The following is a 90,997-nucleotide window of genomic DNA, read 5'->3' as shown; positions in this document are numbered from 1 at the left end:
ATTGGACTGGCGCAGTCCGGGATGACCATGCTGTGTGTGACGCACGAAATGGGGTTTGCCAGAACCGTGGCCGATCGGGTGATCTTTATGGATCGTGGGGAAATCGTTGAGCAGGCACCGCCGGATGAGTTCTTCGCACATCCTAAATCTGAACGTACGCGGGCTTTCCTGTCACAAGTGATCCATTAAGCGTGTCTTAGCCCGGTGGCGCTTCGCTTACCGGGTCTGACTTTTTCCGGGAAACATAACGCAAAAAGGCCATCCTTTCGGATGGCCTCTTCACTTGTTTGATGCCTGGCAGTTCCCTACTCTCACATGGGGAGACCCCACACTACCATCGGCGCTACGGCGTTTCACTTCTGAGTTCGGCATGGGGTCAGGTGGGACCACCGCGCTAAAGCCGCCAGGCAAATTCTGTTATCTGTATCAGCTGAAAATCGTCTCTCATCGCCAAAACATCTTCGGCGTTGTAAGGTTAAGCCTCACGGTTCATTAGTATCGGTTAGCTCAACGCATCGCTGCGCTTACACACCCGACCTATCAACGTCGTAGTCTTCAACGTTCCTTCAGGAGACTTAAAGTCTCAGGGAGAACTCATCTCGGGGCAAGTTTCGTGCTTAGATGCTTTCAGCACTTATCTCTTCCGCATTTAGCTACCGGGCAGTGCCATTGGCATGACAACCCGAACACCAGTGATGCGTCCACTCCGGTCCTCTCGTACTAGGAGCAGCCCCCCTCAATTCTCCAGCGCCCACGGCAGATAGGGACCGAACTGTCTCACGACGTTCTAAACCCAGCTCGCGTACCACTTTAAATGGCGAACAGCCATACCCTTGGGACCTACTTCAGCCCCAGGATGTGATGAGCCGACATCGAGGTGCCAAACACCGCCGTCGATATGAACTCTTGGGCGGTATCAGCCTGTTATCCCCGGAGTACCTTTTATCCGTTGAGCGATGGCCCTTCCATTCAGAACCACCGGATCACTATGACCTGCTTTCGCACCTGCTCGAGCCGTCACTCTCGCAGTCAAGCTAGCTTATGCCATTGCACTAACCTCCTGATGTCCGACCAGGATTAGCTAACCTTCGTGCTCCTCCGTTACTCTTTGGGAGGAGACCGCCCCAGTCAAACTACCCACCAGACACTGTCCGCGACCCGGATCACGGGTCTACGTTAGAACACCAGCCATTAAAGGGTGGTATTTCAAGGTTGGCTCCACGCAGACTGGCGTCCACGCTTCAAAGCCTCCCACCTATCCTACACATCAAGGACCAGTGTTCAGTGTCAAGCTATAGTAAAGGTTCACGGGGTCTTTCCGTCTTGCCGCGGGTACACTGCATCTTCACAGCGAGTTCAATTTCACTGAGTCTCGGGTGGAGACAGCCTGGCCATCATTACGCCATTCGTGCAGGTCGGAACTTACCCGACAAGGAATTTCGCTACCTTAGGACCGTTATAGTTACGGCCGCCGTTTACCGGGGCTTCGATCAAGAGCTTCGCGTTACCGCTAACCCCATCAATTAACCTTCCGGCACCGGGCAGGCGTCACACCGTATACGTCCACTTTCGTGTTTGCACAGTGCTGTGTTTTTAATAAACAGTTGCAGCCAGCTGGTATCTTCGACTGATTTCAGCTCCACCCGCAGGGGCTTCACCTACATATCAGCGTGCCTTCTCCCGAAGTTACGGCACCATTTTGCCTAGTTCCTTCACCCGAGTTCTCTCAAGCGCCTTGGTATTCTCTACCTGACCACCTGTGTCGGTTTGGGGTACGATTTGATGTTACCTGATGCTTAGAGGCTTTTCCTGGAAGCAGGGCATTTGTTACTTCAGCACCGTAGTGCCTCGTCATCACACCTCAGCGTTAACAAGGAACCGGATTTACCTGGAACCTCCGCCTACATGCTTAAACCGGGACAACCGTCGCCCGGCTAACATAGCCTTCTCCGTCCCCCCTTCGCAGTAACACCAAGTACAGGAATATTAACCTGTTTCCCATCGACTACGCCTTTCGGCCTCGCCTTAGGGGTCGACTCACCCTGCCCCGATTAACGTTGGACAGGAACCCTTGGTCTTCCGGCGAGCGGGCTTTTCACCCGCTTTATCGTTACTTATGTCAGCATTCGCACTTCTGATACCTCCAGCACCCCTCACAGGACACCTTCAACGGCTTACAGAACGCTCCCCTACCCAACAACACATAGTGTCGCTGCCGCAGCTTCGGTGCATGGTTTAGCCCCGTTACATCTTCCGCGCAGGCCGACTCGACCAGTGAGCTATTACGCTTTCTTTAAATGATGGCTGCTTCTAAGCCAACATCCTGGCTGTCTGTGCCTTCCCACATCGTTTCCCACTTAACCATGACTTTGGGACCTTAGCTGGCGGTCTGGGTTGTTTCCCTCTTCACGACGGACGTTAGCACCCGCCGTGTGTCTCCCGTGATAACATTCTTCGGTATTCGTAGTTTGCATCGGGTTGGTAAGCCGGGATGGCCCCCTAGCCGAAACAGTGCTCTACCCCCGAAGATGAGTTCACGAGGCGCTACCTAAATAGCTTTCGGGGAGAACCAGCTATCTCCCGGTTTGATTGGCCTTTCACCCCCAGCCACAAGTCATCCGCTAATTTTTCAACATTAGTCGGTTCGGTCCTCCAGTTAGTGTTACCCAACCTTCAACCTGCCCATGGCTAGATCACCGGGTTTCGGGTCTATACCCTGCAACTTAACGCCCAGTTAAGACTCGGTTTCCCTTCGGCTCCCCTATACGGTTAACCTTGCTACAGAATATAAGTCGCTGACCCATTATACAAAAGGTACGCAGTCACCCCATAAAAGAGGCTCCCACTGCTTGTACGTACACGGTTTCAGGTTCTTTTTCACTCCCCTCGCCGGGGTTCTTTTCGCCTTTCCCTCACGGTACTGGTTCACTATCGGTCAGTCAGGAGTATTTAGCCTTGGAGGATGGTCCCCCCATATTCAGACAGGATACCACGTGTCCCGCCCTACTCTTCGAGTTCACAGCCTGTGTGCTTTCGTGTACGGGACTGTCACCCTGTACCGTGCGACTTTCCAGACGCTTCCACTAACACACAAGCTGATTCAGACTCTGGGCTGCTCCCCGTTCGCTCGCCGCTACTGGGGGAATCTCGGTTGATTTCTTTTCCTCGGGGTACTTAGATGTTTCAGTTCCCCCGGTTCGCCTCGTTAACCTATGTATTCAGTTAACGATAGTGTGTCGGAACACACTGGGTTTCCCCATTCGGACATCGCCGGGTCAAAGGTTCATATCACCTCGCCGGCGCTTTTCGCAGATTAGCACGTCCTTCATCGCCTCTGACTGCCAGGGCATCCACCGTGTACGCTTAGTCGCTTAACCTCACAACCCGAAGATGTTTCTTTCGATTCATCACCGGCTTGCGAAAATTTGAGAGACTCGAACACACATTAACTGTGTGTCGTTTCAATTTTCAGCTTGATCCAGATTTTTAAAGAGCAAATATCTCAAACGTCACCCGAAGATGAGTTTTGAGATATGTCGGCAGGTGACTTTCACTCACGAACCAGCAAGTGGCGTCCCCTAGGGGATTCGAACCCCTGTTACCGCCGTGAAAGGGCGGTGTCCTGGGCCTCTAGACGAAGGGGACACTGAAGTCTCAATCGCAAGACGCCTTGCTATTTACTTTTCATCAGACAATCTGTGTGGACACTACAAAGGCAGGTTCTTTAAGGTAAGGAGGTGATCCAACCGCAGGTTCCCCTACGGTTACCTTGTTACGACTTCACCCCAGTCATGAATCACAAAGTGGTAAGCGCCCTCCCGAAGGTTAAGCTACCTACTTCTTTTGCAACCCACTCCCATGGTGTGACGGGCGGTGTGTACAAGGCCCGGGAACGTATTCACCGTAGCATTCTGATCTACGATTACTAGCGATTCCGACTTCATGGAGTCGAGTTGCAGACTCCAATCCGGACTACGACGCACTTTATGAGGTCCGCTTGCTCTCGCGAGTTCGCTTCTCTTTGTATGCGCCATTGTAGCACGTGTGTAGCCCTACTCGTAAGGGCCATGATGACTTGACGTCATCCCCACCTTCCTCCAGTTTATCACTGGCAGTCTCCTTTGAGTTCCCGGCCGGACCGCTGGCAACAAAGGATAAGGGTTGCGCTCGTTGCGGGACTTAACCCAACATTTCACAACACGAGCTGACGACAGCCATGCAGCACCTGTCTCAGAGTTCCCGAAGGCACCAATCCATCTCTGGAAAGTTCTCTGGATGTCAAGAGTAGGTAAGGTTCTTCGCGTTGCATCGAATTAAACCACATGCTCCACCGCTTGTGCGGGCCCCCGTCAATTCATTTGAGTTTTAACCTTGCGGCCGTACTCCCCAGGCGGTCGACTTAACGCGTTAGCTCCGGAAGCCACGCCTCAAGGGCACAACCTCCAAGTCGACATCGTTTACGGCGTGGACTACCAGGGTATCTAATCCTGTTTGCTCCCCACGCTTTCGCACCTGAGCGTCAGTCTTTGTCCAGGGGGCCGCCTTCGCCACCGGTATTCCTCCAGATCTCTACGCATTTCACCGCTACACCTGGAATTCTACCCCCCTCTACAAGACTCTAGCCTGCCAGTTTCGAATGCAGTTCCCAGGTTGAGCCCGGGGATTTCACATCCGACTTGACAGACCGCCTGCGTGCGCTTTACGCCCAGTAATTCCGATTAACGCTTGCACCCTCCGTATTACCGCGGCTGCTGGCACGGAGTTAGCCGGTGCTTCTTCTGCGGGTAACGTCAATTGCTGCGGTTATTAACCACAACACCTTCCTCCCCGCTGAAAGTACTTTACAACCCGAAGGCCTTCTTCATACACGCGGCATGGCTGCATCAGGCTTGCGCCCATTGTGCAATATTCCCCACTGCTGCCTCCCGTAGGAGTCTGGACCGTGTCTCAGTTCCAGTGTGGCTGGTCATCCTCTCAGACCAGCTAGGGATCGTCGCCTAGGTGAGCCATTACCCCACCTACTAGCTAATCCCATCTGGGCACATCTGATGGCAAGAGGCCCGAAGGTCCCCCTCTTTGGTCTTGCGACGTTATGCGGTATTAGCTACCGTTTCCAGTAGTTATCCCCCTCCATCAGGCAGTTTCCCAGACATTACTCACCCGTCCGCCACTCGTCACCCGAGAGCAAGCTCTCTGTGCTACCGTTCGACTTGCATGTGTTAGGCCTGCCGCCAGCGTTCAATCTGAGCCATGATCAAACTCTTCAATTTAAGTTTGATGCTCGTGAATTAAACTTCGTAATGAATTACGTATGTTCACTCAGAGACTTGGTATTCATTTTTCGTCCGAGGACGTTAAGAATCCATGTCACTTTGAGTGCCCACACAGATTGTCTGATAAATTGTTAAAGAGCAGTTGCGACGCGGCTTACAGCTCACCGTCGCGAGGTGGCGTATATTACGCTTTCCTCTTTCAGAGTCAACCCTGAAATTCAGGATTTTTTCTCTTCAACCGACCGGGTTAACTGTGAAGTGATTCACATCTGCCGTGTCGATGGAGGCGCATTATAGGGATCCCAATTTTTAGCACAAGTACTTTTTGGATCTTTTTTTCCAACTGTCGATTTTCCGCGCTTTTCGCTGAAATCCCACCCAATATGCTTAAATATTGACGCTTTTTGCCTTGCCTCGATCCAATAATATGATCAAGTCTTCTATATAGTGCTCATCGTTCGAGGTAGATATGTCCGCAGTGTTACGTCCTTATAAAGATCTTCTCCCCCAAAAAGGCGATCGCGTGATGATCGATGCCAGCAGCGTGGTCATCGGCGATGTTCGAATGGCCGATGACGTCAGTATCTGGCCGCTCGTCGCTATTCGGGGGGATGTAAACCATGTAGCCATTGGCGCACGCACCAATATTCAGGACGGTAGCGTTCTGCACGTAACCCACAAATCCTCCTATAACCCCCAGGGCAATCCACTCATCATTGGAGAAGATGTCACCGTCGGCCATAAAGTGATGCTTCACGGCTGCACTATTGGTAATCGGGTTCTTGTTGGCATGGGGTCGATTTTGCTGGATGGCGTCATTGTAGAAGATGACGTGATGATTGGCGCAGGCAGCCTTGTTCCCCAGAACAAAAGACTGGAGAGCGGCTATCTCTATTTGGGAAGCCCGGTAAAACAGATCCGCCCCCTGAAGGAGGCAGAGATCGAAGGATTAAAATACTCGGCGAATAACTACGTTAAATGGAAGAATGACTATCTGAGTCAGGATACCCAGACCCAGCCCTGATCGTCTTCCTGCTGATCGCGGATTAAATCGCTGGCTTCCTCTTCAAGATCCCAGCGATTTTCACAAAACACCTCTAACGGGTCTGAACCACCAAAGCGACGCAACAGCGTTTCCCCACGAATGGCGCAGGTAAGTTGCATTCCATGCACCAGCACCGGGAAACAGACCGCCTGTTTACTCTCGTCCCAGCTTTCCCTGTCCGGAAAATGAATTGCCTGATTCACACCGTGAGCTCCCTTTTCAGCTTTTCAATGACCGGTTCGACCGAAGGCAATACACCGTGCCAGAGCAGCACCGCGTGTGCCGCCTGCCCCACCAGCATTCCCAGCCCATCGGCTACGTGTTTTCCGCCGTGCTGTTCACACCAGTTCAAAAAAGGTGTCTTCCCTTTCTGATAGAACATGTCGTAGAAGTAAATATGGGCACTTACCAGCGAAGCAGGGATCGCCGGCACGTCACCACCGATACCGCTGGAGGTGGCGTTGATGATCAGATCAAACTCACGATCGGCAAGTTCATCCAGGGCGACCGCGCTCACGCTGCCGGTATGTGCGAACAACGCAGCCAGCGCTTCTGCCCGCGAGAAGGTCCTGTTTGTAATGGTCACCGCGCAATCCAGTGACAGCAGAGGCAGCAATACTCCCCGCGACGCTCCGCCCGCACCAATCAGCAGAACCCTGAAACCAGGTTTAATAAACGAGAGCCTTTCCAGATCGCTCAGTAACCCAATTCCGTCAGTGTTATCTCCCAGCAGGCGTCCATCCTCAAGCCGTTTTAAGGTATTCACTGCACCCGCAAGGGAAGCACGCTCTGTGAGTTCATCCGCACGTTCGAAGGCTTCCTCTTTAAACGGTACCGTTACATTCGCACCTTTGCCACCCGCGTTGAAGAAACCCTCCAGCGCAGGAATAAATGCATCAACAGGTGCCAGCACGCGGCCATAGGGATGATTTATTTGCAGTTGCTCGGCAAACAGTTGATGGATTAACGGTGACTTGCTGTGCGCTATCGGATTACCAAAAACAGCATAGGTTTCCATTGGATTACCCCTGGCGAAAACGTTCGCCGGTCAAGGCGTCGCGGATTTCAGACGGATTGAGGCGCCCTCCCGTCTCACCGACGGCAACCGGGAAATCATTCCCAAACTGCGCCCTTACTTCGTCGGTTGTGCGGCAAGGTGGCTGCCCGGTCAGATTCGCGCTGGTTGAGACCAGTGGTTTTCCAAAGGCCAGGCAAAGTTCGACCACCAGCGGATGGTCCGTCACGCGCACGGCGAGGGAATCAAAGCGCCCGGTCAACCAGCGCGGCGTTGTCGGCTTCGCCGGGAAAACAAAGGTCACGGGGCCGGGCCATGCTGAGAAAATAGTCTCCCGCTGCTCCGGCGTTAGCATGGAATCATCGATATAAGGCTTAAGCTGCTCATAGTTAGCAGCGATTAAAATAAGCCCTTTTTCGACTGGCCTCTGTTTAAGTGTGAGCAGTCGGGCAACGGCCGTTTCGCTGTCAGGATCGCAACCGACCCCAAAAACAGCTTCAGTTGGATAGGCGATGACTTCTTCATTTTTCAGGACATCCACCGCATGAGCAATGGAGCCTGATGGCAGGTTATTCTTCACTGTTTTGATCCGCCGGAACCGGCTTTCCACATTGTTTACTGGCGCAGAAGCGTTTCAAACCTTGCGCCGTTTTTTTCTCTATAAGTAGCGGATAATTGCAATGAGAGCAGACACCCGCTACCGGTTTGAAATTGATAACAAACTGACATTCAGGATAGCGATCGCAGGAATGAAAGGTCTTACCAAAACGAGAACGGCGCTGCACCAGTTGTCCACGCTGGCATTGAGGACAGGCAATAGCCGTTTCATCGGGTTTATCAATTTGTTCTGTATGTTCACATTCAGGATAGTGGCTACAGCCAATAAACATGCCGAAACGCCCCTGACGTAGCGCTAACTCGCTGCCGCAAAGAGGGCAAAGCTGTCCCTCCAGAATTTTAACGATATGTCCATCCGCCTGGCTTTTCAGGGGACGGACATAATCACATTCCGGATAGTGGGAACAACCGAGAAACGGGCCGTGTTTCCCGGACCGAATAACAAGTTCAGCCCCGCACTGCGGGCAGGGCTCATTTTTATGCACCGTGAATAGTGCTGATTTGGCCATAACAACTCTTGGTGCTACACATTGAATTAATGCAGCATACCTTCATTCACTTCAAAGAGTAATTCTTCCATTTGCTGATAGGCATTTTCACAGCCTGGAATATTAAACAGAACCATCAGGATGACCCACTTGAGGTCTTCCAGTTCGAAGTCTGCCGTATCCAGCGCCATAACGCGCTCTATCACCATCTCTCTCGTTTCGAGGTTTAGCACCTGAATCTGCTCAAGGAATAAAATGAATCCCCGGCAGCTCGCGTCCAGCCTTTCACACTCTTCAGCTGTGTAGATGCGCACAGACAATGGGTCAGAAGCTAACTGCATCGGTTCGGCGAGGCCTTCCTGATAATCAGCCAGTTTTTCCAGCCACATCAACGCATTATAGATATCTTCCCGCTCAAACCCCGCATCGGTAAGATCCTGTGTCAATTTGTCCTGATCCACTCGCATTTCTGCTTCGTTATGGATGTAAGTCTCAAACAAATACATCAGTACGTCGAACATGGCTTGCCCTCCTTAATCGGACATAGCCGCCGGGTACAGCTGCGATCCATCCTGCTAACTCCAGTTCGAGTAGCTGTGCTACCGTAACTGGCACAGGTTGGCCGGCACGTTCAGCGACAACGTCAACAGGTGTTACCTCATCTCCTACGTTAGCCAGGAGCTTGGGAAATGGCAATGCCACCTTTCCCTGATCTGATGAATAATGTCGCTTTTCGGGATCTTCCTGCAGCCATTGCAATCCATATTGCAAATTTTCAAGAATGTCCCTGACTTCCGTTACCGGTGTTGCACCCTGCTTTATCAGCCAGTGCGGCCCTTCGCATCCCGGGTTACCAATTGGGCCGGGTAAGGCAAACACGTCTCGCCCCTGCTCAAGCGCGCACCGTGCGGTCACAAGCGAACCGCTGCGTACCGCTGCTTCAACCACGAACACCCCCTGACTTAGCCCGCTGATAATTCGATTACGCCGGGGAAAGTGTCCCGGCCGGGGCTGCGCTGATAGCGGAAACTCAGACACTATCGCGCCACCAGAATCGATAAGCCGCGCAGCCAGCGCCTGATGCCGACGAGGATAAATACTAAAGAGACCGTTACCCAGCACCGCAACGCTACGCCCTTTTGCCGATAGCGCAGCGTTGTGGGCGACACCGTCAATACCGCAGGCCAGCCCGCTGGTGATCGTTAAACCACTTTGAGAAAGCTGTTCACAGAGAATTTTTCCCCATCGCTCGCCGTACCATGACGGCGCACGGCTGCCAACAACCGCCAGTTGAACTGCATTCAGTACATTAGGGTTGCCTTTAACAAAGACTGCGCCTGGATAATCCGGGATCGTCCGGAGTAAGGGGGGATAAAGGGGGTGATCCGCCGTGATCAGATAGTTACCCGGCTGCTCAAGCCAGAGCAGGCTACTTTCCAGCTCACTTTCTCTGAGCGCAAAGAACCGTGCAGCCTGTTTGACAGACAGACCGGCGTCTCTGACAACAGGACCATCAATGGTTGTCTGGTTGTGCAATCGTGCTGCCGCTTCCAGCATCACATCGCCATAAAGAGAACCGGTGTGTATTAACCGTAGCCATAACTCAGTCGACGTCATCCTTTCCCCTGCCATAAGCGGCCTCCGCAATCATTGCGATTGGTCACTGATGCTGTCAATCGATGGGGGTTTTGTCTAGAATAGGAGATAATATTCTTATCAACTCCTGAACACGACTCTGGAAATTTATGGCAGTTTTGCAAGTGTTACATATTCCGGACGAGCGCCTTCGCATCGTCGCTGAACCGGTAAAAGAAGTGAATGCAGAAATTCAGCGTATCGTTGATGATATGTTCGATACCATGTACGCCGAAGAAGGTATTGGTCTTGCGGCCACTCAGGTCGACATTCACAAGCGTATTATCGTGATCGACGTATCTGAAAATCGCGATGGCCGCCTGGTGTTAATCAATCCTGAGCTGCTCGAGAAGAGTGGCGAAACAGGTATTGAGGAAGGTTGTCTGTCTATTCCGGAACAGCGTGCTTTAGTGCCGCGTGCCGAAAAAGTGAAAATTCGCGCCCTGGATCGTGACGGCAATCCGTTCGAACTGGAAGCTGACGACCTGCTGGCGATCTGTATTCAGCATGAGATGGATCATCTGGTCGGTAAACTGTTTATCGATTACCTCTCGCCGCTGAAGCAGCAACGAATTCGTCAGAAAGTAGAGAAACTGGATCGTTTGCGTTCTCGCGCATAACGTCCCCCCGGATACAAGGATCATCGTGTCTAAATCACTACGTATTATCTTCGCGGGAACCCCTGATTTTGCAGCGCGTCATCTTGACGCGCTGTTATCTTCTGGCCACCAGGTTGTTGGCGTGTTTACCCAACCGGATCGCCCGGCTGGCCGTGGTAAAAAACTGATGCCAGGTCCTGTTAAGGTGCTGGCAGAAGAGCATGGGTTACCTGTTTTCCAGCCAGCATCCTTGCGCCCTCAGGAAAACCAGCAGCTTGTCGCTGACCTGAATGCCGATGTAATGGTGGTGGTGGCTTACGGTTTAATTCTGCCAAAAGCTGTGCTTGATATGCCTCGCCTGGGTTGCATTAACGTGCATGGTTCTCTGCTTCCACGCTGGCGCGGGGCAGCACCTATTCAGCGCTCTTTATGGGCGGGTGATGCGGAAACGGGCGTCACAATCATGAAGATGGATGTAGGTTTAGACACCGGTGACATGCTTTATAAACTGGCCTGCCCCATTACGGCCGATGATACCAGTGCCACCTTGTATGACAAGCTGGCAGAGCTTGGCCCGCAAGGGCTGATTGAAACCCTCCAGCAGATTGCGAATAATACGGCGAAACCTGAAGTTCAGGATGAAGCGCTGGTCACTTACGCTGAAAAACTGAGTAAAGAAGAAGCCCGGATTGACTGGTCTCTGTCAGCGGCTCAACTTGAACGCTGCATTCGCGCCTTTAATCCATGGCCGATGAGCTGGATGGTTATCGACGAGCAGCCAGTGAAAGTCTGGAAAGCCTCCCTTATTGACGGTCACACAACGGCTGAGCCCGGTACGATTATCGACGCCAGCAAGAACGGTATTCAGGTAGCTACCGCACAAGGGATCCTGAATCTGGAATCGCTACAACCTGCGGGTAAGAAGGCGATGAGCGCACAGGATTTGTTAAATTCTCGTCGCGAATGGTTTATCCCGGGCAATCGCCTTGCCTGACCTCATTTAATTTTAGCGCCCGGTGTTTCCGGGCATTTTTATTTTTACGGTTATGAAAAAACAAAATTTACGCAGTATGGCGGCTCAGGCCGTTGAGCAGGTTGTCGAGCAGGGCCAGTCATTGAGCAATATCCTGCCAGCTTTGCAGCAAAAAGTGTCCGACAAAGACAAAGCTCTGCTTCAGGAGCTCTGTTTTGGCGTCCTGCGCACGCTTTCTCAGCTCGAGTGGCTGGTTAATAAGCTGATGTCACGTCCAATGACCGGCAAGCAGCGCACCGTGCATTATTTGATTATGGTTGGCTTCTATCAGCTTCTTCACACGCGTATCCCGCCTCATGCCGCACTGGCTGAGACAGTGGAAGGTGCCGTTGTGATTAAACGTCCTATGCTGAAAGGGTTGATTAATGGCGTTCTGCGCCAGTTCCAGCGACAGCAGGAAGAGCTTCTGGCTGAGTTCGGACAAAGTGAAGCACGTTATCTGCATCCTGAGTGGCTCCTGAATCGCCTTAAAAAAGCCTGGCCAGAGCAGTGGCAGGCAATTGCCGACGCGAATAATCAGCGTCCGCCGATGTGGTTACGCGTCAACCGTAATCACCATACGCGCGACGCCTGGCTGGCTTTACTGGAAGAGGCTGGAATGAGCGGCTTCACACATGAAGCATATCCTGACGCTGTGCGTTTAGCTTCCCCTGCTCCGGTACATGCTTTACCCGGTTTTGATGAAGGATGGGTGACCGTACAAGATGCTTCCGCGCAGGGCTGCATGGCCTGGCTGGAACCTAAAAACGGCGAGCACATCCTCGATCTCTGCGCCGCGCCAGGCGGTAAGACGACGCATATTCTGGAAGTGGCCCCTCAGGCAAACGTCATGGCCGTGGATATCGATGAGCAGCGTCTTTCACGCGTCTATGACAACCTTAAGCGCCTGGGAATGAAAGCGCAGGTTAAGCAAGGCGATGGCCGCAAACCCGCAGAATGGTGTGGTGAAACGCAATTCGATCGCATCTTGCTGGATGCTCCCTGCTCGGCAACCGGCGTTATTCGTCGCCACCCGGATATTAAGTGGTTACGTCGCGATCGCGATATCAAGGAACTGACTCAACTGCAATCCGACATTCTTGATGCCATTTGGCCGCACCTGAAGCCAGGAGGCACACTGGTCTATGCGACCTGTTCGGTCCTTCCGGAAGAAAACAGCCAGCAGATTGCAGCCTTCCTTAAACGTACCCCGGATGCAGTGCTACACGACACGGGCACGCCTGAACGCCCAGGCCTGCAGAATCTGCCGGCCGCTGAAGAAGGTGATGGCTTCTTTTACGCTAAGCTAATCAAAGAGTGATGTTGAGAACAGGTCACGAGATATGAAGATAATCATTCTGGGTGCCGGACAGGTTGGTGGGACGTTGGCTGAAAACCTTGTTGGCGAAAATAATGACATCACGATTGTCGATACCAATGGCGATCGGCTACGTGTTTTACAGGACAAATTTGACCTTCGCGTCGTGCAAGGTCATGGCTCGCACCCGCGTGTCCTGCGTGAAGCGGGCGCCGACGATGCTGACATGCTGGTTGCGGTGACCAGTTCTGACGAAACCAACATGGTGGCATGTCAGGTGGCCTATTCGCTGTTCAACACGCCGAACCGGATCGCGCGCATCCGCTCCCCGGACTATGTCCGGGATGCAGAGAAGCTGTTTAATTCCGAAGCGGTCCCTATCGACCATCTCATCGCCCCAGAACAGCTGGTTATCGACAATATCTACCGCCTGATCGAATATCCTGGTGCGCTGCAGGTGGTGAACTTCGCCGAAGGTAAAGTGAGCCTGGCGGTCGTTAAGGCCTATTACGGCGGCCCATTGATCGGTAATGCGCTCTCCACCATGCGTGAGCATATGCCGCATATTGATACCCGCGTTGCAGCCATTTTCCGCCATGACAGGCCAATTCGCCCACAGGGTTCAACCATAGTCGAGGCAGGTGATGAAGTCTTCTTCATCGCGGCATCTCAGCATATTCGCGCGGTAATGAGCGAACTGCAGCGTCTCGAAAAACCGTATAAACGCATTATGCTCGTTGGCGGTGGTAATATCGGCGCGGGACTGGCGCACCGGCTGGAAAAAGACTACAGCGTGAAGCTGATCGAGCGCGATCAACAGCGCGCGGCTGAGCTGGCTGAAAAGCTGCAAAACACCATCGTGTTTTATGGCGATGCCTCAGATCAAGAGCTGCTGGCAGAAGAGCATATTGATCAAGTTGATCTGTTTATTGCCGTCACTAACGACGACGAGGCGAACATTATGTCCGCCATGCTCGCCAAGCGTATGGGGGCAAAAAAGGTCATGGTGCTTATTCAACGCCGCGCCTACGTTGACCTCGTGCAGGGAAGCGTTATTGATATCGCGATATCACCACAGCAAGCAACCATTTCTGCACTGCTGAGCCATGTTCGTAAGGCGGATATTGTTGGCGTATCCTCCCTTCGCCGCGGTGTGGCTGAAGCCATTGAGGCCGTTGCTCATGGTGATGAAACCACATCACGCGTTGTGGGCCGCGCTATCGATGAAATTAAACTGCCACCGGGAACAATTATTGGTGCCGTGGTGCGTGGAAACGACGTGATGATTGCGAATGATAATTTACGTATCGAGCAAGGCGACCACGTCATTATGTTCCTTACCGATAAAAAGTTTATTACCGACGTCGAACGTTTATTCCAGCCAAGTCCATTCTTCCTGTAATCAATCAGGTGCTTATAAAAGAGCACCTGATTATTAACCCTCTTATTCCCATGCCTTTTATTTTTCATAACGATTAATTATCCCCAATGGAAATTAACTAATCATTTGTTAAACTTATAATCGTCAGTTGGCTCAAGGAGAAGAAAATGAGTTTAGTTAAAGAATTTCGCGAATTTGCGATGCGCGGGAATGTGGTGGATCTGGCAGTGGGTGTCATTATCGGTGCAGCGTTCGGTAAGATCGTTTCATCACTGGTAGCCGACATTATTATGCCTCCCCTCGGGCTGTTAATCGGGGGCATTGATTTTAAACAGTTTGCCGTGACGCTTCGGGATGCACAGGGGGATGTCCCTGCCGTTGTTATGCATTATGGCGTTTTCATTCAAAACATATTTGATTTCGTGATCGTGGCGTTCGCCATTTTTATGGCTATCAAGCTTATCAATAAGCTTAACCGTAAAAAGGCTGAAGAGCCGGCTGCGCCGCCTGCCCCGACAAAAGAAGAAGTGTTATTGACTGAAATTCGCGATCTGTTGAAAGAGCAAAATAACCGCTCTTAATCAGGCGTTGAAAAAAGGAAGGCCAGTGGTAAAAAAGCGATTCGCTTGCTTGCCACTGGCCTCCCAGTTACCCCGTTTTGCATGTTTCCCTTTTCGTAAATAACTCCCTTTTCCTTTTTTATTCTTCTCAATACGCTGCCTGAAAAGCGGGTCGTGGAGCAGTGCCTCAATGGCATTGTCCTGAATTTGCCCTTTCGTATGCTGATAGCGGCTCATAATTTCTCCTGAGCATGGTGTATGTCGACGGGAGTCTAGTCCCGGCTGAAGTAAAAATCAACAGCCCTGGGTTCCACTGGCCCCCTGTTCAAGGGCTTCAAGAATTGAACAATAAATACTGCTATGAGCTGTACCGCAGCAGGCGTCATTCAACCGTTGCAGAGAACGCTGCATGGTCTGCAGTTCCTGTATACGCGCTTCAACTTCATCAAGCCTTGCCTGTACGATGCTCTTCGACTCCAGGCAAGTATGGTGTTCAGGATCGATGCGGATCGAAAGTAACTCGCGGATCGAGTCCAGCGTGAAACCGAGCTGGCGAGCGTAGCGGATAAACCGTAAGCGCTGCAGGTCATGATCGGTATAGAGTCGAAATCCACCTTCAGTACGAACCTCGTGATCAATCATCTGCTGCTTTTCGTAATAGCGGATAGTGTCCGGCGTTACGTTAGCAAGCCTGGCAAGTTCACCGATACGGTACATGGTTATTCCTCATTTATTTTCTGCATTAGCCTGTCACTGTACTCACCGTGCAAAAAGTCTGTGCTCATTCCGGCCTGACGCATTTTGAGTTCGATGAGAGCCAGTCGACGGCTAATTTCACGGTGGCGGGGATCATCCTTGCGAATCCCTTTCAGCAGGTCAGCCAGTTGCATGGCCTCTTTACGCTGCTCCAGTTCCGGTGGTAAACAACCGGCATTTTTGAGTAAGCGATATCCGGCCCGTAATTCAGGGGCAACATGCGAATCATCATCAAGCACTAACGGCTCGCCGCGTCCCGCAAGGTTATCAAATTCGCCTTTTCGCTGAGCATCGCTGATATGGCGTTCTGCCCACTGGTCGAGCAACCACATGAATAACTCCAGAGGATGAACAGAAAAGATACAGATATTGTAGAGAAGTGGGGATTCAGCGGATATAAAAAAACCCGCCGAGGCGGGTTTTTTTACGTTACTACAGATTACTCTGCAGCAGCTTCTGCTTTAGATTCTGAACGATCAACCAGCTCGATGTAAGCCATCGGAGCGTTGTCGCCTGCACGGAAGCCACACTTCAGAATACGAGTGTAACCACCGGCACGGCTCGCGAAACGCGGACCCAGTTCGTTAAACAGTTTTGCCACGATCTCGTTATCACGAGTACGGGCGAATGCCAGACGACGATTTGCAACGCTGTCAGTCTTGGCAAGAGTAATCAGCGGCTCAACTACGCGACGCAGCTCTTTCGCTTTAGGCAGGGTCGTCTTGATGATTTCATGACGAACCAGTGAACCTGCCATGTTGCGGAACATAGCCTGGCGATGGCTGCTGTTGCGGTTCAGTTGACGACCACTCTTACGATGGCGCATGACCTTATCCTTCTCAGTAAAACCTTAACCTGTGATCCGGTTACTCGTCAGCAATGCTTGCTGGTGGCCAGTTTTCCAGGCGCATGCCCAGAGACAGACCACGTGAAGCCAGCACGTCTTTAATCTCGGTAAGAGATTTTTTACCCAGGTTCGGCGTTTTCAGCAACTCAACCTCGGTACGCTGTACCAGATCACCGATATAGTGGATAGCTTCTGCCTTGAGGCAGTTAGCAGAGCGGACAGTCAATTCGAGATCGTCAACAGGGCGCAGCAGGATCGGATCGAATTCTGGTTTCTCTTCTTTCACTTCCGGCTGACGAACATCACGTAAGTCAACGAAAGCTTCCAGTTGTTCTGCCAGGATGGTTGCCGCACGACGAATCGCCTCTTCAGGATCGATTGTGCCGTTGGTTTCCATTTCGATGACCAGCTTGTCCAGGTCGGTACGCTGTTCTACACGCGCTGCTTCAACATTGTAGGCAATACGCTCTACAGGGCTGTAGCATGCGTCGACCAGCAGACGGCCGATTGGGCGCTCATCTTCTTCCGAATGAATTCGGGCAGAAGCCGGCACATAACCACGACCGCGCTGAACTTTGATACGCATGCTAATCGCTGCGTTCTCATCGGTCAGGTGGCAGATCACGTGCTGCGGCTTGACGATTTCAACATCACCGTCGTGGGTGATGTCGGCTGCAGTCACAGGGCCAATGCCAGATTTATTCAGAGTAAGAATAACTTCATCTTTACCCTGAACTCTCACCGCCAGCCCTTTCAGGTTGAGCAGGATTTCAAGGATATCTTCCTGAACGCCTTCTTTGGTGCTGTACTCATGAAGTACACCATCAATCTCAACCTCGGTCACCGCGCAACCCGGCATCGATGAGAGCAGAATACGGCGCAGTGCGTTACCCAGAGTATGGCCAAAGCCACGCTCTAAAGGCTCAAGGGTCACCTTGGCGTGCGTCGAACTCACTTGCTCGATATCTACCAGGCGCGGTTTTAGAAACTCTGTCACAGAACCCTGCATTGTGTCCTCTCTTTGGTACTAAGCTTTACTTGGAGTAAAGCTCGACGATCAGGTGTTCGTTAATGTCCGCAGACAGATCAGAACGTTCTGGCTGACGCTTGAACGTACCTTCCATCTTGCCAGCATCAACTTCCAGCCAGGTTGGCTTTTCACGCTGCTCAGCCAGCTCCAGAGCGGCTTTCACGCGAGATTGCTTTTTCGCTTTCTCACGAATGCTAACAACGTCATTCGCTTTAACCTGATAAGAAGCGATGTTAACAACACGACCGTTTACCATGATTGCTTTATGGCTAACCAACTGGCGTGATTCAGCACGAGTCGCGCCGAAGCCCATACGGTAAACAACGTTGTCCAGACGACCTTCCAGCAGAGCCAGCAGGTTTTCACCTGTGTTGCCTTTCAGACGTGCTGCTTCTTTATAGTAGTTACGGAACTGACGCTCCAGCACACCGTACATACGGCGAACTTTTTGCTTTTCACGCAACTGCACACCATAGTCAGACAGACGCGGTTTACGCGCACCGTGCTGGCCAGGAGCTTGTTCAATTTTACACTTGGTATCGATCGCGCGAACGCCAGACTTAAGGAATAAGTCGGTGCCCTCACGACGGCTCAGCTTGAGCTTAGGACCCAAATATCTTGCCATTTTCTATCTCCAACTAACCTAAAAAACGAGCGTTATACGCGACGTTTTTTCGGCGGACGACAACCGTTATGAGGGATCGGAGTCACATCAGTAATATTCGTGATGCGGAAACCAGCGGCGTTCAGAGCGCGAACAGTAGATTCACGACCCGGACCCGGACCTTTAACCATAACTTCCAGATTCTTGATGCCGTATTCTTTTACGGCTTCTGCGCAACGCTCTGCTGCAACCTGAGCTGCAAACGGAGTGGATTTGCGAGAACCACGGAAACCGGAACCACCGGCTGTTGCCCAACCCAAAGCGTTACCCTGACGATCAGTAATAGTAACGATGGTGTTGTTGAAAGAAGCATGGATATGAGCCACGCCGTCAGAGACTTGTTTTCTTACACGTTTACGTGCACGAACTGGTGCCTTTGCCATTATTCAATCACCCCGATTATTTCTTGATCGGTTTGCGCGGACCCTTACGGGTACGTGCGTTGGTCTTAGTACGCTGACCGCGCACTGGCAGACCACGACGATGACGCAAACCGCGATAGCAACCAAGATCCATCAGGCGCTTGATGCTCATGCTGATTTCACGGCGCAGATCACCTTCAACGACAAATTTGGCAACTTCGTCACGCAGCGTGTCGATTTGTTCTTCAGACAGCTCACTGATCTTAACATCTTCAGCGATACCCGCTGCAGCCAGAATGGCTTTGGAACGGGTCTTGCCGACGCCATAGATCGAAGTTAATGCGATCACAGCATGTTTCTGATCAGGAATGTTAATGCCTGCTATACGGGCCACTATGCACTCCTACTATTTAATATGTACGCACCATGCTGAAAAGCCCGTTTTCAGGATACTCAAATGGAAACGTACAGACATACAAAAGATTGGCTGGCTAATCTAGCCAGCTCAACCCAACTTTGCAAGAAAAATATGCGAAATAATCAGCCTTGGCGCTGTTTATGCTTCGGCTCGGCACTGCAAATCACACGGATGACACCATCACGCTTAACGATTTTGCAGTTACGGCATAATTTCTTGACGGAAGCACGAACTTTCATTTTTACTCTCCGTAACTTCTCAGGCGACCATTTAGCGGCCGTAGCCTTTAAGGTTCGCCTTCTTCAATGCAGACTCATACTGACTGGACATCATCAGAGTTTGCACTTGAGCCATAAAGTCCATAATCACGACAACAACGATAAGCAGTGAGGTCCCACCGAAGTAGAACGGTACCTTCATTGCATCACGCATGAACTCCGGGATCAGGCAGATAAAAGTAATATAAAGCGCACCAACCAAAGTCAGGCGAGTCATTACTTTATCGATATACTTCGCCGTTTGCTCTCCCGGACGAATTCCTGGTACAAATGCACCGGACTTCTTCAGGTTATCTGCTGTTTCACGCGGGTTGAAAACCAACGCCGTGTAGAAGAAACAGAAGAAGATGATCGCAGACGCATAGAGTAACACATAAAGTGGTTGCCCAGGCTGCAAATACAGCGAAATTGTTGTCAGCCAGTTCCAACCAGTACCGCCCCCGAACCATGACGCGATGGTTGCCGGGAACAGAATAATACTGGAAGCGAAGATCGCCGGGATAACCCCCGCCATGTTCACTTTCAGCGGTAAATGTGTGCTCTGTGCAGCATAGACACGACGACCTTGTTGACGCTTAGCGTAGTTCACCACAATGCGGCGTTGACCACGTTCAACGAAGACAACAAAGAACGTCACTGCAAATACTAATACTGCAACCAACAGCAACAGGAGGAAGTGCAGGTCGCCTTGACGCGCTTGCTCGATAGTGTGGGCAATGGCTGGCGGGAGACCCGCAACAATACCAGCGAAGATAATGATTGAGATACCGTTACCGATACCACGCTCAGTAATCTGTTCGCCGAGCCACATCAGGAACATTGTTCCTGTGACCAGACTTACAACAGCGGTGAAATAGAATGCAAAGCCTGGGTTTAATACCAGGCCCTGCATACCAGGCATATTCGGAAGACCGGTAGCAATACCGATCGACTGGAATATTGCCAGCACCAGAGTGCCGTAACGGGTGTACTGGCTTATCTTACGACGTCCAGACTCCCCTTCTTTCTTCAGTTCTGCCAGGGCCGGATGAACGACCGTCAGCAGCTGGATAATAATCGATGCCGAAATATACGGCATGATACCCAGAGCGAAGATAGAAGCACGGCTGAGAGCACCACCAGAGAACATGTTAAACATTTCAATGATGGTGCCTCGCTGTTGCTCAAGCAGTTTGGCAAGTACAGCGGCATCGATACCAGGGATCGGAATAAAAGAGCCAACACGGAACACAATCAGCGCGCCGATAACAAACAGCAGTCTGCGTTTCAGCTCGCCAAATCCACCTTTGGCACTTTGAAAATCTAATCCCGGTTGCTTAGCCATCTGCTACTTATTCCTCAATTTTACCGCCAGCGGCTTCGATAGCAGCACGAGCACCTTTAGTAACACGCAGGCCACGAACAGTTACCGGAGTAGAAACTTCACCAGCCAGGATCACTTTCGCGAACTCGATCTGGATACCGATAATGTTTGCCGCTTTCAGCGTGTTCAGGTCTACAACGCCGCCTTCAACTTTCGCCAGGTCAGACAGACGGATTTCCGCTGTAATCGCTGCTTTGCGAGAAGTGAAGCCGAACTTCGGCAGACGACGGTACAGTGGCATCTGGCCACCCTCGAAACCGCGACGTACGCCACCGCCAGAACGAGAGTTCTGACCTTTGTGACCACGACCACCGGTTTTGCCGAGGCCAGAACCGATACCACGACCCAGGCGTTTACCCGCCTTTTTAGAGCCTTCGGCCGGAGACAGAGTATTTAAACGCATCTCTTACTCCTCAACTTTAACCATGAAGTAAACCGCGTTGACCATACCACGAACAGCGGGAGTATCCTCACGCTCAACGGTATGACCAATACGACGCAGACCCAGGCCAAGCAGCGTTGCCTTGTGTTTCGGCAGACGACCGATTGCACTGCGGGTTTGAGTGATTTTAATAGTCTTTGCCATGGTCAATTACCCCAGAATTTCTTCAACGGATTTACCACGCTTGGCAGCGACCATTTCTGGAGAATTCATATTTTCCAGGCCATCAATAGTTGCACGAACCACGTTAATCGGGTTGGTGGAACCGTATGCTTTAGCCAGAACGTTATGAACCCCAGCAACTTCCAGAACGGCGCGCATTGCACCACCGGCGATGATACCGGTACCTTCTGAAGCTGGCTGCATGAATACACGAGAACCCGTGTGAACACCTTTAACTGGGTGCTGCAGGGTACCGTTGTTCAGCGCGACGTTAATCATATTGCGACGGGCTTTTTCCATCGCTTTCTGGATCGCTGCTGGAACTTCACGCGCTTTACCGTAACCAAAACCAACGCGACCGTTACCATCGCCAACTACAGTCAGAGCTGTGAAGGAGAAAATACGACCACCTTTAACGGTTTTAGATACGCGGTTAACCGCGATCAGCTTTTCCTGCAGTTCGCCAGCCTGTTTTTCGATGTGAGCCATCTTACACCTCTACCTTAGAACTGAAGGCCAGCTTCACGGGCAGCATCTGCCAGTGCCTGGACACGACCATGATATTGGAACCCGGAACGGTCAAAGGAAACATTGCTGATGCCTTTTTCCAGAGCGCGTTCTGCAACAGCTTTACCTACAGCTGCAGCGGCGTCTTTGTTACCGGTGTACTTCAATTGCTCTGCAATAGCTTTTTCTACAGTAGAAGCAGCTACCAGAACTTCAGAACCGTTTGGTGCAATGACCTGTGCGTAAATATGACGCGGGGTACGATGTACCACCAGGCGAGTTGCACCCAGCTCTTTGAGCTTGCGGCGTGCGCGGGTCGCACGACGGATACGAGCAGATTTCTTATCCATAGTGTTACCTTACTTCTTCTTAGCCTCTTTGGTACGCACGACTTCGTCGGCGTAACGAACACCCTTGCCTTTATAAGGCTCAGGACGACGGTAGGCGCGCAGATCTGCTGCAACCTGGCCGATCAGCTGTTTATCAGCGCCTTTCAGCACGATTTCAGTCTGGGTCGGACATTCTGCAGTGATACCGGCCGGCAGCGGATGCTCAACAGGGTGTGAGAAGCCCAGAGACAGGCCTACTGCATTCCCTTTGATAGCTGCACGATAACCTACACCAACCAGTTGAAGCTTTTTAGTGAAGCCTTCGGTAACACCAACAACCATTGAGTTCAGCAGGGCACGCGCGGTACCAGCCTGAGCCCATCCATCCACGAAACCATCACGTGGACCGAAGGTCAGAGCGTTATCTGCATGTTTAACTTCAACAGCTTTGTTGAGGGTACGAGTCAGCTCGCCGTTTTTACCTTTGATCGTAATAACCTGACCGTCGATTTTTACATCAACGCCGGCAGGAATAACGACCGGTGCTTTAGCAACACGAGACATTCTTTCCTCCGATTAGGCTACGTAGCAGATAATTTCGCCACCAAGACCAGCCTGGCGCGCTGCACGATCAGTCATAACACCTTTAGAGGTAGAAACAACTGCGATACCAAGACCAGCCATAACTTTAGGCAGCTCATCTTTTTTCTTATAGATGCGCAGACCTGGGCGGCTGACACGCTGAATGCTTTCTACAACAGCTTTACCCTGGAAATACTTGAGAGTAAGTTCCAGTTCCGGCTTGGTGTCGCCTTCAACTTTAAAATCTTCGATAAAACCTTCTTCCTTCAGCACGTTGGCAATTGCCACTTTCAGCTTGGCGGAAGGCATGGTGACCGCAACTTTGTTCGCGGCCTGACCGTTACGGATACGGGTCAGCATATCCGCGATCGGATCTTGCATGCTCATCTGTCTTTACTCCCGTGATTCAATTGGTAATTACCAGCTAGCCTTTTTCAAGCCTGGTACTTCACCGCGCATGGCGGCTTCACGCAGTTTGATACGGCTCAACCCAAACTTGCCCACATAACCATGTGGACGACCTGTTTGACGACAGCGGTTACGCTGACGAGACGGGCTGGAATCACGCGGCAGAGACTGCAGCTTGAGAACCGCATTCCAACGATCTTCGTCGGAAGCGTTCACATCAGAAATGATCGCTTTCAGTTCAGCGCGTTTAGCGAAGAATTTATCAGCTAAAGCTACGCGTTTTACTTCGCGTGCTTTCATTGATTGCTTAGCCATTCAGTAACCCTACCTTACTTGCGGAACGGGAAGTCAAAGGCAGCCAGCAGAGCACGGCCTTCTTCATCAGATTTCGCAGTAGTGGTAATGGTAATATCCAAACCACGCACGCGGTCGACTTTATCGTAGTCGATCTCTGGGAAGATGATCTGCTCACGGACACCCATGCTGTAGTTACCACGACCGTCGAAAGACTTAGCGGACAAGCCACGGAAGTCACGGATACGTGGTACAGCAATAGTGATCAGGCGCTCAAAGAACTCCCACATGCGTTCGCCACGCAGAGTTACTTTACAGCCGATCGGATAGCCCTGACGGATTTTGAAGCCTGCAACAGATTTGCGTGCTTTGGTGATCAGCGGTTTTTGACCGGAGATTGCTGTCAGGTCAGCTGCTGCGTTATCCAGCAGTTTCTTGTCAGCGATCGCTTCACCAACACCCATGTTCAGGGTGATCTTCTCGACCCGAGGGACTTGCATGACAGAATTGTAGTTAAACTCAGTCATGAGTTTGTTAACTACTTCGTCTTTGTAGTAATCATGCAGTTTCGCCATCGTACTACTCCAAATTACTTGATAGTTTCGCTGTTAGACTTGAAGAAACGGACTTTTTTCCCGTCTTCGAATCTAAAGCCTACACGGTCAGCCTTGCCGGTTGCCGCATTGAAGATTGCAACGTTAGAAACCTGAATAGCAGCTTCTTTTTCAACGATGCCGCCTGGTTGGTTCAGGGCCGGAACCGGCTTCTGATGTTTCTTAACCAGGTTGATACCTTCAACAATGACCTTGCCGGAAGACAGGACATTTTTTACTTTACCGCGTTTACCTTTATCTTTACCGGTTAACACGATAACTTCGTCATCACGACGGATTTTCGCTGCCATGATTCGCTCCTTAGAGTACTTCTGGTGCCAGAGAGATAATTTTCATGAACTTTTCAGTACGAAGTTCACGAGTTACCGGCCCAAAGATACGCGTGCCGATTGGCTGCTCACTGTTATTGTTCAAAATAACGCATGCATTACCATCGAAGCGAATGACAGAACCGTCAGGGCGACGAACACCCTTCTTGGTGCGCACCACTACCGCTTTCAGCACATCACCTTTTTTGACCTTACCACGTGGAATTGCTTCTTTGATGGTGATCTTGATGATGTCGCCTACGCCTGCGTAGCGACGGTGCGAGCCACCCAGAACCTTGATACACATTACGCGACGTGCACCGGAGTTGTCGGCGACGTTCAGCATAGTCTGTTCTTGGATCATTTTAGTGCTCCGCTAATGTCAACTACTACCTGAGACTCTAAAATCAGAGCCGTTAAAAAGCCCCATATCGAGGGCGCGGCATTATAACACCGCTTCTACAATATGGGTAGAAAAAATAAACGGCTCATCGCTGAGCCGTTTATTCGTATTGAGAATGCGTACTCTATTACAGAACCGCTTTCTCTACAACGCGAACCAGCGTCCAGGACTTAGTCTTGGACAGTGGACGGCATTCACGGATTTCAACCTTGTCGCCGATACCACATTCGTTGTTCTCGTCATGTACGTGCAGTTTGGTCGTACGTTTGATGAATTTACCGTAGATCGGGTGTTTCACAATACGTTCGATAGCTACAACGATGGATTTCTCCATTTTGTCGCTAACAACACGACCTTGCAGAGTACGGATTTTATCGGTCATTACGCACCCGCCTTCTGAGTCAGTAAAGTCTTAACGCGCGCAACATTGCGACGCACTTGCTTCAGCAGGTGAGTCTGTTGCAGCTGGCCACTTGCAGCCTGCATACGCAGGTTGAACTGCTCACGCAGCAGGTTCAGCAGCTCAGCGTTCAGCTCTTCAACGCTTTTTTCACGCAGCTCTTTTGCTTTCATTACATCACCGTCTTAGTTACAAAGGTGGTTTTGATAGGCAGTTTCGCTGCTGCCAGGCCGAAGGCTTCACGGGCCAGCTCTTCCGGAACGCCGTCCATTTCATAAAGGACTTTGCCCGGTTGGATCAAGGCAACCCAGTACTCCACGTTACCTTTACCTTTACCCATACGAACTTCCAGCGGCTTCTCGGTGATCGGTTTGTCCGGGAATACACGGATCCAGATCTTACCTTGACGCTTAACTGCACGGGTCATTGCACGACGTGCTGCTTCGATCTGACGTGCAGTCAGACGACCACGGCCAACAGCTTTCAGACCGAAAGTGCCGAAGCTAACATCCGTACCCTGCGCCAGACCACGGTTGCGGCCTTTGTGCACTTTACGGAATTTTGTACGCTTTGGTTGTAACATCAGCGACGCTCCTTATTTACGGCCTTTACGCTGCTGCTTTTTAGGTTGAGCAGCCGGTTTTTCCGGTTGTTCAACAGCAGCCATACCACCCAGGATCTCACCTTTGAAGATCCATACCTTAACGCCGATTACACCGTAAGTGGTGTGCGCTTCAGAGGTGTTGTAGTCGATGTCAGCACGCAGAGTGTGCAGCGGTACGCGACCTTCGCGGTACCATTCGGTACGTGCGATTTCCGCGCCGCCCAGACGGCCGCTAACTTCAACTTTGATACCCTTAGCGCCCAGACGCATTGCGTTCTGTACTGCACGCTTCATAGCACGACGGAACATAACACGACGTTCCAGCTGTGAAGTGATGCTGTCAGCAACCAATTTAGCGTCCAGTTCAGGCTTACGAACTTCAGCGATATTGATCTGTGCAGGAACGCCAGCGATATCCGCTACGACCTTGCGCAGTTTTTCTACGTCTTCGCCTTTCTTACCGATAACGATGCCAGGACGAGCAGTGTGAATGGTTACACGAATGCTCTTAGCTGGACGCTCGATAACGATACGAGATACAGACGCTTTAGCCAGTTCCTTAGTCAGGTACTGACGTACTTTAAAATCGCTGTCCAGGTTGTCAGCGAATTCTTTGGTGTTCGCAAACCAGGTAGAGTTCCATGGTTTTACAATACCCAGGCGAATACCATTAGGATGTACTTTCTGACCCATTGCTAGTCTCCAGAGTCTCAGCGATCGGACACAACCACAGTAATGTGGCTGGTGCGCTTCAGGATGCGATCTGCACGACCTTTCGCACGCGGCATAATGCGCTTCATGCTTGGGCCTTCATCTACGAAAATTTTCGCGACTTTCAGATCGTCGATGTCAGCGCCATCGTTGTGTTCAGCGTTAGCAATGGCAGATTCCAGTACTTTCTTGACCAATACCGCAGCTTTCTTGTTGGTATAGGTCAGGATGTCCAGGGCCTGCGACACTTTCTTACCGCGAATCAGGTCAGCAACAAGGCGAACCTTCTGAGCAGAAGAACGAGCATGGCGATGTTGAGCTAAAGTTTCCATCTCTTCCTCCTACCTTATTTCTTCTTCGCTTTTTTATCAGCAGCGTGGCCGCGATAAGTACGAGTCGGTGCGAATTCACCCAGTTTGTGACCAACCATTTCGTCGGTAACAAAGACTGGAACGTGCTGACGACCATTATGGACAGCGATGGTCAAACCGATCATGTTAGGAAAGATCGTTGAACGACGGGACCAAGTGCGCAGGGGCTTCTTGTCTCCGCTTTCCACCGCTTTCTCTACCTTCTTCAGCAAGTGCAGGTCAATAAAAGGACCTTTCTTGAGAGAACGTGGCATGGCTTATCCTCTAAAATTATTTGCTACGGCGACGTACGATAAATTTATCAGTACGCTTGTTGCTGCGGGTCTTCTTACCTTTGGTCTGAACGCCCCACGGAGTTACCGGGTGCTTACCAAAGTTACGACCTTCACCACCACCATGTGGGTGGTCTACTGGGTTCATCGCAGTACCGCGAACGGTAGGACGAACACCACGCCAGCGTGCAGCACCAGCTTTACCCAGAACGCGCAGCATATGCTCAGCATTGCCAACTTCGCCCAGAGTAGCGCGGCAATCTGCTTCGACTTTACGCATTTCACCAGAACGCAGACGCAGGGTGACATAAGCACCGTCACGAGCAACGATCTGAACGTAAGTACCCGCGGAACGCGCCAGCTGACCGCCTTTACCTGGTTTCATTTCTACGTTATGAACGGTAGAACCAACCGGGATATTGCGCATCGGCAGGGTGTTGCCTGCTTTGATTGCAGCATCAACGCCAGACTGAATCTGGTCGCCAGCTTTCAGGCCTTTAGGGGCCAGGATGTAACGGCGTTCACCGTCTTTGTACAGAACCAGCGCGATGTTCGCGGAACGGTTCGGATCGTACTCAAGACGTTCAACAACTGCTGGGATACCGTCTTTGTTGCGTTTGAAGTCAACAATACGATAAGCCTGCTTGTGGCCACCACCGATGTGACGAGTGGTGATACGGCCATTGTTGTTACGACCACCGGATTTGCTGTTTTTTTCCAGCAACGGAGCAAAAGGTTTGCCCTTGTGCAGCTCAGGGTTAACCACTTTAACTACGTGGCGACGACCCGGAGATGTCGGTTTACATTTAACAACTGCCATTGTATTACTCCTCCGACTTACTCAGCGCCGCCAACGAAGTCCAGGTTCTGGCCTTCTTTAAGGGTGACGTAAGCTTTTTTCCAGTCGCTACGACGACCGATACGCTGTCCGTGACGTTTAACTTTCCCTTTAACAACCAGGGTGTTAACGACTTCGACTTCGACTTCAAACAGTTTCTGCACAGCAGCTTTGATCTCTGCTTTGGTCGCGTCTTTAGCAACTTTGAGAACGATGGTGTTTGTTTTTTCCATCGCAGTAGACGCTTTTTCAGAAACGTGCGGTGCGCGAAGCACCTTCAGCAGACGTTCTTCACGAATCATGCCAGCATCTCCTCAACTTGCTTAACAGCATCAGCAGTCATTACGACTTTGTCGAAGGCGATCAGGCTAACCGGGTCGATACCAGTCGCATCGCGTACGTCAACCTTGTGCAGGTTACGTGCGGCCAGGAACAGGTTCTCGTCCAGCTCACCGGTGATGATCAGCACATCTTCCAGAGCCATGTCTTTCAGTTTCTGTGCCAGCAGCTTAGTTTTAGGCGCTTCTACAGAGAACTTCTCGACAACGATCAGACGATCCTGACGTACCAGTTCGGACAGAATGCTTTTCAGCGCGCCGCGGTACATCTTTTTGTTAACTTTTTGACTGTGGTCCTGTGGACGCGCAGCGAAGGTCACGCCACCTGAACGCCAGATCGGGCTCTTGATAGAACCTGAACGCGCACGGCCGGTACCTTTCTGGCGCCATGGCTTTTTGCCAGAACCAGTTACTTCAGCACGAGTCTTCTGAGCACGAGTACCCTGACGAGCACCAGCTGCATAAGCAACAACAACCTGGTGAACCAGCGCTTCGTTGAAATCACGACCGAAGGTAGTTTCGGAAACAGTCAGCGCGCTCTGCGCGTCTTTCAATACTAATTCCATTGCTATCCCCTTACGCCTTCACAGCTGGTTTAACGATCAGGTCGCTACCGGTAGCACCCGGAACAGCACCCTTAACCAGCAGCAGGTTGCGCTCAGCGTCAACACGTACTACGTCCAGGCTCTGAACGGTTACACGTTCGTTACCCAGCTGACCTGCCATTTTCTTGCCTTTGAACACTTTGCCCGGAGTCTGGTTCTGACCGATAGAACCCGGAACGCGGTGAGACAAGGAGTTACCGTGAGTAGCGTCCTGGGTACGGAAGTTCCAGCGCTTAACGGTACCAGCAAAACCTTTACCTTTAGAGGTACCGGTTACGTCAACTTTTTTAACGTCAGCAAACAGCTCAACGCTAATGTCTTGACCTACGGTGAACTCTTCGCCTTCAGCAAGACGGAATTCCCACAGACCACGGCCAGCTTCAACGCCAGCTTTAGCGAAGTGACCCGCTTCTGGTTTGGTTACACGGTTAGCTTTTTTAGCACCGGTGGTAACCTGAACAGCGCGGTAGCCATCGTTAGCCAGATCTTTAACCTGAGTAACGCGGTTTGCTTCAACTTCGATTACGGTTACTGGGATAGAAACGCCATCTTCAGTGAAGATGCGGGTCATTCCCACTTTTTTACCGACTAAACCAATCATTGTTTCAACCTCTCAATCGCTCGATGACCTGATTAACCCAGGCTGATCTGCACGTCTACACCGGCAGCCAGATCCAGACGCATCAGAGCATCAACGGTTTTCTCAGTTGGCTCAACGATGTCAACCAGACGCTTGTGAGTGCGGATTTCGTACTGATCACGCGCATCTTTGTTAACGTGCGGAGAGATCAGAACGGTAAAGCGCTCTTTGCGGGTCGGCAGCGGGATCGGACCACGGACTTGCGCACCAGTGCGCTTAGCAGTCTCGACGATTTCCGCGGTTGATTGATCGATCAGACGATGATCAAACGCTTTAAGGCGGATACGGATTCTTTGGTTCTGCATGAGACCAGAGCTCCAATTATTTTATAAACGAAAATGATTACTCCTCAAACCCATTACGATTGATGGGAGAGTGTAACCGTTCTTACGTAGCTCCCCGATTGGGAGCATTGTTGAGTAACAAAATTAGCTACTCCGGTTCAGATTGAACCCGCCGTCAACTACGACAAGCCCGCGCATTATACGTAAATCTGAGCAAGACGCAAGTGCCGTTTAGAAATTAAGCGCCAAAGACATGCGATGCGTAGGGCATTCCATTATTTGCAGCAACCTGTCTGCTTTCATCTCTTCTTATGAACCCCTCACGCAATTCCTGTGTACGGACATTGCTGGCCTTGCATCATGAGAAGAGTATGCACCAAACATCTTTGAGGCTTTGCGTATGCTGACTCCCCTCCCCTTTCTGCTCGTTTACTTCGCACTCTCCGGTTTACTGGTACGTGAAGATATTCGTGCCGGCCTTCTCCCGGATAAATACCTCTGTCCCCTCTTATGGACCGGCCTGCTCTTCCAGCGTTGCCTTCATCCTGACTTTCTTTCGAACGCAGTGACTGGCGCGATGGCAGGGTATGTGAGCTTTGCGATTATCTACTGGGGCTACCGGCTTCTGACTGGACGTGAAGGGATGGGCTATGGCGACGTGAAATATCTTTCGGCACTGGGGGCGTGGCACGGTTGGCACATATTGCCCGCACTGGTGTTAACCGCCGCATTGGTGGCGCTTCTTTACCAGCTCATTCTCTCTTTACCGGCTCCTGATAAACAGGCATTAAAAAACCCACTGCCTTTTGGGCCATTTCTGGCGGCAGCGGGTTTAAGCGTTGGCTGGCAGACACTGTTTAGTCAGCCACTTTAATCTGGGATTGAAGATAATTCTGCAGACCAATTTTACTGATGAGATCCAGCTCAGTTTCAAGCCAGTCAATGTGCCCTTCTTCATCGGCCAGAATCTGGATCATCATATCGCGGCTGACGTAGTCATGAACACTGTCCGCATAGGCAATGGCTTCGCGGAGATCTTTTGCGCCTTCAAGCTCGAGCCTGAGGTCGGATCGTAGCATCTCTTCAACATCTTCACCGATGCCGAGTTTGCCGAGATCCTGCAGGTTAGGAATGCCTTCAAGGAATAAAATACGCTCGATGTATTTATCGGCATGTTTCATCTCATCGATGGATTCGTGGTATTCAACATCGTTGAGGCGCATCAGGCCCCAGTTTTTGAACATTCTCGCATGGAGAAAATACTGATTGATCGCGACAAGCTCATTTCCCAATAATTTATTGAGATAACTTATGATTTTAACATCACCTTTCATTATATAGTCCCTCCGCTTCCACTCATTGAAGCGTAGATCGGGCTACAGGGATGTCAAAAAAAAGATGGGCGCTTACGCAATCTCTTTGTATTCCGGGATCTGCATCAATTCGTCCTGCATGATCTCACGTGCAGCACGTACACATTTACCGCATTGATTTCCCACTGGAACAAATTTGCGAAGCTGCTGGAAGGACTGTGGCTGAAACTGGCGAACGGCCTGACGTATTTTTTTGTCACTTACACCATTACATAAACAAACGTACATAAAGACTCCCGTTCAAAATATGCGCAAAGTGTAAGTGAGAATGGTTATGATTACAATAGCACAAACACCCGTATACGGGGCGGGAGAGGACGAAAAATGCGAAAATTTGTGACAGACACATAACGGCAGAAAACAAAAAAGGACGCCGAAGCGTCCTTTTTTAATTCAGGGATAAGTAATTAGCCCAGAACTTTAGCAACAACGCCCGCGCCAACGGTACGGCCGCCTTCACGGATTGCGAAACGCAGACCGTCGTCCATCGCGATTGGGTGGATCAGAGTCACAACCATCTTGATGTTGTCGCCTGGCATTACCATCTCAACGCCTTCTGGCAGCTCGATGGTACCGGTCACGTCAGTTGTACGGAAGTAGAACTGTGGACGGTAGCCTTTGAAGAACGGAGTATGACGGCCGCCTTCGTCTTTGGACAGGATATACACTTCAGATTCGAACTTGGTGTGTGGCTTGATTGAGCCTGGCTTAGCCAGTACCTGACCACGTTCGATTTCTTCACGTTTGATACCACGCAGCAGAACACCTACGTTCTCACCAGCACGGCCTTCGTCCAGCAGTTTGCGGAACATTTCAACGCCAGTACAGGTAGACTTAGCAGTCTCTTTGATACCAACGATTTCAACTTCTTCGCCAACTTTGATGATACCGCGCTCAACACGACCGGTAACAACGGTACCACGACCGGAGATGGAGAATACGTCTTCGATTGGCAGCAGGAACGGCTTATCAATCGCACGCTCTGGTTCTGGGATGTAAGAATCCAGGAAGCCAGCCAGTTCGATGATTTTCGCTTCCCACTCAGCGTCGCCTTCCAGCGCTTTCAGCGCGGAACCACGAACGATTGGAGTGTCGTCGCCTGGGAAATCGTACTGAGACAGCAGTTCACGAACTTCCATCTCTACCAGTTCCAGCAGCTCTTCGTCATCAACCATGTCACATTTGTTCAGGAACACGATGATGTAAGGAACGCCTACCTGACGACCCAGCAGGATGTGCTCACGAGTCTGAGGCATTGGGCCGTCAGTCGCAGCAACAACCAGGATCGCGCCGTCCATCTGCGCAGCACCGGTGATCATGTTTTTAACATAGTCGGCGTGGCCTGGGCAGTCTACGTGTGCGTAGTGGCGAGTCGGGGTGTCATATTCAACGTGAGAAGTGTTGATGGTGATACCACGCGCTTTTTCTTCTGGTGCGTTATCGATCTGGTCGAATGCACGAGCAGCACCGCCGTAGGTTTTAGCCAGTACGGTAGTGATTGCAGCGGTCAGGGTAGTTTTACCATGGTCAACGTGGCCGATAGTACCAACGTTGACGTGCGGTTTTGTACGTTCAAATTTTTCTTTAGACACGGCTATATTCCTTACTATAGTGCTCTCCCCTTCGGAGAGAGCACGGGACTTAGGTTTTAATCCTGTGGATTACTTACCACGGGCTTCGATAACGGCCTGAGCAACGTTGTTAGGCGCATCATCATACTTCAGGAATTCCATGGTGTATGATGCACGACCTTTGGTCAGAGAACGCAGCTGAGTTGCATATCCGAACATTTCAGACAGCGGAACTTCAGCATGGATCTTAACGCCAGTTACTTCGGATTCCTGACCGCGCAGCATACCGCGACGACGGCTCAAGTCACCGATAACGTCACCGGTGTTCTCTTCAGGAGTCTCTACTTCAACCTTCATGATTGGCTCAAGCAGAACTGGTTTTGCTTTCTTAAAGCCTTCTTTAAAGGCAATAGACGCAGCCAGTTTAAACGCCAGTTCAGAGGAGTCAACGTCGTGGTAAGAACCGAAGTGCAGACGGACACCCATGTCAACAACCGGATAGCCAGCCAGAGGGCCCGCTTTCAGCTGTTCCTGGATACCTTTATCAACGGCTGGGATGTATTCGCCAGGAATTACACCACCTTTGATGTCGTTGATGAACTCGTAACCTTTAGGGTTAGAGCCCGGCTCCAGTGGGTACATGTCGATCACAACGTGACCGTACTGACCGCGACCACCAGACTGCTTAGCGTGTTTACCTTCAACATCGGTAACTTTCGCACGAATCGCTTCGCGGTAAGCAACCTGAGGTTTACCCACGTTCGCTTCAACGTTGAATTCACGCTTCATACGGTCAACGATGATGTCCAGGTGCAGTTCACCCATACCAGCGATGATGGTCTGGTTAGATTCTTCATCAGTCCATACGCGGAATGATGGGTCTTCTTTCGCCAGACGGCCCAGAGCCAGACCCATTTTTTCCTGGTCAGCTTTGGTTTTTGGTTCAACCGCGATGGAGATTACCGGCTCAGGGAATTCCATACGCTCCAGAATGATCGGGTGATCCGGGTCACACAGGGTGTCACCAGTAGTCACGTCTTTCAGACCGATTGCTGCAGCGATGTCGCCCGCACGAACTTCTTTGATCTCTTCACGTTTGTTAGCGTGCATCTGTACGATACGGCCAAAACGTTCACGCGCCGTTTTCACGGAGTTCAGGATGGTGTCACCGGAGTTAACCACACCAGAGTAAACGCGGAAGAAGGTCAGGTTACCCACGAATGGGTCGGTAGCAATTTTGAACGCCAGTGCAGAGAACGGCTCTTCGTCGCTTGCGTGACGTTCAGCCGGAGTATCTTTACCGTCGTCCAGGATGCCGTTGATCGCAGGAACGTCAACCGGGGATGGCAGGTAATCAATTACCGCATCCAGCATCGCCTGAACACCTTTGTTCTTGAATGCAGAACCACAGGTTACCAGGATGATTTCGTTGTTCAGAACACGCTGACGCAGAGCTTTTTTGATCTCTTCTTCAGTCAGTTCTTCACCACCCAGGTATTTCTCCATCAGCTCTTCAGAAGCTTCAGCAGCGGATTCGATCAGGTTCTGGTGCCATTCGTCAGCCAGGTCCTGCATCTCAGCTGGGATATCTTCGTATTCGAAGGTAACGCCCTGGTCTGCATCGTTCCAGTTGATGGCTTTCATTTTCACCAGGTCGATAACGCCGGTGAAGCCTTCTTCAGCACCAATTGCCAGCTGCAGCGGAACAGGGTTCGCGCCCAGACGGGATTTGATCTGACCAACAACTTTCAGGAAGTTAGCACCCATACGGTCCATTTTGTTAACGAACGCGATGCGTGGAACTTTATATTTGTTCGCCTGACGCCATACGGTCTCAGACTGTGGCTGAACACCACCAACTGCGCAATAAACCATTACCGCGCCGTCAAGAACACGCATGGAACGTTCTACTTCGATGGTGAAGTCAACGTGCCCTGGGGTGTCGATGATGTTAACGCGATGCGGTTCGTACTGCTTAGCCATACCTGACCAGAATGCAGTAGTCGCTGCGGAGGTGATAGTAATACCACGCTCCTGCTCCTGTTCCATCCAGTCCATGGTGGCTGCGCCGTCATGAACTTCACCGATTTTATGGTTTACACCGGTGTAGAACAGAATACGTTCGGTAGTAGTGGTCTTACCGGCGTCGATGTGCGCACTGATACCAATGTTACGGTAACGTGCGATGGGTGTTGTACGAGCCATTTGATTCCTCGTTTGTTTCTTTAGGCGTTCAGTTAAGTAACCCAGGACGGGCAGCTTCGCTGAAGCGCCCGCCTGGTGACTAATACTCCGAAGGGATTACCAACGGTAGTGTGCGAACGCCTTGTTGGCTTCTGCCATACGGTGAACGTCTTCACGTTTCTTAACTGCAGTACCTTTGTTTTCTGCAGCATCAGAAAGTTCGTTCGCCAGACGCAGAGCCATGGATTTATCACCGCGTTTACGAGCAGCTTCAACGATCCAACGCATTGCCAGAGCATTACGACGAACCGGACGAACTTCAACTGGAACCTGATAAGTAGAACCACCAACGCGGCGAGACTTAACTTCTACAGTCGGGCGCACGTTGTCGAGAGCGACTTCGAAAGCTTCCAGTTCATTTTTACCAGAGCGCTGAGCCAGGGTCTCCAGCGCGCTGTATACGATTGCTTCTGCAGTAGATTTTTTACCATCTACCATCAGGATATTTACAAATTTTGCCAGCAGTTCTGATCCGAATTTCGGATCTGGAAGAATTTTACGCTGACCAATGACGCGACGACGTGGCATGGGAATACTCCGTTGTTAATTCAGGATTGTCCAAAACTCTACGAGTTTAGTTTGACATTAAGATAAATCAGTTTGGCCTTACTTAACGGAGAACCATTAAGCCTTAGGACGCTTCACGCCGTACTTGGAGCGAGCCTGCTTACGGTCTTTAACACCTGAGCAGTCCAGCGCACCACGAACGGTGTGGTAACGAACACCCGGAAGGTCTTTAACACGACCGCCACGGATCAGGATCACGGAGTGCTCCTGCAGGTTGTGACCTTCACCACCGATGTAGGAAGTCACTTCGAAACCGTTAGTCAAACGCACACGGCATACTTTACGCAGTGCGGAGTTTGGTTTTTTAGGAGTGGTGGTATATACACGAGTACATACGCCACGTTTCTGCGGGCAGGCTTCCAGTGCAGGCACGTTGCTTTTTGCAACTTTGCGCGCACGTGGTTTGCGTACCAGCTGGTTAACTGTTGCCATTAAATAGCTCCTGGTTTTAGCTTTTGCTTCGTAAACACGTAATAAAACGACCTCATACAATATGAGGACGCGAAATTTTAGGGCTACGTCGAAAAGGTGTCAAGAAATATACAGCGATCTCGGATCACCAGTTCATTTGACTGGCGTGCGTCACAGTAAGATTGACGAAATCAGTATAGCCAACCACGTCAATTTTGGCTGAAATTTGACCAGAAAGACCTCGCGCCTCAAGATCGTCTTTCAGCGCAGAGACGGATATGGGGGCATTGCTGAGAATTTCAACAAAACGACTCCCTTCAAGCGCAGCCAGTACGCCATCCTGAATCAGCAGCAGGTCATCACCTTCGCGCAGCATACTCAGTAATGCGTCGATATCACAATGCCACGGTGAACGGCTCAGGGTATGGAGCATGTCAGCCTCAGAAATTCAGAACAGTGTCGTAATGGGAAAGTTGGTCGCGCAGCGCGTCGGCCGGGAGGAGTGTTACATCCAGCACGAAAGACGTCTTATCGCTCAGACCGCGCGCAGCAAGAGAATCAGCGCAGACAAAAAAGGTTTCAATGTCGTAAAGCGGCAGCACTTTAAAGGTCGCGATGTAATCCCGCGCCAGAATAGCCTGCGGCTGCTGGCCTGCCAGAAGCTGAAACACGCCATCCCCTAAAAAGAAGACACCGATGTCTTCGGTCAGTGCTGATGTTGCGAGCAACGCATCCAGCCCTTCTCTGCCGGACGCACTACCGTGCGGAGCAGATGAAAAAACAAACGCCACGCGTTTCATCAGAATTGCACCACTCTGTCGCAGGTTAACGCAGCCTGTGCCAGTGCGCCCAGACCGCTCAACGAAAACCCCGGCTGCAGGTTGGCCCCTGGCAAGCCAAGACGTTCAGCTTCGGTGGCATCGGTCACGCCGCGACGCAGGGCTGCCGCCACGCAGATATGCAGCGCAACCCCCCTTGTCTCGTTCAGCGTCTGCCAGGCGCGCACCAGATCAAATTCATCGCTGGCCGGTGAGGTAAACTGGTTGGCGTTATACACCCCTTCCCGATAAAAGAAGACACTCACCAGCTCATGTCCGGCAGCCAGTAACGCATGCGCAAACTGCAGCGCGCTGCTGGCCTGCTGAGTACCATACGCCGGGCCTGTCACCATCAGCGAAAAACGCATTACTTGTCTTGCCCCTGGAAATCACCGCTTTTGAACTGGCGGATGTAGAGGTAGACCGTATGCTTGGAAATGTTCAGGCGATCGGCCACCTGGTTAATGGCGTCTTTGATGTCAAAAATCCCTTTCTCATAGAGATTCAGCACGATCTGACGATTCTTGGCGTTGTTCGATACGTTGCGATCGGCATTCACCTCTTCGATAGTGAACTCAAGCGTCTGCGTCACCAGATCTTCAACCGAGGAGGCAAAGTTAACTGAGGAGCCAACGTCCGGCGTTTCAGGCGGTATGAAAGTACTCATGATTTGCGAGAACGGCACATCAAGGTTCATGTTGATGCACAACAGACCGATCACGCGATGCTCGCGATTTCGAATCGCGATGGTTTCTGATTTCATCAGTACGCCGCTTTTGGCGCGGGTGAAATAACATTTGGAGACGCTGCTGTCCGCGCCGGTCATGTCATGCAGCATACGCAATGCAAGGTCGGTGATTGGCGAACCAATTTTACGGCCAGTATGCTCACCATTAGCAATGCGGATGGCGGAACACTTAAGATCTTGCAGGGAGTGCAATACGATTTCGCAGTGGGACCCAATGAGCATCGCTAACCCGTCCACTACCGCCTCGTAGGATTTCAGAATATCGAAGTCGGTCTGGTCGAAAGGACGTTGATCCAGTAAATCAAGTTCACTGGTTTCGTTGGTTAAAAGCGACCTGGACATGAAAAAAACACTCCTTTTCAGGAGCCTGTCGTTAGGTTTTCAGGGCAGGCTCATTATCTACACGGACAACTAAATTAATACAGCGTGCATAACGCTTTCCAGTGTTAATTATATCTGCCCCACAATAAAAAAAACCGCCGCCTTAAAGGCGGCGGTTTTCATTCCATTACTTCTTCGCGTCTGTCGCAGCTTTCTGTTCTGCCTGCGCTTCTGGTTTCGCATCAGCTTTCGGCGCTGGCTTGATATCCAGCAGCTCTACGTCAAAGACCAGGGTAGAGTTAGCAGGGATACCTGGAACGCCGGTTTTGCCATATGCCAGATCCGGTGGAATAACCAGTTTGATCTTGCCACCTTTCTTGATGTTTTTCAGACCTTCAGTCCAGCCTGGGATCACACCATCCAGACGGAAGGAGAGAGGCTCACCACGGGTGTAAGAGTTATCGAACTCTTTACCGTCGATCAGCGTACCTTTGTAGTTAACCACGACAGTATCGCTGTCTTTAGGCGCATCACCGGTACCTTCTTTCTCAACTTTGTACACCAGACCCGTAGAGGAGGTTTTCACGCCCTTCTCTTTAGCAAAGGTATCGCGGTAGGCTTTGCCTTTCGCTTCGTTGTCTTTTGCATCCGCTTCCATCTTAGTCTGAGCGGCACCTTTCACACGTGCTTCGAACGCCTGCAGAGTCTGTTCAATTTCCTGGTCAGACAGTTTGCTCTTATCTGCAAATGCGTCCTGAACGCCCGCGATCAGCTGAGCTTTGTCCAGTTTAATGCCCAGTTTCTCTTGTTCTTTCAGAGAGTTTTCCATGTAACGACCCAGAGATGCGCCAAGTGCGTAGGCGGATTTCTGGTCGTCATTTTTGAACGCCGCTTTGCTGTCTGCAGTTGCAGCAGGCTTCGCAGCAGTATCAGCAGCGAAGGACAGCGGCGCGTTCAGCGCAACAGCCATCGTCGTCGCCAGCAGCGTTACTTTAAACAGTGATTTCATCCATATCTCCAGGGCCTGGGGACTCTCACCCCAGCGTTAAACGTAAATGAGTTACGTACTATAAAACGTTGCGGAAGAAATCTACAGACAGACTCTCCCGATTCTCGCCACTTTTCAGACTATTTTTGTTTAAATAAGTTTCTTGCCAAGGGGATAGATACTGAACTTAAGGATAAACTCAGTTAAACTTCGCCGCCGCTGGCCGATTGTGGTTAATGAGATACAACGAGGTGAATGATGAAGGACACAATGTTAGAAGCGAGAATGGCTGAGCTGGAAAGCCGCCTGGCTTTTCAGGACATCACCATCGAAGAGCTAAACCAGACCGTGACCGCACATGAACTGGAAATGGCGAAACTGCGGGATCTCATGCGCCTGCTGACGGACAAACTGAAGGCCACACAGCCGTCACATATTGCCTCTCAGTCAGAAGAGACGCCACCACCTCACTATTGAGGCGTAAAAAAAGCGGGATTATTATCCCGCTTTTTTATTTTCCGCATAACGGAATTAGTGGCAACCGCAGCCGCCGTTACCGCAACCACCTTTACCGTGGTCGTGACCATGGTCGTGATCGTGGCCGTGACCACCACAGCAGCCGTCGTGGCCGTGATCGTGGTCATGGTCGTGACCGTGCGCACCGTGAACGTGGCCATGAGCCAGCTCTTCTTCGGTCGCTTCACGGATCGCAACAACTTCTACGTTGAATTTCAGGTTCTGGCCAGCCAGCATGTGGTTGCCGTCAACCACAACGTGGTCGTCTTCCACTTCAGTGATTTCAACAGGAACCGGACCCTGGTCAGTTTCAGCCAGGAAGCGCATGCCAACCTGCAGTTCGTCAACGCCCATGAACACGTCTTTAGGAACGCGCTGCACCAGGTTGTCGTCGTACTGACCGTAAGCGTCGTTCGCGCCAACAGCAACGTCGAATTTGTCGCCAACGTCGTGACCTTCCAGCGCGTTTTCCAGGCCGGAAATCAGGGAACCGTGACCATGCAGGTAGTCAAGCGGCGCACTCACCGGAGACTCATCAACCAACACACCGTCTTCTGTACGTACCTGATAGGCCAGGCTGACCACCAGGTCTTTTGCTACTTTCATGATATCTCCTGAGCAAGGGAAAATTGCTGGCGCAGATTGTAGCGGAAATCTGCACCCGTGTACCCTTTAGCTTAAAAAAACTCAGGGCATATCGCTAGTCCGGATGAAAAATCCCGATAACTTGCTCTTCTTTGCGAACATGATCGCGGGCTTCTTTATCCGCCTCGCGCATCTGATGACCGCACTTAACACACTCTACGACATCAATATTATTTTCCCGCCACATCGCCAGCGTATCTTGCGCCTGGCAGCTCGGGCATTTTGCGCCCGCAATAAAGCGTTTACGTACAGCCATCTTTCGTTACCCTTTATTCAAATTCATCCCAGCCATCGAGCTGGCGTCGTTCCTGTTGCATCTCTCGCTGGAAAATCTCTTCCAGCTCCCGACGCGCTTCCCGCACGCGGGAGATCTGCGCCGTATCAGAGTGTACCGGCATTAATTCGCGCAGCATTCGCATGTCCAGCCGGCGAAAATGCATCTGGGCCCGCTGAGCCTGATGAGGATGCATGCCCAGCGAAATCAGCGCTTTACGTCCCAACTCCAGCGCACTGGAAAATGTCTCACGGGAGAAGTGCTTCACACCTGCCTGCAGCAGTTCGTGCGCTTCAACACGTCCACGCGCACGCGCCAGAATATGCAGATGCGGGAAATGCTGCTGGCACAGTTCCACCAGCTTCATCGTATCTTCCGGATCGTTGCAGGTAATCACGATGGATTCTGCCGCTTCTGCTCCCGCTGAACGCAACAGTTCGAGCTGGGTCGCGTCGCCGTAGTAAACCTTGTAGCCGTATTTACGCATCAGGTTCACCGCGCTGATATCGCGCTCCAGTACCGTAATGCGCATTTTGTTCGCCATCAGCAGACGTCCAATCACCTGCCCAAAGCGGCCAAAGCCCACCACAATCACCTGCGGCTTATCATCCTCCACCCACGGCATCTCATCTTCATCCTCTGTCGGATTTAAGCGCCGTGAGAGCAGCTTATCCACCAGCCTGATGAGCAGCGGGGTGGTCATCATCGACAGCGTGACCGTTACCAGCAGCAGCGCCATCTGATCGTCTTTAAACAGCTTCTGGGAGGAGGCGGTGGAGAACAGCACGAACGCGAACTCTCCGCCCTGACTTAAGACGCTGGCAAACTGCATGCGCTCGGAACTGCGCAGCCCGTATATCCGTGCCATGACATACAGCACCAGCGTTTTTACCGCCACCAGCACAACAACGCTCATCACCACCCACAGCAAATGGGTATAGAGCACGCCCAGGTTGAGCGCCATTCCCACCGAAATAAAGAACAACCCTAACAGCAGCCCTTTAAACGGATCGATAGCCGTTTCCAGTTCATGACGATATTCGCTTTCGGCAAGAAGCACCCCGGCGATAAACGTACCGAGCGCCATCGACAGCCCCAGCGCATCCATAAACAATGCCGAGCCCAGCACCAGCAGCAGCGTCGCGGCAGTAAACACCTCGCGCACGCCAGAGGCGGCAATAAAACGAAACACCGGCCGCAGCAGGAAACGTCCGCCAATCAGCATGCCGGCGAAGGCCAGCACCTTCATGGAGATTTTGACCCAGTCAAAATGATCGTCACCAGAGCCTGCCAGTAACGGCACCAGTGCCAGCGCCGGGATCACGGCCAGGTCCTGAAACAGCAGTACCGAAAAGCCCAGCTGTCCTGCCTCGTTGCGGTTCATCCCTTTGTCACGCATTAGCTGCAGCGCCATCGCTGTCGACGACATCGCAAGACCTATTCCGCCGATCACCGCCGCCTGCCACGAGAAGTTGGTCAGCATTAACAGCCCGGCCAGAATCGCGGCACTGAACAAGACCTGCGCCGCCCCCACGCCAAATATCGATCGCCGGAGCTGCCACAGTTTTGACGGGTTCAGTTCGAGGCCAATGATGAACATCAGGAACACCACGCCCAGTTCAGAGAAGTGGAGAATTTCATCCACATCGCTGATGAATCCCAGCCCCCAGGGGCCAATGGCGATCCCGGCCAGCAGGTAGCCCAGCACCGCGCCAATGCCCAGCCGGGCGGCCAGCGGAACCGCCACCACTGCTGCAAATAAAAACAGCACGCCGGCCAGGAGTAAATTCGATCCTTCCATTAGCGACCTCCCGCCGAAATCGGTGATGCCAGCCAATCGCCATACGCTCTGGCGTGGCTCGCCAGCGCTTCAGGCTTCTGGCGACGCGCCCAGTAGACAATAATCGGGCTCATCCAGTGCATGCGGCACATCGCGGCCGTCAGCTCAAACGGCCGCAGGATATCGCTCATGGGATAACGGTTAAGACCGTCGTGGCGGTAAGCGCTCTCTGGCTCACCGGTCGTAATGACACTGCGCCAGTACTTTCCCGCCAGCTGGTTGCCCCCCACCCCGCTGGAGAACCCCCGGCTCAGCACACGGTCCAGCCACTCTTTCAGCAGTGCCGGACAGCTATAGGTATAAAGCGGATGCTGGAACACTATCACGTCATGCTGACGCAGCAGTTCCTGCTCGTAAGGAATATCAATAAAGAAATCAGGATAGTGCGCGTAGAGATCGTGCACCGTCACATTGCTGAGCTGAGTAGCCGGCTTAAGCAGAACCCGGTTTGCCACCGAGTCCTGAGATTCCGGATGGGCATACAGCAGCAGCACTTTCGCTGTCTGAGACATCACTCCCCTCCCGGTTCTGTTTCTGTTTCTGTTTTTGTGTATCGTCGTTGTTTTGGGCTACCATGGCGGCCCGGTGCGGAAAATGGCCCACACCTTACATTATCATAATGACAAATTAACATAGTCGGAACATACGGCGCTTCTATGATTGTTTTCTCCTCGTTACAAATTCGCCGCGGCGTGCGCGTCCTGCTGGATAACGCCTCCGCCACTATCAATCCCGGTCAAAAAGTGGGTCTGGTCGGCAAAAACGGCTGCGGAAAATCGACCCTGCTTGCGCTGCTGAAAAACGAGATTAGCGCTGACGGCGGTAACTTTACCTATCCGGGCAACTGGCAGCTTGCCTGGGTAAATCAGGAGACGCCTGCCCTGAGCGAACCCGCTCTCGACTATGTTATCGACGGCGATCGTGAATACCGTAAGCTGGAAGCTGAACTGAACGCCGCCAACGAGCGTAATGACGGTCATGCTATCGCCACCGTCCACGGTAAGCTGGACGCCATCGACGCATGGACCATTCGCTCCCGCGCCTCCAGCCTGCTGCACGGTCTGGGTTTCAGCAACGAACAGCTTGAACGCCCCGTCAGCGACTTCTCCGGTGGCTGGCGTATGCGCCTTAACCTGGCGCAGGCACTGATTTGCCGTTCCGACCTGCTGCTGCTTGATGAACCCACTAACCACCTCGATCTCGATGCGGTTATTTGGCTGGAGAAGTGGCTCAAGAGCTATCAGGGCACTCTGATTCTGATCTCCCACGACCGCGACTTCCTCGACCCGGTGGTGGATAAAATCATTCATATCGAACAGCAAAGCCTGTTTGAATACACCGGCAACTACAGCTCATTCGAGCGCCAGCGCGCGACGCGCCTTGCTCAACAGCAGGCGATGTACGAAAGCCAGCAGCAGCGCGTGGCGCATCTGCAAAGCTTTGTTGACCGCTTCAAGGCAAAAGCCTCTAAAGCCAAGCAGGCCCAGAGCCGCATCAAGATGCTGGAACGCATGGAGATGATCGCCCCGGCGCACGTCGATAACCCGTTCCACTTCAGTTTTCGCGAGCCCGAGAGCCTGCCGAACCCACTGCTGAAGATGGAAAAGGTGAGCGCTGGCTACGGCGATCGCATTATTCTCGACTCCATCAAGCTCAACCTGGTGCCGGGTTCACGTATTGGTCTGCTGGGACGTAACGGCGCCGGTAAATCGACGCTGATTAAACTACTCGCGGGCGAGCTTAACCCGGTCAGCGGCGAGATCGGCCTGGCAAAAGGCATTAAGCTTGGCTACTTCGCCCAGCATCAGCTGGAATTCTTACGCGCAGATGAATCGCCCATCCAGCACCTCGCGCGACTGGCGCCGCAGGAGATGGAGCAGAAGCTGCGCGATTACCTTGGCGGCTTTGGCTTCCAGGGCGATAAAGTCACCGAAAACACCGAACGTTTCTCCGGCGGCGAGAAAGCGCGTCTGGTGCTGGCGCTTATCGTCTGGCAGCGTCCGAACCTGTTGCTGCTCGATGAACCTACAAACCACCTCGATCTCGACATGCGTCAGGCGCTGACCGAAGCGTTAATTGAGTTTGAAGGCGCGCTGGTTGTCGTCTCGCACGATCGTCACCTGATCCGCTCCACAACGGACGTTCTCTATTTAGTGCACGATGGCAAAGTCGAGCCGTTCGATGGCGATCTGGAAGACTATCAGCAGTGGCTAACGGACGTGCAGAAGCAGGAAAACCAGCCGGACGACTCGTCGAAAGATAACGCCAACAGCGCCCAGGCGCGTAAAGACCAGAAGCGCCGTGAAGCGGAACTGCGTACTCAGACCCAGCCGCTGCGTAAAGAGATTGCCCGTCTCGAAAAGGAGATGGAGAAACTTAACGCTCTGCTGGCTACCGTTGAAGAGAAGCTGGGCGACAGCGGTCTGTATGACCAGAGCCGTAAGGCGGAACTGACCGACTGCCTGCAGACACAGGCGAAGACGAAATCCAGCCTCGAAGCGTGCGAGATGGCGTGGCTGGACGCCCAGGAACAGCTGGAAGCCATGCTGCAGGCCGACTAAATCCCCGGGAGGGTTATGAGTTTCGATATCACGAGCGACATTACATTTCGTAAACTCAGCATCTTCATGACCTTTATGGAGAAGGGCAACATCGCCCGTACCGCCGAAGCGCTTGGCCTGAGCGGCGTTAGCGTGCACCGCGCGCTGCATACTCTCGAAGAAAATGTGCGCTGCCCGCTCTTTACGCACAAAGGTCGCAATCTCATTGCGCTGCCTTCAGCCTGGACGCTGCTGGAATATTGTCAGGAAGTGATGCAGGTAATGGCGCGCGGGCTGGAAGAAGCGCGCAAAACGGCCGGTGTTGGCCAGGGACGACTGCGCGTCGGCACGCTCTACTCGCTGACGCTGGAAACCGTGCCACACCTGATTATGGGGATGAAACTGCGCCGTCCGGACCTGGAGATGGACCTGACGATGGGCTCTAACGAGACCCTGTTGCGTATGCTGGACGACGGTTTGCTCGACGCCATCCTCATCTCTATTTCCGAAAGCGATATCGACCGCAACAGTCTGGAAGTGCTCCCCCTGTTCCATGACGACATTTTTCTTGCCGCGCCTGCCTCTGCCACGCTGAACACCAGCGGGCCTGCCGACTTACGTGATTACAAAGACCAGAAGTTTGTCGCGCTGTCGGAAGGGTTTGCCACCTACGCCGGGTTTCAGGAGGCGTTTCATATTGCCGGTTTCGAACCGGAAATCGTCACCCGCGTAAATGACATTTTCTCGATGCTGAGTCTGGTGCAGGCGGGCGTGGGCTTTACGCTCATGCCAGGCAGAATGAAGAAAGTGTATGAGAACTCAGTACAGCTACTGAAGCTGGCCCAGCCGTATCAAATGCAGCAGTTGATTGCCATTGTGTTTGCCCGCAACCGCGAGCAAGACCCCAGCCTGCGGGCACTGGCAGCCGAAGGGCGAATGTATGCCCGCAGTATCGCCACCGACCCTGCGCAGACCCTACCGCTGTAGCCGCTTAGCGAGGTGTACCGCCACGTCTACACCACTGCGCTCCAGCGAAACCGACTCCCCTTCCCAGGCCGCCTGACGCGTCAGGCAGGTCAGTACTCCGCCTGGTGGCATTTCAATCGCCAGCCGAGCTTCACGCTCGTTGGCAGAAATCACCGCTTCCTGCCAGCGCACCGTGCGCGCCATATTCATCGCCAGATCGTCCGCGATTTTCTCAGGCGTCCAGAGCACGCGTCCTGTGCTGCCGCTCAGGTAAGCACAGCGCGGGCGTGTGAGCGTGACGGATGTGAATGCCTCCACCAGCTTGTGCGCCGGCTCCGCCAACAGCTCGCAATGGGAAGGCACGCTGACGGTCAGCCGATGCGCCTTATTAGCCCCTTTTGCCAGCGCGCGTTTCGCCACCTGCGCCATCCCCTCATCGGTGCCGGCGATCACAATCTGTGTTTCCGCGTTCAAATTGGCGATATACGTTCCGGTGCCTTCCAGCAGCGCTTCAACCTGAGGCAGGGTCAGCCCCATTATCGCGGTCAGGCCATAACCGTGCGGATAGGCTTGCTCCATGAGATCGCCACGCAGCGCGACCAGCTTCAGCGCGTCGGCAAATTCCAGCGCTCCGGCAATGACCGCGGCCGGATACGCGCCAATAGACAGACCGCTGACGATATCCGGTGCCACGCCGTGTTGTTCAAGCTCACGCGCCCAGGCAACACCGGCAATTAACAACGAAAGCTGAACGGCTCGCGTGTGGGTTAACGCTGCCGCGGTATCCAGCGTATCGACTTCGCCACCCAATACCTCGCGGGCCCGCTCCAGCGTCGTGCCAGGCAGGTTTTGCAGCATACCGACATGCTGGGTGCCCTGCCCTGGAAAGGTAAACAGTATTTTCATCACTCCTCCCTGTGCCACGGGTCCGCCACCAGACGTGGCCCACGGCGGGTCTTCAGCAACGTTTTGCCGTTGCGCAGCCACTCCGTCAGCGCAAAGCCGCCTTCAGGGGTGTCGACCTGGGTGTCTGCCCGACATAACGCGCGGCTGAGCTGTGACGCCCAGACACGAAAAGCGTCAGCCGACAGAGGCTGAGGGGCTCGCACCAGCAGATCGAGATCGCTGTCGGCATGAATGACCGGGATACCGGTCGCCAGGGCGTAGCCCGTGCTGCCCGTAATTCCCCACGTCCACGGCCATGACTGCTGAGAAAGTTGCAATGCCACCTGAACCGGTGGCTGAGTCACAAACGGTGAACGCAGAAGATCGGCGGTCACGCTCAACGCCTCGGGTGAGACCACCCGCACGACGTTGTCTGGCTTCACCCAACCGGCCGCCCGCTGGTCGCGGCGTAAACCGCGTACGCCAACGGGAATACGGCCAGCGTTATCAACATCACGCCGCACGACCACCGGTAAACCGGTATGCCATACCGCATCCACCCAGTCGTCAGTGATGCCTTCCAGCGCGTCACGCGCGTTAAGCCAGATGAGGTCGTGAGGGCGTAATGTTGTGGTCATGATTACATTCCTGAAGTCAGCGAGATAAACAGTGGCAGCGACAGGATACACAGTACCGAGCTTAACAGCAGCACCGCTTCCGCATCCGGAGACTGCACGCCAAAGCGGTTACCGAACACCACGCCGAAGAAACCGGCTGAGAGCGCAATCATCAGGATAGCGGTGATCGCCACGGAGCCGTGCAGACCGAAGATCAGAACGATACCCCAGGCAATCGCAGGCTGGATCAGAAGCTTGGCTACGGTTGAGGTAATCACCATGGTGTTGATCTGCAGCTTACGCGCAGAGAGGATCACCCCGGTCAGGAACAGCGCGGCAGCCGTTGCAGAAAGCCCCAGTGGCTTAATGGCGGCCAGAACAAGTTCAGGCATTTTGATGCCGATAGCAGACAAAATCACACCCAGCAGGGGACCCATCACAATCGGTTTTTTAATCGAGCGCCACATCAGCACCGGCAGCATCGAGAGCGTTGAACCGGAGTTATTGCCTTCGGCACGCGCTTTTTCACGTTCCAGAATCAGCAGGCAGAACGGCGTCATCAGTACCGAACCACAGGCAATAGAGACCGCCACGGACAGTGAGGTTGAAGAACTTTCACCCAGCACGCTGCCCAGAATCGGCAAGCCAAGCGCGGCATAGTTTGGCAGCGCAACCGTCAGCGTAAGCACGGCGGCATCCTGTGGGGATTTTTTAAAGACGCTGGTCGCGAGGAAGTAAATGGCCGCGTAGGTTATCCACATCGCCAGGGTCAGCACCAGAATCAGCGGTGACTGGGCTACGATGCCGGTCCACGGGGTTTGCACCGTGGCGCTGAACAGCGCGGCAGGCAAAGCAAAATCCATGACGAAAATATTGAGCAGGGAGACATTTTTGTTATCGACCATCTTTGCCTTACCGGCCCAGAATCCCAGCAGCATGATGACGAAAATCGGTGCAAGAGCATGAACAATTACGTAAGTCATAATTCACCTGTAGTAAAAAAGTTTAAGCACTGGCGCGATGATTATTATTTTCAGGATGCAGGTTCCCGCGCGGACGTAACGGTTACGTCCGCGGGGAGTGCATCTGGCAGGTCTCTTTTTACTTACCAGCTTGCCCGCATGCGTTCGCGTACGAGGGCAGAGCTGCGGCGATTGTCAGCACCGAGACGGTTTTTCAGGGTGTTGTCCTGACGAGCGTCATGGATGGCCTGTTGCAGCGTGGTTTTCACCTGCGTCAGATCGTTTTCAGAAGGGGCATCCGGGTTGCTGATGTCCAGCAGGTTGGAAAGCAGCCCCAGTGTGGCGTAGTTGCTGATGTCATAGGCCATTGGCGGGATCGTTGCCGCCAGTTTTTCCAGCGCGTCCACGGTACGTAGCGTAATACGCGCCGCAGACTCTTTACCCATGGCATGGATCAGCACGCCTTTATCGTTAAAGGCAATCAGGCGGTTTGCCTGGTACCCGTGCGCCAGAAACGCGCCGGACATCGCTTTACCAACGATAAGCCCAATCACCGGATGGCCGGCCAGACGCGCGTTAGCATAGGCCGCCGCCGCGCCGGCCAACGCCTGGTGAATACCAAATGCCTCTTCACGACGGCCATAGGCCTGGCTTGGCACGTCAATCACCGCCACGATCGGGCGCTTCACGGCGCTGTTGGCATCGGCGGCAACGGTTTCGCTCACCACTTTTGCCAGCGTCCAGCCTTCCAGCAGACCGACTTCCCCTTTCGCCGCGCGCGGGAAGTGGTTGTTGGCATCCGGTACCACGGCAACAAAACGTACCGTTTCACCGTTAAGTTCACCATCGGCCGCCTGTACAGACGGGCATAACCCTTCCAGGCGTCTGGCGTTCGGCGCGAGCGTTTGCAGCCAGAGTTCGCCACGGCTTACTGAGTTAGTCATCATTTCACCTCCCGGGCAAAGAGCGCTTTAATCTGTTCGGCATCGGCCTGTTTGCGGGTGTCGAAATTCGTCAGACGGTTCAGGTAATCGTCATAGTTATCGGTGCGATGTTTTGCAGGCACGCCTTTGGCAATCGCGTCGTTCATCGCCGCTTTCACCGCGTTCACGCCATCGCCAACCAGCGCATCCACCAGGCCGCTTTCATAGCGGACTTCGCCACCGGTCATGCTCCAGATAAACGGACGGTCGCGGGAGTCATACTCTTCAATTCCCGCTTCCTGCTCGATAACCTGAGGACCATTCAGACCGAGACGCGCTTCGCGGGTGACAATCAGGTAGCTGCACAGTGCAGCAGCGATAGACATCCCACCGAAGCAGCCCACGGTCCCGGCCACAATCCCGACCACCGGGGTGTAACGACGCAGGTCAACAATTGCCGCATGAATATCGGCAATGGCCGCCAGGCCCAGGTTGGCTTCCTGCAGACGCACGCCGCCGGTTTCGAGACACAGTACCGCCTGCGTCGGGATCCCGTTGCGGTTATCTTCTGCTGCCAGCTCCAGCGCGGCCGCCATTTTGGCGCCGGACACTTCGCCCATGCTGCCGCCCTGGAACGCACCTTCGATCGCCACCACTACCGCAGGCTGGCCGTTGAGGGTGCCTTTGGCGACCACCATGCCGTCATCGGCCTGAGGAACGATACCCTGCGGCCCCAGCCACGGGGAGATAATGCCTTCAAAAGGATCCAGCAGTTCGCGATAGCTCCCGTCGTCCAGCAATGCCTGCGCACGCTGGCGAGCTTTTAATTCAATAAAACTCCGATCATCACGCATGGCTCACCCCTTCAAAAACCTGTTCGATACGAATGCGTGCCACCCCCGGCGTCGCGCCAAAGTCGTGGATCGTCAGTTTTCCTGCAGGCAGGCTGCTGACGGTGTGCAGGCGGTTGAATAACGCCTCCCAGCGACCGCGGCTGTTGTCGACGGACGTGGTGATATCAATGGTTAACGTCTGGCCCGGTTCGGCGGCAAACAGCACCTCCATATCCCCGGAACCAACAACCCCTGCGAGCGCTTTGCCGCTTAACGCGCGGCTCGCTGGCATGGTTAATGTGATTTTTTCCATAACATCCTCTTAATGCTTTGAATAAGGCGTTTCGATGCGATCGAGAAACAGCGTGGCGGCAAGCAGGTCGGCTGCTCCGCCCGGTGAGGCATTGAGTGCCAGCATGTGACGGTCTAATCTCGCCAGCGCCATCTGGCCTGCGGATGTCGCGCATCCTCCGGCGCTCAGCACCGCACGCGCACCGTTCTGCATGGCCTCCAGCCCCGCCATCCCGGCGCGCGACAGCACGCAGGTGTCGGTAAGCGACGTCATGATGGCCATCAGCGCATCGAGCCTTGCGTACGTTTCGCTGCTGCCGTTAAGACGGCTCAGACGAAGCTGCGGCAGAGCACGCTGCATCACGTGTGGAAATGCCTGCTGAGCCTCTTCACGTGCGCCCGGAACCCGGTAGCGGCGCGTGGCGCGTAGCCCTTTGCTGAACACTTTCGGCGCCGCGTCATCGGGCAGTTTCGCCAGCTGTGCCGCGGTATTCGCTACCGCCTGCGCGCTGGCATCGCCACCGAGCATCGCCACGGCACTGACCAGCAGCCCCAGCGCCCAAATCGCGCCGCGGTGGGTATTTACACCGTCGGTAGCCGCCATCATCTGCTGCTCACCTTCACGGCCGAGTCGCCCTATGGTTTGCCTGAGCGCAATATCCGCCGGACGCTGCCAGCTGTGTTGCGCCAGCGCCTGAAACGTGGGGGTCAGGCTGCGCGCGGAACGCTCCATCAACGCGAGCGACAGATCGTGGTGCGCGCCGTTCCCCCGACTGTCCACCAGACCGGGTTTCGGGCTTAACTGTGCTTCGTCAATCAGACACTGCGTGGCGGTTCGCGCCAGCCATTCGGCACCGCCTTCAACCTGAATCTGGGGCAGAAGTTTCATTACCAGCTCCGGAATTTCGCAGGTGGGTTGTAAAGACCGCCAGACCATTCAACCAGGTCTGACACGCTGCCTGCTGCCAGCAGAGAACGGGTGGCATCGGTGCGACGAATCCCCATATCTTCCGGGTAAACCACTTTGCCGCTCTGGCGCAACTGCGCCACACGTTTGGCATCGACGCCCAGACCGATATCGGTGATCCCCGCGACGGCCGCAACCATCGCCCGGCGCTCTTCAAGACTTTCTGCGCGATAGAGGTAAGCAATCCCCTCTTCCGTCAGCACATGTGTCACGTCGTCGCCGTAGATCATGACCGGAGCCAGAGGCATCCCGGACGCTTTCGCAACGTCAACAGCATCGAGTTTTTCCACAAAGGTCGGTTTCACGCCTGCCTGGAAGGTTTCCACCATCTGGACGACGAGTTTTTTACCGCGCTGCATCGGATCAGGTTCGGTGATCATGTTCAGCCAGGCCGGGGTGGCATGACGACGACCATGCGGGTCATGACCCATGTTTGGCGCACCGCCGAAACCAGAGAGACGACCACGGGTCACGGTTGAGGAGTTGGCATACCCGTCGACCTGCAGGGTTGACCCGATGAACATATCAACGGCGTACTGGCCTGCCAGCTGACAGAAGGCGCGGTTGGAACGCATAGAGCCGTCGGCACCGGTAAAGAAGATATCCGGACGTGCACGAATGTACTCTTCCATCCCCAGTTCGCCGCCGAAGCAGTGCACGCTTTCCACCCAGCCGCTTTCAATCGCCGGGATCAGGGTTGGGTGCGGGTTAAGGGTCCAGTGTTTACAGATTTTGCCTTTCAGGCCGAGCTGTTCACCGTAGGTCGGCAGCAGCAGTTCAATCGCCGCGGTATTGAAACCAATCCCGTGGTTCAGGGATTGCACCTGATGTTCCGCATAAATGCCCTTAATGGCCATCATCGCCATCAGGATATGTTCCTGTTTGATGAGACGCGGGTCGCGGGTAAACAGCGGTTCGATAAAGAACGGTTTGTCGGCCACCACCACGAAGTCAATCCAGGAGCCGGGAATATCAACGCGCGGCAGGTCGCATTCGTCGTCCACCAGCTCATTCACCTGTGCGATGACAATGCCGTCATGGAACGCGGCCGCTTCCACCAGCGCGGGGGTATCTTCGGTGCTTGCACCGGTATAAAGATTACCTTTTCGGTCCGCTTTAAAGCCGGCAATCAGCGCCACGTTTGGCGAGAGGTCCACGTACAGACGTGAATAGAGTTCTATGTAGGTATGGATAGCGCCAATTTCGAGCTGACCATCTTCCAGCAGCTGCGAGATGCGCAGGCTCTGGGTACCGGAGAAGGAGAAGTCCAGCTTGCGGGCGATACCTTTCTCAAAGATATCCAGATGCTCGCTACGGCCCACGCTTGGCATAATCATGTGCAGGTCATGCACGATTTGCGGGTTCACTTCAGCCAGCGAGCGTGAAAGGAAATCGGCCTGCTTCTGGTTATTACCTTCCAGAACGACTTTGTCGCCAGGCGCGATCAGTTTTTCCAGCATGGCGACAAGATCGCCGGTTGGCAGTACCTTGCCCTGCACCGGTACGGAGGCCAGACGACGCGCTTTCTCGGTGCGTCGTGTGTTCCATTGCCGGGTGGGTGTTTGCCCAGATAACATTATTAACCTCCTGATTCAGCACATCATTCTGATTTGCTTAACGTTGAGTAAAGTGTGCGCTGTGGCGAGGAAGTCATCAATTAAGCGCAGGGCGGAATCATTAGCCTGAGAGTAATAATCAAGGTAAATATTTGTGATCGAGATCAGTTCATGTTTCGGAAAACCAGGCTAAACGGGGTACAATTCGGAAAGAACAGAAAATAACTGACAAGAATTAGCATCGCCGTTATGAGCCAAATCATTCCATCAGACTTCGACATCATCGCCGAAGACAGCACCGAGTTCGTGCCCATGCGCGGCGTGGCCAATTGCCATCTGCAGACCATGCTGCCGCGACTCATCCGCCGTAAGGTTCAGTTTACGCCGCACTGGCAACGACTGGACTTACCGGACGGTGACTTTCTGGACCTGGCATGGAGCGAAGAGCCAGAACAGGCGCGCCACAAGCCGCGTCTGGTGGTCTTTCACGGTCTGGAAGGCAGTCTGCACAGTCCCTATGCACACGGGCTCATCCAGGCAGCCAAAGCGCGGGGCTGGCTCGGCGTGGTGATGCACTTTCGCGGCTGTAGCGGCGAACCGAATCGCCAGAAGCGCATCTATCACTCGGGTGAAACCGAAGACGGCACCTGGTTTTTACACTGGTTACGGGAAAACTTTGGTACCGTCCCGACGGCGGCCGTGGGCTACTCGCTGGGCGGCAATATGCTGGCCTGCCTGCTGGCAAAAGAGGGCGACACCGTGCCGCTGGATGCGGCCGTCATTGTCTCCGCGCCCTTTATGCTGGAGCAGTGCAGCTACCATATGGAGAAAGGCTTTTCCCGGGTCTATCAGCGTTACCTGCTCAACCTGCTGAAAGCCAACGCGGCGCGCAAGTTGAAGGCCTATCCGGATACGCTGCCGGTGAGCCTGCGTCAGTTGAAAAAGGTCCGTCGCATCCGCGAATTCGACGATCTGATCACCGCCAAAATTCACGGTTTTGCCGATGCGATTGACTACTACCGTCAGTGCAGCGCCATGCCGCTGCTCAGCAAGATCACGCAACCGACGCTTATCATTCATGCCAAAGATGACCCGTTTATGGATCATCACTCAATCCCCGCGCAGGAATTTCTGCCTGCCAACGTTCACTATCAGCTGACAGAGCATGGTGGTCACGTGGGGTTCATCGGTGGAACGTTGCGCCGCCCGAAAATGTGGCTGGAGTCGCGTATTCCTGACTGGCTTACCCCTTATCTGGACGGTGCAAAATGATTATTCCGTGGCAGGATCTCTCCCCCGAAACGCTCGATAATCTGATTGAAAGCTTTGTCTTGCGCGAAGGTACCGATTATGGTGAACATGAACGTTCGCTTGAGCAAAAGGTCAACGATGTGAAGCGCCAACTCAAAAGCGGCGACGTGGTGCTGGTATGGTCTGAACTGCATGAGACGGTCAATATCATGCCCCGCAACGCGTTTCATGGCTGATCTTTAAACCTTTCCAGTCAGGGAGTTGCTATGTCTGCCAGACATCCGGTTATTGCCGTTACGGGTTCGAGTGGTGCGGGAACCACCACGACCAGCCTCGCTTTTCGTAAGATTTTCGCCCAACTGAATCTCCGCGCGGCGGAGGTCGAAGGCGATAGCTTTCACCGCTACACGCGCCCGGAGATGGATATGGCTATCCGCAAGGCGCGCGATCTGGGTAAACACATCAGCTACTTCGGCCCGGAGGCCAATGACTTCGGCCTGCTGGAGCAAACCTTTCAGGAGTACGGCCAGAGCGGCAAGGGGCAGTCACGCAAATATCTGCACACCTACGATGAAGCCGTTCCCTGGAACCAGGTGCCAGGCACCTTTACCCCCTGGCAACCGCTGCCGGAACCGACCGACGTCCTGTTTTACGAAGGGTTGCACGGTGGCGTGGTGACGCCGCAGCATGACGTGGCGCGTCACGTGGATCTGCTGGTTGGCGTGGTGCCCATCGTGAACCTTGAGTGGATCCAGAAGCTGACGCGTGACATCAGCGAGCGCGGCCATTCACGCGAGGCGGTGATGGATTCCGTCGTGCGCTCCATGGAAGACTACATTACTTACCTGACGCCGCAGTTCTCCCGCACGCATATCAACTTCCAGCGCGTACCGACAGTCGATACCTCTAACCCGTTCGCGGCCAAAAGTATCCCGTCGCTGGATGAGAGCTTTGTGGTTATCCATTTCCGCAATCTCGACGGCATTGATTACCCCTGGCTGCTGGCGATGCTGCAGGGCTCGTTTATTTCGCACATGAATACGTTAGTGGTTCCGGGCGGAAAAATGGGGCTGGCAATGGAATTAATTATGATGCCGTTGGTACAGCGGTTGATAGAAGGGAAGAAAATCGCCTGATGATTTCCCTCTCCGCGTGGGAGAGGGTTTCGGTGAGGGCATCAGGGTGAACGATGCCCCCAATATCAGGCGTCGATCACTTCATACGAATGCGTAATTTTTACCGCTTTCTCGAGCATTAAGGCGACCGAGCAGTATTTCTCCGCTGAAAGATCGACCGCGCGTGAGACCGCCGCGTCTTTCAGTTCTTTCCCGCTGACGATGAAATGCAGGTTAATGTGGGTGAACAGGCGTGGTGCCTCTTCGCGGCGTTCTGAGGTGAGTTTTACTTCGCAGTCGGTCACATCGTGACGGCCTTTTTGCAGGATCGACACCACATCAATTGCACTGCATCCACCTGCTGCCATCAGCACCATTTCCATTGGGCTTGGTGCTTTATCGCCGGAGTTACCATCCATCAAAATCTGGTGTCCTGAAGCGGACTCGCCCAGGAACGTTAAACCTTCAACCCATTTCACACGCGCTTGCATATTCACTCACTCCAACGTTGCATTTTTGGTGACAGATTACGCGTGCGTTACATTTCTCGCAATGGAAGGCGACCTGCGTCATGCTGAAGCGAGACACCAGGAGACACGCGGCGAAAGCTATGCTAAAACACTCAGGATGCTACAGTAATACATTGACGTTACACATGTATGCAGAGGACATCAAACTTTACTGGCTGCGAAACGTTACGATAGCCGACTTCCCAGGGTATGGGTAAGAATTCGATTGCAACCCCAGAGTCCGGATGCATCTTATGACTCTGGTGACAGCTTATAACAGAGGATAACAGCGCATGGTGCTTGGCAAACCGCAAACAGACCCGACTCTCGAATGGTTCTTGTCTCATTGCCACATTCATAAGTACCCATCGAAGAGCACGCTGATTCACCAGGGTGAAAAAGCGGAAACGTTGTATTACATCGTCAAAGGCTCGGTGGCAGTGCTGATCAAAGATGAAGAAGGGAAAGAGATGATCCTTTCTTATCTGAACCAGGGCGATTTCATCGGTGAACTGGGCCTGTTTGAAGAAGGCCAGGAACGTAGCGCCTGGGTTCGTGCAAAGACAGCATGTGAAGTGGCTGAAATTTCCTACAAGAAATTCCGTCAGTTGATTCAGGTTAACCCTGACATCCTGATGCGTCTTTCTTCGCAGATGGCGCGCCGTCTGCAGGTGACATCTGAGAAAGTGGGTAACCTCGCCTTCCTGGACGTGACCGGCCGTATCGCTCAGACCCTGCTGAATCTGGCGAAACAACCCGATGCGATGACTCACCCTGATGGCATGCAAATTAAAATTACCCGTCAGGAAATCGGTCAGATTGTCGGTTGCTCCCGTGAAACAGTGGGCCGTATTCTGAAAATGCTGGAAGATCAGAACCTGATCTCCGCACACGGTAAAACCATCGTGGTTTACGGAACGCGTTAATTCCGCTCAAACGGCGTGCCATCGCAAGGTGTCACGCCGTTTTTGTCTCTATTCCCCATGTGGCGCAGGCTGATTTATCACCCGGAAGTTAACTACGCACTGCGACAAACGCTGGTGTTGTGCCTTCCTGTGGCCGTGGGCCTGATTCTGGGCCATCTTCAGCAAGGTCTGCTCTTCTCTCTCGTTCCCGCCTGCTGCAACATTGCCGGTCTGGATACACCGCATAAGCGCTTTTTCAAACGGCTGATCGTGGGCGGCTCGCTGTTTGCGGGTTGTAGCCTCGCCGTGCAGCTTTTGCTGGCCCGCGATATCCCGCTGCCGCTGATCCTCACCGTCCTGGCGATGACCCTGGGCGTAACCGCTGAAATCAGCTCACTGCACGCGCGTTTGCTTCCCGCGTCGCTGATTGCCGCCATCTTCACGCTGAGCCTTGCGGGCAACATGCCGGTGTGGGAGCCGCTACTGATCTACGCCCTCGGTACGCTGTGGTACGGGCTGTTTAACTGGTTTTGGTTCTGGCTGTGGCGGGAACAGCCCCTGCGGGAATCCCTGAGCCTGCTCTACGTGCAGCTGGCGGATTACTGTGAAGCCAAATACACCTTGCTCACCCAGCATACCGATCCAGAAAAATCACTGCCGCCCCTGCTGACGCGTCAGCAAAAGGTGGTGGACCTGATAAGCCAGTGTTATCAGCAGCTGCATACGCTCGCCGCCAATAAGAACCACGAATATAAGCGGCTACTGCGCGTCTTCCAGGTGGGGCTGGACTTACAGGAGCATATCTCCGTGAGCCTGCACCAGCCGCAGGAGGTGCAAAAACTGGTCGAGCGCAGCCATGCCGAAGCGGTGATCCGCTGGAACGCACAAACCGTCTCCGCGCGCCTTCGGGTGCTGGCTGACGATATTCTGTATCACCGCTACCCCACGCGCTTTAACATGGACAAACAGCTCGGCGCGCTGGAGAAGATTGCCCGTCAGCATGAAGACAACCCAGTGGGTCAGTTTGCCGCGTGGCACTTCAGCCGTATCGCCCGCGTGTTACGAACCCAGCGTCCGCTTTATCCGCGCGACCTGATGGCCGACAAACAAAAACGCCTGCCGCTGCTGCCGGCGCTCAGAAGCTACCTCTCCCTTAAATCATCTGCCCTGCGCAACGCCGCGCGAATTAGCGTGATGCTGAGCATTGCCAGCCTGATGGGCATGGCGCTGCATCTGCCCAAACCGTACTGGATTTTAATGACCATCCTGTTTGTCACCCAGAACGGCTATGGCGCGACGCGGGTGCGCATTCTGCACCGGGCAGGCGGAACGATGGCGGGGCTGATCATTGCGGGCGTTACGCTGCACTTTCACGTGCCGGAAGGCTATACGCTGGCAGGGATGCTGGTGATCACGATGGTGAGCTACCTGATCATCCGCAAAAACTACGGCTGGGCGATGGTGGGCTTTACGGTAACGGCGGTGTATACCCTGCAGTTGCTCACGCTCAACGGCGAGCAGTTTATTATCGCCAGGCTGGTCGATACCCTGATCGGCTGCCTGATTGCCTTTGGCGGCATGGTCTGGCTGTGGCCTCAGTGGCAAAGCGGGCTGCTCAGACAGAACGCCCACGATGCGCTGGAGGCCGACCAGCAGGCCATTCGCCTGATCCTGAGTGACGACCCGCAGCCCTCCCCGCTGGCGTATCAGCGGATGAAGGTCAACCAGGCGCATAACGCCCTGTTTAACTCGCTGAATCAGGCAATGCAGGAGCCCGGCTTTAACTCGCACTATCTGGCGGACATGAAGCTCTGGGTGACGCACAGCCAGTTTATCGTTGAGCATATCAACGCCATGACCACGCTGGCGCGGGAACATACGATGCTGACGCCCGATCTGGCGCAGCGCTACCTGCAGTCGTGTGAGATTGCCCTGCAGCGGTGTCAGCAGCGACTCGAGTATGACGCGCCTGGCGAGTCAGGGGATTCGAACATTCTGGAGGCGCCAGAGACGCTCACCCACGGGCCAATGAGTACCCTGGAGCAGCATCTGCAGCGCGTTCTCGGACATCTGAACACCATGCACACCATTTCGTCGGTAGCATGGCGTCAGCGCCCTCACCACGGGATATGGTTAACCCGTCGCTTAACGCGAACGGAGTCTTAAGCGTTTACGATCTTCGCGACCGCCGCGGCAAAACGGTTTAATCCGTCTTCAATGTCCTGATTTTCGACCACCAGCGACGGCGCAAAGCGCATCACGTCCGGCCCGGCATTGAGCACCATCACCCCTTCATGGGCGGCGGCGTGCAGGAAATCGCGCGCGCGGCCTTTGTACTGCGGCTTCAGCTCCGCGCCAATCAGTAACCCCATCCCGCGGATCTCGCTGAAGACGTCATACTGGTCATCAATCTGCTGCAAATGTTTCACGAAAAGCTCACGCTTCGCATTGACGCCGCTCAGAACCTCAGGGGTATTGATAATGTCGAACGCGGCACCCGCGACGGCACTCGCCAGCGGGTTGCCGCCGTATGTGGAGCCGTGGGAACCCACGTGGAACGCGGAGGCAATCTCCTGCGTCGTTAATACCGCACTGACCGGGAAGCCGCCGCCGAGCGCTTTGGCGCTGGTCAGAATATCCGGCGTCACGCCGTAATGCATGTAGGCAAACAGGGAGCCGGTACGGCCCATCCCGCACTGCACTTCATCAAATACCAGCAGCGCCTGATGCTCATCGCACAGGTCGCGCAGCCCTTTCAGGAACGCAGGCGTGGCAGCCGTTACGCCGCCCTCTCCCTGGATCGGCTCCACCACCACCGCGCAGGTGTGGTCATCCATTACCGCTTTTACCGCATGCAGATCGTTAAACGGCACATGGATAATATCGGCCGGTTTTGGTCCAAAACCGTCGGAATACTTTGGCTGTCCACCGACGGAAACGGTAAACAGCGAGCGACCGTGGAAGGCGTTGTGGAAAGCAATGATTTTGGTTTTGTACGGGCTGTGGCGCGTGGAGGCATAGTAGCGCGCCAGTTTGAAGGCGGTTTCGTTCGCTTCGGTACCGGAGTTCATAAACAGCACGCGTTCGGCGAAGGTCGCGCTGATTAACTTGCGGCCCAGACGCAGCGCCGGTTCGTTGGTAAAGACGTTGCTGGTATGCCACAGGGTTTCCCCCTGGGTTTTCAGCGCCTCCACCAGCGCAGGATGGCAATGACCCAGCGCCGTCACCGCAATCCCGCCGGCGAAATCAACATACTCTTTCCCCTGCTGATCCCAGACTCGGCTGCCTTTCCCTTTTACCGGGATAAACTCAGCCGGTGCATAAATCGGCAGAATGACTTCATCGAATGTCGCGCGGGTAATTGCAGATTGTTCAGTTGCCATGTCATGACCATCCATTTTATGTCACAGTGATTGTGAAAATATAATCACAAAATATGCATAAAAAATCACAGTAAGGCAACCACTATTCAACGATTGAGGAAATTTGCCAGCAGCTGGTGTCCCTGCTCGCTGAGGATACTCTCCGGGTGGAATTGCACCCCTTCGAGGTCCCATTCACGATGTCGGATCCCCATGATCTCCCGGGTATCGCTCCAGGCGGTAACCTCAAAGCATTCCGGCAGCGTTGACGGGTCAATGACCAGCGAATGGTAGCGCGTCACGGTAAGCGGATTATTAAGTCCCGTAAACACGCCCGTGCCGGTATGGGTCACCGGCGCGGTTTTGCCATGCATCACTTTGGCGGCGCGCACAATGGTGGCACCAAACACCTGCCCAATGGCCTGGTGGCCCAGGCAGACGCCAAGAATGGGCAACTTACCGGCGTAATGATGAATGACATCCAGCGAAATGCCCGATTCCGACGGCGTGCAAGGCCCCGGCGAGATAACGATTTTCTGCGGGGCAAGCGCGTCGATTTCGGCCAGGCTGATGTCGTCGTTGCGGCGGACCATCACCTCTGCACCCAGTTCACAAAAATACTGGTAAAGGTTCCAGGTGAAGGAATCGTAGTTATCAATCAGCAGAATCATGGCGGCTCCCGAAAAACGTGCCGCCCTATTCTACTCAGTTTCCCGCGCTTCGCTCACTACTTTGGCAAAGATGGCGTTCAGGGCCGTTAAATCGCCCATTGCGCCGCTCTGGTTGGCCGCCGCCCATTTGCCCGGGTCGATATCTTTCCAGCTCAGCTGATAGCCTGCATGGATGGCGAGCTGTTCGAAGAAGATCCGCTGAGCGATACCGTTGCCAATCCGGAAGGGATGGAGCACGTTGATCTCACAGTAGTAGTGACTCAGGCGGGCCACAAACTCCTCTTTCTGCAGACCGTTGAGATACCCCTCTTCCTCGAGATCCTGCATCAGGACATTGCCCTCTTTCTCGATGTAGGCGAAGTGACAGAAGCGGGTGTCGCCCTGATAAATATCGATTTCGCGGATATCGCCCGCCCAGTCAAAAATATCCTGATAAAGGTGGCGGTGGATTGCACAGAGATGCGGCAACCCCGGCGCAGACGGGCCTAAGCCGAGCGTCGCCACCCGCAGCGCGGTGATCTCATAGGATGCCTTTGCAAGACGGTCAGCCTGGCGGATATTCAGACGGTTACGCATCACATTCAGACCCGGGTAGAGATACGGGTCACGATCGTCACCGATTTTATCGCTCATAGTGCCTCCTGAGTTCTTCAAGACGGCTTTGCGCATCCTGGGCGTTTAGCGTAACGAGCGGGCTATCAACCCCCTCAAGGCGGCGGCTGGCCTGGAAATTACTGTTTCGCTGCTGCTCCCAGAGACGGGATTTTTGCTTATCGGTGAGTTTTTTCACTTAACGCCTCCCTGAAGATGTCCGTGTGCCACAAGTATAAGCAGCAAAACGCGCTTTCGCAGGGAGGGGAGCGAAACACGGGCGAGAAGCGCCCGTGTCAAAGAAGGTTACGGCAGAACTTTTGCAGAGAGGATCACAACCGGTTTTGTCGGCACATTCTGGTACGGGCCAACGTCATGGGACTGCACCTGAGAAATCTTGTCAGCCACATCCATCCCTTTCACCACTTTACCGAAGACCGCGTAACCGAAGTCGCGCTGGCCGTGGTCGAGGAAGGCGTTATCCGCCACGTTGATAAAGAACTGGCTGGTGGCGCTGTCTTTATCTGCCGTACGCGCCATAGAGATGGTACCGCGGGTGTTGCGCAGGCCGTTATCCGCTTCATTTTTAATCGGTGCGTTAGGCTGCTTTTGCTGCATTTGCTCGTTAAAACCACCGCCCTGCACCATAAAGCCCGGGATCACACGGTGGAAAGTGGTGCCGTTATAGAAACCGTTATTCACGTAGTCGAGGAAGTTTTTCACAGAAACCGGAGCTTTCTGGCTATTCAGTTCCAGCTCAATATTCCCGGCGGAGGTGGTCAGCAGAACGTGAGGGTCTCCTTTGGCTGCCAGCGCAGCAGGGGAAACGGCAGAAAGAGCAAACACAGCTGCGACAGCCGCCAGCGTTGATTTGAGCATGAGAATTCCTTAACAAAGCGCAGTATAAAAAGCGAATGGCTTGATTCTAAAGAGCAGTATGAACGGAGACCAGCCTTTTACCTAATTTTACGAAATTGAAACAGTTGTAACCACGCAAACGATTGGTTATGACGCCAATTAATGTGATCTGAATCACATAAAAACCTGCAATAGCGATCGAATTTCTCTTAAAAGATATGAATGGATCACTTTAATGTCTAAAATCTGCCCGCTCTCAGCGCCCCTCGGGCGCTTTTCTTTTCCTGAACAGGCCAGACATGACTAACAGCAATCGTATCAAGCTCACATGGATCAGCTTCTTCTCCTACGCCCTGACCGGCGCGTTGGTGATCGTCACCGGGATGGTGATGGGTAATATCGCAGACTACTTCCAGCTGCCCGTTTCCAGCATGAGTAACACCTTTACCTTCCTCAACGCCGGGATCCTGATCTCCATTTTCCTGAATGCCTGGCTGATGGAAATTGTTCCACTGAAAACGCAGCTGCGTTTTGGTTTCGTGCTGATGGTCGCCGCGGTCGCGGGTTTAATGGTGAGCCACAGCATCGCCCTGTTCTCTGCCGCCATGTTTGTGCTGGGTCTGGTGAGCGGTATCACGATGTCCATCGGTACGTTCCTGATTACCCACATGTATGAAGGCCGTCAGCGTGGCGCACGTCTGCTGTTTACCGACTCCTTCTTCAGCATGGCGGGGATGATTTTCCCGATGGTAGCGGCCGTTCTGCTGGCACGCAGCATTGAGTGGTACTGGGTTTATGCCTGTATCGGTCTGGTCTACGTGGCAATCTTTATTCTGACCTTCGGCTGTGAATTCCCGGTTCTGGGCAAAAAAGCGCAATCCACGGACGAGCCGGTCGCGAAAGAGAAATGGGGTATCGGCGTACTGTTCCTCTCCGTGGCCGCACTGTGCTACATCCTCGGTCAGTTGGGCTTTATCTCCTGGGTACCGGAATACGCCAAAGGCCTGGGCATGAGCCTGAACGACGCGGGTAAACTGGTGAGCGATTTCTGGATGTCTTACATGTTCGGCATGTGGGCGTTTAGCTTCATCCTGCGCTTCTTCGACCTGCAGCGCATTCTGACCGTGCTGGCAGGCATGGCAACCGTGCTGATGTACCTGTTCATTAACGGTTCACCGGAGCATATGCCGTGGTTCATCCTGACCCTGGGCTTCTTCTCCAGTGCGATTTACACCTCTATCATTACGCTGGGCTCTCTGCAGACCAAAGTGGCGTCACCGAAACTGGTGAACTTCGTGCTGACCTGCGGCACCATCGGCACCATGCTGACCTTCGTGGTCACCGGCCCGATCGTCGCCCACAGCGGCCCGCTGGCCGCGCTGCATACCGCTAACGGTTTGTACGCGGTGGTGTTTGTGATGTGCCTGGTTCTGGGCTTTGTGACCCGCCACCGCCAGCATAATACGGCAGCGGCGTCCCACTGATCCCCTACGCCCCTTTGCGCTCAGCGAAGGGGCTGTTTTTCGTGAAGATGTGCTCTTCCACAACGTCGTCCATTTTGATCCACGTCTGCGCAAGCTGCGTCGTGGCAATCACTCGCCCCTCCCGAATCGACCAGCGCGCCGGCACCTGGCAGCGCACCGCTTCAAACCCGCTCTCCGCAGGCAGCACGATCAGGTTAGCCAGATTTCCCGTTTCGATACCGTAATCCGTCAGGCCGAAGGTTCGGGCGCTGTTGTGGGTTATCAGGTTCAAACCGTTGTCAATTTGCGAATACCCCATCATCTGACACACATGCAACCCCATATGCAGTACCTGCAGCATATTGCCGGTGCCAAGCGGGTACCACGGGTCGAAGACATCATCATGCCCGAAACAGACGTTGATCCCCGCCTCCAGCAGCTCCTTCACTCGGGTAATCCCGCGTCGTTTGGGATAATCGTCAAAGCGTCCCTGTAAATGGATATTCACCAGTGGATTGGCGACAAAGTTGATGCCTGACATCTTCAGCAGGCGGAAAAGCCGCGAGGTGTATGCTCCGTTATAGGAGTGCATCGCCGTGGTATGGCTGGCCGTGACCCGCGGGCCCATCCCTGATTCATAAGCCAGGGTGGCCACCGTTTCCAGAAATCGGGACTGCTCATCGTCAATTTCATCGCAGTGGATATCCAGCGGACGGTCATATTTCTTCGCCAGTTCAAAGGCAATGTGCAGCGATTGCACGCCATACTCGCGGGTGAATTCAAAATGCGGGATTGCCCCGACCACATCGGCGCCCAGCTTCAACGCCTCTTCAAGCAGCGCCGCGCCGTCCGGGTAAGAAAGGATGCCTTCCTGCGGGAACGCCACGATTTGCAGCGTGATCCACGGCGCAACCTCCTGCTTCACCTCCAGCATGGCCTTCAGGGCGGTGAGCGTCGGGTCAGAGACGTCCACGTGGGTGCGCACAAACTGAATACCGTTAGCAATTTGTCCTTTCAGCGTCTTCCAGGCGCGCGCTTTTACATCCTCATGGCTAAGCAGTGCCTTACGCTCCGCCCAGCGCTCAATGCCTTCAAACAGCGTACCGGACTGGTTCCAGCTCGGCTCGCCTGCCGTCTGGGTGGTATCAAGGTGGATATGCGGTTCAATAAACGGGGGGATGGCAAGGCCGCCACGCGCGTTTAAGATTCTTACGTTTTCGTCTTCGGTATCGCCCATCGGCGTAATGCCACCAAAACGGCCTTGCTCAATGGCGATTTGCCACAGCCCTTCGCGACCCGGTAAGCGAACATTTTGGATAAGCCCAAGCGGTGTTGTAGACATGCCTTTCCCCTGAAAAACGCGGCTGAAATTTGGGAGTACGCATTTTTGACAACGCGCCCCTTAATTTGTACACAAAAACGGCGACCTCGAAAAGCCAGCGATTTCCACAACTTATAAAAATCCTGACAAATCAGTCATATACCACCTAAGGAGTAGGCGAAGGCGTATTTGATTTGCATCAATAAGTGCCCCTGCTGAATCGTTAAGGTAGGCAGTAATAGAAAAGAAATCGAGGCAAAAATGAGCAAAGTCAGACTCGCTATCATCGGTAACGGCATGGTCGGCCACCGCTTTATTGAGGATCTTCTCGATAAAGCCGATGCTAACCAGTTCGATATTACCGTGTTCTGTGAAGAACCCCGCAAGGCGTACGACCGTGTGCACTTGTCTTCCTACTTCTCCCATCATACCGCTGAAGAGCTCTCTCTGGTGCGCGATGGTTTCTACGAGAAGCATGGCGTGAAAGTGCTGGTGGGCGAACGCGCTATCACCATCAACCGTCAGGAAAAAGTGATCCACTCCAGCGCCGGACGTACGGTTTTTTACGACAAGCTGATCATGGCGACTGGCTCGTACCCGTGGATCCCGCCGATCAAAGGCTCGGAAACGCAGGATTGCTTCGTTTATCGTACCATCGAAGATCTCAATGCGATCGAATCATGTGCACGCCGCAGTAAACGTGGCGCCGTGGTCGGGGGCGGGCTGCTGGGTCTGGAAGCCGCCGGTGCGCTGAAAAACCTCGGTGTTGAAACCCACGTCATCGAATTTGCCCCGATGCTGATGGCAGAGCAGCTTGACCACATGGGTGGTGACCAGCTGCGCCGTAAAATCGAAAGCATGGGCGTGAAGGTTCACACCAGCAAAAACACCAAAGAGATTGTGCAGGAAGGCACCGAAGCGCGGAAAACCATGCGCTTTGCCGATGGCAGCGAACTGGAAGTGGACTTTATCGTCTTCTCTACCGGTATTCGCCCGCGCGACAAGCTGGCCACCCAGTGCGGTCTGGCCGTCGCTCAGCGCGGCGGGATCATGATTAACGATACCTGCCAGACCTCCGACCCGGATATCTACGCCATCGGCGAATGCGCCAGCTGGAACAACCGCGTGTACGGTCTGGTCGCGCCTGGCTACAAAATGGCGCAGGTTGCCGTTGACCATATTCTCGGCAACCAGAACGCCTTCGAAGGGGCTGACCTGAGCGCCAAACTTAAACTGCTGGGCGTAGACGTAGGCGGTATTGGCGATGCGCATGGCCGCACGCCGGGCGCACGCAGCTATGTTTACCTCGATGAAAGCAAAGAGGTGTACAAACGTCTTATCGTCAGTCAGGACAACAAAACCCTGCTCGGCGCGGTGCTGGTGGGCGATACCAGCGACTACGGTAACCTGCTTCAGCTGGTATTGAACGCCATCGAACTGCCGGAAAACCCGGACGCGCTGATCCTTCCGGCGCATGCGTCCAGCGGTAAGCCGTCGATTGGCGTGGATAAACTGCCCGACAGCGCGCAGATTTGCTCCTGCTTCGATGTGACCAAAGGCATGCTGATTTCGGCCATCAATAAAGGCTGCCATACCGTCGCGGCACTGAAGGCGGAAACCAAAGCCGGTACCGGCTGCGGTGGGTGTATCCCGCTGGTCACACAGGTTCTGAACGCAGAACTGGCGAAACAGGGTATCGAAATCAACAATAACCTGTGCGAGCATTTCGCTTACTCTCGCCAGGAGCTGTACCACCTGATCCGCGTGGAAGGCATCAAATCCTTCGACGAACTGCTGGCGAAACACGGCCAGGGCTATGGCTGTGAAGTGTGTAAACCTACCGTGGGTTCCCTGCTGGCCTCCTGCTGGAACGAGTACGTTCTCAAACCAGAGCATACGCCGCTGCAGGATACCAACGATAACTTCCTGGCGAACATTCAGAAAGACGGGACTTACTCCGTCATCCCACGCTCCGCCGGTGGCGAAATCACCCCGGAAGGGCTGGTCGCCGTTGGCCGTATCGCGCGTGAATTTAACCTGTATACCAAAATCACCGGCTCTCAGCGTATCGGCCTGTTTGGTGCGCAGAAAGATGACCTGCCTGAAATCTGGCGTCAGCTGATTGACGCGGGATTCGAAACCGGCCACGCCTACGCGAAAGCGCTGCGTATGGCGAAAACCTGTGTGGGCAGCACCTGGTGCCGTTACGGCGTAGGCGACAGCGTCGGCTTCGGTGTGGAGCTGGAGAACCGCTACAAAGGCATCCGTACACCGCACAAAATGAAGTTTGGCGTCTCCGGTTGTACCCGCGAATGTGCGGAAGCGCAGGGTAAAGATGTGGGTATCATCGCCACCGAGAAAGGCTGGAACCTGTACGTCTGTGGTAACGGCGGCATGAAACCACGCCATGCAGACCTGCTGGCTGCAGACCTCGACCGCGATACGCTGATTCAGTATCTCGACCGCTTTATGATGTTCTACATCCGTACCGCCGATAAGCTGACCCGTACCGCGTCCTGGCTCGATAACCTGGAAGGCGGTATCGAGTACCTGAAATCGGTCATCATTGACGACAAACTGGGCCTGAACGACCATCTGGAAGCGGAAATGGCGCGCCTGCGCGAGGCGGTGATCTGCGAGTGGACTGAAACCGTCAACACCCCGGCGGCGCAGACTCGCTTCAGACACTTTATCAACAGCACCCAGCGCGACCCGAATGTGCAGGTTGTGGCAGAACGCGAGCAGCATCGTCCGGCGACACCTTATGAACGTATTCCGGTGACTCTGGTGGAGGAAAACGCATGAGCCAGTGGGTAAACATCTGCAACATTAACGACATTCTGCCTGCCACCGGGGTCTGTGCCCTGCTGGGTAACGAGCAGGTCGCGATATTCCGCCCTCGCCATGATGAACAGGTTTTTGCCATCAGCAATATCGACCCGTTCTTTGAGGCCAGTGTCCTGTCCCGGGGATTAATCGCGGAGCATCAGGGTGAACTCTGGGTCGCCAGCCCGTTGAAGAAACAGCGTTTTCGTTTACGCGACGGGTATTGCATGGAAGATGAGCATTATTCCGTGAAGCCCTACGATGTCCGCGTGAAGGACGGTAAGGTGCAGCTGAAAGGCTAATCTCTCGCCTTTTCAATATGAAAAGCTTATGACCCCTTATGGGTAACGGCAGGAAAAACCGTATGTTCTGTACGATTCCTGCTGTTATCCTGACCTCAATTTCTTACCCCCTCCTTGAATGCTGTGAGGTAATGTCGTGGACCACCTGCCGATTTTCTGTCAATTACGCCATCGCGACTGTCTGCTTGTAGGCGGCGGCGATGTGGCTGAACGCAAAGCGCGCTTGCTGTTAGAAGCAGGAGCCCGACTCACCGTTAACGCCCTGGCTTTTGCCCCGCAGTTTGAGGCCTGGGAAAAAGAAGGGATGCTCACGCTGGTGCAGGGGGGGTTTAATGAATCCCTGCTTGATACCTGCTGGCTGACCATTGCCGCCACGGATGACGATGAAGTGAATCAGCGCGTCAGCGACGCCTGTGAAGCGCGCCGCATCTTCTGTAACGTGGTGGATGCTCCGAAGGAAGCCAGCTTTATCATGCCGTCGATCATTGACCGTTCGCCGCTGATGATTGCGGTATCGTCCGGCGGCCGCTCTCCCGTTCTGGCCCGCCTGCTGCGGGAAAAACTGGAAGCCATCCTGCCGCAGCATCTTGGCCAGATTGCCCACTATGCCGGGCAGCTGCGTTCCCGGGTTAAGCAAACCTTCGCGACCGTGGGCGAACGCCGTCGCTTCTGGGAAAAATTCTTTGTGAATGACAGGCTGGCCCAGTCGCTGGCGAATCAGGATCATAAAGCGGTGGAAGAGACGACGGCGCAGTTGCTCTGCGAGCCGCTGGATCATCGTGGTGAAGTGGTGCTGGTGGGTGCCGGCCCGGGCGATGCCGGTTTGCTGACGCTGAAAGGGCTGCAGCAGATCCAGCAGGCGGATATTGTGGTTTATGACCGTCTGGTCTCCGATGAGATAATGAACCTGGTCCGCCGCGATGCTGACCGCGTATTTGTCGGTAAACGTGCCGGGTACCACTGTGTGCCGCAGGAGGAGATTAACCAGATCCTGCTGCGCGAAGCGCAAAAAGGAAAACGCGTGGTGCGCCTCAAGGGTGGCGATCCGTTTATCTTTGGTCGCGGCGGTGAAGAGCTGGAAACGTTGTGCAACGCGGGTATTCCGTTTTCCGTGGTGCCGGGCATCACGGCAGCCTCCGGCTGCTCAGCTTACTCGGGCATTCCGCTGACCCACCGTGACTATGCCCAGAGCGTACGCCTGGTGACGGGACACCTGAAAACCGGCAGTGAGCTGGACTGGCATAACCTGGCCGCCGAAAAACAGACGCTGGTGTTCTATATGGGGTTAAACCAGGCCGCGACCATTCAGGCCAAACTGCTTGAGCACGGCATGGAAGAGGATATGTCCGTCGCGCTGGTGGAAAACGGCACGTCCATTAAGCAGCGCGTGGTGAACGGCGTGCTGACCCAGTTAGGTGAGCTGGCACAGCAGGTTGAAAGCCCGGCGCTGATTATTGTCGGACGCGTGGTGGAGCTGCGCGATAAACTGAATTGGTTCTCGAATCACTAACGCATATTCCCCCTTCCCGGAGTAGTCCTTATGCGGACTACTCCCCTCTTACCGCTCTCGATAACATACCGCCCGCGAAATGGAATTTTTCCATTTATTCCCTCACGTTAGATCCAATTTTCGGTTTTTCAGACAAGGAATGCGTATGTTTAAACTGGCAAAAGCCGCCGTTCTGGTAGGCATGTTATCGACTCTGACCGCCTGCACCGGTCACGTTCAAAATACCAAAAATAACTGCAGCTATGATTACCTGCTGCACCCGGCAATTTCCATTTCTAAGATCATCGGTGGCTGCGGCCCGGCCGCACAGCAGTAAGCGTTTTTCAGGCGTAAAAAAACCGGGAATGTCCCGGTTTTTTGTCTGGCTCAGCGCGTTTTTTGTCGGGGAGCGCTCATGCTTACCCGACAAAACAGGGTTACGGTTTACCCACAAACCCAATCGCCTGGTACACCGCTTTAAGGGTTTCAGACGCGCGGGCACTGGCTTTTTCCGCGCCCTCTTTCATCACTTTCTGCAGGAAAGCTTCGTCGTTACGGTAGCGGTGATAACGCTCCTGCAGCTCGGTCAGCATGCCGGAAACAGCATCCGCCACTTCCCCTTTCAGGTGACCATACATCTTGCCTTCGAAGTGTAGTTCCAGCTCAGGAATGCTCTGACCCGTCACACCGGAGAGGATATCCAGCAGGTTGGAGACGCCCGCTTTGTTCTGCACGTCGTAACGCACAACAGGTGGCTCATCGGAGTCGGTCACCGCACGCTTGAGCTTTTTAACCACCGATTTCGGGTCTTCCAGCAGGCCGATAACGTTGTTGCGGTTATCGTCAGACTTGGACATCTTCTTGGTTGGCTCCAGCAGCGACATTACGCGTGCGCCGGATTTTGGAATGAACGGCTCAGGCACTTTGAACACGTCGCCATACAGCGCGTTAAAGCGCTGGGCGATATCGCGGCTCAGTTCCAGATGCTGTTTCTGATCTTCGCCAACCGGCACCTGGTTGGTCTGGTACAGCAGAATGTCTGCTGCCATCAGTACCGGGTAATCAAACAGACCGGCGTTGATGTTTTCTGAGTAGCGCGCGGATTTATCCTTGAACTGCGTCATGCGGCTCAGTTCGCCGAAGTAGGTGTAGCAGTTTAGCGCCCAGCCCAGCTGCGCATGCTCTGGAACGTGAGACTGAACGAAAATGGTGCTCTTCTCAGGATCAATTCCGCAGGCCAGATACAGCGCCAGGGTGTCCAGGGTGGCTTTACGCAGCTTCTCAGGATCCTGACGTGCAGTGATAGCATGCAGATCTACGATGCAGTAAATGCAATGGTAATCATCCTGCATGCTGACCCACTGACGTAACGCACCCATGTAGTTACCAATGGTCAATTCACCTGACGGCTGTGCGCCACTAAAAACGATGGGCTTAGTCATTATTCAATTCCTGATTATCACTGTGCGAAAGCCCGAGTGCGGGCAACAAATCTTTGAAGTGGTCGAACACGACGTCCGGCTCACTCAGCGTGATGGCCTCACCGTAGTTGTAGCCATAGGTTAATCCCACTGAAGGACAACCCGCCGCCCTGGCAGCCAGAATATCATTGCGGGAATCACCGACAAAGAGCAGCTCCGCGGGCGTTAAGGATAATTTTCCTGCCACCAGCAGTAACGGTTCCGGATGCGGCTTTTTGTTCTGCACATCATCACCGCCAACAATGACGGAAAAATACTTTGCGATGTCCAGCGCTTCCAGCAGAGGGGCGACAAAAGGTGTCGGTTTGTTTGTCACCAGTCCCAGCGGAATGCCGTTGGCATGAAGCGCACTCAGCGTTTCTGCGACATCCGGGAACAGGAAACTGCCCTCTTCGACCGTCTCTTCATAGAAACGATTAAACAATTTACGCAGGATACGCAGCTGTTCTTCCTGCGGGATATCCGCATGATCCACGCTCGGTTTACCCTGTGCGGAACGCTGGGACACACGCTCCTGGCGGGCCCATGTCAACGCGCGCTCCATCAGGACATTGGCGCCATTGCCAATCCACGTGATGACACGCTCTTCGCCCGCAACGGGCAGTTCAAGAGCATACAGCGCCTGGTCTACGGCGCTGGTTAAGCCCGGCGCGCTGTCGACCAGCGTGCCGTCGAGGTCAAATGCGATACCCCGTGTTGCCTGCAATTTATCCATGACTTACCTTCGCCAGTTCACGGCGCATTTCATCAATGACTTTTTTGTAATCCGGTTGGTCGAAAATCGCTGAACCTGCAACGAACATATCCGCGCCCGCTGCCGCAATTTCACCAATGTTATTCACTTTTACGCCACCGTCGACTTCCAGACGAATGTCGTAACCTGACTCATCAATACGACGGCGCACTTCACGCAGTTTATCCAGCGTATGAGGGATAAACGACTGACCGCCAAAGCCCGGGTTAACGGACATCAGCAAAATGACATCCAGCTTATCCATCACATGGTCGAGATAGCTCAGCGGCGTAGCCGGGTTGAAAACCAGACCCGCTTTACAGCCATTCTCTTTGATGAGCTGCAGCGTGCGATCCACATGTTCAGACGCTTCAGGGTGGAAGGTGATGATACTGGCTCCCGCAGCGGCAAAATCAGGCACGATACGGTCAACCGGTTTCACCATCAGATGAACGTCAATCGGCGCGGTAATACCGTAGTTACGCAGCGCTTTAAGCACCATCGGGCCAATGGTCAGATTAGGAACGTAGTGGTTATCCATAACGTCGAAATGGACGACATCCGCGCCCGCCGCGAGTGCTTTTGCAGTGTCTTCACCCAGGCGGGCAAAATCGGCCGACAGAATTGAGGGAGCAATCAAAAACTGTTTCATCCGCATCTCCTTGAAATGTGTTTACCGGCGGGCAAAACGGCTCAGGGGCGATAAAGCGCCAGGAGTTCGTCCACCTTTTTACGTGTGCCGCCGTTGCTGCTTATGCTACGCCGCACTTTAACCTGAAAATGCTTCGCGGCTTTGTACCATTCGCGCGTATCAGGGGTATCGTGATTCGAAATTAACACCGGAATTCTTTTGCTGACCAGCTTTTCCGCCATCTCCGCCAGACGGGCCTGCTCGGCCGGACTGAAGCTGTTGGTGTGATAAGCGGTGAAATTTGCCGTCGCGGACAGCGGTGCGTAAGGCGGGTCGCAATAGACCACCGAGTTTACACCAGCCAGCTCCATGCACTCTTCATAGGAGAGGCAGTGGAATTCGGCATTCTGCGCTTTTTTAGCAAAGTGATACAACTCATCCTGTGGGAAATACGGACGCTTATAACGGCCAAACGGCACGTTAAATTCACCACGAAGATTATACCGGCACAGACCGTTGTAGCCGTGTCGATTGAGATAGAGGAACAACAGCGCCCGGCGGAACGGATCCTGACTCTGATTAAACTCAGTGCGGAACTGGTAGTAAACGTCCGGATTATTGTGCTCGGGTGTAAACAGCTTCCGAGCCTCTTCCACGTACTCGTCGGTCCGCAGCTTGACGATGTTGTAGAGGCTGATGAGGTCGCTGTTGATATCCGCCAGGATATAACGAGAAAAATCGGTATTCAGGAATACCGATCCAGCGCCCACAAAGGGCTCGATAAGACACTCGCCTTTCGGCAGGTGCTTTTTAATATCATCAAGCAGGGGGTATTTCCCCCCTGCCCATTTCAGAAAAGCGCGATTTTTTTTCATGCTGACTAACTGATTACACCTTCTCCGGCTGTGGAGAAAGCTCCGACAGCATCCTGCGCTTTAAACATTACTTCAGATCAGCCTGAACCTGATGAATTGGCTTAGCCCATGGGTTTTTCGCCTGAACGTCGGCTGGCAGCGTTGCGACAGCACGTTTCGCTTCATCTTTTGAAGCATAAACGCCACTTACCAGCACGTACCACGGCTGACCATTACGGGTGGTCTGATAAACCACATAGTTTTTCAGATTCGTTTTCTTCGCCCAACCGTTGAGGTTGTCATAGTTAGACGAACTGCTCAGCTGCAGCGTGTAATTGCTGGACGGGGCTGACTTCAGCGAACCGACGTTACCTGCAGTCTTGCCTGCTGCGGCGCTGGTTGTTGCCGTTGCTGCAGGTGCAGTAGGTGCAGTTGCAGCTGGTGCCGAAGTGGCAGCCGGTGCCGTGGTGGTCGCCGTTGCTTTCGGTGCTGTCTGCGTAACCGGTGCTTTTGCCGGTTCGCTCACCGTGGCCGTTTCAGTACGTTTTGTCTGAGCTGGCGCTTTCACTTCAGGCGCTTTGACGACTGCCTGAGGTTTGGTTTCACGCTTAGGTTCAATCACAGCCTGCTTACGTTCAGGACGGGTCGCAGGTTGCGTCTGGCGCGGTTTGGTTTCGGTTGCAGCCGTTTGCGGCTGAGCGTTACCACCGCGGATCGGTGCAACGGTCGCAGGTTCAGTTGGCAGCGTAGAGTTAACCACGGCATTGTCCACCTGCGCCTGATTTTGCGGCTGCGTCAGGGCATTGTTCAGGTCGCCCTGAACTTCTACACGCTGCTGGCCTTCCGGCGTGGCAGGTGCCTGACCCTGTGCGGGGGTAGAAGAAACTGGCGGCAGAGAAACATCCTGCGGCTGTGTTGTATTTCCGGCAGTCTGCTCGGCGGAGGTGGTACCCGGCGCTGGCTGCGCACCATTCGCCTGATCGGTCGCATCGTTACCAGAGAGGCTGATGCTCTTCTCAGTGGATGCCGCTTGCTCACCGGAAGGGGTCGAAGGCGCTTTTAGCGCAGAACCAATACCGACAATCAGCAGCACGAGCACCAGAACGCCGAGTCCCATCATGATGTACTGGCGGGAGGCGGGTTTCTGCGCAGCGGCTTTTTTACGTTTACGTGGGCGACGCTCTACAGGCTCTTCGTCCATTGAATCTTCTTCGGACTCATAACCCTCTTCTTCTCGCTCATCACGCGCGTTGCGGCTACGCGAAGGGCGACGATCGTCTGCATCCAGATCAACATCGTCAAAGTTGATCTGCGGCTCGTTATCACGTTCTGAAGATTGACGAGAACGACCAGTACGACGATCGCTGGGATCGGGTTTCAGCTCGTCTTCTGGTTTGAATTCATCCATTTAACACCCCACTCAAAGGCTTATGCCAACGACTTTGCATTTCGCCTGAAGCTAAACGACCACCTGTAACAGTGGCCTGACCTTTCTAGTTGTTACGCCTGCTGACAGTCAGCAATAGCGCCAAGAACCACATCATGCGGCACTCCGCCGCGTACTTCACTCTTCCCTATTGCAAGCGGGAGTACAAGACGCATCTCACCTGCCAATACTTTTTTATCGCGCATCATGTGGGGTAAATACGCTTGTGCCGACATCTCTTTCGGCCCGGTTACCGGCAAGCCCGCACGCCCAAGCAGCGTGATGATGCGTGCCGTCTCTTCCGGTTTAAACTGCCCCAGACGTTCAGAAGTTCGGGCAGCCATTACCATTCCGGCAGCGACTGCTTCACCGTGAAGCCAGTTACCGTAACCCATTTCGGCTTCAATCGCGTGACCAAACGTATGCCCAAGATTCAGTAAAGCACGTAAGCCCGTTTCACGCTCGTCTGCAGCGACAACTTCCGCTTTCAGCTCACAACAACGACGAATGCAGTAAGCCAGTTTCGCCTCATCCAGGCGCAGCAACGCATCCATATTCTCTTCCAGCCAGTCAAAGAACTCGCCATCCAGAATAATGCCGTATTTGATCACTTCAGCCAGGCCAGAAGACAGCTCGCGTTTCGGTAGGGTTTTCAGACAGTCGAGATCCACCACCACCGATGCCGGCTGGTAGAACGCGCCAATCATATTTTTACCGAGCGGATGGTTAACGGCCGTTTTGCCGCCGACAGAAGAGTCGACCTGAGACAGTAACGTGGTAGGGATTTGAATAAAACGCACACCACGTTGATAACTTGCAGCCGCAAAGCCCGTCAGATCGCCCACAACACCGCCGCCCAGGGCAAGCAGTGTTGTATCGCGACCATGCGGTTTTTGCAGCAATGCGGTAAAGACGGTATCCAGTACCGCCAGGCTTTTATACTGCTCGCCATCGGGCAGAATCACACTGTCGACTTTAACGCCCGCCTGTTCAAGCAGGTGGCGAACGCAGTCGAGATAAAGCGGAGCCAGCGTCTCATTGGTGACCAGCATCGCCTGATCACCCGCTTTCAGTGGTAAAAAGGAAGCTGGGTCGTTAAACAAACCAGCCGCGATGGTGATTGGGTAACTACGTTCCCCGAGAGTAACTGTAATCCTCTCCATGACGCGACATCCACCTTTAATGCTTTTACCCGCAGGCGATTGTATATAAAGCCAGAATCAGTTGCTTTCCAGCATATGAATAATCTGGTTTGCAACCACTTTAGCGCTCTGATCGTCAGTACGAATGGTCACATCAGCAATCTCTTCGTACAGCGGATTGCGTTCATCGGCCAACGCTTCCAGAACTTCGCGTGGTGGCGTTTCAACCTGCAGCAACGGGCGCTTTTTATCGCGCTGCGTACGTGCCAGCTGTTTTTCGATGGTCGTCTCGAGATAGACCACTACGCCACGGGCGGAGAGACGGTTGCGGGTTTCGCGAGATTTGACAGAGCCACCGCCTGTTGCCAGAACAATGCCCTGCTTTTCCGTGAGTTCGTTGATCACTTTTTCTTCTCGGTCACGGAAACCTTCTTCGCCTTCTACGTCGAAAACCCAGCCCACATCAGCTCCGGTTCGTTTCTCAATCTCTTGATCAGAATCGTAAAATTCCATATTGAGTTGTTGAGCTAACTGACGCCCAATAGTGCTTTTGCCGGCACCCATAGGCCCAACCAGAAAGATATTGCGTTTCTCTGCCATTTTATCGGTACTACTAAGACTATTCGTTAATGGTAATCCCCGCTTCGCAGACACCCGGCGTAGCAGGACATGAACTGAAACCTCATATGCAATAGAGCGAGAGTCAGACTAAAAATTATCTCAATACTCCGGCTTGTTTGGCAACTGATTAAATCACCGCACCAGACGCATAAGGCAATAAGACGTAAGTCCAACTCAAATCGGTACTCCTTGTATGCTAATTCATGCCCCACGTCAAACATCTGCAACAATCTGAATGCAAAATCATTGGGAGGATCGTGACTCTTCAGCGAATACCGACCAGTCGTGGTGTAATAAACACCACTAACTCCCGTCGTTCATTGTCCTTTCCGTCATGGCGAAAAAGCTGTCCAAGCCACGGGATGTTGCCCAGCCCGGGCACGCGATCGCTTCCGGTTTTATTCTTTTGCGAAAAAATTCCGCCCAGCGCCAGCGTTTCTCCACTTTTTACTTCCACCTGGGTTTCAATTTCTTGTTTATCGATGGCGAGCGTTTCACCATCGGCCTGCTGCAGCACCTGTCCTGGCATATTTTCACTGATGTGCAGCTTCAGGCGTACGCGACCGCCGGGCAGCACCACCGGCGTCACCTCCATGCCTAACACCGCCTCTTTAAATTCCACGGAGGTCGCCCCGCTGTCACCGCTGGAGACCTGATATGGGATCTCACTGCCCTGCTTAATACTGGCCGGTTGCATATGCGAGGCCAGCAGTCGCGGGCTGGCGATGATATCGACCTGCTGCTTTTGCTCCAGCGCCGACAACTCCAGATCCAGCAGCCTGCCGTTAATCCGCCCAATGTTAAAACCCACATGGGTGGTGGCGTTTGCCACGGACAGATCGCTGCCAAGCGTTGTGAGTTGCCCGACTTTGCCCGCCTCCGTTGCGTCGGCGAGATTCCACTTCACCCCCAGCTCACGCAGGCTTTTTTCATTGATGGTCACGATATGCGCCGCCAGTTCCACCTGCTCGACAGGGATATCCATCTGTGTCGCCCAGTGCTGCAGCGTATCAAGCACCGCCTGGTTATCCCGTATCAGCAGACGGTTCGTGCGCTTGTCGACAGACAAACTCCCCTTTGGACTGAGCAGTTTTTCCGCCGCTTTTTGCAGCTCCCCGGCGTCAGCGTAAGAAAAAGGTATGCTGTGCGAGACCAGCGGCGCATCAAGCTGTCGGCGTGTCCGCTCCTGCTCTTTGCGTTCCAGCTGTTCACGCTGCCAGGCTGCGGTGTGAACATAAAAAATGCCCCCTTCTTCATGCAGAACAAGCCCGGCGCTGGTGACGACCGTCTGTAGCGCCTGTCGCCAGGGGACGCGTGTCAGATTGAGCGACAGCGTGCCGCTGACATCTGGCGACACCACCAGATTACGGTTCTCCTGCGCGACCAGCGCCTGTAGCACCTGCACCACCGGTACCTCATCCACCACCAGCGTGACCGGCTTTGGCGCGGCGGCCCACAGCGGATGACTGAACGCCAGCAGCCACAGCGTTATCCTTATGTTCATTCTTTTTCGTTCCTTCTCGTTGCCACGTCCATTGTCTGGGTTCACATGCATCCCCCACATCGACGACCAGTTCCCTTTCATTGAGGGCCGTTACCCGCCAGCCCACCGGGAGATGCTGTTGCGGTGTCAGGCGATGCCAGCGCTTTTGCCCGTCCTGTAAAATGCCAGTGTCCTGAGTGCCGCCCACCATCCCATGGTAATGCCACTGCGCCAGTTGCCCTACCGCACAAGGGTCATCCGGCGGGCGAAAAGGATCCCGCATCCCGGTCACTAACAGGGCGCAACACACCAGCAGGCAACGCGCGCTAGTTCGCATGCTGCTCCTCCAGCTCCACCCGCAGGCGTAATGCCGAACCCTGTGCAGAGAGAGCAAAGGCGGCAACCTGAACATCCCGCTGCGCCAGCCGGCTGAAAACAGTCGGGATGGCCTGCCATTCAGCATCCAGCGTCAGTTCCCCTCCGTTTTGCAACGGCTTCCAGTGAACCAGTCTTGTGCCCGCCCCCTGAAACTCGAGTGGCGAAAAAGGCGTCATTACCGTGGCTTCACGGGGTGCGTGACGCCGCGGCACCTGACTGGCGGCGGGCCATAGCGAGACATTAGCCTGTGCGGCCTCGCTGACCTGCCGCTGAAGTTCAGCCACCTGCTTTGCAACCGGTCGAAGCACCATGCCCCATGTCGTACTCCCCAGAAAGAGAACGCTCAGACACCAGCACAGCACCCGCCATCGGGGGCTGCTTTCGCACCAGCGTTCGAACAAGGTTTCCACGCATTAGCCCTCGCTTCGCAGATGAAAGGTGAACATCCAGCGCCCCAGGTCATCCTGCTGTAATTCCCCCGTCGGCCCCGGGGTAAACCCCGCCATCTTTCCGAGCCCATCCCGCAGAGCAGAGAGCGCGGGGAGTGTTGCGGCATATCCGGTTAACATCAGTGTAGGGGGCTGATAGCGCAGTTCGGTCAGCCAGACCTGGGATGGCATCATCCCGGCAAAGGACTCCAGCACCGGCTGCCAGGCGCGTCGTTGAGGCGCTGGCGCGGGCGTCGGCGTCTCTGTGCCTGACCTTGTACGAGACACCAGCACCTGCTGCACGGACTGCATGCCCGCCAGTTGAATATGTAGCGCACGTGTCATCACGAGAGGATTCATCCGCAGGCTGAAAACCCCCATCAGTATCAGCAGCCACGTAGCGACAAACAGTACTCCCCAGAATCGCAGGCAGCGCACGCGTCGCTGCCGCCGCCACGGCAGAAAGTTCGTCATGCTCATTCCGGCACCTCACTCATGGCCAGCGCCAGCGCGACGGTATAATCAGCGCCGTATGCCGGCAGAGGGGCATGGCAACGAACCAGGGCGTCCCAGGGGTCTCGCTGGCTATCAAAGAGGGCAATGTCCTGCGGCGTGAGGGCCAGCAGTGCCGCGAGATCGGCCACGTTTTCCGCTTCCGTGGTAAAACGCCGTCCCCACTGATGGCGCATCGCCCACAGCCACTGATGCCCATCACGCCAGGCGACACACTGCGCCGGCGCTACCGCAGGGAGAAGGTTCGCCAGCGCACTGGCATCCGGGGTGATCGTCACGAGCCGTAAACGCAACATCTTTGCCAGCGTCAGCAGGGGGTAAATCTCGTTGTTTTGTGCAGCGGTGACATGGAATGTATTGCTGAACGTATCCTGCGCATAATCAAAACAGAGCGTGTCAGCAGCCATCTCCAGTTCACGCGAGAGTGTCGCCCCCAGCCAGGAGAGCTGTTCGCTGTCGCGCAGCGCCACGCCCGGACGGGGAAGCGATCGTTGCAGCGTGCGTGCCGCCGGAAATGAGAGAAACACCCGGTGGGAGTGGGGCAATGTTTTCCGCCAGTCGCGCAGGGCGTCAACCAGTTGTTCAGGCTGGCAAATTTTGCCATCCCGGATAATCCCTTCGGCCAGAGTGATAGCCCACCAGCGGCACAGACGCCAGCCCGACCGCTCCCGGGCCAGCGCCACTATCTGCACCCTATCCTGTTGAATATGAACGCCTGTTTGCCATGTTTTGAAAGCCATGCTTCACGATCTCCTTATCGCCCGTCAGGTGACGGCTATATCAATGAATCAGGCTTGCCTTTATACTACCGCGCGATTGTTTAGAAACTGCCCAAGTGAAACCAAATGGGAAATCTCCGGTGAAGTTCGTAAAGTATTTATTAATCCTTGCAGTCTGTTGCATTCTGCTGGGAGCAGGCTCGATTTATGGTTTGTACAAATATATTGAGCCGCAGCTGCCTGATGTCGCTACGCTTCGCGATGTGCGACTCCAGATCCCGATGCAGGTCTACAGCGCCGATGGCGAGTTAATGGCGCAGTACGGCGAAAAGCGTCGTATCCCGCTGACCTTGAATCAAATTCCGCCCGTGATGGTCAAAGCCTTTATCGCTACCGAGGACAGCCGTTTTTACGAGCACCACGGTGTCGATCCGGTGGGGATTTTCCGTGCTGCAAGTATTGCGCTGTTCTCCGGTCATGCCTCTCAGGGGGCAAGTACCATTACACAGCAGCTGGCGCGTAACTTCTTCCTTAGCCCAGAAAAGACCCTGACCCGTAAGATCAAAGAGGTGTTCCTTGCGATCCGTATAGAGCAGTTGTTGAGCAAAGACGAGATCCTTGAGCTGTACCTCAATAAAATCTACCTCGGCTACCGCGCCTACGGTGTTGGTGCGGCCGCGCAGGTGTACTTTGGTAAACCTGTCGAGCAGCTGACGTTAAGCGAAATGGCGACCATTGCCGGTCTGCCTAAAGCGCCATCGACATTCAACCCGCTCTACTCGCTTGAACGCGCTACGGCGCGTCGTAACGTCGTCCTGTCACGTATGCTGAGCGAAGGCTATATCAGCCAGAGCGAGTACGAACAGGCGCGCAACGATGTCATCGATGCCAACTATCATGCGCCGGAGATTGCCTTCTCTGCCCCTTATCTCACCGAAATGGTGCGTCAGGAGATGGTGAGCCGCTACGGCGATAAAGCCTACGAAGATGGCTACCGCGTTTACACCACCGTGACCCGCAACGTTCAACAGGCGGCTCAGGAAGCGGTGCGTAACAACGTGATGGATTACGACATGCGCCACGGTTATCGCGGCCCGTCAAATGTGCTGTGGAAAGTCGGCGAAAGCGCCTGGGACAGCAAAAAAATCACCAGTACGCTGAAAGCGCTGCCCACCTATGGCCCGCTCCTTCCCGCCGTGGTGACTCAGGCCGATCCGCAGGAAGCGGTGGCAACGCTGGCGGATGGAACATCTGTCTCCCTGCGAATGGACGGGATCCGTTGGGCTCGCCCGTACCGCTCAGACACCCTGCAAGGCCCGACGCCGCGTAAAGTGACGGATGTCGTCCAGACCGGACAGCAAATCTGGGTACGCAAGGTGGGTGACAGCTGGTGGCTGGCGCAGGTGCCAGACGTTAACTCGGCCCTGGTGTCCATCAACCCGCAGAACGGTGCAGTGCTGGCCCTGGTCGGTGGGTTCGATTTCAACCAGAGCAAATTTAACCGCGCCACCCAGGCGTTGCGTCAGGTTGGCTCCAACATCAAGCCGTTCCTCTACACCGCTGCCATGGATAAGGGACTGACTCTCGCCAGTATCCTGAACGACGTGCCTATCTCCCGCTGGGATGCCGGTGCCGGTTCTGACTGGCAGCCGAAGAACTCACCGGCGGAATATTCAGGCCCTATTCGTCTTCGTCAGGGTCTTGGGCAGTCGAAAAACGTGGTGATGGTGCGCGCAATGCGTGCGATGGGTGTCGACTATGCCGCGGAATATCTGCAACGCTTCGGTTTCCCGGCTCAGAACATCGTGCGCACCGAATCGCTGGCGTTAGGCTCTGCGTCCTTTACGCCGCTTCAGGTGGCGCGGGGGTACTCGGTGATGGCTAACGGCGGCTTCCTGATTGACCCGTACTTCATCAGTAAAATCGAGAACGACCAGGGTGGCGTGCTGTTTGAAGCGAAGCCGAAAATTGCCTGCCCTGACTGCGATATTCCGGTCATTTACGGCAATACGCCAAAATCTGAAGTGATTGAAAACAAGGACATGGAAGACGTTGCCGTGTCTCAGGAGCAGACGAACCCTGTGTTGCCGCAGCCGCAGCTGGAACAGGCTAACCAGTCGCTGGTGGCGCAGAGCGGGGCACAGGAGTATGCACCGCATGTCATCAACACGCCGCTGTCGTTCCTGATAAAGAGCGCGCTGAACACCAACATCTTCGGCGAACCTGGCTGGCAAGGGACCGGCTGGCGGGCAGGACGTGATTTACAGCGCCATGATATCGGCGGTAAAACGGGGACAACAAACAGCTCGAAAGATGCGTGGTTCTCCGGTTACGGCCCGGGCGTGGTGACGTCAGTCTGGATCGGTTTTGACGATCATCGCCGTGATTTAGGCCGCACCACGGCTTCAGGCGCGATTAAAGATCAGATTTCTGGCTACGAAGGCGGCGCGAAGAGTGCGCAACCGGCCTGGGATGCCTATATGAAATCCGTGCTGGAAGGCGTTCCGGAGCAACCGCTGACGCCACCACCGGGCGTGGTTACCGTCAATATCGACCGCAGCACCGGGCAGCTCGCCAATGGCGGCAATAGCCGTGCAGAGTATTTCATCGAGGGCACGCAGCCGACCACACAGGCGGTGCATGAGGTGGGTACAGAAATCATTGATAACGGCGAAACGCACGAGTTGTTCTAACGGGCAACGTAAAAACGGCAACCTCAGGTTGCCGTTTTTTTTGTTCTGTCATAAGTTGCGGACATCAGGCTGTTATAACCGCCCCTGCCCCTTCAGCCATTCGCGTACCAGGAACAGCGCGCTCACGTTGCGGGCCTCGTTAAAGTCAGGGTCTTCAAGCAGGTCCATCATATGGGCCAGCGGCCAGCGAACCTGTGGCAGTGGCTCCGGCTCGTCCCCTTCCAGCGATTCTGGATAGAGATCCTCAGCAACCACAATGTTCATTTTGCTGGAAAAATAGGAGGGTGCCATGCTCAGTTTTTTCAGGAACGTCAGTTCGTTCGCGCCAAAACCGACCTCTTCTTTCAGCTCGCGATTGGCCGCCTCAAAGACCGTTTCACCCGGATCGATGAGCCCTTTCGAGAACCCAAGTTCGTAAGATTCGGTTCCCACGGCATACTCGCGGATTAAGATCAGATGGTCGTCGACGACAGGAACAATCATCACCGCTTCGCGCGAAGAAGGGCGCATACGTTCGTAAACGCGACGCACACCGTTGCTGAACTCCAGATCCACACTTTCGACATTAAACAGGCGCGATTTTGCGACTGTTTCAACATTCAGAATGGTGGGTTTTTGTAGTGGTTTGCTCATCGTGATGGGGTCTTAGCAGTGGGAACTGGCTTTATTGTGCGATACGCCGCACGGTTTCGGCAATGTCAATTGTTCTGTATTTACATTTATGCAACGTAACAGGAATCAATCCTCAATTCAAAACAAATGTCAAGAGGTTGAAATGTTTCCAGGAATTTGCTGATATCGCGCCATAACAGGCTTTGCTATCATCATCGGTCACTGGGATGCGCTTCAGAATGCTCAAGTTCGACTCCATACTTGCCGATAGCCAACCACAGACTCTCATTCAATGTTAAAGGTGCTACTGACTACACCTGTAAGAAGATAAGTAAGATGGGGAAAGCATGAGCACCATTTTGATTGTTCTCGCTGCTATGCTGGCCGGCGCATTGGTTGCAGGGTGGGTATACAGGCGTCGCGTAAGGCGTCGTTACCGGCTGCCCTTTTTAAACGCCTTTGCCGGTGCGACGACGCGTAAACTGACGCAAGAAGAGCGCGATGCAGTAGAAAACTATCTCGAAACACTGAACCGTTCTCAGTTAACACCTGGGCCGACGGGGGCAACTGCTGCGCCGGTGGCGATCAAGTTAAATGCGCAAAGTGACACAGTGCTCAGTGTGACGCGCTCCATCACCCGCTATGGCATCACCACAGACGATCCCAATAAATGGCGCTATTACCTGGATTCGGTTGAAGTGCATCTGCCCCCGTCCTGGGAGCAGTACATTAATGACGAAAACAGCGTAGAGCTGATCCATACCGATTCGTTGCCGCTGGTTATCTCGCTCAACGGCCATACGTTGAATGAATATCTTCAGGAAGCCCCGCGTTTTGCGCTGGAACGCGCAAGCTCAACGCAGGCCTCCATTCGTGGCGAAGAGACAGAGCAGATCGAGCTGTTGAACATTCGCCAGGAGACGCATGAAGAGTACGCCCTGAGCCGCCCTGACGGCATTCGCGAAGCGATTCTGATCGTGGCCGCGTTCCTGCTCTTTTTCATCTGCCTGCTGACGCCGGATGTGTTTGTCCCCTGGCTGGCTGGCGGTGCGGTGCTGTTGCTGGCAGCCGGACTGTGGGGGCTCTTTGCCCCGCCGGCAAAAACCTCGCTACGTGAGATCCACTGCCTGCGCGGTACTCCTAAGCGCTGGGGTCTGTTCGGTGAGAGTGACCAGGAGCACCTCAATAATATCTCGCTCGGTATTATCGATCTTATCTACCCGCGCCACTGGCAGCCGTGGATTGCCCAGGATTTAGGGCAGAAAACCGATATCGATATCTATCTTGACCGCCATGTGGTGCGCCAGGGGCGCTTTTTATCCCTGCATGATGAAGTAAAAAATTTCCCGCTTCAGCACTGGTTACGCAGTGCGGTCATTGCCGGGGGGGCAGCGCTGGTCTTTATCATGCTTCTGCTGTTTGTCCCGCTGGATATGCCCATTAAATTTACCCTGTCATGGATAAAAGGGGCGCAAACCATTGAGGCAACCAGCGTCAACCAACTGGACGAGGCTGGCGTGCGGGTCGGTGATACGCTGCGCCTGAAGGGCACCGGGATGTGTAACATTCATACGCCTGGCGCATGGAATACGCGTCAGAGCTCGCCGTTCATGCCGTTCGATTGCTCGCAAATTATCTGGAATGATGCGCCGCCGCTGCCGCTGCCTGAATCTGAGGTTGTCAATAAAGCCACGTCGCTTACCCAGACGGTCAACCGCCAGCTGCACCCGAAACCCGATGACGACTCACGCGTGAGCCCTGCCCTGCGCTCGGCCATTCAGAAATCGGGGATGGTGCTTCTGGACGACTTTGGTGACATCGTTCTGAAAACGCAGGATTTGTGTTCCGCTCAGGACGAATGCGTACGTCTCAAAAACGCCCTTGTGAACCTGGGTAACAGTAAAGACTGGGATTCGCTGGTGAAACGCGCGGAAGCGGGCCGGCTGGATGGCGTTAACGTGCTGCTGCGTCCGGTCAGCGCCGAGTCGCTGGATAATCTGGTCGCCACGTCAACCGCACCCTTCGTGATGCGCGAAACCACCCGCGCGGCGCAGGCGTTGAACAGCCCGGCACCGGGTGGCTTTGTGATCGTCAGTGATGAAGGGAGCGACCTGGTCGATCAGCCATACCCGCAGGTCGCACTTTATGACTACCCGGCTCAGGAACAATGGGGCCAGTTCCAGCGCCTGGCGCAGATGCTGATGCAGACGCCGTTTAGCGCTGAAGGGATTGTGACGAGTATCTTTACCGATGCCAACGGCACGCGCCACATCGGCCTGCACCGCATGCCGGACAGCGCAGGCCTGTGGCGCTACATCGGCACCTCGCTGCTGATGATTGCGATGCTGGTATGCATTTGCTGGAACGGTTTTATGGCGCTGCGTCGCTATCAGCGCTCACGCACCAGGCTTGCCGACATCCAGCAGTATTACGAAAATTGCCTTAACCCTAAGCTGATCCCCTCCTCTGAGAGCCTGATCTGATAACGTCGATGCGCGACAAGATGTGCTACCCTGTCGCGCACGTTTCTTCAGGCTGGAGTTCCCCCTTATGCATCTTGATATCGCCTGGCAGGAGGTTGATACCGTTCTGCTGGATATGGACGGCACGCTGCTCGATCTCGCCTTTGATAACTATTTCTGGCAAAAGCTGGTTCCGGAAACCTATGGTGAACAGCAGGGGATCTCCCCGGCAGAAGCGCAGGAATTCATTCGTTCGCAATATAGCGCGGTGCAGCATACGCTAAACTGGTACTGTCTTGACTACTGGAGCGAGCGCCTCGGTTTGGATATTTGTGCCATGACCACCGCCCAGGGCCCGCGCGCCGTACTGCGTGAGGATACCGTGCCTTTTCTGGATGCGCTGAAAGCGAGCGGCAAGCGCCGTATCTTGCTGACCAACGCCCATCCTCACAATCTGGCCGTGAAGCTGGAGCATACGGGTCTTGCTTCGCACCTTGATTTATTACTTTCCACCCACACATTTGGTTATCCGAAAGAGGATCAGCGGTTGTGGCATGCGGTGGCGGAAGAGACCGGTTTGCAGCCGGAACGCACGCTGTTTATTGATGACAGCGAGCCTATTCTGGATTCCGCGGCCAGGTTTGGCATTCGCTATTGTCTGGGCGTTACCAATCCTGACTCTGGCCTGGCTGAAAAAAGCTATCTGCGCCATCCGGGGCTGAACGACTATCGCCAGATGATCCCCTCACTGACCGTGAAGGAGAGGCCATGAAAGAAAAACCCTCTGAAGGGGTAAGACTGGATAAATGGCTGTGGGCGGCCCGTTTTTATAAAACGCGCGCCCTTGCCCGCGACATGATCGACGGCGGTAAAGTGCATTACAACGGCCAGCGCAGCAAACCGAGCAAGCTGGTCGAACTGAATGCCACCTTAACGCTGCGTCAGGGCAACGATGAACGTACCGTGGTGATTAAAGCCATTACTGAACAACGACGGCCCGCAACCGAAGCCGTACTGCTGTATGAAGAGACGGCTGAGAGCATTGAAAAACGCGAGAAGACCGCGCTGGCGCGCAAAATGAATGCGCTGACAATGCCCCACCCGGACCGGCGTCCGGATAAAAAAGAGCGCCGCGATCTGATGAAATTTAAACACGGTGAGACCGAGTAACCCTCACCTGCACGAGAGACTATTATGGCCCAACACGACCAATTACACCGCTATCTGTTTGAACAATTCGCCGTGCGCGGCGAGCTGGTCACCGTATCCGAAACCTGGAAACAGATTCTGGAAAACCACAACTACCCGCTGCCGGTGAAAACCCTGTTGGGCGAACTGCTGGTTGCCACCAGCCTGCTGACTGCCACCCTGAAATTTGCCGGGGATATCACCGTGCAATTGCAGGGTGATGGCCCTATGACCCTGGCGGTCATCAACGGTAATAACCAGCAGCAGATGCGTGGCGTGGCGCGCGTACAGGGCGATGTTCCTGAAAACGCGGACCTGAAAACGCTGGTGGGTAATGGCTATCTGGTCATCACCATCTCCCCGGAGGAAGGTGAGCGCTATCAGGGCGTGGTTGGCCTCGAAGGCGATACGCTGGCGGCCTGCCTGGAAGATTACTTCATGCGTTCTGAACAGCTGCCGACGCGTCTGTTCATCCGCACCGGTGAAGTAGACGGTCAGCCTGCTGCTGGCGGTATGCTGCTGCAGGTTCTGCCTGCGCAGGACGCGCAGACCAACGACTTCGAGCACCTCGCGACTCTGACGGAAACCGTCAAAGCAGAAGAGCTGTTCACCCTGTCGGCGACCGATGTCCTGTGGCGTCTTTATCACGAAGAAGAAGTGACGGTTTACGATCCACAGTCGGTGGAATTTAAGTGCACCTGTTCACGTGAACGCTGCGCTGGCGCGCTGAAGACCCTGCCGGATGAAGAGATCGACAGCATCATGGCGGAAGACGGCGAAATCGATATGCACTGTGACTACTGCGGTACGCACTACGTGTTCAATTCGATGGATATTGCTGAGATCCGCAACAACGCCTCCCCGGCGGATCCTCAGGTCCACTAAGCAAAGCCTGCCCTCACTTTGCCCTCTCCCTTTTGCGAGAGGGCAACGTGCAAAAAAGCCCTCTCTGGCTGAATCGTTTTTAACACTGTAACTCTTACGTAATTTTCTTACGTGTATGCGATTACATTCACATTCCTTCCGATAAAATCACCAGCCATTAACCTTTTCGGAACATTTTCCCCAACCAAAAAGCGATTCCTGCGATAATCCGCCTGCCCTGTGACTGGAGTCGCAGCGTTTTCCGTTAGTAAGGGTTTTGTCCAGATGCGTAAATCTATGAGCCCCGTCGCGGTTAACAACCTCACAAAAACCCTACAATTTCAGACAGTACATATTGGCTAAGGAGCAGTGATATGCGTGTTACTGGTTTAACCCCGCAAGATCTCAAGGCTTATGGTATTCACGACGTCCAGGAAATCGTCTACAACCCCGATTACGATACGCTGTATCAGGAAGAGCTCAATCCAGCACTGGAAGGATACGAGCGAGGTGTGTTGACTAACCTTGGTGCTATCGCCGTCGATACCGGTATCTTTACCGGTCGTTCGCCGAAAGATAAATACATCGTCCGAGACGAGACCACCCGCGACACACTGTGGTGGGCTGATAAAGGCAAAGGGAAGAACGATAACAAACCGCTCTCTCCGGAAACCTGGCAGCATCTGAAAGGGCTCGTTACCCATCAACTTTCCGGCAAGCGTCTGTTTATCGTTGATGCTTTCTGCGGCGCTAACGCCGACACCCGTCTTTCCGTGCGGTTTATCACTGAAGTGGCCTGGCAGGCGCATTTCGTGAAAAACATGTTTATTCGTCCTGACGACGAAGAGCTGCAGGATTTCACACCTGACTTCATCGTGATGAACGGGGCGAAATGCACGAACCCACAGTGGAAAGAGCAGGGTCTTAACTCCGAAAACTTCATCGCCTTTAACCTGACCGAGCGTATTCAGCTGATCGGCGGTACCTGGTACGGCGGCGAAATGAAGAAAGGGATGTTCTCGGTGATGAACTACCTGCTGCCGCTGCGCGGTATCGCCTCCATGCACTGTTCGGCAAACGTCGGTGAAAAAGGGGATGTGGCGGTGTTCTTCGGCCTGTCCGGCACCGGTAAAACCACCCTTTCTACCGATCCGAAACGTCGTCTGATTGGCGATGACGAGCACGGCTGGGATGATGACGGCGTGTTTAACTTCGAAGGGGGCTGCTACGCGAAGACCATTCGCCTGTCTGAAGAAGCGGAGCCAGATATCTTCCATGCCATCCGCCGCGATGCGCTGCTGGAAAACGTCACCGTGCGTGCCGATGGAACGATCGACTTCGACGATGCTTCGAAAACCGAAAACACCCGCGTGTCTTACCCTATCTACCACATCGACAACATCGTGAAGCCGGTGTCAAAAGCGGGCCACGCGACGAAGGTGATTTTCCTGACGGCAGATGCGTTCGGCGTGTTGCCTCCGGTGTCCCGCCTGACCGCCAGCCAGACGCAGTACCACTTCCTGTCTGGTTTTACCGCCAAACTGGCCGGTACCGAGCGCGGCGTGACGGAGCCAACGCCAACCTTCTCCGCCTGCTTCGGCGCAGCGTTCCTGTCGCTGCACCCGACGCAGTACGCTGAAGTGCTGGTCAAACGCATGCAGGCGTCCGGTGCACAGGCGTACCTGGTGAATACCGGCTGGAACGGCACCGGCAAACGTATCTCCATCAAAGATACCCGCGCCATTATCGACGCCATTCTGGATGGTTCACTCGATAACGCCGAAACCTTCACGCTGCCGATGTTTGATCTGGCAATCCCGACGGCGCTGCCGGGCGTAGAGACCCGTATTCTCGACCCACGCAATACCTACGGCTCACCGGAGCAGTGGCGTGAGAAAGCAGAATCGCTGGCGAAACTGTTTATTGAGAACTTCGAGAAGTATACCGATACCCCGGCAGGTGAAGCGCTGGTGAGTGCGGGTCCGAAGCTGTAACAGCTGACACGACCTGCAAAAAAAAGGGTGGCTTTTGCCACCCTTTTTTAACTCTCTCTCACCTGCCCGCGCGTCACCGGCACCGGTAACCATGCGCGAATGCTTAAACCACCCCGCTCACTGGTCCCAATCTCCAGCAAGCCGTTATGGTTATCCACAATACGCTGCACAATCGCCAGGCCTAAGCCGGTTCCGCTGGTACTGCGCGCGCTATCGCCCCGCACAAACGGCTGGAACAGATGCTTACGCTGCTCTGGCTTAATGCCCGGACCGTCATCTTCCACCTGGAACCAGGCGCGGTTGAGCTCAGATCCGCTGCTGACTTTAATCCAGCCATTGCCATAACGGGCCGCGTTAACCACCATATTGGCCACCGCACGTTTAATGGAAAGCGGGTGCATCCGCACCTGAATTTCACCGGCCTGCAGGTCGGTATCGATTTCCCGCTCGTAGCCGCTTTCCGCCGCGACCACTTCACCGAGTACCGCATTCAGATCGGCCATCTCCATCGGCATCTCCTGCCCGGTACGCAGGTAGTCAATGAACTGCTCGATAATGGCGTTACACTCTTCGATGTCCTTGTTAATGGACTCCGCAAGATAACCATCCTCTTCGCCCATCATCTCCGTCGCCAGACGGATACGCGTGAGCGGCGTGCGCAGGTCATGACTCACGCCCGCCATCAGCAGCGTACGGTCGTCTGCCAGCTGTTTCACGCCGGCCGCCATATGGTTAAAGGCCCGCGTCACGGAACGCACTTCTGAGGCGCCGTACTCACGCAGTGGCGGAGGAATAATCCCTTTACCGACCTGCAGCGCAGCGTGCTCCAGGTCGACCAGCGGTCGGTTCTGTATACGAATAAACAGCCACGCGCCGCCTATCGCCAGCAGCATAATGGCAAGGGTGTAGCGGAACAGCGGTGAGAAGTCACCCTGATGAATTTCGGTCAGCGGGACACGCACCCAGATATTGGGTGACAGCCAGGTTTTCAGCCAGACGACCGGCGAGCTTTTGTTGACCTCAACGCGCACTTCCGTCGGGCCACCTAACTGCTGCGCCATCTGCTGGCTGAGGAACTCATAATGCTGCGCCCAGCGCAGGCCAGCGTCTTCTGCCGCTTCGTTGGAGTAAAGCGAAATACCCAGCTCACGGTAGATTTCACGGCGAAACGCCGGGGGAACAACTAACTGCGTGCCGTCCTCCAGTTGCAGTTTATCGGTCATCAGCATACGCACTTCGTATGCCAGAACCTTATTGAACTGCTGGAGGCTCGGCAGGATCGCAAAGTTCAGCACCACCAGATAGGTTGTCACCAGACTGACGAACAGCAGGGTGACAATCAGTAACAGCGTACGGGCAAATGAGCTTCGCGGAGAGAAGCGCATTCGCCTCATGCTTTAGCGCCGTCCGGGACAAACACGTAGCCCAGACCCCATACGGTCTGAATATAACGAGGATGCGCCGGATCTTCTTCCACCATGC

The 90,997-nt window shown here is 54.0% G+C and carries 108 protein-coding genes, 1 tRNA gene, 3 rRNA genes and 1 pseudogene (1 of these 113 only partly in view); 27 read left to right on the top strand and 86 right to left on the bottom strand.

What is annotated here, in order from left to right; all coding sequences use genetic code 11:
• Nucleotides 1-189 (top strand): annotated as a pseudogene (locus tag L466_RS18740) (amino acid ABC transporter ATP-binding protein); the annotation flags it as partial.
• A 103-nt stretch (nucleotides 190-292) separates the two neighbouring features.
• Here L466_RS18740 and rrf read toward each other — a convergent pair.
• From rrf to L466_RS18760, 4 genes are all read right to left on the bottom strand, one after another.
• A 5S ribosomal RNA gene (gene rrf, locus L466_RS18745) occupies nucleotides 293-408 on the bottom strand.
• Nucleotides 409-471: 63 nt separating this feature from the next.
• A 23S ribosomal RNA gene (locus L466_RS18750) occupies nucleotides 472-3,377 on the bottom strand.
• Nucleotides 3,378-3,569: 192 nt separating this feature from the next.
• A tRNA-Glu gene (locus L466_RS18755) sits at nucleotides 3,570-3,645 on the bottom strand.
• Between the two features lie 85 nt (nucleotides 3,646-3,730).
• Nucleotides 3,731-5,270 (bottom strand): 16S ribosomal RNA (locus L466_RS18760).
• The 16S, 23S and 5S rRNA genes sit together here with 1 tRNA gene alongside, the layout of an rRNA operon.
• A 472-nt stretch (nucleotides 5,271-5,742) precedes the next feature.
• Between L466_RS18760 and L466_RS18765 the strand changes: the two genes are divergently transcribed.
• Nucleotides 5,743-6,297, top strand: coding sequence for a gamma carbonic anhydrase family protein (locus L466_RS18765; protein ID WP_014171882.1), 555 nt, complete (start codon nucleotides 5,743-5,745; stop codon nucleotides 6,295-6,297).
• On the opposite strand, the gene L466_RS18770 is transcribed toward L466_RS18765, so the two are convergent.
• From L466_RS18770 to dprA, 6 genes are read right to left on the bottom strand one after another with little or no spacing between them, the layout of a single operon-like run.
• Nucleotides 6,273-6,521 carry a DUF1488 family protein gene (locus L466_RS18770; protein WP_014171883.1) on the bottom strand — a complete coding sequence of 83 codons (249 nt, stop codon included), beginning with the start codon at nucleotides 6,519-6,521 and terminating at the stop codon, nucleotides 6,273-6,275. The genes L466_RS18765 and L466_RS18770 overlap by 25 nt on opposite strands.
• Nucleotides 6,518-7,336 (bottom strand): shikimate dehydrogenase, encoded by an 819-nt coding sequence (gene aroE / locus L466_RS18775; protein WP_032680173.1) that lies wholly within the window; start codon nucleotides 7,334-7,336, stop codon nucleotides 6,518-6,520. Before aroE ends, L466_RS18770 begins: the two co-directional genes overlap by 4 nt.
• Before the next feature lie 4 nt (nucleotides 7,337-7,340).
• A complete protein-coding gene (gene tsaC / locus L466_RS18780) occupies nucleotides 7,341-7,913 on the bottom strand; it encodes an L-threonylcarbamoyladenylate synthase type 1 TsaC (protein ID WP_032680171.1) in 573 nt (190 codons plus the stop codon).
• Nucleotides 7,903-8,460 carry a DNA topoisomerase family protein gene (locus L466_RS18785; RefSeq protein ID WP_032680170.1) on the bottom strand — a complete coding sequence of 186 codons (558 nt, stop codon included), beginning with the start codon at nucleotides 8,458-8,460 and terminating at the stop codon, nucleotides 7,903-7,905. Before L466_RS18785 ends, tsaC begins: the two co-directional genes overlap by 11 nt.
• Nucleotides 8,461-8,486: 26 nt before the next feature.
• Nucleotides 8,487-8,960 carry a DUF494 family protein Smg gene (gene smg / locus L466_RS18790; protein ID WP_014171887.1) on the bottom strand — a complete coding sequence of 158 codons (474 nt, stop codon included), beginning with the start codon at nucleotides 8,958-8,960 and terminating at the stop codon, nucleotides 8,487-8,489.
• The gene (gene dprA, locus L466_RS18795; protein WP_032680169.1) at nucleotides 8,932-10,056 is read right to left on the bottom strand and encodes a DNA-protecting protein DprA; all 1,125 of its coding nucleotides are present in this window, start codon (nucleotides 10,054-10,056) and stop codon (nucleotides 8,932-8,934) included. The genes smg and dprA overlap by 29 nt, the downstream gene beginning before the upstream one ends.
• A 128-nt stretch (nucleotides 10,057-10,184) precedes the next feature.
• Between dprA and def the strand changes: the two genes are divergently transcribed.
• The 5 genes from def (at nucleotide 10,185) to mscL (ending at nucleotide 14,965) form a co-directional block, all read left to right on the top strand.
• Entirely contained in the window at nucleotides 10,185-10,694 is a 510-nt protein-coding gene (def, locus tag L466_RS18800; protein ID WP_008503479.1) for a peptide deformylase, read from the top strand.
• A gap of 25 nt (nucleotides 10,695-10,719) precedes the next feature.
• On the top strand, nucleotides 10,720-11,667 hold the full coding sequence (gene fmt / locus L466_RS18805) for a methionyl-tRNA formyltransferase (RefSeq protein WP_032680168.1): 948 nt from the start codon (nucleotides 10,720-10,722) through the stop codon (nucleotides 11,665-11,667).
• A gap of 52 nt (nucleotides 11,668-11,719) precedes the next feature.
• On the top strand, nucleotides 11,720-13,006 hold the full coding sequence (gene rsmB / locus L466_RS18810) for a 16S rRNA (cytosine(967)-C(5))-methyltransferase RsmB (protein WP_032680167.1): 1,287 nt from the start codon (nucleotides 11,720-11,722) through the stop codon (nucleotides 13,004-13,006).
• Nucleotides 13,007-13,028: 22 nt separating this feature from the next.
• On the top strand, nucleotides 13,029-14,405 hold the full coding sequence (gene trkA / locus L466_RS18815) for a Trk system potassium transporter TrkA (RefSeq protein ID WP_014171891.1): 1,377 nt from the start codon (nucleotides 13,029-13,031) through the stop codon (nucleotides 14,403-14,405).
• A 146-nt stretch (nucleotides 14,406-14,551) separates the two neighbouring features.
• Nucleotides 14,552-14,965, top strand: coding sequence for a large-conductance mechanosensitive channel protein MscL (gene mscL, locus L466_RS18820; protein ID WP_014171892.1), 414 nt, complete (start codon nucleotides 14,552-14,554; stop codon nucleotides 14,963-14,965).
• Here the strand turns inward: mscL and L466_RS18825 are convergent, their stop codons facing one another.
• The 31 genes from L466_RS18825 to rpsJ form a co-directional block, all read right to left on the bottom strand.
• Complete coding sequence (locus L466_RS18825) at nucleotides 14,966-15,181, bottom strand: alternative ribosome-rescue factor A (protein ID WP_032680166.1); 216 nt, start codon at nucleotides 15,179-15,181, stop codon at nucleotides 14,966-14,968.
• Nucleotides 15,182-15,238: 57 nt separating this feature from the next.
• Nucleotides 15,239-15,661 carry a Zn(2+)-responsive transcriptional regulator gene (zntR, locus tag L466_RS18830; protein WP_032680165.1) on the bottom strand — a complete coding sequence of 141 codons (423 nt, stop codon included), beginning with the start codon at nucleotides 15,659-15,661 and terminating at the stop codon, nucleotides 15,239-15,241.
• Nucleotides 15,662-15,663: 2 nt separating this feature from the next.
• Nucleotides 15,664-16,032 carry a DnaJ family domain-containing protein gene (locus tag L466_RS18835; RefSeq protein ID WP_032680164.1) on the bottom strand — a complete coding sequence of 123 codons (369 nt, stop codon included), beginning with the start codon at nucleotides 16,030-16,032 and terminating at the stop codon, nucleotides 15,664-15,666.
• 107 nt (nucleotides 16,033-16,139) lie between these two features.
• Nucleotides 16,140-16,526 carry a 50S ribosomal protein L17 gene (gene rplQ, locus L466_RS18840; protein WP_001216372.1) on the bottom strand — a complete coding sequence of 129 codons (387 nt, stop codon included), beginning with the start codon at nucleotides 16,524-16,526 and terminating at the stop codon, nucleotides 16,140-16,142.
• 40 nt (nucleotides 16,527-16,566) lie between these two features.
• Complete coding sequence (gene rpoA, locus L466_RS18845; protein ID WP_002919219.1) at nucleotides 16,567-17,556, bottom strand: DNA-directed RNA polymerase subunit alpha; 990 nt, start codon at nucleotides 17,554-17,556, stop codon at nucleotides 16,567-16,569.
• A 25-nt stretch (nucleotides 17,557-17,581) separates the two neighbouring features.
• Complete coding sequence (rpsD, locus tag L466_RS18850) at nucleotides 17,582-18,202, bottom strand: 30S ribosomal protein S4 (protein ID WP_004868345.1); 621 nt, start codon at nucleotides 18,200-18,202, stop codon at nucleotides 17,582-17,584.
• Nucleotides 18,203-18,234: 32 nt separating this feature from the next.
• Complete coding sequence (gene rpsK / locus L466_RS0122265) at nucleotides 18,235-18,624, bottom strand: 30S ribosomal protein S11 (protein WP_003863312.1); 390 nt, start codon at nucleotides 18,622-18,624, stop codon at nucleotides 18,235-18,237.
• Between the two features lie 16 nt (nucleotides 18,625-18,640).
• A complete protein-coding gene (gene rpsM, locus L466_RS18855; RefSeq protein ID WP_003863308.1) occupies nucleotides 18,641-18,997 on the bottom strand; it encodes a 30S ribosomal protein S13 in 357 nt (118 codons plus the stop codon).
• Between the two features lie 146 nt (nucleotides 18,998-19,143).
• Entirely contained in the window at nucleotides 19,144-19,260 is a 117-nt protein-coding gene (gene rpmJ, locus L466_RS0122260; protein ID WP_000868187.1) for a 50S ribosomal protein L36, read from the bottom strand.
• A 31-nt stretch (nucleotides 19,261-19,291) separates the two neighbouring features.
• A complete protein-coding gene (secY, locus tag L466_RS18860; protein ID WP_014171896.1) occupies nucleotides 19,292-20,623 on the bottom strand; it encodes a preprotein translocase subunit SecY in 1,332 nt (443 codons plus the stop codon).
• A 7-nt stretch (nucleotides 20,624-20,630) separates the two neighbouring features.
• Complete coding sequence (gene rplO / locus L466_RS18865) at nucleotides 20,631-21,065, bottom strand: 50S ribosomal protein L15 (RefSeq protein WP_003863304.1); 435 nt, start codon at nucleotides 21,063-21,065, stop codon at nucleotides 20,631-20,633.
• Between the two features lie 3 nt (nucleotides 21,066-21,068).
• Nucleotides 21,069-21,248: a 50S ribosomal protein L30 gene (gene rpmD / locus L466_RS18870; protein ID WP_003863301.1), complete on the bottom strand. Its 180-nt coding sequence runs from the start codon at nucleotides 21,246-21,248 to the stop codon at nucleotides 21,069-21,071.
• A 6-nt stretch (nucleotides 21,249-21,254) separates the two neighbouring features.
• Nucleotides 21,255-21,755 carry a 30S ribosomal protein S5 gene (gene rpsE, locus L466_RS18875; protein WP_003863299.1) on the bottom strand — a complete coding sequence of 167 codons (501 nt, stop codon included), beginning with the start codon at nucleotides 21,753-21,755 and terminating at the stop codon, nucleotides 21,255-21,257.
• A 14-nt stretch (nucleotides 21,756-21,769) separates the two neighbouring features.
• Entirely contained in the window at nucleotides 21,770-22,123 is a 354-nt protein-coding gene (gene rplR, locus L466_RS18880; RefSeq protein WP_013099023.1) for a 50S ribosomal protein L18, read from the bottom strand.
• A gap of 9 nt (nucleotides 22,124-22,132) precedes the next feature.
• On the bottom strand, nucleotides 22,133-22,666 hold the full coding sequence (rplF, locus tag L466_RS18885; protein WP_003863296.1) for a 50S ribosomal protein L6: 534 nt from the start codon (nucleotides 22,664-22,666) through the stop codon (nucleotides 22,133-22,135).
• Between the two features lie 12 nt (nucleotides 22,667-22,678).
• Nucleotides 22,679-23,071 carry a 30S ribosomal protein S8 gene (rpsH, locus tag L466_RS18890; RefSeq protein ID WP_006178918.1) on the bottom strand — a complete coding sequence of 131 codons (393 nt, stop codon included), beginning with the start codon at nucleotides 23,069-23,071 and terminating at the stop codon, nucleotides 22,679-22,681.
• 30 nt (nucleotides 23,072-23,101) lie between these two features.
• A complete protein-coding gene (rpsN, locus tag L466_RS18895) occupies nucleotides 23,102-23,407 on the bottom strand; it encodes a 30S ribosomal protein S14 (protein ID WP_003863291.1) in 306 nt (101 codons plus the stop codon).
• Between the two features lie 14 nt (nucleotides 23,408-23,421).
• Nucleotides 23,422-23,961, bottom strand: coding sequence for a 50S ribosomal protein L5 (gene rplE, locus L466_RS18900; RefSeq protein ID WP_001096206.1), 540 nt, complete (start codon nucleotides 23,959-23,961; stop codon nucleotides 23,422-23,424).
• A 14-nt stretch (nucleotides 23,962-23,975) separates the two neighbouring features.
• Nucleotides 23,976-24,290, bottom strand: a complete 315-nt coding sequence (gene rplX / locus L466_RS18905) for a 50S ribosomal protein L24 (protein ID WP_000729185.1) — start codon at nucleotides 24,288-24,290, stop codon at nucleotides 23,976-23,978.
• 10 nt (nucleotides 24,291-24,300) lie between these two features.
• Complete coding sequence (rplN, locus tag L466_RS18910; protein ID WP_002919748.1) at nucleotides 24,301-24,672, bottom strand: 50S ribosomal protein L14; 372 nt, start codon at nucleotides 24,670-24,672, stop codon at nucleotides 24,301-24,303.
• 166 nt (nucleotides 24,673-24,838) lie between these two features.
• Nucleotides 24,839-25,093 carry a 30S ribosomal protein S17 gene (rpsQ, locus tag L466_RS18915; protein ID WP_008503489.1) on the bottom strand — a complete coding sequence of 85 codons (255 nt, stop codon included), beginning with the start codon at nucleotides 25,091-25,093 and terminating at the stop codon, nucleotides 24,839-24,841.
• Nucleotides 25,093-25,284 carry a 50S ribosomal protein L29 gene (gene rpmC, locus L466_RS18920; RefSeq protein ID WP_003863282.1) on the bottom strand — a complete coding sequence of 64 codons (192 nt, stop codon included), beginning with the start codon at nucleotides 25,282-25,284 and terminating at the stop codon, nucleotides 25,093-25,095. Before rpmC ends, rpsQ begins: the two co-directional genes overlap by 1 nt.
• Nucleotides 25,284-25,694 (bottom strand): 50S ribosomal protein L16, encoded by a 411-nt coding sequence (rplP, locus tag L466_RS18925; protein ID WP_002919759.1) that lies wholly within the window; start codon nucleotides 25,692-25,694, stop codon nucleotides 25,284-25,286. Before rplP ends, rpmC begins: the two co-directional genes overlap by 1 nt.
• A gap of 12 nt (nucleotides 25,695-25,706) precedes the next feature.
• Nucleotides 25,707-26,408: a 30S ribosomal protein S3 gene (gene rpsC, locus L466_RS18930; protein ID WP_000529945.1), complete on the bottom strand. Its 702-nt coding sequence runs from the start codon at nucleotides 26,406-26,408 to the stop codon at nucleotides 25,707-25,709.
• Nucleotides 26,409-26,425: 17 nt separating this feature from the next.
• Entirely contained in the window at nucleotides 26,426-26,758 is a 333-nt protein-coding gene (gene rplV, locus L466_RS18935) for a 50S ribosomal protein L22 (RefSeq protein ID WP_002919773.1), read from the bottom strand.
• A gap of 14 nt (nucleotides 26,759-26,772) precedes the next feature.
• Nucleotides 26,773-27,051, bottom strand: coding sequence for a 30S ribosomal protein S19 (rpsS, locus tag L466_RS18940; RefSeq protein WP_001138117.1), 279 nt, complete (start codon nucleotides 27,049-27,051; stop codon nucleotides 26,773-26,775).
• A gap of 16 nt (nucleotides 27,052-27,067) precedes the next feature.
• Nucleotides 27,068-27,889 (bottom strand): 50S ribosomal protein L2, encoded by an 822-nt coding sequence (rplB, locus tag L466_RS18945; RefSeq protein ID WP_000301859.1) that lies wholly within the window; start codon nucleotides 27,887-27,889, stop codon nucleotides 27,068-27,070.
• A 17-nt stretch (nucleotides 27,890-27,906) separates the two neighbouring features.
• Nucleotides 27,907-28,209: a 50S ribosomal protein L23 gene (rplW, locus tag L466_RS18950; RefSeq protein ID WP_000617546.1), complete on the bottom strand. Its 303-nt coding sequence runs from the start codon at nucleotides 28,207-28,209 to the stop codon at nucleotides 27,907-27,909.
• Nucleotides 28,206-28,811, bottom strand: a complete 606-nt coding sequence (gene rplD / locus L466_RS18955; RefSeq protein ID WP_000424395.1) for a 50S ribosomal protein L4 — start codon at nucleotides 28,809-28,811, stop codon at nucleotides 28,206-28,208. The genes rplW and rplD overlap by 4 nt, the downstream gene beginning before the upstream one ends.
• A gap of 10 nt (nucleotides 28,812-28,821) precedes the next feature.
• On the bottom strand, nucleotides 28,822-29,451 hold the full coding sequence (gene rplC / locus L466_RS18960) for a 50S ribosomal protein L3 (RefSeq protein ID WP_006178923.1): 630 nt from the start codon (nucleotides 29,449-29,451) through the stop codon (nucleotides 28,822-28,824).
• A gap of 32 nt (nucleotides 29,452-29,483) precedes the next feature.
• Entirely contained in the window at nucleotides 29,484-29,795 is a 312-nt protein-coding gene (rpsJ, locus tag L466_RS18965) for a 30S ribosomal protein S10 (RefSeq protein ID WP_001181005.1), read from the bottom strand.
• Between the two features lie 379 nt (nucleotides 29,796-30,174).
• On the opposite strand from rpsJ, the gene L466_RS18970 reads away from it, so the two are divergent.
• Complete coding sequence (locus tag L466_RS18970; protein WP_032680163.1) at nucleotides 30,175-30,648, top strand: prepilin peptidase; 474 nt, start codon at nucleotides 30,175-30,177, stop codon at nucleotides 30,646-30,648.
• Here the strand turns inward: L466_RS18970 and bfr are convergent.
• From bfr to fkpA, 11 genes are all read right to left on the bottom strand, one after another.
• Nucleotides 30,632-31,108 (bottom strand): bacterioferritin, encoded by a 477-nt coding sequence (bfr, locus tag L466_RS18975; protein WP_014171902.1) that lies wholly within the window; start codon nucleotides 31,106-31,108, stop codon nucleotides 30,632-30,634. The genes L466_RS18970 and bfr overlap by 17 nt on opposite strands.
• Before the next feature lie 72 nt (nucleotides 31,109-31,180).
• Nucleotides 31,181-31,375 carry a bacterioferritin-associated ferredoxin gene (gene bfd, locus L466_RS18980; protein WP_008503493.1) on the bottom strand — a complete coding sequence of 65 codons (195 nt, stop codon included), beginning with the start codon at nucleotides 31,373-31,375 and terminating at the stop codon, nucleotides 31,181-31,183.
• 179 nt (nucleotides 31,376-31,554) lie between these two features.
• On the bottom strand, nucleotides 31,555-32,739 hold the full coding sequence (gene tuf / locus L466_RS18985) for an elongation factor Tu (protein WP_023323999.1): 1,185 nt from the start codon (nucleotides 32,737-32,739) through the stop codon (nucleotides 31,555-31,557).
• A 69-nt stretch (nucleotides 32,740-32,808) separates the two neighbouring features.
• The gene (gene fusA / locus L466_RS18990) at nucleotides 32,809-34,923 is read right to left on the bottom strand and encodes an elongation factor G (RefSeq protein ID WP_014171904.1); all 2,115 of its coding nucleotides are present in this window, start codon (nucleotides 34,921-34,923) and stop codon (nucleotides 32,809-32,811) included.
• Nucleotides 34,924-35,019: 96 nt separating this feature from the next.
• Nucleotides 35,020-35,490, bottom strand: coding sequence for a 30S ribosomal protein S7 (gene rpsG / locus L466_RS18995; protein ID WP_003861706.1), 471 nt, complete (start codon nucleotides 35,488-35,490; stop codon nucleotides 35,020-35,022).
• Between the two features lie 96 nt (nucleotides 35,491-35,586).
• A complete protein-coding gene (gene rpsL, locus L466_RS19000; protein ID WP_000246815.1) occupies nucleotides 35,587-35,961 on the bottom strand; it encodes a 30S ribosomal protein S12 in 375 nt (124 codons plus the stop codon).
• Nucleotides 35,962-36,085: 124 nt separating this feature from the next.
• Nucleotides 36,086-36,373: a sulfurtransferase complex subunit TusB gene (gene tusB, locus L466_RS19005; protein ID WP_014171906.1), complete on the bottom strand. Its 288-nt coding sequence runs from the start codon at nucleotides 36,371-36,373 to the stop codon at nucleotides 36,086-36,088.
• Between the two features lie 7 nt (nucleotides 36,374-36,380).
• Nucleotides 36,381-36,740 (bottom strand): sulfurtransferase complex subunit TusC, encoded by a 360-nt coding sequence (gene tusC, locus L466_RS19010; protein ID WP_014171907.1) that lies wholly within the window; start codon nucleotides 36,738-36,740, stop codon nucleotides 36,381-36,383.
• Complete coding sequence (tusD, locus tag L466_RS19015) at nucleotides 36,740-37,126, bottom strand: sulfurtransferase complex subunit TusD (RefSeq protein WP_014171908.1); 387 nt, start codon at nucleotides 37,124-37,126, stop codon at nucleotides 36,740-36,742. The genes tusC and tusD overlap by 1 nt, the downstream gene beginning before the upstream one ends.
• Nucleotides 37,126-37,848 carry a helix-turn-helix transcriptional regulator gene (locus tag L466_RS19020; protein WP_014171909.1) on the bottom strand — a complete coding sequence of 241 codons (723 nt, stop codon included), beginning with the start codon at nucleotides 37,846-37,848 and terminating at the stop codon, nucleotides 37,126-37,128. Before L466_RS19020 ends, tusD begins: the two co-directional genes overlap by 1 nt.
• A 166-nt stretch (nucleotides 37,849-38,014) precedes the next feature.
• Nucleotides 38,015-38,836 carry an FKBP-type peptidyl-prolyl cis-trans isomerase gene (gene fkpA / locus L466_RS19025; protein ID WP_014171910.1) on the bottom strand — a complete coding sequence of 274 codons (822 nt, stop codon included), beginning with the start codon at nucleotides 38,834-38,836 and terminating at the stop codon, nucleotides 38,015-38,017.
• 237 nt (nucleotides 38,837-39,073) lie between these two features.
• Here fkpA and L466_RS19030 point away from each other — a divergent pair, with 237 nt between their 5' ends.
• Nucleotides 39,074-39,292 carry a protein SlyX gene (locus L466_RS19030; protein WP_020884603.1) on the top strand — a complete coding sequence of 73 codons (219 nt, stop codon included), beginning with the start codon at nucleotides 39,074-39,076 and terminating at the stop codon, nucleotides 39,290-39,292.
• Nucleotides 39,293-39,346: 54 nt separating this feature from the next.
• Here the strand turns inward: L466_RS19030 and slyD are convergent, their stop codons facing one another.
• The 4 genes from slyD to kefG form a co-directional block, all read right to left on the bottom strand.
• On the bottom strand, nucleotides 39,347-39,937 hold the full coding sequence (gene slyD / locus L466_RS19035; protein ID WP_014171912.1) for a peptidylprolyl isomerase: 591 nt from the start codon (nucleotides 39,935-39,937) through the stop codon (nucleotides 39,347-39,349).
• 94 nt (nucleotides 39,938-40,031) lie between these two features.
• Entirely contained in the window at nucleotides 40,032-40,232 is a 201-nt protein-coding gene (locus L466_RS19040) for a YheV family putative zinc ribbon protein (RefSeq protein WP_013099038.1), read from the bottom strand.
• Nucleotides 40,233-40,245: 13 nt separating this feature from the next.
• On the bottom strand, nucleotides 40,246-42,051 hold the full coding sequence (gene kefB, locus L466_RS19045; protein ID WP_020884602.1) for a glutathione-regulated potassium-efflux system protein KefB: 1,806 nt from the start codon (nucleotides 42,049-42,051) through the stop codon (nucleotides 40,246-40,248).
• Complete coding sequence (gene kefG / locus L466_RS19050) at nucleotides 42,051-42,602, bottom strand: glutathione-regulated potassium-efflux system ancillary protein KefG (protein WP_020884601.1); 552 nt, start codon at nucleotides 42,600-42,602, stop codon at nucleotides 42,051-42,053. The genes kefB and kefG overlap by 1 nt, the downstream gene beginning before the upstream one ends.
• A gap of 144 nt (nucleotides 42,603-42,746) precedes the next feature.
• Between kefG and L466_RS19055 the strand changes: the two genes are divergently transcribed.
• Nucleotides 42,747-44,651, top strand: a complete 1,905-nt coding sequence (locus tag L466_RS19055; RefSeq protein ID WP_032680162.1) for an ABC transporter ATP-binding protein — start codon at nucleotides 42,747-42,749, stop codon at nucleotides 44,649-44,651.
• A 15-nt stretch (nucleotides 44,652-44,666) separates the two neighbouring features.
• On the top strand, nucleotides 44,667-45,617 hold the full coding sequence (locus L466_RS19060) for a LysR family transcriptional regulator (RefSeq protein WP_032680161.1): 951 nt from the start codon (nucleotides 44,667-44,669) through the stop codon (nucleotides 45,615-45,617).
• Here the strand turns inward: L466_RS19060 and mdcH are convergent.
• The 8 genes from mdcH to mdcA form a co-directional block, all read right to left on the bottom strand.
• Nucleotides 45,606-46,502, bottom strand: a complete 897-nt coding sequence (gene mdcH / locus L466_RS19065; RefSeq protein ID WP_032680160.1) for a malonate decarboxylase subunit epsilon — start codon at nucleotides 46,500-46,502, stop codon at nucleotides 45,606-45,608. The genes L466_RS19060 and mdcH overlap by 12 nt on opposite strands.
• Complete coding sequence (locus L466_RS19070; RefSeq protein ID WP_032680159.1) at nucleotides 46,502-47,119, bottom strand: malonate decarboxylase holo-ACP synthase; 618 nt, start codon at nucleotides 47,117-47,119, stop codon at nucleotides 46,502-46,504. The genes mdcH and L466_RS19070 overlap by 1 nt, the downstream gene beginning before the upstream one ends.
• A gap of 2 nt (nucleotides 47,120-47,121) precedes the next feature.
• Nucleotides 47,122-48,081, bottom strand: a complete 960-nt coding sequence (locus L466_RS19075) for an AEC family transporter (RefSeq protein WP_014171919.1) — start codon at nucleotides 48,079-48,081, stop codon at nucleotides 47,122-47,124.
• A gap of 122 nt (nucleotides 48,082-48,203) precedes the next feature.
• Nucleotides 48,204-49,004 carry a biotin-independent malonate decarboxylase subunit gamma gene (gene mdcE / locus L466_RS19080; RefSeq protein ID WP_032670503.1) on the bottom strand — a complete coding sequence of 267 codons (801 nt, stop codon included), beginning with the start codon at nucleotides 49,002-49,004 and terminating at the stop codon, nucleotides 48,204-48,206.
• On the bottom strand, nucleotides 49,004-49,837 hold the full coding sequence (locus L466_RS19085) for a biotin-independent malonate decarboxylase subunit beta (RefSeq protein WP_014171921.1): 834 nt from the start codon (nucleotides 49,835-49,837) through the stop codon (nucleotides 49,004-49,006). Before L466_RS19085 ends, mdcE begins: the two co-directional genes overlap by 1 nt.
• Nucleotides 49,830-50,129, bottom strand: coding sequence for a malonate decarboxylase acyl carrier protein (gene mdcC, locus L466_RS19090; protein ID WP_020884595.1), 300 nt, complete (start codon nucleotides 50,127-50,129; stop codon nucleotides 49,830-49,832). Before mdcC ends, L466_RS19085 begins: the two co-directional genes overlap by 8 nt.
• Before the next feature lie 9 nt (nucleotides 50,130-50,138).
• Nucleotides 50,139-50,996, bottom strand: coding sequence for a triphosphoribosyl-dephospho-CoA synthase (locus L466_RS19095; RefSeq protein WP_020884594.1), 858 nt, complete (start codon nucleotides 50,994-50,996; stop codon nucleotides 50,139-50,141).
• Nucleotides 50,996-52,651 carry a malonate decarboxylase subunit alpha gene (gene mdcA, locus L466_RS19100; protein ID WP_014171924.1) on the bottom strand — a complete coding sequence of 552 codons (1,656 nt, stop codon included), beginning with the start codon at nucleotides 52,649-52,651 and terminating at the stop codon, nucleotides 50,996-50,998. Before mdcA ends, L466_RS19095 begins: the two co-directional genes overlap by 1 nt.
• 228 nt (nucleotides 52,652-52,879) lie before the next feature.
• Here mdcA and L466_RS19105 point away from each other — a divergent pair, with 228 nt between their 5' ends.
• From L466_RS19105 to L466_RS19115, 3 genes are read left to right on the top strand one after another with little or no spacing between them, the layout of a single operon-like run.
• Nucleotides 52,880-53,902, top strand: coding sequence for a hydrolase (locus L466_RS19105; RefSeq protein ID WP_014171925.1), 1,023 nt, complete (start codon nucleotides 52,880-52,882; stop codon nucleotides 53,900-53,902).
• Nucleotides 53,899-54,117, top strand: a complete 219-nt coding sequence (locus L466_RS19110; RefSeq protein WP_003861664.1) for a YheU family protein — start codon at nucleotides 53,899-53,901, stop codon at nucleotides 54,115-54,117. The genes L466_RS19105 and L466_RS19110 overlap by 4 nt, the downstream gene beginning before the upstream one ends.
• Before the next feature lie 30 nt (nucleotides 54,118-54,147).
• A complete protein-coding gene (locus L466_RS19115) occupies nucleotides 54,148-55,017 on the top strand; it encodes a phosphoribulokinase (protein WP_014171927.1) in 870 nt (289 codons plus the stop codon).
• A gap of 65 nt (nucleotides 55,018-55,082) precedes the next feature.
• Here L466_RS19115 and L466_RS19120 read toward each other — a convergent pair whose 3' ends face one another.
• Nucleotides 55,083-55,487 carry an OsmC family protein gene (locus tag L466_RS19120; RefSeq protein ID WP_025202873.1) on the bottom strand — a complete coding sequence of 135 codons (405 nt, stop codon included), beginning with the start codon at nucleotides 55,485-55,487 and terminating at the stop codon, nucleotides 55,083-55,085.
• A 311-nt stretch (nucleotides 55,488-55,798) separates the two neighbouring features.
• Between L466_RS19120 and crp the strand changes: the two genes are divergently transcribed.
• Nucleotides 55,799-56,431 carry a cAMP-activated global transcriptional regulator CRP gene (crp, locus tag L466_RS19125; protein WP_000242758.1) on the top strand — a complete coding sequence of 211 codons (633 nt, stop codon included), beginning with the start codon at nucleotides 55,799-55,801 and terminating at the stop codon, nucleotides 56,429-56,431.
• Nucleotides 56,432-56,488: 57 nt separating this feature from the next.
• Nucleotides 56,489-58,576, top strand: a complete 2,088-nt coding sequence (locus L466_RS19130) for a YccS/YhfK family putative transporter (protein WP_032680158.1) — start codon at nucleotides 56,489-56,491, stop codon at nucleotides 58,574-58,576.
• On the opposite strand, the gene L466_RS19135 is transcribed toward L466_RS19130, so the two are convergent.
• From L466_RS19135 to ppiA, 5 genes are all read right to left on the bottom strand, one after another.
• Nucleotides 58,573-59,793 (bottom strand): bifunctional acetylornithine/succinyldiaminopimelate transaminase, encoded by a 1,221-nt coding sequence (locus tag L466_RS19135; RefSeq protein WP_176587021.1) that lies wholly within the window; start codon nucleotides 59,791-59,793, stop codon nucleotides 58,573-58,575. The two genes, L466_RS19130 and L466_RS19135, sit on opposite strands and share 4 nt — an antisense overlap.
• A gap of 86 nt (nucleotides 59,794-59,879) precedes the next feature.
• Complete coding sequence (gene pabA / locus L466_RS19140) at nucleotides 59,880-60,443, bottom strand: aminodeoxychorismate synthase component 2 (RefSeq protein ID WP_032680156.1); 564 nt, start codon at nucleotides 60,441-60,443, stop codon at nucleotides 59,880-59,882.
• A gap of 30 nt (nucleotides 60,444-60,473) precedes the next feature.
• Complete coding sequence (locus L466_RS19145; RefSeq protein WP_025202869.1) at nucleotides 60,474-61,076, bottom strand: putative adenosine monophosphate-protein transferase Fic; 603 nt, start codon at nucleotides 61,074-61,076, stop codon at nucleotides 60,474-60,476.
• Entirely contained in the window at nucleotides 61,066-61,233 is a 168-nt protein-coding gene (locus tag L466_RS22885) for a YhfG family protein (protein WP_014171935.1), read from the bottom strand. The genes L466_RS19145 and L466_RS22885 overlap by 11 nt, the downstream gene beginning before the upstream one ends.
• Nucleotides 61,234-61,340: 107 nt before the next feature.
• Complete coding sequence (gene ppiA, locus L466_RS19150) at nucleotides 61,341-61,913, bottom strand: peptidylprolyl isomerase A (RefSeq protein ID WP_014171936.1); 573 nt, start codon at nucleotides 61,911-61,913, stop codon at nucleotides 61,341-61,343.
• A 278-nt stretch (nucleotides 61,914-62,191) separates the two neighbouring features.
• Here ppiA and tsgA point away from each other — a divergent pair, with 278 nt between their 5' ends.
• Complete coding sequence (gene tsgA / locus L466_RS19155) at nucleotides 62,192-63,376, top strand: MFS transporter TsgA (protein ID WP_020884588.1); 1,185 nt, start codon at nucleotides 62,192-62,194, stop codon at nucleotides 63,374-63,376.
• A 4-nt stretch (nucleotides 63,377-63,380) separates the two neighbouring features.
• On the opposite strand, the gene L466_RS19160 is transcribed toward tsgA, so the two are convergent.
• Entirely contained in the window at nucleotides 63,381-64,697 is a 1,317-nt protein-coding gene (locus tag L466_RS19160) for a cytosine deaminase (RefSeq protein WP_025202868.1), read from the bottom strand.
• 240 nt (nucleotides 64,698-64,937) lie between these two features.
• Between L466_RS19160 and nirB the strand changes: the two genes are divergently transcribed.
• The 4 genes from nirB (at nucleotide 64,938) to L466_RS19180 (ending at nucleotide 69,630) form a co-directional block, all read left to right on the top strand.
• The gene (gene nirB / locus L466_RS19165; RefSeq protein WP_032680155.1) at nucleotides 64,938-67,481 is read left to right on the top strand and encodes a nitrite reductase large subunit NirB; all 2,544 of its coding nucleotides are present in this window, start codon (nucleotides 64,938-64,940) and stop codon (nucleotides 67,479-67,481) included.
• On the top strand, nucleotides 67,478-67,804 hold the full coding sequence (gene nirD / locus L466_RS19170) for a nitrite reductase small subunit NirD (RefSeq protein ID WP_020884585.1): 327 nt from the start codon (nucleotides 67,478-67,480) through the stop codon (nucleotides 67,802-67,804). Before nirB ends, nirD begins: the two co-directional genes overlap by 4 nt.
• A 136-nt stretch (nucleotides 67,805-67,940) precedes the next feature.
• Complete coding sequence (gene cysG / locus L466_RS19175; RefSeq protein WP_020884584.1) at nucleotides 67,941-69,314, top strand: siroheme synthase CysG; 1,374 nt, start codon at nucleotides 67,941-67,943, stop codon at nucleotides 69,312-69,314.
• Between the two features lie 145 nt (nucleotides 69,315-69,459).
• Nucleotides 69,460-69,630 (top strand): YhfL family protein, encoded by a 171-nt coding sequence (locus L466_RS19180; RefSeq protein ID WP_020884583.1) that lies wholly within the window; start codon nucleotides 69,460-69,462, stop codon nucleotides 69,628-69,630.
• 100 nt (nucleotides 69,631-69,730) lie between these two features.
• On the opposite strand, the gene trpS is transcribed toward L466_RS19180, so the two are convergent.
• The 12 genes from trpS to L466_RS19235 form a co-directional block, all read right to left on the bottom strand.
• The gene (trpS, locus tag L466_RS19185; RefSeq protein WP_032680154.1) at nucleotides 69,731-70,735 is read right to left on the bottom strand and encodes a tryptophan--tRNA ligase; all 1,005 of its coding nucleotides are present in this window, start codon (nucleotides 70,733-70,735) and stop codon (nucleotides 69,731-69,733) included.
• The gene (gene gph, locus L466_RS19190) at nucleotides 70,728-71,489 is read right to left on the bottom strand and encodes a phosphoglycolate phosphatase (RefSeq protein WP_032680153.1); all 762 of its coding nucleotides are present in this window, start codon (nucleotides 71,487-71,489) and stop codon (nucleotides 70,728-70,730) included. Before gph ends, trpS begins: the two co-directional genes overlap by 8 nt.
• Entirely contained in the window at nucleotides 71,482-72,159 is a 678-nt protein-coding gene (gene rpe / locus L466_RS19195; RefSeq protein WP_014885523.1) for a ribulose-phosphate 3-epimerase, read from the bottom strand. The genes gph and rpe overlap by 8 nt, the downstream gene beginning before the upstream one ends.
• Nucleotides 72,160-72,200: 41 nt before the next feature.
• The gene (dam, locus tag L466_RS19200) at nucleotides 72,201-73,013 is read right to left on the bottom strand and encodes an adenine-specific DNA-methyltransferase (RefSeq protein WP_014171946.1); all 813 of its coding nucleotides are present in this window, start codon (nucleotides 73,011-73,013) and stop codon (nucleotides 72,201-72,203) included.
• Nucleotides 73,014-73,080: 67 nt separating this feature from the next.
• A complete protein-coding gene (damX, locus tag L466_RS19205) occupies nucleotides 73,081-74,400 on the bottom strand; it encodes a cell division protein DamX (protein ID WP_032680152.1) in 1,320 nt (439 codons plus the stop codon).
• 92 nt (nucleotides 74,401-74,492) lie between these two features.
• A complete protein-coding gene (gene aroB / locus L466_RS19210; protein ID WP_032680151.1) occupies nucleotides 74,493-75,581 on the bottom strand; it encodes a 3-dehydroquinate synthase in 1,089 nt (362 codons plus the stop codon).
• 57 nt (nucleotides 75,582-75,638) lie between these two features.
• The gene (aroK, locus tag L466_RS19215; RefSeq protein ID WP_003861630.1) at nucleotides 75,639-76,160 is read right to left on the bottom strand and encodes a shikimate kinase AroK; all 522 of its coding nucleotides are present in this window, start codon (nucleotides 76,158-76,160) and stop codon (nucleotides 75,639-75,641) included.
• A gap of 286 nt (nucleotides 76,161-76,446) precedes the next feature.
• Nucleotides 76,447-77,685, bottom strand: a complete 1,239-nt coding sequence (gene hofQ, locus L466_RS19220) for a DNA uptake porin HofQ (protein ID WP_032680150.1) — start codon at nucleotides 77,683-77,685, stop codon at nucleotides 76,447-76,449.
• Nucleotides 77,597-78,001: a HofP DNA utilization family protein gene (locus tag L466_RS0122250; RefSeq protein WP_032680149.1), complete on the bottom strand. Its 405-nt coding sequence runs from the start codon at nucleotides 77,999-78,001 to the stop codon at nucleotides 77,597-77,599. Before L466_RS0122250 ends, hofQ begins: the two co-directional genes overlap by 89 nt.
• Nucleotides 77,991-78,452, bottom strand: coding sequence for a HofO family protein (locus L466_RS19225; RefSeq protein WP_032680148.1), 462 nt, complete (start codon nucleotides 78,450-78,452; stop codon nucleotides 77,991-77,993). Before L466_RS19225 ends, L466_RS0122250 begins: the two co-directional genes overlap by 11 nt.
• A gap of 3 nt (nucleotides 78,453-78,455) precedes the next feature.
• Entirely contained in the window at nucleotides 78,456-78,950 is a 495-nt protein-coding gene (locus tag L466_RS19230) for a PilN domain-containing protein (RefSeq protein WP_032680147.1), read from the bottom strand.
• Nucleotides 78,947-79,723 carry a type IV pilus biogenesis protein PilM gene (locus L466_RS19235; protein ID WP_032680146.1) on the bottom strand — a complete coding sequence of 259 codons (777 nt, stop codon included), beginning with the start codon at nucleotides 79,721-79,723 and terminating at the stop codon, nucleotides 78,947-78,949. Before L466_RS19235 ends, L466_RS19230 begins: the two co-directional genes overlap by 4 nt.
• A 119-nt stretch (nucleotides 79,724-79,842) precedes the next feature.
• On the opposite strand from L466_RS19235, the gene mrcA reads away from it, so the two are divergent.
• On the top strand, nucleotides 79,843-82,395 hold the full coding sequence (gene mrcA / locus L466_RS19240; protein ID WP_020884575.1) for a peptidoglycan glycosyltransferase/peptidoglycan DD-transpeptidase MrcA: 2,553 nt from the start codon (nucleotides 79,843-79,845) through the stop codon (nucleotides 82,393-82,395).
• Nucleotides 82,396-82,467: 72 nt separating this feature from the next.
• On the opposite strand, the gene nudE is transcribed toward mrcA, so the two are convergent.
• On the bottom strand, nucleotides 82,468-83,028 hold the full coding sequence (gene nudE / locus L466_RS19245; RefSeq protein ID WP_014171956.1) for an ADP compounds hydrolase NudE: 561 nt from the start codon (nucleotides 83,026-83,028) through the stop codon (nucleotides 82,468-82,470).
• 326 nt (nucleotides 83,029-83,354) lie between these two features.
• On the opposite strand from nudE, the gene L466_RS19250 reads away from it, so the two are divergent.
• The 5 genes from L466_RS19250 (at nucleotide 83,355) to pckA (ending at nucleotide 89,515) form a co-directional block, all read left to right on the top strand.
• Nucleotides 83,355-85,490: an intracellular growth attenuator family protein gene (locus tag L466_RS19250; RefSeq protein WP_025202859.1), complete on the top strand. Its 2,136-nt coding sequence runs from the start codon at nucleotides 83,355-83,357 to the stop codon at nucleotides 85,488-85,490.
• Between the two features lie 67 nt (nucleotides 85,491-85,557).
• Nucleotides 85,558-86,241: a GMP/IMP nucleotidase gene (yrfG, locus tag L466_RS19255; RefSeq protein WP_025202858.1), complete on the top strand. Its 684-nt coding sequence runs from the start codon at nucleotides 85,558-85,560 to the stop codon at nucleotides 86,239-86,241.
• Nucleotides 86,238-86,639 (top strand): ribosome-associated heat shock protein Hsp15, encoded by a 402-nt coding sequence (gene hslR, locus L466_RS19260; protein WP_020884572.1) that lies wholly within the window; start codon nucleotides 86,238-86,240, stop codon nucleotides 86,637-86,639. The genes yrfG and hslR overlap by 4 nt, the downstream gene beginning before the upstream one ends.
• A 24-nt stretch (nucleotides 86,640-86,663) precedes the next feature.
• Nucleotides 86,664-87,542: an Hsp33 family molecular chaperone HslO gene (hslO, locus tag L466_RS19265; protein ID WP_014171960.1), complete on the top strand. Its 879-nt coding sequence runs from the start codon at nucleotides 86,664-86,666 to the stop codon at nucleotides 87,540-87,542.
• Between the two features lie 353 nt (nucleotides 87,543-87,895).
• Nucleotides 87,896-89,515: a phosphoenolpyruvate carboxykinase (ATP) gene (pckA, locus tag L466_RS19270; protein WP_032680145.1), complete on the top strand. Its 1,620-nt coding sequence runs from the start codon at nucleotides 87,896-87,898 to the stop codon at nucleotides 89,513-89,515.
• 47 nt (nucleotides 89,516-89,562) lie between these two features.
• On the opposite strand, the gene envZ is transcribed toward pckA, so the two are convergent.
• On the bottom strand, nucleotides 89,563-90,909 hold the full coding sequence (gene envZ, locus L466_RS19275) for a two-component system sensor histidine kinase EnvZ (protein ID WP_014171962.1): 1,347 nt from the start codon (nucleotides 90,907-90,909) through the stop codon (nucleotides 89,563-89,565).
• Nucleotides 90,906-90,997, bottom strand: the 3' end of a protein-coding gene (gene ompR, locus L466_RS19280; protein ID WP_006177890.1) for an osmolarity response regulator transcription factor OmpR. The gene runs 628 nt beyond the window's last position; the window shows 92 of its 720 coding nt (coding positions 629-720); the start codon falls outside the window, past its right edge — the gene reads right to left on this strand; its stop codon occupies nucleotides 90,906-90,908. Before ompR ends, envZ begins: the two co-directional genes overlap by 4 nt.

Origin of the sequence: Enterobacter sp. BIDMC 30 (assembly GCF_000534355.1) — a bacterium.
Taxonomy (GTDB): domain Bacteria; phylum Pseudomonadota; class Gammaproteobacteria; order Enterobacterales; family Enterobacteriaceae; genus Enterobacter; species Enterobacter ludwigii.
The sequence above is the reverse complement of the archived record's forward strand: the minus strand, read 5'-3'. Positions and strand labels throughout refer to the sequence as shown.

Coding starts and splice junctions, on each gene's coding strand:
- L466_RS18765 (WP_014171882.1), top strand. CDS start 5,743: ATGTCCGCAGTGTTACGTCCTTATAAAGATCTTCTCCCCCAAAAAGGC.
- aroE (WP_032680173.1), bottom strand. CDS start 7,336: ATGGAAACCTATGCTGTTTTTGGTAATCCGATAGCGCACAGCAAGTCA.
- L466_RS18785 (WP_032680170.1), bottom strand. CDS start 8,460: ATGGCCAAATCAGCACTATTCACGGTGCATAAAAATGAGCCCTGCCCG.
- smg (WP_014171887.1), bottom strand. CDS start 8,960: ATGTTCGACGTACTGATGTATTTGTTTGAGACTTACATCCATAACGAA.
- dprA (WP_032680169.1), bottom strand. CDS start 10,056: ATGACGTCGACTGAGTTATGGCTACGGTTAATACACACCGGTTCTCTT.
- def (WP_008503479.1), top strand. CDS start 10,185: ATGGCAGTTTTGCAAGTGTTACATATTCCGGACGAGCGCCTTCGCATC.
- rsmB (WP_032680167.1), top strand. CDS start 11,720: ATGAAAAAACAAAATTTACGCAGTATGGCGGCTCAGGCCGTTGAGCAG.
- trkA (WP_014171891.1), top strand. CDS start 13,029: ATGAAGATAATCATTCTGGGTGCCGGACAGGTTGGTGGGACGTTGGCT.
- mscL (WP_014171892.1), top strand. CDS start 14,552: ATGAGTTTAGTTAAAGAATTTCGCGAATTTGCGATGCGCGGGAATGTG.
- L466_RS18825 (WP_032680166.1), bottom strand. CDS start 15,181: ATGAGCCGCTATCAGCATACGAAAGGGCAAATTCAGGACAATGCCATT.
- zntR (WP_032680165.1), bottom strand. CDS start 15,661: ATGTACCGTATCGGTGAACTTGCCAGGCTTGCTAACGTAACGCCGGAC.
- L466_RS18835 (WP_032680164.1), bottom strand. CDS start 16,032: ATGTGGTTGCTCGACCAGTGGGCAGAACGCCATATCAGCGATGCTCAG.
- rplQ (WP_001216372.1), bottom strand. CDS start 16,526: ATGCGCCATCGTAAGAGTGGTCGTCAACTGAACCGCAACAGCAGCCAT.
- rpoA (WP_002919219.1), bottom strand. CDS start 17,556: ATGCAGGGTTCTGTGACAGAGTTTCTAAAACCGCGCCTGGTAGATATC.
- rpsD (WP_004868345.1), bottom strand. CDS start 18,202: ATGGCAAGATATTTGGGTCCTAAGCTCAAGCTGAGCCGTCGTGAGGGC.
- rpsK (WP_003863312.1), bottom strand. CDS start 18,624: ATGGCAAAGGCACCAGTTCGTGCACGTAAACGTGTAAGAAAACAAGTC.
- rpmJ (WP_000868187.1), bottom strand. CDS start 19,260: ATGAAAGTTCGTGCTTCCGTCAAGAAATTATGCCGTAACTGCAAAATC.
- secY (WP_014171896.1), bottom strand. CDS start 20,623: ATGGCTAAGCAACCGGGATTAGATTTTCAAAGTGCCAAAGGTGGATTT.
- rplO (WP_003863304.1), bottom strand. CDS start 21,065: ATGCGTTTAAATACTCTGTCTCCGGCCGAAGGCTCTAAAAAGGCGGGT.
- rpmD (WP_003863301.1), bottom strand. CDS start 21,248: ATGGCAAAGACTATTAAAATCACTCAAACCCGCAGTGCAATCGGTCGT.
- rpsE (WP_003863299.1), bottom strand. CDS start 21,755: ATGGCTCACATCGAAAAACAGGCTGGCGAACTGCAGGAAAAGCTGATC.
- rplR (WP_013099023.1), bottom strand. CDS start 22,123: ATGGATAAGAAATCTGCTCGTATCCGTCGTGCGACCCGCGCACGCCGC.
- rplF (WP_003863296.1), bottom strand. CDS start 22,666: ATGTCTCGTGTTGCTAAAGCACCGGTCGTTATTCCTGCCGGCGTTGAT.
- rpsH (WP_006178918.1), bottom strand. CDS start 23,071: ATGAGCATGCAAGATCCGATCGCGGATATGCTGACCCGTATCCGTAAC.
- rpsN (WP_003863291.1), bottom strand. CDS start 23,407: ATGGCTAAGCAATCAATGAAAGCACGCGAAGTAAAACGCGTAGCTTTA.
- rplE (WP_001096206.1), bottom strand. CDS start 23,961: ATGGCGAAACTGCATGATTACTACAAAGACGAAGTAGTTAACAAACTC.
- rplX (WP_000729185.1), bottom strand. CDS start 24,290: ATGGCAGCGAAAATCCGTCGTGATGACGAAGTTATCGTGTTAACCGGT.
- rplN (WP_002919748.1), bottom strand. CDS start 24,672: ATGATCCAAGAACAGACTATGCTGAACGTCGCCGACAACTCCGGTGCA.
- rpsQ (WP_008503489.1), bottom strand. CDS start 25,093: ATGACCGATAAAATCCGTACTCTGCAAGGTCGTGTTGTTAGCGACAAA.
- rpmC (WP_003863282.1), bottom strand. CDS start 25,284: ATGAAAGCAAAAGAGCTGCGTGAAAAAAGCGTTGAAGAGCTGAACGCT.
- rplP (WP_002919759.1), bottom strand. CDS start 25,694: ATGTTACAACCAAAGCGTACAAAATTCCGTAAAGTGCACAAAGGCCGC.
- rpsC (WP_000529945.1), bottom strand. CDS start 26,408: ATGGGTCAGAAAGTACATCCTAATGGTATTCGCCTGGGTATTGTAAAA.
- rplV (WP_002919773.1), bottom strand. CDS start 26,758: ATGGAAACTTTAGCTCAACATCGCCATGCTCGTTCTTCTGCTCAGAAG.
- rpsS (WP_001138117.1), bottom strand. CDS start 27,051: ATGCCACGTTCTCTCAAGAAAGGTCCTTTTATTGACCTGCACTTGCTG.
- rplB (WP_000301859.1), bottom strand. CDS start 27,889: ATGGCAGTTGTTAAATGTAAACCGACATCTCCGGGTCGTCGCCACGTA.
- rplW (WP_000617546.1), bottom strand. CDS start 28,209: ATGATTCGTGAAGAACGTCTGCTGAAGGTGCTTCGCGCACCGCACGTT.
- rplD (WP_000424395.1), bottom strand. CDS start 28,811: ATGGAATTAGTATTGAAAGACGCGCAGAGCGCGCTGACTGTTTCCGAA.
- rplC (WP_006178923.1), bottom strand. CDS start 29,451: ATGATTGGTTTAGTCGGTAAAAAAGTGGGAATGACCCGCATCTTCACT.
- rpsJ (WP_001181005.1), bottom strand. CDS start 29,795: ATGCAGAACCAAAGAATCCGTATCCGCCTTAAAGCGTTTGATCATCGT.
- L466_RS18970 (WP_032680163.1), top strand. CDS start 30,175: ATGCTGACTCCCCTCCCCTTTCTGCTCGTTTACTTCGCACTCTCCGGT.
- bfr (WP_014171902.1), bottom strand. CDS start 31,108: ATGAAAGGTGATGTTAAAATCATAAGTTATCTCAATAAATTATTGGGA.
- bfd (WP_008503493.1), bottom strand. CDS start 31,375: ATGTACGTTTGTTTATGTAATGGTGTAAGTGACAAAAAAATACGTCAG.
- fusA (WP_014171904.1), bottom strand. CDS start 34,923: ATGGCTCGTACAACACCCATCGCACGTTACCGTAACATTGGTATCAGT.
- rpsG (WP_003861706.1), bottom strand. CDS start 35,490: ATGCCACGTCGTCGCGTCATTGGTCAGCGTAAAATTCTTCCAGATCCG.
- rpsL (WP_000246815.1), bottom strand. CDS start 35,961: ATGGCAACAGTTAACCAGCTGGTACGCAAACCACGTGCGCGCAAAGTT.
- tusB (WP_014171906.1), bottom strand. CDS start 36,373: ATGCTCCATACCCTGAGCCGTTCACCGTGGCATTGTGATATCGACGCA.
- tusC (WP_014171907.1), bottom strand. CDS start 36,740: ATGAAACGCGTGGCGTTTGTTTTTTCATCTGCTCCGCACGGTAGTGCG.
- tusD (WP_014171908.1), bottom strand. CDS start 37,126: ATGCGTTTTTCGCTGATGGTGACAGGCCCGGCGTATGGTACTCAGCAG.
- L466_RS19020 (WP_014171909.1), bottom strand. CDS start 37,848: ATGTCCAGGTCGCTTTTAACCAACGAAACCAGTGAACTTGATTTACTG.
- fkpA (WP_014171910.1), bottom strand. CDS start 38,836: ATGAAATCACTGTTTAAAGTAACGCTGCTGGCGACGACGATGGCTGTT.
- L466_RS19030 (WP_020884603.1), top strand. CDS start 39,074: ATGAAGGACACAATGTTAGAAGCGAGAATGGCTGAGCTGGAAAGCCGC.
- slyD (WP_014171912.1), bottom strand. CDS start 39,937: ATGAAAGTAGCAAAAGACCTGGTGGTCAGCCTGGCCTATCAGGTACGT.
- L466_RS19040 (WP_013099038.1), bottom strand. CDS start 40,232: ATGGCTGTACGTAAACGCTTTATTGCGGGCGCAAAATGCCCGAGCTGC.
- kefB (WP_020884602.1), bottom strand. CDS start 42,051: ATGGAAGGATCGAATTTACTCCTGGCCGGCGTGCTGTTTTTATTTGCA.
- kefG (WP_020884601.1), bottom strand. CDS start 42,602: ATGTCTCAGACAGCGAAAGTGCTGCTGCTGTATGCCCATCCGGAATCT.
- L466_RS19055 (WP_032680162.1), top strand. CDS start 42,747: ATGATTGTTTTCTCCTCGTTACAAATTCGCCGCGGCGTGCGCGTCCTG.
- L466_RS19060 (WP_032680161.1), top strand. CDS start 44,667: ATGAGTTTCGATATCACGAGCGACATTACATTTCGTAAACTCAGCATC.
- mdcH (WP_032680160.1), bottom strand. CDS start 46,502: ATGAAAATACTGTTTACCTTTCCAGGGCAGGGCACCCAGCATGTCGGT.
- L466_RS19070 (WP_032680159.1), bottom strand. CDS start 47,119: ATGACCACAACATTACGCCCTCACGACCTCATCTGGCTTAACGCGCGT.
- L466_RS19075 (WP_014171919.1), bottom strand. CDS start 48,081: ATGACTTACGTAATTGTTCATGCTCTTGCACCGATTTTCGTCATCATG.
- mdcE (WP_032670503.1), bottom strand. CDS start 49,004: ATGACTAACTCAGTAAGCCGTGGCGAACTCTGGCTGCAAACGCTCGCG.
- L466_RS19085 (WP_014171921.1), bottom strand. CDS start 49,837: ATGCGTGATGATCGGAGTTTTATTGAATTAAAAGCTCGCCAGCGTGCG.
- mdcC (WP_020884595.1), bottom strand. CDS start 50,129: ATGGAAAAAATCACATTAACCATGCCAGCGAGCCGCGCGTTAAGCGGC.
- L466_RS19095 (WP_020884594.1), bottom strand. CDS start 50,996: ATGAAACTTCTGCCCCAGATTCAGGTTGAAGGCGGTGCCGAATGGCTG.
- mdcA (WP_014171924.1), bottom strand. CDS start 52,651: ATGTTATCTGGGCAAACACCCACCCGGCAATGGAACACACGACGCACC.
- L466_RS19105 (WP_014171925.1), top strand. CDS start 52,880: ATGAGCCAAATCATTCCATCAGACTTCGACATCATCGCCGAAGACAGC.
- L466_RS19110 (WP_003861664.1), top strand. CDS start 53,899: ATGATTATTCCGTGGCAGGATCTCTCCCCCGAAACGCTCGATAATCTG.
- L466_RS19115 (WP_014171927.1), top strand. CDS start 54,148: ATGTCTGCCAGACATCCGGTTATTGCCGTTACGGGTTCGAGTGGTGCG.
- L466_RS19120 (WP_025202873.1), bottom strand. CDS start 55,487: ATGCAAGCGCGTGTGAAATGGGTTGAAGGTTTAACGTTCCTGGGCGAG.
- crp (WP_000242758.1), top strand. CDS start 55,799: ATGGTGCTTGGCAAACCGCAAACAGACCCGACTCTCGAATGGTTCTTG.
- L466_RS19130 (WP_032680158.1), top strand. CDS start 56,489: ATGTGGCGCAGGCTGATTTATCACCCGGAAGTTAACTACGCACTGCGA.
- L466_RS19135 (WP_176587021.1), bottom strand. CDS start 59,793: ATGGCAACTGAACAATCTGCAATTACCCGCGCGACATTCGATGAAGTC.
- pabA (WP_032680156.1), bottom strand. CDS start 60,443: ATGATTCTGCTGATTGATAACTACGATTCCTTCACCTGGAACCTTTAC.
- L466_RS19145 (WP_025202869.1), bottom strand. CDS start 61,076: ATGAGCGATAAAATCGGTGACGATCGTGACCCGTATCTCTACCCGGGT.
- ppiA (WP_014171936.1), bottom strand. CDS start 61,913: ATGCTCAAATCAACGCTGGCGGCTGTCGCAGCTGTGTTTGCTCTTTCT.
- tsgA (WP_020884588.1), top strand. CDS start 62,192: ATGACTAACAGCAATCGTATCAAGCTCACATGGATCAGCTTCTTCTCC.
- L466_RS19160 (WP_025202868.1), bottom strand. CDS start 64,697: ATGTCTACAACACCGCTTGGGCTTATCCAAAATGTTCGCTTACCGGGT.
- nirB (WP_032680155.1), top strand. CDS start 64,938: ATGAGCAAAGTCAGACTCGCTATCATCGGTAACGGCATGGTCGGCCAC.
- nirD (WP_020884585.1), top strand. CDS start 67,478: ATGAGCCAGTGGGTAAACATCTGCAACATTAACGACATTCTGCCTGCC.
- L466_RS19180 (WP_020884583.1), top strand. CDS start 69,460: ATGTTTAAACTGGCAAAAGCCGCCGTTCTGGTAGGCATGTTATCGACT.
- trpS (WP_032680154.1), bottom strand. CDS start 70,735: ATGACTAAGCCCATCGTTTTTAGTGGCGCACAGCCGTCAGGTGAATTG.
- gph (WP_032680153.1), bottom strand. CDS start 71,489: ATGGATAAATTGCAGGCAACACGGGGTATCGCATTTGACCTCGACGGC.
- rpe (WP_014885523.1), bottom strand. CDS start 72,159: ATGAAACAGTTTTTGATTGCTCCCTCAATTCTGTCGGCCGATTTTGCC.
- dam (WP_014171946.1), bottom strand. CDS start 73,013: ATGAAAAAAAATCGCGCTTTTCTGAAATGGGCAGGGGGGAAATACCCC.
- damX (WP_032680152.1), bottom strand. CDS start 74,400: ATGGATGAATTCAAACCAGAAGACGAGCTGAAACCCGATCCCAGCGAT.
- aroB (WP_032680151.1), bottom strand. CDS start 75,581: ATGGAGAGGATTACAGTTACTCTCGGGGAACGTAGTTACCCAATCACC.
- aroK (WP_003861630.1), bottom strand. CDS start 76,160: ATGGCAGAGAAACGCAATATCTTTCTGGTTGGGCCTATGGGTGCCGGC.
- hofQ (WP_032680150.1), bottom strand. CDS start 77,685: ATGAACATAAGGATAACGCTGTGGCTGCTGGCGTTCAGTCATCCGCTG.
- L466_RS0122250 (WP_032680149.1), bottom strand. CDS start 78,001: ATGCGAACTAGCGCGCGTTGCCTGCTGGTGTGTTGCGCCCTGTTAGTG.
- L466_RS19230 (WP_032680147.1), bottom strand. CDS start 78,950: ATGAGCATGACGAACTTTCTGCCGTGGCGGCGGCAGCGACGCGTGCGC.
- L466_RS19235 (WP_032680146.1), bottom strand. CDS start 79,723: ATGGCTTTCAAAACATGGCAAACAGGCGTTCATATTCAACAGGATAGG.
- nudE (WP_014171956.1), bottom strand. CDS start 83,028: ATGAGCAAACCACTACAAAAACCCACCATTCTGAATGTTGAAACAGTC.
- L466_RS19250 (WP_025202859.1), top strand. CDS start 83,355: ATGAGCACCATTTTGATTGTTCTCGCTGCTATGCTGGCCGGCGCATTG.
- yrfG (WP_025202858.1), top strand. CDS start 85,558: ATGCATCTTGATATCGCCTGGCAGGAGGTTGATACCGTTCTGCTGGAT.
- hslR (WP_020884572.1), top strand. CDS start 86,238: ATGAAAGAAAAACCCTCTGAAGGGGTAAGACTGGATAAATGGCTGTGG.
- hslO (WP_014171960.1), top strand. CDS start 86,664: ATGGCCCAACACGACCAATTACACCGCTATCTGTTTGAACAATTCGCC.
- pckA (WP_032680145.1), top strand. CDS start 87,896: ATGCGTGTTACTGGTTTAACCCCGCAAGATCTCAAGGCTTATGGTATT.
- envZ (WP_014171962.1), bottom strand. CDS start 90,909: ATGAGGCGAATGCGCTTCTCTCCGCGAAGCTCATTTGCCCGTACGCTG.